The sequence below is a fragment of the Bradyrhizobium iriomotense genome, from assembly GCF_030160715.1.
Lineage (GTDB): Bacteria > Pseudomonadota > Alphaproteobacteria > Rhizobiales > Xanthobacteraceae > Bradyrhizobium > Bradyrhizobium iriomotense.
Genome location: NZ_BSOW01000001.1, coordinates 402,342 through 500,802, shown reverse-complemented (window position 1 = coordinate 500,802; position 98,461 = coordinate 402,342). Strand labels below are relative to the sequence as shown.

Genomic DNA, 98,461 nt, shown 5'->3' with positions numbered 1-98,461 from the left:
ACAGGATGGGACTGATGGAACGGGTTTGAACTATACCGCCAGTGGAGGCGGCGGTGGCGGCGGCGCCGCCATCGGGCTGAGCGGCGCGAGCCTGAACAATTCCGCGACGCTGACGGGCGGAAACGGCGGCAAGGGCGGCAACGGCGGGGTCGGCAGCGACGTCGCGGGCGGCGGCGGCGGTGGCGGTGCGGGCAGCACCGCATTCACCATCACCGGCACCGGGATCATGTCGAACAGCGGCACGATCACGGGCGGCGCGGGCGGCGCCGGTGGCTCCGGCGCCATCGGCGGCAACGGTGGCGACGCGGGCAATGGCATCGTCGTGACGGCGACAGGCGTGACCATCAACAATTCGGGCGCGATCTCCGGCGGCGCCGGCGGTGCTGGCGGCGCAGCCGTCTATGACCCCTATACAGGGGGACGGGCCGGAACCGCAGGTCTCGGCGGCGCCGGCATCGTCGGCGCCGGCATGACCATCATCAACAGCGGCACCATTGCCGGCGGCACCGGCTACGGCGCCGGGGGCAATGCCATCAGCTTCACGGGCGGCGCCAACACGCTGACGTCGATCGGCGGCACGCTGAGCGGCAATCTTGGCCTTGCCGACGGCGTTGGTGCCAGCCTGACCTTCGCGCAGACCAGTGCGGACGGCGCTTCGGGCGACGTGACCATCTCCGGCATCACCGGCCTCACCGGCGGTACCACCGACGCCTCGGTCGCCATCAAGCTCGACGGCGGGCGCTCGCTCACCATCACCGGCGCCAGCACCTATAGCGGCGGCACGTCGGTGAGCGACGGATCGACGCTCATCATCGGCAACAGCAATTCGCTCGGCACCGGCACGGTGACGATGGGCGAGACGCTTGCCGGAGTCACCAAATTGGTGTTCGCCGGCGACGGCTTCACCATTGCCAACACCTTCGTCATCAACAGCGATCCCATCATCACCGTCTCGGCCGGCACCACCAACACGATCTCGGGGCCGATCAGCGGCGCCGGCGACATCGTGATCAATGGCGGCGGCACGTTGGTGCTGTCCGGCGCCAATACCTATACCGGCGGCACCACGATCTGCGGCACCACCTGCGGCACGACCGGGGGCAGCAGCGTGCTGCAGGTCGGCGTCGACACCGTCGGCACGCCGGGCGCGATCACCTCCTCGGCGATCGGCACGGGCATGCTGACCTTCGACGGCGGCACGCTGCAGGCCGGCGGCAATTACACCGTCGCCAATGCAGCGCAGATCAATGCGACGGGCGCCACGATCGATTCCAACGGATACACCTTCACCTATTCCGGCAACATCGCCGACGCTGCAGGTCAAACGGGCAGCCTGCTGCTCAAGAATGCCAATGGCACCGTGATCCTGTCCGGCACCAACACCTATTCCGGCGGCACCACGGTCGCCGGCGGCAGGGTGCGGGCGACCAACGACAACGCGTTCGGCACCGGCACGGTCACCCTGCAAAATGCCTGGTTGCAGGCCGGCGGCACAGGCGATCTGACCCTCGCCAACAACTTCAAGATCGATCAGTCAACCAGCGGCAGCATCTTCGACGCCAACGGCAAGACGCTGACGATCGCCGGTAACATCACCGACGGCACCGGCTCCGGCCGGCTGACGATCTCGGACAGTTCGTACACTCAGAGCAAGGTAGTGTTGCTCGGCACCAACACCTATACCGGCGGCACCACAATCGGCTCCGCGGCACTGGTGCTTGGCGATGCCACCCACACCGCGTCCATCATCGGTGAGGTCGTCAACAACAACAGACTCTACATCCGGAATGCCGACACCTCGGCGATCACCAGCCTGATCACGAACGGGTCCACCTACACGGAATTCTCGGGCACGACGACCGCGAGCACCATGACCGTCAGCAATAGCGGCGCCGTCTACTTCCTCAACATGAGCAGCGCCGGCAACGCTACGATCACCAACAATTACAGTACATATTTCTCCGGCAACGTGCAGTTCGGCACGATGGGAGGCACCGATACCAGCACCGCCGGCCATGCGACGATCAACAACAACGGTGGTTACACTTCCTTTTACGCGGCGACCAATGCCGGGACCTCCACCATCATCAACGACTTCGGCTCGACCTCGTTCATGGATCAGTCGTCGGCGGCCGGAGCGACGATCACGAACCGTAATGGTGGCGCGACCTATTTCGGCGGGTGTTGCGTCAACGAAAGCGTAACGGCCGGCAATGCCGTCATCACCAATAACGATGGCGGCTGGACCTATTTTCAGGGCAGCGCGACCGCGGGCAGCGCCGTCATCACCACCAACTCCGGCGGCCAAACCATCTTCTACCAGAATGCAACCGGCGGCAACGCGCAGTTCATCACCAACGGCACCGGCTATGTCGACTTCTCCGGCAGTCGCGGCACCAACGGCGACGGCCGCATCACGGCCGGCTCGATCACCGGCTCAGGTTTCTACTCCATCGGCGGCGGCAATACGCTCGTGGTCGGCAGCAACAACCTTTCGACGACGGTCAGCGGCGTGATCTCCGATTTCAATACCGCCCCATGGTGCGGTTGCGGCACGACCGGTCCGGGCAATCTGGAGAAGGTCGGCACCGGCACGCTGACCCTTTCGGGCACCAACACCTACACCGGCACCACCGTCGTCAATGGTGGCATGCTGCAAGTCGACGGCTCGATCGCATCCTCGAGCCTGACAATCGTGAATGCGGGCGGCGCCCTCTCCGGCACCGGCACCGTCGGCAATACCGTGATCGCCAGCGGCGGCATCCTGCTGGCCGGCAACGGCGCGGCGGGCTCGTCCTTGACCGTTGCAGGCAACCTCGCCTTCCAGTCGGGCGCGCTGTATCTGGTGACGGTCAATGCGAACGCTGCCTCATCGGTCAGCGTCACCGGCACGGCCACACTCGGCGGCGAGATCGGCGTGAGCATCGCCACCGGCAGCACGGTTGCGAAGCAATACACGCTGGTCTCGGCGGCCGGCGGCCGCAGCGGAACGTTCGCCAGCTTCGAGATAACAGGCGTGCCGGCCGGCCTCGCCGCGAGCCTCACCTACGATGCCGGCCATGCCTATCTGACTTTCGCGCTCGACTACGGTACCCGGACCGACCTCAACACCAACCAGAGAACGGTCGCGGCCGCACTGCAGAACTTCTTCGACGCCAATGGCGGCATCAATGCCGCCTTTGTCGGGCGCTCCGCAAACGGCCTGACGCAGCTTTCGGGCGAGGCTGCGACCGGGTCACTGCAGACCACCTTCGGCGCCATGAGCCAGTTCATGGGATTGCTGACGGACCCGTTCGCAGCCGGCCGCGATGGTGGCGCCGGCGGTGGCGCCGCTGCCGTGCCGTTCGCCGAGGAGAGCACTCCGGTCGCCGGCGCGACGCGCAGCGGCGATGCGCGCGACGCCTTCGCCAGCAAGGCGCCGCCGGCAGAGCTTGCGTTCGACCAGCGCTGGAACGTCTGGGCGGCGGGCTTCGGCGGCTCGCAGACCACCAGCGGCAACGCGGTGCTCGGCTCGGCCAATACGACGAGCAGCCTCTACGGTACCGCTATCGGCGCCGACTATAGCTTCTCACCGAATACCATCGCCGGCTTCGCACTCGCCGGCGGCGGCACCAGCTTCAGCGTCAGCGGTCTCGGCTGGGGCCGCTCGGATTTGTTCCAGGCCGGCGCCTTCCTGCGCCACACCATCGGCCCGGCCTATCTCACCGCCGCGCTCGCCTATGGCTGGCAGGATGTCACCACCGATCGCATCGTCACCGTGGCCGGCGTCGACCGTCTGCGCGCCGAGTTCAACGCCAGTGCGTGGAGCGGTCGCGTCGAAGGCGGTTATCGCGTCATTGCACCGTGGACCGGCGGCCTCGGCTTCACGCCCTACGCGGCGGGCCAGTTCACGACGTTCAACCTGCCGGCCTATGCGGAAACGGTCGTCTCCGGGAGCAATACCTTTGCGCTCGCCTACGTGGCCAAGAACGTGACCGACGCGCGCAGCGAACTCGGCCTGCGCACCGACAAATCCTTCGCCATGACGGACGGCGTCCTCACGCTGCGAGGTCGCGCCGCCTGGGCGCACGACTTCAATCCGGATCGCGTCGTCGCCGCGACGTTCCAGGCGCTCCCCGGCGCGAGCTTCGTCGTCGGCGGTGCGCGACCGGCAGCCGACTCCGCCCTCACCACCGCCTCCGCAGAGATGAAATGGCTGAACGGGTGGTCGGCGGCGGCAAGCTTCGAGGGCGAGTTCTCCAGCGTGACGCGCTCATACGCCGGCAAGGGCGCGCTGCGTTATGCGTGGTGAGCCGGTCATCGTCCGACAGCTGCGAGCCTCGCGAGGGCTGCCATGGTGCCATCATGCCAGTGATTTGCCCGACGCGTCAAGCGATTTCGGAAAAGGCGCAAGCCATCACGTCGCCCCCATCGGCTCCTTTGCATGGGGTTGTTTTTCGATTTTTTTTGTTTGAACCGTCACGAAAGCGGTTCCGGGCCCCTCACCGCCCCGTCTTCACCTTCGTCCACAGCCGGTTGATGATCCGCTGCGTCGCCGGATCGCGGGCGGTGATGACGAAGAGCTTTGAGAGCGTCGCCTCGTCCGGATAGATGTTCTTGTCGTTCAAGATTTTCGGATCGACCAGCTTCTGGCTGGCGAGATTGCCGTTGGCGTAGGACAGGAAGTCGGAGTTCTTCGCCGCAACGTCGGGGCGGTAGAGATAGTTGATGAGCTCGTAGGCCTCCGCGACGTTCTTCGCATCCGCGGGGATCGCGAGATTGTCGAAGAACATCTGCGCACCCTCCTTCGGGATCGTGTAGCCGATCTCGATGCCGCTCTTGGCTTCCGCTGCGCGGGCGCGCGCCTGCATGATGTCGCCGGACCAGCCCACCACGAAGCAGATCTCGCCGGTCGCGAGCGCGCTCAGATATTCGGACGAGTGAAACTTGCGCACGGAGGGACGAACCTTGGCGACGACATCGGCGGCCTTCTCGAGGTCGGCCTGCTTGGTCGAGTTCGGATCGAGCCCGAGATAGTTCAGCGCCGCGGGAAAAATGTCGTCGGCGGAATCGAGCATGTGGATGCCGCAGTCCTTGAACTTGGCGAGGTTCTCCGGCTTGAAGACAATGTCCCAGCTATCGATCTTCGCATCGGGTCCGAGGATCTCCCTCACCTTCTTGACGTTGTAGCCGATGCCGGTCGTCCCCCACATGTAGTTGGCGGCGAAGACGTTGCCGGGATCGTAGATCGCGAGGCGCTGCGTCACCACGGGCCATGCGTTGGCGAGATTGGGCAGCTTCGACTTGTCGAGCTTCTGGAAGATGTTCGCCTTGATCTGACGCTGGAGGAAATAGGCAGTGGGCACCACGACGTCGTAGCCGGACTTGCCGGCCATCAGGCGCGTCTCCAGCGTCTCGTTGGCGTCGAAGGTGTCGTAGACCACTTTGATGCCGGTCTCCTTGGTGAAGGCCTCAAGGACGTCCGGCGCCATGTAGTTGGACCAGTTGTAGAAGTTGACGACGCGCTCCTCCGCCCCTGCGGGAGCGGACAACAACGTCAGCGCGGCGGCGATTGCAAGACCAAGGCGAAACCCCGAGCGGCTGACGTTCGTCATCTCAAATCTACCTCTTGCGTCCGCGCACCGCGTCCGACAGCCGCTCCAGCGCGGTGTCGAGGGTCTGGTCCTTCTTGGCGAAGCAGAAGCGCACCACCGAGGTCACGGGGTCCTGCTCGTAGAAGGCCGACACGGGGATCGCCGCCACCTTGTAGTCTTTCACGATGCGCCAGCAGAACTCGGTGTCGCTCTCGTTGAGCCCGAGCGGCGACAGGTCGACGGTGAGGAAGTAGGTGCCCTGCGACTTCAGCACGGGGAAACCGAGGCTCTCCAGGCCCTTGGTCAGGCGATCCCGGCTCCGCGCCAGATCCTTGCGCATCGAGACGAAATACTCGTCCGGCTTTCCGAGGCCATAGGCGACCGCAGCCTGGAGATTGGGCGCAGTGGTGAAGGTCAGGAACTGGTGCACCTTGGCGGCGACCCGCAGCAAGGGCGGCGCGGCGCAGACGAAGCCGACCTTCCAGCCCGTCAGTGAGAAGATCTTGCCGGCCGAGCCGACCTTGATGGTGCGCTCGCGCATGCCGGGAATGGTGATCAGCGGGATGTGCTTGTGCTCGTCGAAGGTGACGTGCTCCCAGACCTCGTCGCAGATCGCGATCACATCGAACTTCTGGCAGTAGCGCGCCAGCAGTTCGAGGTCCTCGCGCGGAAAGACGACGGCGGACGGATTCAAGGGGTTGTTGAACAGGACCGCCTTGGTCTTTGAATTGAACACGCTTTTCAGCATGTCCTCGTCCAGCCGCCAGTGCGGCGGCTGGAGCCGCGCCAGCCGCGGAATGCCGCCGGCCTGGCGGATGATCGGCAGATAGGAATCATAGACCGGCTGGAAGCAGACGACCTCGTCGCCGGGCTGCACCACCGCGAGGATCGCCGAGGTCAGGGCCTCGGTGCCGCCGGAGGTCACCATGACCTCACTCATCGGGTCGAGCTTCAAGCCGTGCCAGTGCCCGTAATGCGTCGCGATCGCCTGGCGCAGCTCGGGGATGCCCATCATCGACGGGTACTGGTTGTAGCCGTTCACGGAGGCATCGGCCGCGGCGCGGCGAATGTCCTCGGGACCGGGATCGTCGGGAAAGCCCTGGCCGAGATTGATCGCGGCATTGTCGCGGGCGGCCTGCGACATCGCCTCGAAGATGGTGACGGGCAGGTCCGCGAAGACCTTGTTCAGGGACGAGCTCTTGGACGTCATCGGGGCGATCAGCCGCCGACCTTGCTCGGGAGGCCTGCGGCCTTCCAGCCAAGCATGCCGCCCGCAAGATGCTTGTCGTAGGCAAGGCCCGCAGCCTGCGCCGCGAGCGAGGCCGTCACCGAACGCTTGCCGGAGCGGCAGGCGAACACGACCTCCTTGCCCTGGGGATCGGGGATCGCCTTTGGATCGAAGGTCGAGAGCGGCACGACGACGCCGTAGGGGTAGGCCTCCGCGGCAACTTCGTTGGGCTCACGGACGTCGACGAGCAGATAGCGCCCCTCCGTCACACCCTTGGCGACCTCGTCCGGGGTCAGATCCTGCACCTGGTTTGCCACTTCATCCTCCAGAACGGCCGCGCGTTGGGCCGGGCTTCCCCGGCCGGCGGCAACCTCGCCTCTCGGCTCCACAAAATCAAGCGCTACAAAGGCTTGAGCGATACCCCGCAACTTAAAGCTAAATCGCAGCGACTTGAAGTCCGGCCTTCAGAGCCCTTCCCGAGAGACCTGCTTCACCTCTCGCCACTCGGTGTCATTCCCCGCGAAAGCGGGGAATCCAGTACGCCGCGGCTTCTCCGTATCTCTCGCCGTCTCTCGAATACTGGATCACCCGCTTCGCGGGTGATGATGGCACTGGAGACGGACAGGGCGCAGGCTCGGACGCTAGATCGTCACCTGGGTTCCGACCTCGACCACCCGACCGCTCGGGATCTGGAAATAGTCGGTGGCATCGTTCGCCGAGCGGCTCAGCGAGATGAACAGGCGATCCTGCCAGCGCGGCATGCCGGAATGGGCGGCGGGCTTCAGAGCCCTGCGCGACAGGAAGAACGAGGTCGACATGATGTCGAACTGCCAGCCGAGCTTGCGGGCAATCGCCAGCGCCTTCGGCACGTTGGGCGATTCCATGAAGCCGAACTTCAGCGTCACCTTGGAGAAGGTCGGGCTGATCTGCTCCAGCTTCACCCGCTCGACGGGATCGATGCGCGGGGTCTGCGCGGTCTCGATGGTGAGAATGACATTCTTCTCATGCAGCACTTTGTAGTGTTTCAGACTATGCATCAGCGCGGTCGGTGCGCTCAGCGGGTCAGAGGTGAGGAACACGGCCGTTCCTGGCACTCGCTGCGGCGGCCGCTTCTCCAGCATCGCCACGAGGTCGGCGAGCGGGAACTCGAGCTTGCGCGACTTCTCGAACAGGAGCCGGCTACCGCGCCGCCACGTGTACATCAGGATGATCATCAGCGCGCCGAGCGCCAGCGGCACCCAGCCGCCCTCGAACACCTTGAGCAGGTTCGCCGCCAGGAAAGTCAGGTCGAGGCAGAGGAACGGTGCGATCAGCGCCGCGGCGGCAAGAGGCGACCACCTCCATGCCTTCCAGATCACCACAAAGCCCATCAACCCCGTGACCACCATGGTGCCGGTGACAGCGATGCCATAGGCCGACGCGAGCGCGCTGGACGAACGGAACAAGAGCACCATCAGGATCACGGCAACCAACAACAGCTGGTTGATGCGCGGGATGAAGATCTGGCCGGAATGGGCCTCGGACGTATGGCGAATTTCAAAGCGCGGTAGAAGCCCGAGCTGGATCGCCTGGCGGGTGAGCGAGTAGGCGCCGGTGATGACGGCCTGGCTGGCGATCACGGTCGCCATGGTAGCAAGCACGACCATGCTGCCGCGGAGCCAGCCTTGCGGAAACAATTGGAAGAAGGGGCTCACGATCGCCCCGGGATCATCCAGGACGAGAGCGCCCTGCCCCAGATAATTCAGCGCCAGCGACGGCAGCACGATGAACAGCCAAGCGGTCTGGATCGGCCGCTTGCCGAAATGGCCGAGGTCGGCATAGAGCGCCTCGGCGCCGGTAACCGCCAGGAACACCGCACCCAGCGTGACGAAGCCGATGATGCCGTGGTGGAGCATGAAGGACACCGCGTAGAGCGGGTTCAGCGCGAACAGCACCTGCGGCTGCCGGATGATCGGACCGATCGCCGCGATCGCAATCACCGCGAACCACACGCACATCACCGGACCGAAGAACGCCGCAACGCGGGCCGTGCCGCGCGATTGCACGGCGAACAGGCAGACCAGGATCACCACGGTCAGCGGAACGATGTAAGGCTCGAACGTCAGCGTGACGTCCTTCATGCCTTCGATGGCTGACAGCACGGAGACCGCCGGCGTGATCACGGCATCGCCGTAGAACAGGGCGCCGGAAATGATGCCGAGCAGGACGATGGTCGCCCCGCCCGTGCCGACCGCGCGTTGGGCCAGCGCCATCAGGGCGAGCGTGCCGCCCTCGCCGTTGTTGTCGGCGCGGAGCAGGATCACGACGTATTTCAGCGTCACCACGACGACGAGCGCCCACAGGATCAGCGAGACCACGCCGAGCACGGCGACCGTCGTGGGCGCGCCTTCCGCGCCCGATGCCGCCGTCACAGCCTCGCGGAACGCGTAGAGCGGGCTGGTGCCGATATCGCCATAGACGACGCCGATGCTGCCAAGTGTCAGCGCGCCGAAACCAGCGGTGGTGTGGGCATCCGCATGCCCATTGGCCGCCACCGTTTCCGGGGCGGGAACTGCGACTTCACTCGTCATGGGAGAGACTATTGGCCTCTGAGAATGCTTCACTGCACAATGGCGGCAGGGCGCGCGGGCTTATAGTCCTGCGCTACCGGCATAGCCTAGCGCGATTTTGGGCCTTTGCCATGCAAAAATCGCATACGTCCGCCGATTTCGGTCAGATAGTGACTTGGGTGCCGACTTCAACCACCCGTCCGGTCGGAATCTGGAAGTAATCGGTGGCGTCGTTGGCGGACCGGCTGAGTGCGATGAACATGTGGTCCTGCCACAGCGGCATGCCCGACTGTGCCGAGGCCTTCAGCGACCGGCGCGACACGAAGAACGACGTCGACATGATGTCGAACTGCCAGCCCTGCTTGCGCGCGATCGCGAGCGCCTTGGGAACATTCGGCTGTTCCATGAAGCCGAAGCGCAGTCGCACCTTGGAGAACTTGTCGCTGATCTTCTCCATGCGGAACCGCTCGGAGAGATCGACCCGCGGCGTGTGCGCGGTCTCGATGGTCAGGATCACGTTGTGCTCGTGCAGCACCTTGTTGTGCTTGAGATTGTGCAGCAGTGCGGTCGGCACGAACGCGGGATCGCTGGTGAGGAACACCGCAGTGCCCTTGACGATGTGCGGCGGCCGCTTCTCCAGGCTCCGGATCAGGTCGTCCAGTGGCACCTCGATGCGGCGGGTCTTCTGGAGCAGAATTCCCGTACCCCGCCGCCAGGTCCAGATCATCGCCACCATGGCAGCGCCGAACAGCAGCGGCACCCAGGCGCCCTCGAGCAGCTTCAAGAGATTGGCGCTGAAGAAGGTCATGTCGACCACGACGAAGGGCAGGATCACCGCGGCGGCCGTCGCGGCGCGCCAGTTCCACAGCTTCCAGATCACGATGAAGCCCATGATGCCGTCGGCGACCATGGTGGTGGAGACCGCGATGCCGTAGGCCGAGGCGAGACCGCTGGGGGTGCGGAACAACAAGACCAGCAGCATCACGCCGATCAGGAGCAACCGGTTCACACGCGGCAGATAGATCTGGCCGGCGTGGCTTTCGGAGGTGTAGCGGACCTCGAAGCGCGGCAAGAGACCGAGTTGCACGGCCTGATAGACCAGCGAATAAGCGCCGGTGATCACCGCCTGGCTCGCGATCACGGTGGCGGCCGTCGCAAGTCCGACCAGCGGCAGCACCAGTCGCTCCGGCACCATGCGATAGAAGGAGTGTTCGATCGCGCTGGGATCAGACAGCACCAGCGCGCCCTGCCCGAAATAGTTGATCAGCAGCGAGGGCAGCACGAAGAACATCCAGGCCGACTGGATCGGCTTGCGGCCGAAATGGCCGAGATCGGCATAAAGCGCCTCGCCGCCGGTCACCGCCAGGAAGACAGCGCCGAGCGTCACGAGACCGATCGTGCCGTGCGACAAAAGGAATTGCAGCGCGTAATAGGGATTGATCGCAGCCAGCACCGACGGATCGTCGGCGATGTGGACGATGCCCATCACCGCAAGGCAGGCGAACCAGACCACCATCACCGGCCCGAAGGCGGAGGCGACGAGCGCAGTGCCCTTGCTCTGGACCGCGAATAGCAGCGCCAGGATCAGGACCGTGAGCGGCACGACGTAATGCTCGAAAGCGGGCGTCGCGAGCTTGAGACCCTCGACCGCCGACAGCACCGAGATCGCCGGCGTGATCATGGAATCGCCGATGAACATCGAGGCGCCGACGACGCCGAGCGCGAGCAGGAACCAGCTTCGACGCCCGAGCGCGCGCTGGCCGAGCGCCATCAGCGAAAGCGTTCCGCCTTCCCCGTTGTTGTCGGCGCGCAGCAGCAGCAGGACGTATTTGGCGGTGACGACGATCAGGAGCGCCCACAGGATCAGCGAGAGCACGCCGAGCACGATGACCCGCGAGACCGGCTCGCCATGGGCCGCGCCCCTGACGGCCTCGTGGAAGGCGTAGAGCGGCGAGGTGCCGATATCGCCGAAGACGACGCCGATGCTTCCGAGCGTCAGGGCCCAAAAGCCCGCATGGGCCGTGGTTTCCTGGCCTTCGGTCGTGGTGATGCTCGCCGTCATGAAGGTGGAAAACGCTTTTTCCCTGGAATTGATCCGGCGCCTTTTGACGCTTCCTGCGCGCCTGTCAATCGCCCCAGCATAGCAGGCGCCGGTGCGGATGCTGTGACGGCGCAGCCATGTTCATCGCCAGCGCGACGACATGCCTCAGGTAGGATGGTAGCGCAAGGGATTTAGGGCTTCAGATTCGGCGGCAGCGGCGGATCTTCGCGCATCAGGGTGATGGTCACGCGGCGATTGGCGGCGAGCGACGGATCGTCAGGAAACAGCGGCTGGGTGTCCGCCTTGCCGGAGACGGCGAAGATGTGCGAGGGCGGCAGCCCTTCACGCTCGAGGATCTGGCGCACGGCATTGGCACGGTCGGCCGAGAGATCGAAGGCGCCGTAGTCGCTGCGGTTCGGCACGAAGCCCGCGGCGGTATGGCCGACGATGGAGACGCGCAGCGGCGTCGCCTTGAGCGGGATCGCCAGCTTCTCGATCAGGCGGCGGGTGCGGTCATAGGGCACCTTGGAGCCGTCCGCGAACATCGAGCGGCCGTCCTGGTCGACGATCTCGAGATTGAGGCCCTGCTTGGTCTCCTCGAACATGATGTGCTTGGACATCTCGGTGAGCTCGGGCAGGTCCTGAAGCGCCTGGCGGAGCGAGGCCGCGGCAAGCGCGAAGTCGCGATCGACCTTGATCTTCGCGCCCGAGGTGCGGTCGCGATCCTGCTGATCCGGGGTCGGCGTGTTGGAGGAATCCTCGGGCTGAATGTGATCGACGTTCTTCAGCTTGGGACGCGTCGGCAGGCCGTCGGATTCGATGATGCCGGCATAGCGCGCCTCGCTCTGGATGCCGAAGGCGTCGCGCATGGAGCCTGCGACGATCTTGAGCTTGTTGGCGTCCTGCGTGGAGAACGCGACGAGCATGACGAAGAAGCTCATCATCAGGCCCATCAGGTCGGCGAAGGTCACGAACCAGCCGTGACCGCCTCCATGTGCATCGCCGCGCTTCTTCTTGGCCATGTCCTAAACCCGGCGTGGCTGATCAGGCCGGCACCGGCTCGCCCTCGGCATGACGATGCTTCTCGGGCAGGTAAGCCAGCAGCATTTCGCGCACCAGGGTCGGGCTCTTGGAGTCGCGGATCATCAGGATGCCGTCGATGATCAGCGTGCGGTTGGTCTCCTCGTCGAGCAGCTTGCCGTGCAGCTTGTCGGCGATCGGCAGACAGAACAGGTTCGCGACCAGCGCGCCGTAGAGCGTGGCGAGCAGCGCGGTCGCCATGAACGGGCCGAGCTTGGAGGGGTCGGTCATGTTGGCGAACATCTGCACCATGCCGATCAGGGTGCCGATCATGCCGAAGGCCGGGGCGCAGTCGCCGATGGCGCGGTAGATCTTGCTGCCCTCGTCCAGGTGCATGAGGAAGTTGTCGCGATCGCGCTCGAGATTGTCGCGGATGAAGTCGAGGTCGTAGCCGTCGGCGACGTAGCGGATGCCCTTGGCGAGGAACGGCTCGTCGGTCTCGACCTTTTCCAGGCCGACCGGGCCCTGCTTGCGGGCGATCTCGGCGATGCGGGCGAGCTCGTCGACGAGATCATGCGCCGACAGCCGGCTCATGGTGAAGGCGAACTTGGCGCCGAGCGGCAGGCCGTGGAGCAGCGCGCTGAGCGGAAAGCGGATCATGGTGGCTGAGACCGAGCCGCCGAAGATGATGATCATCGCATGCTCGGAGATGAACATGTGGAGGTCGCCACCCATGATCATCATCACCGAGATGACGATGAGGCCGGCCACGAGCCCAACGCCCGTCATGATATCCATGGGAGACTCCAACCCGCACGCCACACACCGGCCGTCCTGGCCGGCGGCGCGGCCCAACCCCGAACCGCGTGGAGGAACCCTAGAGAGCTGCCATTAAAGACGCGTAAAGGTTAAGTGCGGCCTGCCTCGATCCGGCCACATCGCGGGCCTCGTCGCGCGGGCGAATTGCCGCGGCGCGGCGGCAGTCGCAACGATTTGCTAACCATGATCGGCTGGTGCTAGCCCGAAAGCCCCGTCAGCTCCAGGCTGAGCGCGCGCAGGCGCTTGCGTGCCTCGGCGTCATAGGCCTGCGGATTGGCGCGCGCCTCATTCATGCCGTTGAAGAACAGGCCGCTCCTGCCCGCGACATCGTCGCCGCTCACGAGGTGCAGGATCGCGTCACCGCCCTGCTCCACCGTCGACATCGGCGTAATGCCGCCGGCGCGCACCATGGTGGTGTTCATGTAGGTCGCCGGATGCAGGGAGTTCACGGTGATGCCCCTGTGCTTCGCCTCCTCCGCGAAATCGATGGTGAACATGATCTGCGCGAGCTTGCTCTGCGCATAGGCGCGCGAGCCGCTGTACCCCCTGGTGATCATGACGTCGTCGAAATCGATCGGATGCTGGCCGAGCGAGGCGACGTTGACGATGCGCGACGGCGCCGCCGCGTTCAACAGCGGCAGCAGGAGATGGGCGAGCAGGAAGCCCGAGAGATAGTTCACTGCGAAGCGGAGTTCGTGGCCGTCGGGGCTTTCCTGGCGCTGCGGCCCGCCGTTCTGCGAGCCGATGCCGGCATTGCTGACGAAGACGTCAAGGCGCTTATGATCGCGTATGACGGCGGCGGCGAGCTCGATCGTGCCCGCCCTCGACGACAGGTCGGCCTGGTAGAAGGTCGGCGCAGCATGGCCGGCCTTCACGATCTCGTCGATCAGCGTTTTCGCACGCGCGGCGTCGCGGCCGTGGATCAGGACGCGCGCGCCCTCGGCGGCGAGACGGCCTGCAACGTAGCGGCCGACGCCGTCGGTCGATCCCGTGATCAGGACCGTCTTGCCGCGCATGTCCATGGCGCTCACTCCATACTAATGAATCTCCGCCGAGCGCTTCAGTGCGGCCTTCAGCTTCTCCAGCGAGAAGTCGGGGCTGCGCGCGATCTCGAGGATCGGCGTCTCGCGGCGGCCGCAGAGCTCCGCGGCCTCGGGCAGTTTTGCCGCGACGTCGAGCGGGATCACGATCGCGCCGTGCTGGTCGGCATGGATCAAATCGTCGGACTTCACAGTCATGCCGGCGACCCGCACCTCGCCGCCGAAACTCTCCGCATGCACCCAGGCATGCGACGGACCGATCGAGCCGGCGAGCGCCTGGAAACCCGGTGCCCATTGCGGGATGTCACGGATGGAGCCGTCGGTGATGAGCCCGAGGCAGCCTAGCGCCTTGTGCACGTTGCTCTGGACCTCGCCCCAGAACGCGCCGTAGCCGACATCGGCGCCGTCGATGTCCTGGATCACGGAGATGCGCGGCCCGTGGCCGGTGCCGACATATTCATAGTATTCGATACGGCGCTTGGCCTGCTCTTCGGCAGGGAGCGAGGATTTCAGCACCGAGCGGATCGCGACCGTGCGCGCATAGCCGACGATCGGCGGCAGATCGGGGAACGGGCAGACCAGCGGCTTGGTGGTGAAGCCGATGAGCCGCCGCTCGGGCGCGACGATCTCCATGGCGTTGCAGATCGTGGGCGTGTCGTAGCGGCCGAGCGCTTCGAGGACGGATGCAGGCAGCGGCCCGGTTGCTGATGTCGTCACGGCGTTCTCTCCCCTGTTTGCCACGGCTGTTCGCAAAGCGCCGCAGAACCAAAGGCGATATAGCCGAGATCGAGCGTCAACCCAACGCGCGCGCCTTCATGGCAGATATCCATGAGAGCCGCCCCGCGCTGGCCAGCTAGCTTGCCCCCAGCTCGGCAACTTCGCCTGCGTCAATGGTACCATGGACGGAAGGCTGAACAGTGCGGACATCGCCTGCTTGTCCTTGAGATAAAGCACCAAGGCCTTATCGTCCGCGACCTGTTTGACAAAGTAGATCTCCTCGATCCCCTCAATCAGCTTCCTGTAGTTGGTTCCATCAGCCGCGACCGCAGCAAGAGAAACGAGATCATTCCCGCTCAGTCGCTTGTCACCATTTGTATCCCCGTCGACGACGACATAGAACGCGCCTACGGCCACGGCCGTTCGCGCTTCATCCGCCCTGTTGAACATCCAATGGCTGCCGAGGATGAGTTGACCCGCGCCCTCGAACAGCCACCGGCTCTCGTTCGTGAAACTGTTCACGAACAGGAGGTTGACGACGTTGTTATCTGACCATTTCCCGCCGTAGGATTGCTTGCGGTACAGCGAAACCTCGACGAAGGGTGTGCCGGCAATCGCGCCCGGCGTTCCCAGCGAGAACTCGTTTGAGACAGCGTCCTGCTCGCCAACGTTGACGACGTTGGTGACCCGGCGAGGTCGCATGTGGTCGTAGGCGATTGTGCCAACAACTATAAGGCCGGACAGGACAAGAAGAACTGCAACCGTCGCAATTGCGAGCGCATTGAACCGCCAGACCCTTCGGAAGAAGCGATCACTCCGTCCCACAAGCATTTCCTTCACGGCAGATAAGCGAGTGTCGCTTAATGCAGCCGCTCGGGCCGGTCGTCGTGCGGAGGTTCCGGCAGGTTCGGCGATAGCGACGGCGCTGGACCGGACGGCGCGACGCCGACCGGCGCGGGTGATGCAGCGGCGTATGCACGCGCCTGCTTCTGATAGGACTTCCAGCCCAACGGCAGGGCCAGCAGATACAGAACCGAGCCGGCCAGTAGGATGTGCCAGGGATAGCTGATCAGAAGCGCGATGAAGAAGATGACGCCGACGATCACCGGCAGCACCAGCTCCGGTGGCACACGCATGCGCGCCGTCTTGCCGGAGAATACCGGCAGCCGCGAGACCATCAGGAAGGCGATCAGCAGCGTGTAGCCGGCCGTCACCGCAGCGGGCCAGCGCCCGAGGTCGAGGAACGCCGCATAGATCGGCAGCAGCACGGTGATCGCACCGGCGGGTGCCGGGATTCCGGTGAAGTAGTTCGAGGCAAAGGGCGGCTTGTTGGGATCATCCAAAGTGGCGTTGAAACGCGCGAGCCGCAAGCCGCCGGAGATCGCGAACACCATGGCCGCGATCCACCCCGCATTGCGCAGCTCGTGGAGCTGCCAGAAATACAGCATCAGGCCGGGCGCCACGCCGAAATTGACGAAGTCGGCGAGGCTGTCGAGCTCGGCGCCGAATTTCGACTGACCCTTGATCAGCCGCGCGATGCGGCCGTCGATGCCGTCGAGGGCCGCGGCGAACACGATCGCATAGACCGCAAGGGTCATCCGCCCTTCGATCGACAGCCGAATCGAGGTCAATCCGGCGCAGATCGCCAGCAGTGTGATGACGTTGGGCACCAGCATCCGCACCGGAATCGGGCGGAACCGCCGGCGGCGTATGTCAGGGTTCTTGAAGTCGTAGGGCGTCATGGCTTTGACCTCGCTTCAGCCTGATATAGCAAGCCGCCCCGCCTCCCGCCAATGCGCTAGCAGCGACCTTTCGCCGATGTCATAGTTAACTGGCGCGGTAGGACCGGCCGGTGTCGTCGGCGACGATATCGGCCAAAACCGTCTCGCCGGCGATCGCAGTCTGGCCTTCCGAGACCAGCGCCCTTGTGCCGAGCGGCAGATAGACGTCGAGCCGCGAGCCGAAGCGGATCAGGCCGAACCGCTCGCCGGCGCCGATCGACTGGCCCTCCTTGACGAAGCAGACGATGCGCTTGGCCACGAGGCCGGCGATCTGGATGACGCCGATCCGCCCCTGCGCCGAGGAGATCACCAGCGAATTGCGCTCGTTGTCCTCGCTCGCCTTGTCGAGCTCGGCATTGATGAACAGGCCGGGCCGGTAGGCGATGCGGTCGATCCGCCCGGCGATCGGGGCGCGGTTCACGTGGCAGTTGAACACGCTCATGAAGATCGAGACCCGCGGCAGCGGCTTATCGCCGAGCCCGAGCTCGGCCGGCGGCAGCGCCATCGTGATCATCGAGACGCGCCCGTCGGCCGGCGACACCACGAGCCCCTCGCGCACCGGCGTCACCCTGACGGGGTCGCGGAAGAACAGCGCGCACCACACCGTGAGCACGGTGCCGATCCACCCCAGGGGCGACCAGAGCCAGAACAGGAAGAGGCTCACCAGCGCAAAAATGCCGATGAAGGGATAGCCCTCCTTGTGGATCGGCGGGATCTGCCGTTGGATCGAATCGAGAATGGACATCGCTATCTGCCGCCTGGGGTTGAGGACGCGCGGTGACCTCGCGCGCGGGAGAGGTTTAGGCCAGAGTTGGGACCGTAGACAAGGTCACTCGGCGGCCGCCGGCGTGGTGAGGACGTCATCGACCGGCGGCGGCTCGCGGTTCGGCGCCTCGGCGGCGTCGGCGATCCTGGCGAGCTTTTCGCGCGCGGCCTCCGCCTCGCGCTGCCTGTTCCACATGCTGGCATAGAGCCCGTCGAACGCCAGCAGGCTGGCGTGCGTCCCCCGCTCCGCAATCCGGCCCTGGTCCAGCACGATGATCTCGTCGGCGCCGACGATGGTCGAAAGCCGGTGCGCGATCACCAGCGAGGTGCGGTTCTTCGAGACGCGGTCGAGAGCGCCCTGGATCTCATGCTCGGTGTGGCTGTCGAGCGCCGAGGTCGCCTCGTCCAGCACCAGGATCGGCGGCGCCTTCAGCACGGTGCGCGCGATCGCCACGCGCTGCTTCTCCCCGCCGGAAAGCTTCAACCCGCGCTCGCCGACCTGGGTCTCGTAACCCTTCGGCGCCATGCGGATGAAATTGTCGATCTGCGCGAGCCGTGCCGCCTGCTCCACGTCCGCATCACTGGCGTCCCAGCGGCCGTAGCGGATGTTGTAGCGGATGGTGTCGTTGAACAGCACGGTGTCCTGCGGCACCATGCCGATGGAGGCGCGTAAGCTGGCCTGCGTGACGTCGCGGATGTCCTGGCCGTCGATCAGGATCTTGCCGCCGGAGACGTCGTAGAGGCGGAACAGGAGCCGCGAGATCGTCGACTTGCCCGCCCCTGACGGTCCGACGATCGCGACCGTCTTGCCGGCCGGCACCTCGAAGCTGATGCCTTTGAGGATCGGCCGCGCCGCCTCATAGGCAAAGCGCACGTCCTCGAAGCGCACCGAGCCTGCGGACACCACCAGGGGCCTTGCGTCCGGCGCGTCCTTGATCTCGGCCTCGCGCGACAGCACGTTGAACATCTTCTCGATGTCGATGATCGCCTGCTTGATCTCGCGATAGACCATGCCCATGAAGTTCAGCGGCTGGTAAAGCTGGATCATCATGGCGTTGACCAGCACGAAATCGCCGACCGTGTTGCGCCCGCTTCGCACGCCGATCGCGCACATCAGCATGGTCGCGGTGAGCCCGAGCGTGAAGATCACGGCCTGGCCGGTGTTGAGCACGGCGAGCGAAGTATAGGTGTGGACGCTCGCCTCCTCGTAGCGTGCGACCGAACGGTCGTAGCGCTGCGCCTCGCGCGCCTCGGCGCCGAAATATTTCACGGTCTCGTAATTGAGCAGCGAGTCGATCGCCTTGGTATTCGCCTCGGTGTCGGAATCGTTCATCTTGCGGCGGATGCCGATCCGCCATTCGGTGGCGATGTAGGTGTAGTACATGTAGATCACGACGGTGATCAGGGTCGCGAACACGTAGCGCCAGTCGAACTGCCAGAACAGCACGGCCATCAGCAGCGACACCTCGACGATGGTCGGGATGAGCTGGAGGATCACCATGCGCACGATCACCTCGATACCCTCGCGGCCGCGCTCGAGCACACGCGTCAGCCCGCCGGTCTTGCGCTCGAGGTGAAAGCGCAGCGACAATTCGTGCATGTGGATGAAGGTGATCGTGGCGAGCTTGCGCACCGCGTGCATGGCGACGCGGGCAAAGATGCCGTCGCGCCACTGCGTCAGCACCGCCATCAGGATGCGCGTTGCACCATAGCTTGCGGTCAGGACCAGCGGCGAAGCGATCACCCAGAGGTGCCAGTTGGACGCTTCCACGGGCGCCGTGTTCGCGCCGGTCAGCGCATCGGTCGCCCATTTGAAGGTGAATGGTACCGACAGCGTGATGAGCTTGGCGATGAGCAGCAGCACCATCGACCAGACCACGCGCATCTTCAGGTCGAAGCGGTCGCTCGGCCAGATGTAGGGCCACAGATGCGCCAGCGTTCCGGTCAGGGTCGCCCGCTCCGCGGCGTTGCGCGCGGCATCAGGGACGTCGCCGCCGGCAGGGGACGAATGAGGGTGAGCCATAGACAGCCTTGGAAAGCCCGCCGGAAACGAGCCCGTTTGCGATTAACCGTTTTCGCTTGTCATATAGAGGCTTCCCGGCGCGAACGCACCCCGCCAAGAGGTCAGTTCTTTGATTATCTGTCGCTATTTACCGGTAGATTTCCGGTAGATCCGAATCACCGATTGGGCTTGACGCCCTTTCGCTGCAATGCATCATGGGTTCAATGAGCACTATTAAAACCGTCTGTGTCTATTGCGGCTCCGGCCCAGGAACCAATCCCCGTTTCATCGAAGGCGCCAAGGCGCTCGGCAAGGCGCTCGCCGAGAACAACGTTCGCCTCGTCTATGGCGGCGGCTCGGTCGGCATGATGGGCGCGGTCGCGACCTCCGTGCTCGATCACGGCGGCACGGTCACCGGCATCATCCCTGATTTCCTCAGGATGCGCGAGAACGCGCTGACCCGCGTGCAGGAGATGGTCGTCACGCCCGACATGCACGAGCGCAAGCGACTGATGTTCGAGCGCTCCGACGCCTTCGTGGCGCTGCCGGGCGGCGTCGGCACGCTGGAGGAGCTGGTCGAGCAACTCACCTGGAAGCAGCTCGGCCGTCACGCCAAGCCCGTGCTGCTCGCCAATATCGACAATTTCTGGGAACCGCTGTTCTCGCTGTTGTCGCACATGCGCCAGACGGAATTCATCCGCGCCGGCCTCAACGTCGACATCCTCAAGGCCGATCGCGTCGAGGAGATCATGCCGATGCTGAAGACGGCCGCCGCGCGGGTCGCCGAGGCGGAGAAGAACCTCGCGCCCGAGGTTGCTCGGAAGCTCTAAAGCATGGTCCGGAAAAGTGCGACGCGGTTTTCCTCGCGACAACCGCGGAACGCGTTTGCGCGGAGATCATGCTCAAACAATAACCTCTATTCGCTCGGAAACGTCACCGCCTCGATGCGGTTGCCGTCGGGATCGGTGACGAAGGCCGCATAATAGCGCACGCGGTCGTGCGGGCGGAGACCCGGCGCACCGTCGGAGGCGCCGCCCGCCGCAAGAGCTGCCGCGTGAAACGCGTCGATTTCGGCAGTCGTCTTCGCCCGCAGGCAGATGTGGACGCCACTCTCCGGCAGCACGCGCGGCATGCCGGCGCGCAAATTGATCCAGAATTCCGGATAGGCCTTGCCGAAACCGACCGTCCCCGGCCGCGTCACCAGCCGCGCCAGCCCGAGCGCTGCGAGCGTGGCCTCGTAGAATTTTGCCGAGCGCTCGAGATCGCTGACGCCGACGGAGATGTGGTCGATCATTGCTTCGTCCCTCCCCCGCGTCATTGCGAGGAGCGAAGCGACGAATCAATCCAGACTGTCACCGCGGAAAGATTCTGGATTGCTTCGCTTCGCTCGCAATGACGGCGTTCTTGGCTACGCCGGCGCGCCCGATTTCACGAGCTTGTAGATCACCGAATCCATCAACGCCTGGAACGAGGCGTCGATGATATTGGGCGATACGCCGACCGTGGTCCAGCTGTCGCCGTTCTCGTCCTCGCTCTCGATCAGAACGCGCGTGACCGCGCCGGTGCCGCCATTGAGGATACGCACGCGGTAGTCGATCAGCCTCAACCCCTCGATGTATTTCTGGTACTTGCCGAGGTCCTTGCGCAGCGCGACGTCGAGCGCATTGACGGGGCCGTTGCCTTCCGCAGCCGAGATCAGCCGCTCGCCGGCGACGTCGACCTTCACCACGGCAAGCGCAACGGTGACGCGCTCGCCGAGCGCGTTGTAGCGCTGCTCGACATTGACGTCGAACTGCTCGACCTCGAAATAGTGCGGCACCTTGCCGAGCGTGCGGCGCGCCAGCAGATCGAACGAGGCGTTGGCGGATTCATAGGCGTAGCCTTGCGCCTCGCGTTCCTTCAGCTCCTCGACCAGCCGCGTTAGCTTGGGATCGCTCTTCTCGTAAGCAATGCCGGCGCGGTCGAGCTCGGCGATGACGTTGGAGCGGCCGGCCTGGTCGGAGACCAGCACCTTGCGATGATTGCCGACGGCCTCCGGCGCCACGTGCTCATAGGTCTGCGGATCCTTCAGCACGGCGGAGGCGTGGATGCCGGTCTTGGTGACGAAGGCGCTCTCGCCGACATAGGCTGCGTGCCGGTTCGGCGCGCGGTTGAGCATGTCGTCGAGCGTGCGCGAGACCTTGACGAGGCTTGCGAGCTTCTCGTCCGTCACGCCGATCTCGAAGGTATCAGCAAATTCCTTCTTGAGCTTCAGCGTCGGGATCAGCGAACAGAGGTTGGCGTTGCCGCAGCGCTCGCCAAGCCCGTTGAGCGTGCCCTGGATCTGGCGTGCACCGGCTCGCACGGCCGCGAGCGAGTTCGCCACCGCCTGCTCGGTGTCGTTATGGGCGTGGATGCCGACGTGATCGCCGGGGATGTGCTTGATCACCTCCGTGACGATGGTCTCGACCTCGTGCGGCATGGTGCCGCCATTGGTGTCGCACAGCACCACCCAGCGTGCACCGGCCTCATAGGCCGCCTTCGCACAGGCGAGCGCGAAGGCGGCGTCTTCCTTGTAGCCGTCGAAGAAGTGCTCGCAATCGAGCATCACCTCACGGCCGGCTTTCTTCGCGGCGCTGACGCTGTCGCGGATCGAGGCGAGGTTTTCCTCTTTCGTGGTCTCGAGCGCGACGCGCACCTGGTAGGCGGAGGATTTCGCGACGAAGCAGATCGCATCGGCCTTTGCTTCCAGCAGCGCGGCTACGCCGGGGTCATTCGACACCGACCGCCCCGCGCGCCGCGTCATGCCGAAGGCGGTGAAGCGGGCCTGCGCGAGTTTTGGCCGCTCGGCGAAGAATTCGGTGTCGAGCGGGTTGGCGCCGGGATAGCCGCCCTCGACATAGTCGATGCCGAGCTCATCCAGCATCTGCGCGATGACCTGCTTGTCGGCGAGCGTGAAATCGACCCCATTGGTCTGCGCGCCATCGCGCAGCGTGGTGTCGAACAGATAGAGGCGCTCCTTGCTCATTGTGGCGCTCCGAGCGTCTTCTTCATGGTGGTGTTGGCGAGCCATTCGTCGTTGATCGTAACGCTGTTGCGCTGCTGGGCGGTGTAGCCGCGCTTGGCGAAGAAGTTTTGCGCGGTGTCGCTGGCATCGACCGTCAGGCTCGCAGCACCGCGGCCGCCGGCAAGCTTCTCCAGCGCGTCGACCAGCAGAGTCGCGATGCCCTGCCCGCTCACCGCCGGATGCACATAGAGCATGCGGATGTGATCGTTGCCGCGCAGCGAGGCAAAGCCGACCGGTGAGCTGTCGAGCGTTGCGACCAGTGTCAGGTCTGAGGCCAGCCTACGGCCGAACTCGTCGTCCTCGGCCGCCGCCATCCAGGCTTCCTGCTGCGCTTCGCTGTAGTCATCGCCGGTAAGCTCCTCGATCGCGGACGCGAAGATCGCGGCAAGCACCGGCACATCCGCGGGCAGGAACGGCCGCAGCGCGGGCTTGGGAAGTGATCGTGCCATCACGCGAGCTCCCAGGTCGTCACCGGCTTGCCGTCGGCGTCCTTGCCGTCCTTCAGCACGACGCCCTTGGCGGCGAGCTCGTCGCGGATGCGATCGGACTCCTTGAAGTCCTTTCGCGCGCGCGCGGCGGCACGCTCTGCGATCAGGCGGTCGATCTCGCTCGCATCGACGCCACTTGCCTGCCGCTTCCGTCCCTCCCACTGCGCCGCGCTTTCGGACAGGAAGCCGAGCAGCCGGAGCGAAGCGGCCAGGCCGCTTGCATCGGATGCGTTGCGCAGACCATGCAGCGCCGCGATCGTCTGCGGCGTGTTGAGGTCGTCCAGCAACGGCTCGATCACCGACGCGGCAGGCTCACCCGGCGGAACGTCCGCCGCGACGCGATACCAGTCGTCGAGCGTCTTGCCGCTCTCCTCCAGCGACTTCAAGGTCCAGTCGATCGGCGAGCGATATTGCGTCTTCAGCATGTTCAGGCGCAGCACCTCACCCGGCCAATCCGCAAGCAGGTCGCGGATGGTGATGAAGTTGCCGAGGCTCTTCGACATCTTCTCGCTCTCGACCTGGAGGAAGCCGTTGTGCATCCAGTAGTTCGCCATGCGCGACTGGTGGAACGCGCAGCAGCTCTGCGCGACCTCGTTCTCGTGATGCGGAAACACGAGATCGATGCCGCCGCCATGAATGTCGAAATGCTCGCCGAGATGCTTCCAGGCCATGGCCGAGCACTCGATGTGCCAGCCCGGACGGCCCGGCACCTTGATGCCGGCCGGCGACGGCCACGACGGCTCGCCCGGCTTGGACGGCTTCCACAGCACGAAGTCGGTGTTGCCTCGCTTATAGGGCGCGACATCGACGCGTGCGCCGGCGACCATCTCGTCCAGCGAGCGATTGGACAGCGCGCCATAGCGCGGCAGCTCGGAATTGGCAGCGTTCATGGCCTGCGGCGAGAACAGCACGTGGTCCTCGGCGACATAGGCAAAGCCGCCGGCGACGAGCCTTTCGATGATCTCGCGCATCTCGCCGATATGCTCGGTCGCGCGCGGCTCGACGCTCGGCCTGAGCGCGCCAAGCGCGTCGACGTCGGCATGAAACTGCCGGCCCGTCTCCTCGGTGACCTTGCGGATCGCCTCGTTGAGCGGCAGGCCCGGAAAATCCCGCGCGGCACGGTCGTTGATCTTGTCGTCGACGTCGGTGATGTTGCGGACGTATTTGACGTGCGCCTCGCCATAGAGATGGCGGAGCAGCCGAAACAGCACGTCGAACACGATCACCGGCCGCGCATTGCCGATATGGGCGAAATCGTAGACGGTCGGTCCGCAGACATACATGCGGACGTCCTGAGGGTTCAGCGGCACGAAGGTGCGCTTTTCCCTGGTCAGCGTGTCGTAAAGACGCAATTCCATGACAACCCATCCCAGTGCCGCGGGCGATTTGAAGTTCCTGAAGGGGTAACCGCGGGTTCGACCAGGAACTTCAAATCGCAGGCGGCACTAAACTTTAATCACTTGGCAGCGCACCGGCTCTCGCATTCGCAACACCATTCGCCGCAAGAACATGCGAATGCGAGAGCCGGTCCGCTGTCGGCCGGGCGTCCAGTGCTCTCAATGTGTTTGAGAAAAGACGGCTCCAGCCAGCGAATCGCTAGCTCGTAATCTCGCAAATGGCGCAAATGGCGAGGAGACCGTTCATGCGGAACATATGGGCCACAAGCGGCCCTGCCGTCAAGTGAGCCGCGAAAAAGCCGCTTTCTCTGCCCAAAGCGGCCGCGTCCCGCCATCAGGGTTAATCATCCTTAACCTTTTGAGTTTATTCATGTGGTGGCGGTTCCTCCCAAGCCACGGTGCACTTCATGCGATCCCTTCCGGCACTCCTTTGCTGTGCCTTCATCGTCGCCGCGTCCAGCGCCTCGGCGGAGACCCGCGTCTTCATTATCGCCAACCAGGCGGACGGCTACGGCGTCGACCAGTGCCTGGCCAAGGGCGACACTTGCGGCGCGCACGCCGCCCGCTCCTATTGCCAGTCCCGGGACTTTGCCCAGGCCTCGTCCTATCGCAGGGTCGATCCCGACGAGATTACCGGCTCCGTCCCCAAATCCGGCGCAAACTGCTCCCATGGCCATTGCGACGAATATGTCGCGATCACCTGCCAGCGCTGAATTCGGTCAGAACTGGCGGACCTTAGGTCCAATCTTCGCCCCCGAAACGACGTGACGATGCCCCGAGAAGCGGGTATTGGAGGCGCGCACCGGCCCCATGTTTGGGGCCGTGACATCGCTAGAATGGCGGATATGCCGGAATTTTTGTCTCTCTCTCGCTCCCGTTCGATCCTTGCCGGCGCCGCGCTGATCAGCGCGCTCGCCCTCGGCACTGACGCCCTCGCGCAATCAGGCCCCCCCGGACCGCCACCGCCTGCACAAGCTGCGCCCGGAGCGAACCCGATCTGCTCGCGGCTGGAGGGTCAGCTCGCCGCGCTCGACCGCGGCGGAAGCGGCGATCCCGCGAAGGACGACCAGATCCGCCGCTACCAGGATTCTGCGACCCGTCAGCAGGCCGAGCTCGACCGCCTCACCTCGCAGGCCAAGCGCATGGGCTGCGACAGCTCCGGCTTCTTCTCGCTGTTCAACAACCAGTCGGCGCAATGCGGTCCGGTCAACACCCAGATCCAGCAGATGCGGGCCAATCTCGACCAGATCACCTCCAACCTCGAACGGCTGCGCGCGGGCGGTCCGGGCAGCTACAGCCCCGACCGCGACAATCAGCGCCGCTCGGTGCTGGTCTCGCTCGCGCAGAACAATTGCGGCCCGCAATATGCCAACGCGGCGCAGTCGCAAGGCCCCGGCAATTTCCTCAGCAACCTGTTCGGCGGCGGCAACAACGCCAACCCCAATCCAGCCGGCGCACCACCCGCCGATCTCGGTCCGCAGTCGGGCACTTATCGTACGGTCTGTGTGCGCACCTGCGACGGCGCCTACTTCCCGGTTTCATTCGCGACCGTCCCGGCGCGCTTTCCCGATGACGAGAAGACCTGCAAGGCGCTGTGCCCGGCGGCGGATGCCGCGCTCTACGCCTATCGCAATCCCGGCGAGGACATGAACGCTGCGGTCTCGGTCAGCGGCCAGCCCTACACTTCACTTCCGAACGCCTTCAAATTCCGCAGCGAGTTCAACCCGTCCTGCTCGTGCAAGGCTGCGGGCCAGAGCTGGGCGGACGCGCTAAAATCGGCCGACGACAAGGCGGCGGTCGAGCAGCAGGGTGACATCATCGTCACCGAGGAGAGCGCCAAGAAGATGCAGCAACGGCAGCTCACCAAGGGCGCGCCGACGAACGGCAAGAAGGGCGCGATGCCGCCGCCGGCCGCGACGACCGCGACTGCACCGGCCGCTCCTGCTGCGCCCGCGGATTCCACCGCAACGACCACGAGCGATAACAAGCAAATCCGCTCGGTCGGGCCGACCTTCCTGCCGCAGCAGCAGAAGTAAGCCGCCTCGTTCATCTGTCATGCCCCGCCACCGGGTCTCGCCTTCGGCGAGCCCGATGACAGGCTCCGGCGGGGCATCCAGTACTCCGCGGCGCTAGTCGGTCTCTATAACGTCCGCCGCAGAGTACTGGATCATCCGCCTGCCGCCTACGCTGAAGCTTCGGCGCGCCTAGACCTCAGCCCCGGCGAAGCCTTGGCGTAGCCGGGGCGCGGATGATGACGGCAATCAATGGGGCGCAATCGCCCGTCTCACTCGCCCTCGCGGCTCCACGGGAAGAGATTGGCCGGGAAGTCCGCTGCATAACGCCTTCCCTTCGCGGGCGGCGGCGGTTCGTCCGGCGGATTCGGATTCGGCTCGACCAGCCTCCGGTAAAGATGCCAGGTGGCATGACCAAGCACCGGCAGGACGACGGCGAGACCAACGAACAGCGGCAGCGAGCCGATCAGCAGCAGCGCCGCGACGATCAGCCCCCACGCGGCCATCGCAACCGGATTGGCGGCCACGGCCCGCAGCGATGTGCGGATCGCATCGATCGCGGTCGCATGCCGGTCGAGCATCAACGGAAACGACACGACGCTGACGCACAGGGCCACGACCGCAAACAGGAAGCCGACACCGCAACCGATGATGATGAGCGACCATCCCTCCGGCGTCGTCAGCACGCGCGTTGCGAAGTCGGGAATGCTGGCAGCCGGCGCGTGACCGAAGATCGTGACGTAGATCGCGTTCGCAACACCGATCCAGGCCCCGAACAGGACGAGCAGGAGCACGCCGAGCTCGAGCATGGCGCCGAACGACGGGGCGCGCAGGACCTTGATCGCGTCCCATGCATCGACCTCCTCGCCGCGCTCGCGGCGACGGCTGAGCTCGTAGAGACCGATCGCGGCAAAGGGGCCGACCAAGGCAAACCCGGCGGCCAGCGGAAACAATAGCGGCAGCACCGAATGGCCGAGAACCATCCTGAACAGGACGAGGCCGAGAACGGGATAAATCACGCACACGACGATCGCGTGACTCGGCATCGCCTTGAAATCCTCCCAGCCCAGCCGCAGCGCCTCTCCCAAGTCGGACAGGCTGATCTTGCGAACGGGGTAAGAGGCCGCCTCGCCGAATAAGTGCCTTCTTACGATGTTGTCGGAGTACAGAGTGGCCATGGACGCACCCTCCCGTGCTGAAAGTCGCGGCGGCGAAAACGACGCGCTTTCAAGCCACGCGTGTCCGCCTCACGAGCGAGAAACGCGATCGGGCTGAGTACGGCAAACCCAGGTTCAGCGAACGAGCCTGGCCGGACGGAACCCGTCGCGACCTGCGTGATGAGCTTATCGCGGTCAGCCATCGGAGCCAAGCAGTGTTCACGGTGAGATGAATTGTGCATCTGCACAGCACCGGGTTTGTGCGACGCGTCAGCCAACGCGCGCAACCGATACGTCGCCGCGGTGCAAGGCGACAGGATCGCCCGCTGCGCGTCAGCACGTCGATGTGCACTTGACCTATTGACGCGGGGTTCGGCGGGGATCATTTTAAAACTCTAGACGCCCCCAGTTCCGATGAAATTGGCGGTTGCGATCTGTCTCTTGATATCGCGACCGGTTGAAAATGGGCGAAGCAAGAGGCGCGGCGATGGCCAATGTGCCAACGCAGATGAGTTGGCCATCGCGACAGACTTGAGCTCCGCCCCTGGATTCGTATCCGCAGCCTTAACGGCAAGGATGGATCAGGATGGCTGTCGCACTGATACTGCTGTTGGTCGCGATCGGCTCGGTGCTGTTTCACCTCTACAGCCCGTGGTGGTGGACGCCGATCGCCACCGACTGGAGCTATATCGACCACACGATCAGCATCACGTTCTGGATCACCGGGGTCGTCTTTACCGCGGTCATCGCGTTCATGGCCTATTGCGTCTTCCGCTTCCATCATCGGGAGGGAAGACGGGCGGACTACAATCCCGAAAACAAGAAGCTCGAATGGTGGCTCAGCGTTGGGACCGGCGTCGGCGTCGCCGCCATGCTCGCACCGGGCCTCGTCGTCTGGCACCAGTTCGTGACGGTTCCGGCCGACGCGACCGAAGTGGAGGTCATGGGCCAGCAATGGCAATGGAGCTTCCGCTTGCCGGGGAAGGATGGCCGGTTGGGCACATCAGATGTCCGCAACATCAATCCCGAGAACCCGTTGGGCCTCAATCGCGACGATCCGCATGGGCAGGATGACGTCGTGATCGAAAACGGCGACTTGCATCTTCCGATCGGCAAGCCGGTCAAGGTCCTGCTCCGCTCAGTTGATGTCCTGCACGATTTCTATGTGCCGGAGTTCCGGGCCAAGATGGATATGGTCCCGGGCATGGTCACCTATTTCTGGATCAAGCCGATCCGAACCGGGACCTTTGATGTTCTCTGCGCGGAGCTTTGCGGCGCAGCTCATTATCAGATGCGGGCCAAGGTGACCGTCGACAACGAGAGCGACTATCACGCCTGGCTCGAGCAGCAGAAGACGTTTGCCGAGTTGTCAGGTCGAAACGCCGTTGTGAGGGCGACGTACCAATCCGGCGGCAAATAGGGAAATGCCGCCGCGAACATAGATCGGGCGCGTGAGCCAGTGCATCTCATCCGCCCGAGGGAAACGACCGAGGAGGTACTCTATGGTCGATGTTCCATATGATGGGATCGCCGGCATTCCGCCTGCCGAAGTGCCCGACGTCGAGCTCTACCATCCGAAGAGCTGGTGGACACGGTATGTCTTTTCGCAGGACGCCAAGGTCATTGCCGTCCAGTACTCGCTGACAGCCTCGGCCATCGGGCTGGTGGCCCTGGTGCTGTCGTGGCTGATGCGGCTGCAACTGGGATTTCCCGGCACCTTCTCTTTCATCGATGCCAACCAGTACCTCCAGTTCATCACCATGCACGGCATGATCATGGTGATCTACCTGCTCACGGCATTGTTCCTGGGAGGCTTCGGCAACTACCTGATCCCGCTGATGGTCGGCGCCCGGGACATGGTCTTCCCCTATGTGAACATGCTGAGCTACTGGGTCTACCTGCTCGCAGTCCTGGTGCTGGCCTCGACATTCTTCGTGCCCGGCGGCCCGACCGGCGCCGGGTGGACGCTGTACCCGCCGCAGGCGATCCTCTCCGGCACACCCGGTCAGGATTGGGGCATCATCCTCATGATGGCGTCGCTGATCCTGTTCATCATCGGCTTCACCATGGGCGGGTTGAATTATGTGGTGACGGTGCTGCAGGCGCGCACCCGCGGCATGACGTTGATGCGTCTGCCCTTGACGGTGTGGGGAATTTTCACGGCCACCGTCATGGCACTGCTGGCCTTCCCCGCGCTCTTCGTTGCCTCGGTCATGCTGCTGCTCGACCGTCTGTTGGGAACCAGTTTCTTCATGCCCTCGCTCGTCGAGATGGGCACGCTGTCGAAATATAGCGGTGGCAGCCCGCTGCTTTTCCAGCACCTGTTCTGGTTCTTCGGCCACCCCGAAGTCTACATCGTCGCGCTGCCCGCCTTCGGCATCGTCTCCGATCTGATCAGCACGCATGCGCGCAAGAACATTTTTGGTTATCGCATGATGGTCTGGGCCATCGTGGGCATCGGCGCGCTCAGCTTCGTCGTCTGGGCGCACCATATGTATGTGAGCGGCATGTTCCCGCAATTCGGGTACTTCTTCGCCACGACGACGCTGATCATCGCAGTCCCCACCGCGATCAAGGTCTACAACTGGGTGCTGACGCTGTGGCGCGGTGACATTCATCTCACTGTGCCGATGCTGTTCGCCCTCGGTTTCATCATCACCTTCGTGAACGGCGGCCTCACCGGCCTCTTCCTCGGCAACGTCGTCGTGGATGTGCCGCTCTCCGATACTATGTTCGTCGTCGCGCATTTCCACATGGTGATGGGTGTGGCGCCAATCATGGTCGTGCTGGGTGCCATCTATCATTGGTACCCGAAGGTCACGGGGCGGATGCTGAACGACGTCCTCGGCAAGTTTCATTTCTGGGTCACCTTCCTCGGCGCCTACCTGATCTTCTTCCCCATGCACTACCTCGGACTGCTCGGGGTTCCGCGGCGGTATTTCGAGCTCGGCGACGCGGCGTTCATCCCGCCGTCGGCGCATTCGCTGAATGCCTTCATCTCCGTGGTGGCCTTGACCGTCGGCTTCAGCCAGATGGTGTTCCTGTTCAATCTCGTCTGGAGTCTGTTCAGAGGCGAGCCCTCCGGCGGCAATCCGTGGCGGGCAACGACGCTGGAGTGGCAGACGCCGGAGACACCGCCCGGGCACGGCAACTGGGGCAAGGAGCTCCCGATCGTCTATCGCTGGGCGTATGACTACAGCGTACCGGGCGCTGAGCAGGACTTCATTCCGCAGAACCAGCCGCCGCGTGCGACGCGGGCCGCTCAGGGAGCCGCTTCGTGAGCGCCATCGTCCTGTTCCTGGCTGTGATTGCGGTCATCGCGGGATGGTGGCTGTCGCACCAACGACTGACGGCCAAACCCTGGCTGGAGGAAGGTCCGATCGGTGACTTCCCCGGCACGGACGCCATGACCTGGCCGGCAGCGAAGATCGGACTTGGCGTGTTTCTCGCCGTCGCCAGCGCATTGTTCGTGCTCTTCATCAGCGCCTATTCCATGCGCATGGCCATGGTGGACTGGCGCGCACTGCCTGTGCCGAGGTTGCTGTGGTTCAACACGGGCGTCCTGGTCCTGAGCAGCGTTGCGCTGCAATGGTCGTATGTGGCCGCGCGCCGAGACGACACCGACGGCGTCATGATCGGACTGCTCGCAGGCGGAGCAGCTGCAATCATCTTCCTCGCCGGGCAGCTCCTGGCCTGGCAACAGCTCAGCGCGGCCGGTTATTTCATGGCGTCCAATCCGGCCAATTCCTTCTTCTACCTGTTGACCGCGGTGCACGGGCTGCATCTGACGGGCGGCCTGGTGGCGCTTGGCAGAACCTCGGCCAAGGTATGGCGGCATGACGCTGCGACAGCTGAGATGCGCCTGAGCGTGGAGCTGTGCACCATCTACTGGCATTTCCTGCTGCTGGTCTGGCTGGTCCTGCTCGGTCTCCTGACCGGCTGGACCGACAATTTCGTCGACATCTGTCGCCAGTTGCTGAGCTAGGGAGGGCGAGACCAGATGACCGAGACCGTGCTGACGAAGATGGTGCAAGGCGCCGGGCGACTTCCGGGCTGGCGCGGCATCGCCGCCGACTGGGCGTCCGATCAGCGGGCCTTCAAGAATGTGTCCTGGGGCAAGGCCATGATGTGGATCTTCCTCCTCAGCGACACCTTCATCTTCAGCTGTTTCCTGCTGTCCTACATGACGGCGCGCATGTCGACGACCGTGCCTTGGCCAAACCCCAGCGAAGTCTTCGCCCTCAACATCGCCGGCAGGCACATTCCGCTGATCCTGATCGCCATCATGACCTTCATCCTGATCAGCAGCAGCGGCACGATGGCGATGGCCGTCAATTTCGGTTACCGCCAGGATCGCGCCAAAACCGCCATCCTGATGTTGGTCACGGCGGCATTCGGCGCAACCTTCGTCGGCATGCAGGCCTTCGAATGGACCAAGCTGATCATGGAGGGCGTCCGGCCCTGGGGCAACCCGTGGGGCGCAGCGCAGTTCGGTTCGAGTTTCTTCATGATCACCGGCTTCCACGGCACCCATGTGACGATCGGCGTGATCTTCCTGATCGCGATCGCACGCAAGGTCTGGCGCGGAGACTTCGACGTCGGCAGGCGCGGCTTCTTCACGAGCCGGAAGGGCTATTACGAGATCGTCGAGATCATGGGCCTGTACTGGCACTTCGTCGATCTCGTGTGGGTGTTCATCTTCGCGTTCTTCTATCTTTGGTGAGGTCGGCGCATGACAAACGCGGCAATACACATCGACGAACAGCTCCACCCTCATGCGCATGATGCGGTCGCGACCGGCGCGCACGCGAAGGGCCAGCAGCACCCGATCAAGCTCTATCTCGTGGTCTGGGGGTGGTTGTTCGTCCTCAGCACCTGCTCCTATCTTGTCGACTATTTTGGCCTGCATGGCTATCTCAGGTGGTCGCTGATCCTGCTGTTCATGGTGTTGAAGGCCGGCCTGATCGTCGCCGTCTTCATGCACATGGCCTGGGAGCGGCTGGCCTTGGCCTACGCCATTCTGCTGCCGCCGATCGCGGTGCTGGTATTTGTGGCGATCATGGTGCTCGAATCCGAATACACGCATTGGCTTCGCGTGCTGTTCTTCGCACCCCCGTCGTAGCGCTGATCTGAGTTCGCGCTGTCATCATCCGCTTTCGCGGATGATGACAGATGAGCATCTGGCGAGACCGCCCGTCCTACCGCTTACCCTCAACCCTCGAACGCGTCGATCGAGGCGCTGTTGCCACGCGAGACCAGCGTCTCGTCGGGCGCGGGCAGCGGCTCGCCCTTGTCGCGGAAGCGGTTGGTGATGGGATAGCGGCGGTCGCGGCCAAAGTTCTTGCGCGTTACCTTCACGCCCGGCGCGGCCTGACGGCGCTTGTATTCGGCGATGTTGAGGAGATGGTCGATCCTCGTCACCATCGGGCGGTCGAAGCCGGCGGCAATGATCACCTCCAGCGGCTCCTCGCGCTCGACCAGGCGTTCAAGCACCGCGTCGAGCAGATCGTAGGGCGGCAGCGAATCCTGATCGGTCTGGTTCTCGCGCAGCTCCGCCGTCGGCGGGCGCGTGATGATGTCAGGCGGAATGACCTCGCCGGAGGGGCCGAGCGCGCCATCGGGCTTCCACACATTGCGCAGGGACGCCAGCCGAAACACCTGCGTCTTGTAGATGTCCTTGATCGGGTTGAAGCCGCCGTTCATGTCGCCATAGAGCGTGGCGTAGCCGACCGACATTTCCGACTTGTTGCCGGTGGTCACGACCATCAGGCCGGTCTTGTTGGAGATCGCCATCAGCAGCGTGCCGCGGGTGCGCGCCTGGAGGTTTTCCTCGGTGATGTCGGGCGGCAGGTTCTTGAAGATGTCGGAAAGGATGGTCCCAAAACCGTTCACCGCCTCCGCGATCGGCAGCACCTCGTAGCGGATCCCGAGGTGGCCTGCGAGCTCGCCGGCATCCGCGATCGAGCTTGGCGCGGTGAAGCGATAGGGCAGCATCACTCCATGCACCTGATCCGCGCCCAGCGCATCGACGGCGATCGCCGCACACAAGGCTGAATCGATGCCGCCGGAAATGCCGAGCAGCACGCCGGGAAAGCCGTTCTTGCCGACATAGTCGCGCAAGCCGAGCACGCAGGCGGCATAGTCGGCCTTGTCGCCTTCGGGCAGTTGCGCGACCGGACCCGTGCAGCGCCAATCGTCGCCGGTCTTGGTGAAGTGCAGCGTGGTGACGCTCTCCTCGAATGCCGGCAGTTGCGCGGCCAGCGACAGATCGCCGTTCAGCGCGAACGAGGCGCCGTCGAACACCAGCTCGTCCTGGCCGCAGACCTGGTTGAGATAGACCAGCGGCAGGCCGCTTTCGGTCACGCGGGCGACCGCGACCGACAGGCGCACGTCGCCCTTGTCGCGGGCGTAAGGCGAGCCGTTGGGCACAAGGATGATCTCGGCGCCGGTCTCGGCCAGGGTCTCGACGACATTCTCGTAGTCCTCGGATTCCTCCAGCCAGATGTCCTCGCAGATCGGCACGCCGATCCGCACGCCGCGCACGGTCACGGGACCCGCGGCAGGCCCGCGCGAAAACAGCCGCTTCTCGTCGAACACGCCGTAGTTCGGCAGGTTGGCCTTGAAGCGCAGGCTCGCGATGCGGCCGCCATCGAGCAGCGCGCAGGCATTGTAGAGCTTGCCGTCCTCGACCCAGGGCGTGCCGACCAGCATGGCGGGCCCGCCATCGGCGGTCTCGCGCGCGAGGCTTTCGATCGCGGCGCGGCAGGCGGACTGGAAGGCGGGTTTCTGCACGAGGTCTTCGGGCGGATAGCCGGCGATGAACAATTCCGGAAACAGCACGAGGTCGGCGCCGTCGGCAGCGGCCTGCACGCGCGCCGCGCGCACCTTGGCGACATTGCCGTCGATGTCGCCCACCGTCGGATTGAGCTGGGCGAGCGTCACGGCAAACTGGCTGGCGCGTTCGGTCATCTGGCTAGATCAGCCCTACCCGCTCCACGATGGCGAAGATCCAGAACGCGCCCGCCATCAACAGCGCGACACCGACGGCGGCCGAGCCCATGTCCTTGACCTGACCGATCTGCTTGTCGTGATCGAGCGTCAGGCGGTCGGCGAGCTTCTCGACCGCCGTATTGAGCAGTTCGACGACCAGCACGAAGGCGACGGCACAGACCAGCTCGACCGCGCGCATCGCGGTCGCGCCGATGAACCAGGCGAGCGGCAGCGACAGGAGGAGCGCGAAAATCTCCTCGCGGACGGCCTGCTCCGAGCGAATGGCGAAGGCCAGACCGTTGCGCGAGTTGATCGTGGCCTTCCAGAGCCGCAGCAAGGTCTTAAAGGCCCGCTGCGGCCGGCATCGGCCTCGCCTTGCCGGCGCGATCCTGCTTGAGCAGCTCGGCGATCAGGAACGCCATGTCGATCGATTGCTCGGCATTGAGGCGGGGATCGCAGACCGTGTGGTAGCGGTCGTTGAGGTCCTCGTCCGTGATCGCACGGGCGCCACCGAGACATTCGGTGACGTCCTTGCCGGTCATCTCCAGATGCACGCCGCCGGCATGGGTGCCTTCGGCGGCGTGGATCGCGAAGAACGACTTCACCTCCGACAGGATGCGGTCGAACGGCCGCGTCTTGTAGCCGGTGGTGGAGGTAATGGTGTTGCCGTGCATGGGATCGCAGGACCAGACCACCGCCCTGCCCTCGCGCTGCACCGCGCGGATCATGCTCGGCAGATGCTCGCCGACCTTGTCGGAGCCGAAGCGGCCGATCAGCGTCAGCCGGCCGGGCTCGTTGTCGGGATTGAGCACGTCGATCAGCTTCAAGAGCTCGTCGGCCTTGAGCGACGGGCCGCACTTCAGCCCGATCGGGTTCTTGATGCCGCGGAAATACTCGACGTGGCCGTGATCGAGCTGGCGGGTGCGGTCGCCGATCCAGATCATGTGGCCTGACGTCGCGTACCAGTCGCCGGTCGTGGAATCGACGCGGGTCATGGCCTGTTCGTAGCCGAGCAGCAGCGCCTCGTGGCTGGTATAGAAATCGGTGGCGCGCAGCTCCGGATGGCTCTCCAGATCGAGGCCGCAGGCGCGCATGAAGTTCAGCGCGTCCGAGATGCGGTCGGCCAGCTCCTTGTAGCGGCGGGACTGCGGAGAATCCTTGAGGAAGCCGAGCATCCACTCATGCACGCTGCCGAGATTGGCGTAGCCGCCGGTCGCGAAGGCGCGGAGCAGGTTCAACGTCGCGGCCGACTGGCGGTACGCCATCAGCTGCCGCTGCGGATCCGGCACACGCGCTTCCCTGGTGAACGCGATGTCGTTGACGATATCGCCGCGATAGCTCGGCAGCTCGATGCCGTCGACCTTCTCGGTCGGCGAGGAGCGCGGTTTCGCGAACTGCCCGGCGATGCGGCCGACCTTCACCACGGGGACGGCGCCCGCATAGGTGAGCACGACCGCCATCTGGAGCAGCACGCGGAAGAAGTCGCGGATGTTGTTGGCGCCGTGCTCGGCAAAGCTCTCGGCGCAGTCGCCGCCCTGGAGCAGGAAGGCTTCGCCCGCTGCAACGCGGGCCAGCGCCTTCTTCAGATTGCGCGCTTCGCCCGCGAACACCAGCGGCGGAAAGCTCGCAAGCTGCGCCTCAACATCGGCCAGCGCCTTGGCGTCGGGATAGTCGGGGACCTGCAGCACGGGCTTGCTGCGCCAGCTCTCGGGGGTCCACCGCTCGGACATCGCAAATCCTCTTTCCAAAAGCAAAAACTGCAACCTGATCTGTGGGTTGCGGGAGCCGCCTTATACACAGGCTAGCATCGCCTCGCCAGTTGTAAATCCATTTCCGCATGCAAGCCCTTGCGGGCAAAGCCGAATTCGCATTTGCTGGGGGCGTGCGGAGAAACTTTGGGGCGTGCGCTGCTCATGGACGCGGCACTCGACGACGTTTTTATCGACGACATCAGCTTTCCGGCCGTCGACGGCTATTCGCTGACCGGCACCCTGTTCCTGCCGCGCGGCGTCAAGCGCCACGCCGTCCTGATCAATTCCGCAACCGCCGTTCCCCGCAAGGTCTATCGGGGCTTTGCCTCGTACCTCGCCCACCGCGGCTGCGCGGTCCTGACCTACGACTATCGCGGCATCGGCGGCTCCCGCCTGCCGGCGCTGGTCGGCTACAACCAGCCGAAATCGCTGGTCGGCTTCGAGGCCTCGATGTCCGACTGGGCCGCGCTCGACGTCACCGCGGCGGTCGCCTGGATGCGCGAGCGCTATCACACACTGCCCCTCAACTATGTCGGCCATTCCTTCGGCGGCCAGGCGCTCGGGCTGATCGCGAACAACAGCGAGATTTCGCGCGCGCTTTTCGTGGCGTCGCAAGCCGCAACCTGGAAACTGATCCCGTCGCCGGAAAACTACCGCGTGTTCGTGTTCATGAATTTCATTGGCGTACCCGTGGCCCACCTGCTCGGCTACGCGCCGGGCTGGCTCGGCATCGGCGAAGACCTGCCCAAGGGCGTGTTCCTGCAAGGCGCCAAATGGGTGAGCAGCCCGCGCCACCTCTTTGATTCCAGGCTGCCGGCGCTTGCCAATTTTGCGGGCTACAAGGGCGAGCTGCGCGCCCTCACCTTCTCCGACGATCCCTGGGCGACGCGGCCAGCGGTCGAGTTGCTCTGCTCTGGCTTCACCGCGACCGAGCCCGAAGTGCTGACGGTCAAGCCGTCCGACGTCGGCGTCAAGACAATCGGCCATTTCGGCTTTTTCCGCCCCGACCACCGCGACACGCTCTGGCGCGGCGTGGCGGAGTGGATCCAGGGCGAGTGACGGGCTAGCGAATGATCGTCGTCAGAGACGAGTAACGCTTGCCCGCCTTTGCTTCACCCGGCAGGAACTGCGCAAAGGCGTCGCTGACGCGGACTGCCGGCGGCGTATCGCTTGCGAAGCGAAACTCTTTGGGCCGCGGTGCGTAGAAGTCGCGGCTGTAATAGGCGTCGTCGAAACGCGTCTCGTTGATGCCGAACAATGCGTCGCAGACGAACAGGAGCGCGTAGACTCCCGCAACCGCAGCGACGATCTCCTTGAGAACAGACATGTTGAAGCCCCACCCTTTTCCGGGAAGGATGGAGGTCGGTTCCAAAAGTCAGGTTTAAGACCGCCCGGCATTTGTCGGGAGGGTTGGCCGCGGGTCAGCGAATTGCAGACAATTTGAACGAATGCGTTAGCGTCGGGATGCCACACGTCGCCTCTAGAGCATGATCCGGAAAAGTGGGAAGCGGTTTTCCCTCGCGACAAACGCGGAACGCGTTTGCGCGGAGATCATGCTCAAACAACAACCTAATGCGCGATGAAAATTCATCCCAATCTCATCGCGCTTTAGACCGCGATGCCCCTCACCCGCCGCAACGTCTGCGACGGCAGCTCGCCGAACCTGTCGCGATACTTTCCGGAGAAATGTCCGAGATCGCTGAAGCCGGCGTCGAGCGCCGCGGTCGTCACCGACCCCTGACCGTCATCGACGAGCAGCCGCTCGCGCGCGCGTTCGAGCCGGCATGTCAGCATCCACTCGCGCGGCGAATAGCCGAGATAGCGCTGAAAATTCTCCTGGAGCGAGCGCAGGCTGACGCCGAGCTCGGCCGCGAGCTTCGAGATCTCGATCGGCTGATCAGCATGCGCCTTGATGTAGTCGCGCGCGCGGCGGACGATGGCCGGGCTGCGGTCGATATGTCTCACGGAGAGCGCCCGCGCAACGCGCGGAAACATCGCTGCCGTCACCAGATTGACCAGCATCTCCTCGCTCGCCGCCGCCGCCAGCCGCCCCATGCCGATGGCGTTCAGGCTGGTCATCTCGGCCATTGCTACGTTCAAGTGCCGGGCCAGCGCAGCGGCAACCGGCGTGCCGAGGTCGAGACCTTCGCTCAAGTCCGACAGCAGCATGTCCGCATCCTGTGCGCGGCCGGTCAGCCGCTCGGCGCGTTCGACCGCGACATTCTTCGGTACATAGAACACCAGCACGGAGGCGTCCGTGACCTCCAGCTTGGAGCGGTCGAACGGGCGGCCGATGCTGGCCTGCCGCATCGGGTGATAGTCCAGCAAATTGTCGCCGCGGCCACGGCGGAAGCCGCCCGTGACGGGTATCGAGACGTGGAGGGAATCATCGGTGTTGCGCTCGACGCTCAAGCCCGCGAGATCGACCCGCATCAGCTGCGCCGCACCGAAATGGATCGCCTTGAAATCGATCGTCACGCGCCGCGTTTGCCCGAGCCGCTCGACGCGCGCATCGCTGCCGAACATCGCGTGGGCGAGCTCGTTCGCTGCATCCAGCGTCAGTGTCTTCGAAAATCCCCGCGCGGACAGGTCGTCCAATCGATTGGGCATGTTCGGCTTCCCAAGCCCTCGGCTGACGCGAAACCGAGGCTCATCCCGCGCAAAATACCAAACTGCCGCGCATGCGCCATATCGGCTTCAGCTCGAGGCAGTTATCGATAGCTCATGGGACGACCGTACCAGAGGGTACCTAATTGCCGTCCCTTGAGGAAACGCCTCGAATTAAAGCCGCCACGGCGGCTGCCTTGAACCGCAAAAAGACTGCTCAGTCGCTCGCCCCTGCACGGTCGGGCGCATTGAACCATCCGTGAAGTGCCGGCCGGGTCGTGCGCTTTGCTCAATCCGGCGCGCGGGTTCCATCACCTTCACCGCGCGCCGGCCCCATCCGAGGACCGTGGCGGGAGGACCCGAGGCCCCCTGGACAACGAACCGCCTGGGAAGCAGAGATGCCCGTCCGCTGGCTGAAGCCATCGCGAATCCTGACTATCGAGCGCTTCACCAATTTCGATCAGTTCCGTCCCACCGAGGTGCTTGGCGGCGGCACCAGCACTCCGCTCGAACCGCGACACTTCTCGGCGTTCCGCGCCAGCCTGCCGCTCCCGGACAGCCTCATGGTCATGCAGCGCTCCTTCGCGCGGCATCTGGAAGCGGACATCGGCATCGACCGCGGCGTCGGCCTCCTCGTGCCCCTCGCCGCGCATTCCGTCGTAAATGGCCGCGAGATCGACAACTCGATGATTGGGCTCGTGCGCGGCAAGGTTCCGATGCGCGCCATCGAGCAGCACGCCAACACCTATCTGATGCTGCGCTTCAACTCCGACATGCGCCATCGCGGTTGGACCGATTTCAACGCCGGGCTCGAGTTCTACCGGCTTGCCGACGAGCCGAGGCATCGCCTGCGCGCAGCGATACTCGACATGTTCTGCCTGGCGTCGAGCTGCAACGATCCCGGACAATTCGAGGCCATCAACCGTCCGATCCAGGAAACGCTGCTGGGCGCACTCGATGCTGCGTTCGTTCCCGACGCCGCGCTGCGCGCGCGTCCGGGATCATTCGACAGGCACCGCAGGCTGGTCGAAGGCCTGGACGAGCAGACCACGCTGCTGGGCGGCGCGCCGCTCTACAGCGATGACCTCGCAACGACCCTCAATGTCTCCGTCCGAACGCTCCAGGCCGCCGTGCAGACCGTCCATGGCATGAGCCTGCATCATTACCTGCGGACGAAGCGGCTGTGGACCGCCCGCAAGCAGCTCGTCAGCCGAAGCACAGGTCTCACCGTCAAGGCCGTGGCGCTCGCCAACGGCTTCTGGCACATGGGCGACTTCGCGAAGTCCTACAAATCGGCTTTCTGCGAGAGCCCCTCGGAGACGCTGGCACGAGCGCGGCATCTCTGAGCAAGGCGAAAGCGCCGGCTCAATGGCCGGCGGCCTTCGCGTGATCCGCCGCCTTGCGATGTGCGGCCTCGCCCAGGCGATCGACCCAGGCGATCCCGATCGCCGAGACGATGAAGGTGATGTGGATGATGACCTGCCACATCACGCCGCTCTCGGTGAAATTGCTGCGCGCGGTGCCGAGATTGCCGGCCTCGATGAAGGTTCTGAGCAGCGAGATCGAGGAGATGCCGACGATCGCCATCGCAAGCTTGATCTTGAGCACGCTGGCATTGACGTGGCTCAGCCATTCCGGCTCGTCGGGATGGCCGCGCAGGTTGAGACGCGAGACGAAGGTCTCGTAGCCGCCCACGATCACCATCACGAGCAGGTTGGAGATCATGACGACGTCGATCAGCCCGAGCACGGCGAGCATGATCTGCTGCTCGTTGACGTCGAACCAGTGCGCGGCCAGATGCCAGAGCTCCTTCAGGAACAAGAGCACATAGACGGCCTGCGCGACGATCAGACCGACGTAAAGCGGCACTTGCAGCCAGCGCGAGCCGAAGATCAGGCGCGGGAACAGGCCGAGCTGCGGCGAGGCCGCGCGGCTCAAAGGTGCTTGGGATTCGGACGTCATGGATCACTCCGGATTGCGGGCGAAGTCGGAAAGGCGGGATCAGAGGCCGGCGATGACAGGCGCGAGCTCCAGCGAGCCGCGCCAGATCATCTCGAAGGCGACGTAGACGATGATGGCGAGACCGACATAGGCGATCCAGCGCTGCTTCTGGAGCACGCGGCCGAGCAGATCGGCGGCAACGCCCATCAGCGCGACCGACAGCAACAGGCCGAAGGCCAGGATGAACGGATGCTCGCGCGCTGCACCCGCGACAGCCAGCACGTTGTCGAGCGACATCGAGACGTCGGCGGCGACGATCTGGAGCGCCGCCTGCCGAAAGGTCTTGCGCGGCGCCTGTGCACCGGCAGGACCACTGGCTCCGGCGTGACCGAAGGCCAGCTCGCTATGGCTCGCAGCCTGCTCGCGCAATTCGCGCCACATCTTCCAGCAGACCCATAGCAGCAGCACGCCGCCGGCAAGCAGGAGGCCGAGCACCTGGAGGAGCTGCGTCGCAACGCCGGCGAAGACGATGCGCAGCACGGTCGCAGCCGCGATGCCGACGATGATGGCGCGGCGGCGTTGGCCGGCGGGCAGGCCCGCCGCGGCAAGGCCGATGACGACGGCATTGTCGCCGGCGAGCACGAGGTCGATCAGGACGACCTGGAACAGCGCAGTCAGCGCATCGGGGGTGATGAACTCGCTCATGTCTTGTCATTCGGGCGCGAGGCAGCATCGAGCCAGTGCGGCTTGCGGCGCTCGATCCAATCCAGGACCTTCGAGCGCTGCGAGCGCAAGCCGGGCACGTCCTCGGCGAGCAGCGCAAGGCCGAGCGGCAGCATCCAGATGCCGAGCACCGGCAGGAACGACAGCACGCCGCCGACGACGAGCAGCGCGCCGGCGGGCATCCTCACCCAGCGGTTTGAAGGTTTCAGCAGATAGGTGACGGTGCCCCCCACGCGCGGCGGCAGGCGGCCGACCAGCGCGTCAAGGCGCGGATCGCCACCGGCGGGCTCGCCGGTGGCGCGCTCGCGCGATCTCGCGTGATCGTCGGACGCCGCGCTCATGCTCACGCTCCGGATGCGGCGCGGCCTTCGCGCGCTGCGACGGGCGCCACCTGCTTCGAGCGCGGCAGCACCAGCGTCAGCAGGCGCAACAGCTTGATCGCCTGCACCTCATGCGGATGCACATCCTCGTCCGCCGCAGCGACGCGCTCGGAGATGTCGACCAGATGCGCGGCCAGCGGCAGGTCCGAGACCGGGCGCAGCGTGTCGATGACGACATTGGCGAAATCAGGCTGCTCCAGCCGCTCGGCGAGCTCGTCGAACATCGCAGCAAGCCGCGCTTCGCTGACATGCGGGGCCAGCCCGCGCTCCCGGATGAAGCGGGTCACCTCTTCGCGCTCGACCGCGGCGACGCGGCGGTCGGCGACGGCGACCAGCGCGCCGGCAATCACGAGCGCAGCGGCGGCCTGCTCGTGCAGGCTGGACGGTTCGGTGATCTCGCCCTGGATCGGACTCAAAGATTCTGCGTCAGGCATCATAGCTCCCTGGGCTTACGGTTGTGACCGCACGCGGGACGCTGTGGATGGCTGGTCGATGAGAGCAGGTTCGCTGGGCCCAACGATCGTCCAATCCAAACGCATTCGCGCGCGGGACAGGTCATCCGACATCACGAGGTTGGCCGAGGGATCGGCGGCCTCGTCAGAGGGGCCCGGATTCTGTTGAAGGGAGAGATAAAGTCCGCGCCGGCCAAATCAAGCCGGCCGAGCTGCGACCAGCAGCCGCGGGAACGCGGCGTGCCGTTCATAATATCGCCATCAAGGGATATCGCCCCGTTTACCTTGTTCGGCGGCCTGCCTGGTGGCAATCTCGCAAACCGAGACCCCAAGAGAGTCAGGCATGTCGCGCGCGGGCGCCAAATCGCTTCCCCAATTGAGCGTCCGGATCGATCTGGATGCCGAGGACCGGATCGGACCCGGCAAGATCCTGCTGCTGGAGAACATCAGGGAGCACGGTTCGATCTCGGCGGCGGGGCGCGCCATGGACATGTCCTACAAGCGCGCCTGGGATCTCGTCGATGAGATCAACCGCATCTGCGGGCACGCCGCGGTCGAGCCCCAGACCGGCGGCAAGAATGGCGGCGGCGCGATGCTGACGCCCTTTGGAGAGGGGCTGGTCGCACGCTATCGCAAGATCGAGCGGGACGCCGCGCGCGCCGTGCGCAAGGAACTGATGGCGCTGAGGACGGACATCAAGCGCTCGCGGAAGGCGTGAGCAGTCCGAACGCGCATGGATAGCCCCCTCATCGTCCGCCCGGCCCTTCCCGCCGATCTCCCACAACTCCTCGCGCTTTATCCGCACCTCGATTCCACCGATCGCATTCCCTCGCTGGATGTCGCTGAGCGCCGTCTGGATGACCTGCAGCGCTATCATGGAAGTGCGATATTCATCGGGATCATCGACGACGCCACCGTCGCATCCTGCACGCTGATCGTCATTCCCAACCTGACGCGCGGTGGCCAACCTTACGGATTGATCGAGAATGTCGTCACCCATGCAGCATTCAGGGGACGCGGCTATGGCAAGCAACTGCTGCACGCGGCCGTCGCTGCCGCCTGGCAGGCCGATTGCTACAAGGTCATGCTGATGACGGGTTCGAAGCAGCCCTCGACCCTGGCGTTCTATGCCTCAGCCGGCTTTGAGCAGAATAAGACCGGCTTCCAGATCCGGCGGCTTCCGCCGAGAGCGGACGCCGTGGACTGACCTAGTTCGGCTTCACCGTCATCTCCGGTGCCGGCTGGATCAGCGCCTCGCCGAGCAGGCTCTGCTCGGCCTTCGGGATCGAGAAGCGGACCTTGAAGCCGTCCTCGGTCTCGAGCGTGATGATACGCTGGGTCGCGTCGGTTGATTGCTCGACCACCCAGGCCGCCAGCGGATAGGCGTAGCGCAGGCTCTGGTCGCCATAACGGGCCTTCAGTGCGGCTTCGAGCAGGCCCGGCAGCGTCATGATCAGCGCGCCGACCTGGTTGAGCGAGACGCGGACCTCGGCCGGTCTGCCTGCGGCATCCTCGAACCGCAGCGCAATCGCGCCGCCGTCGGGCGCCACCTCGCAGGTCGTGAGCGATTTGACGCTGATTTCCATTGCACGCTCCGACAAACGCCCTCGCTATATCCCTCACGATATGGCGAAGTTGGCGCTTGCGTCCAGCCCGAGCTTTTGGAATTGCTCGAAACAATCGCTATATTCTATCGGATATATCGACGCTTTCGATGCATCGAAGGCGCCCGCCCTACTCGTCCCTGAGCGCGGCGAGCACCTGTTCGCCAAGCTCGGTCAGGCGGTAGGTCACCAGCGGACGGCTCGACGGCGGCTTGCGCCCGAGCTCGACGACATAGCCGCGCACCATCAGCGCTTCGAAGCTTCCATAATAGCCGTGCATGCTGATCTCGCTCTGCCGCTGCCCCCTGAACTCGCGCAGCGCGCGGATCTCGTTGCCCGACAACAGCGACCTGCGGACGCGCTGCACCAGCTTTGCGTTCTGCTGGAGCCAGGCCTCATCCGGCAGCACCCGCAACGGCTCGCTCGACGCGTCGCAAGGCGGGATCTCCGGGACCGCAACCGCCGCCTCCGTCGCGCCCGTGCCGACCGATTGCCTGACGAGATCGAGCGCCGCGATCGGCCAACGCCGGCTCCGGTCCACCATGACCGGCGGCGGCACGACATTGTCGCGCACCAGCTGCTCGAAGCGGCCGGCGGTGACGCCGACATAGGCGGCCGCGCGGCGCCGATCGATCAAACCGTGCGGCTCCGCCGCCTCCAGCGCGCACGTGCTCTTCCCGTCCAACGCCCAATCCCCCTGTTCGGCCCCCGCCCCCGGCGGCCGGGGCGATAACTAGGCCCAAGGGCTGCTCTCGAAAAGCAGAGAATTTCGTACGGCTTGCTGCCGAATCGGCAACAGCTATAGTCGGGCGATGCGATTTCATGCCCCCGCCCTTTATTACTTCCATGCCGTTCGCCGGACCGGCTCGATCCGGGCCGCCGCGCGGACCCTGAACGTCGCCTCGTCGGCGGTCAGCCGGCAGATCCTCAAACTGGAAGAGGAGATCGGAGCGCCGCTGTTCGAGCGGACGGCGCGGGGCCTGACGCTGACCACGGTCGGCGAGATGCTGGCCCGGCACGTCATGACCGTGCTCCAGGACCACGACCGCTTCCGCTCCGACGTCCAGTCGCTGTCCGGGACCTGGCGCGGCTCGGTGAGCATCGCCTGCATCGAGTCGCTCGCGGAATCGCTCTTGCCGGGCCTGATCGCGTCGCATCGCGGCCGTGCGCGCCGCGTCACCTTCACGACGCAGGTGATGGGATCAGCCGACGTGCTGGACGCGCTGAGCCGCGGCGAAGCCGATATCGGCATCGCCATGGCGCTGCGCCATCCCCAGGATCTGCGCCAGGTCGCGCTGAAGCGCTTTCGGTTAGGGGCGATCGTCGCGACCGATCATGCGCTGGCGCGGCGCCGGACCGTGACGCTGGCGCAGTGCCTCGCCTTTCCGATCATTCACGCGCTTCCGGAACTGTCGATCTACCACCTGCTGCAACCGCTCATCGCGCAGCTGGCCGAGACGCCCGAGCCCGCCGTGCAGGCCAATTCGATCGACCTGATGCGCGAGCTGGCGGCACGCGGCGTCGGCGTTGCGATCCAGACCCAGATCGGCATCGGCCGCCTCGCCAAGAGCGGACAGCTCAAATTCCTGCCGCTGGACAATGCCGGCAGTCCGGTGTGGTCGGACCTCGGCGTCTACGTCCGCGCCGAACGGGTCCTGCCCGCCCATACGGAATCGTTTCTCCAGGAGCTGGTGCGCGAGCTCGGCGACCGCGAACGGCAGGAGAACGCCGACCACGGAAAGGTCCGCGCCTAACCCCTACTCCGCAGCCTGCCGCACATGGCGCGCAGTCGGCGTGCGCATGGTGACGAGCTCTTCCGCCGCCGTCGGATGCAGCGCCATCGTCGCGTCGAAATCGGCCTTGGTCGCATTCATCTTCACCGCGATCGCGACCGCCTGGATGATCTCGGCGGCGGCATCGCCGACGATGTGGCAACCGAGCACGCGGTCGGAGGTGCCGTCGACGATCAGCTTCATCAGCACGCGGGTGTCGCGGCCGGACATCGTCGCCTTGATCGGGCGGAACGTCGCCTTGTAGATGTCGACGTGGCTGAATTGCGCGCGCGCCTCGGTCTCGGTCAGGCCGACGGTGCCGACCTCGGGCTGCGAGAACACGGCGGTCGGGATATTGGCGTGGTCGACCCGCACCTCGCGCTTGCCAAACACGGTGTCGGCGAAGGCATGGCCCTCGCGGATCGCGACCGGCGTCAGGTTGTGGCGATGGGTGACGTCGCCGATGGCATAGATGTTGTCGACCGAGCTCTTCGAGAAGCCGTCGACCGCGATGCCGCCGTTCTTCGGGTTGATGGCAACGCCAGCCTTCTCGAGGCCGAGATTGGCGACGGCGGGATGGCGGCCGATCGCGAACATCACCTGATCGGAAGCAACGCTCGAGCCGTTCGACAGATGGCTGGTGAATTCATCGCCGTGACGGTCGACCTTGGCCACCGTGCAGCCGGTCAAAATGGTGATGCCCTGCTTCTCCATCTCGCCGCTGACATGGGTGCGGACGTCGTCGTCAAAGCCGCGCAGGATATTGTCGCCGCGATAGATCACCGTGACGTCCGAGCCGTAGCCGGCAAAAATCCCGGCGAATTCCAGCGCGATATAGCCGCCGCCCTGGATCACGATCCGCTTCGGCAGCTTCTTGAGATGAAACGCCTCGTTGGAGGAGATGACATGCTCGATGCCGGGGATCGCCGCGCCATGGTTGGGCGCGCCGCCGGTCGCGATCAAGATGTATCTTGCCGTGACCTTGCTGTCGTTCTCGAGCAGGCGGATGGTGTGGGCATCCTCGATCACCGCGCGGCTCTTGACGATGCGCGCGCCCGACTTCTCGACATTGGTGGTGTAGGCCGCCTCGAGCCGCGCGATCTCCTTGTCCTTGTTGGCGATCAGCGTCGGCCAGTCGAAGCTCGCAGCAGGAATCGTCCAGCCGAAGCCTGCGGCATCCTCGATCTCGTGGCGGACATGCGATCCGATCACGAACAGTTTTTTCGGCACGCAGCCGCGGATCACGCAGGTACCGCCCATGCGGTACTCTTCCGCGATCATCACGCGCGCGCCATGACCGGCCGCAATGCGAGCGGCGCGCACGCCGCCCGAACCACCACCGATGACAAAGAGGTCGACGTCGAATTCAGCCATTGTCCACTCCGACCTCTTTGCCTCTCGTCCTCGTCACATGTCCTTGCCGCGCTTCTTCATTTCGGCGCGGAACGCGGCCGCCACGACCTCGGAGAAACTCTGCGCCCATGAATTCGTGAAGGCCATGCTCTGTTCGATCGCGCGCGGCTCGTTGGTGATCAGCTTCTGCCCCAGCGGCGACTTGTAGAACGTCACGAGATCCTTGAGCTCCTGCTCGGTGAACTGGGCGGCATAGGCCTGCGCCATGCCGTCGCCGATCTCCTTCTCGCGGCCGGCGAGCTGCTGCGCCACCACCGGTGCCAGCTCATTGAGGTCCTTCTGGTAATTGAGGTTCTGCCCGATCAGCGCGCCCTTGACCTTCTCCACCATGCCGGGAACGGCGTTGGCATACATCACGTTGGCGTTCTTCATGGCCAGGATTTCCTTCGCGGCCGCGATGGCCGCGGGCGAATACTTGGGTGCTGCCGCCTGCTGTGCCGCCGCTGGGACGGCGCCAAAAGCCAACCCCATTGCGAGTCCGGCCACGGGCAGCATCTTCAAAACGCTCTTCATTCCTAGTCTCCTTTCGGCTTTCGCCGTTCAATCACGCGGATTCCCTCGCCGCCCGCCAGAACGGCAGAGCCGGCCAAGCCGATGAACAGTCCATGCTCCACCACGCCGGGGATCGCGCTCAGCGCGACCGCGAGCCGTGCCGGATCCTCGATCCGTCCAAGATGGGCGTCCAGGATCCAGTGGCCACCATCGGTGACGAAAACGTGGCCGTCCTTGGCTTTGCGGAGCGCCATTTGCCCGGAAACGCCGGATTGCGCAAATGCCTTCTCGATCGCCCGCCGTGTCGCGCCAAGCCCGAACGGAATGACCTCCACCGGGAGCGGGAAACGGCCGAGCGTCGCGACCCATTTGCTGTCGTCGGCGATAACGATCATGCGATCCGAGGCAGCAGCGACGATCTTTTCGCGGAGCAGCGCGCCGCCGCCGCCCTTGATCAGGTTGAGCTCGTGATCGACTTCGTCAGCACCGTCGACGGTGATGTCGAGATGGTCGATCTCGTCCAGCGTGGTCAGCGGCACGCCGCAACGCACCGCGTCGGCACGCGTGGCTTCCGAGGTCGGCACCCCGATCACCTTGAGGCCGGCGCGCACGCGCTCGCCGAGCAGCTCGACGAAATGCTTGGCGGTCGATCCGGTGCCGAGACCGAGCTGCATGCCGTCGCGCACCTCCTCCAGGGCGCGTGCAGCCGCCTGTCGCTTCAACTGGTCCATGTCCACGTTCAGGCCTGCCCTTTTTATCTGTCTTGGAGGTCTCACGGGGAGAGACCGCCGGAAATAGGTCGTTTTCGGCGGCCTATCTAGCCCCGTTTTGGCCCGGAGAACAGACCTGCGGAACGAGGTTATAAGCTGATCTTATGGCCGCTCCGCTTGCAGAAGCTCCCCCTTGCCGGTAGCGCATGATCATGACCGCTCACACCATCGTCTTCGATCTCGACGGCACGCTTGTGGATACGGCGCCCGACCTGATCAGCGCCCTGAACCATGTGCTCGACCGCGAGGGCCTGCCGCCCGTGCCGCTGCAATCGGCCCGCAACATGATCGGCGCCGGCGCCCGCAAGCTGATCGAGCGGGGCCTGGAGGCCGAAGGCCGGATCGTCGGCGTCGCGGACATCAACCGCTTGACGGCGGATTTCATCGCCTATTACGCCGACCATATCGCCGATGAATCGCGCCCGTTCGAGGGGCTGGAAGCCGCGCTCGACCGCCTCGCGGAGCGTGGCCACCGGCTCGCGGTATGCACCAACAAGCTCGAATGGCTCTCCAGGCGGCTGCTCGACGCGCTGGGCCTGAGCCAGCGCTTTGCCGCCATCTGCGGCGCCGATACCTTTGGGGTGCAGAAGCCGGACCCGACGATTTTGCGGGAGACGGTGGCCCGCGCCGGCGGCCAGCTCGCCGCGAGCATCATGGTCGGGGACGCCGGAACCGACGTTGGGGTGGCCCGGCGCGCCGGGGTTCCCGTGATCGGCGTCAGCTTCGGCTACACCGATGTGCCGATCGAGGAACTCAAGCCGGACCGCCTGATCCATCACATGCGCGATCTGCCGGCGGCGGCGACGAGCCTGATGGGGCGCTTGAGCGCCGAAGCAAGCGCCTGATATCGTTATAAAACTGACGTTAACCATCTATTAACTGCACGCACCCGGCCGGTTGCGCGGGCAAACCGACGCTCCTAAGGTCCGCCTGGGGATTGTGGCGGTTCGTCGCAGTGAGTTGTGATGGTCATGCGTCGTGTGATCGCGATTGCGTTTGCGGGTGCGAGCCTGGCCGGCTGCTCCTCCGTCTCGTGGGACATGTTCAAGTCGACGCCCCCCGCGGTCCAGGTCCGGCTCGAATCGAACCCGCCCGGCGCCGACGCCGTCACCTCGCTCGGTCCGGGCTGCAAAACCCCATGCGCGGTCTCGGTTCCCGCGCCTGATGTGCCGTTCACCGTCAACTACACGCTGGACAAGTATCTTCCGGCCTCAGTGCCGGTAAATGTGATCAAGACGCCCGGCGACTTCTCCACACCCGGCTCGGTGACGACCGATCCCAATCCGGTCTTAGTCGAGTTGCAACCGGCCGTGCCGCCGAAACCGGTGAAGAAGCCGCATCGGCCAAAGAAGCCGAAGGCAGCAGCGCCCGCCGCGGCGGGCACTCCGTTCCCCGACCCGAATTCGGGGCCGCCTGCCGCCGCGCCGCCGCCCACGGCCCCCGCCCCTACGCGCTAATTCGGTGCAGCGCACGATTGTCGGCAATGGCTGGGATGCTTAGATTGCATCGAATGTATTTGTCACTGCGCAAAGCGCGGTGACGGCGATCGTGACAAGGCTTGTTGAATGAACGGACCCGCTGTGAGTGCCCTGTCCCCGCTGTTGAGCCCGATGACCGACCCGTTCGGCCGGACCATCACCTATCTGCGGGTCTCCGTCACCGATCGCTGCGATCTGCGCTGCTTCTACTGCATGTCGGAGGACATGACCTTCCTGCCCAAGGCGGACCTCTTGACGCTGGAGGAACTCGACCGGCTCTGCTCGGCCTTCATCGCCAAGGGCGTGAAGAAGCTGCGGCTGACCGGCGGCGAGCCCCTGGTCCGCCGCAACGTGATGTCGCTGGTGCGTTCGCTGTCGCGTCACCTCGCGAGCGGGAGCTTGCGCGAATTGACGCTGACCACCAACGGAACGCAGCTTGCGAAGCATGCGGCGGAACTCGCCGATTGCGGCGTCCGCCGCATCAACGTCTCGCTCGACACGCTCGATCCGCAGAAGTTTCGCGAGATCACCCGCTGGGGCGAGATCGACAAGGTTTTGGAGGGCATCGAGGCGGCACGCGCGGCCGGGCTCGCGGTGAAGATCAACGCGGTGGCGCTGAAGAACCTCAACGAGGACGAGCTTCCCGCGCTGATGCAGTGGGCGCACGGCAAGGGCATGGGCCTGACGCTGATCGAGGTGATGCCGATGGGCGAGATCGGTTCGGGCCGCATCGACCAGTATCTGCCGCTGTCGCTGGTGCGCGCGCGGCTCGCCCAGCAATTCACGTTGACGGACCTGAGCGAGACGACCGGCGGCCCGGCGCGCTATGTCAGCGTCGCCGAGACCGGCGGCAAGCTCGGCTTCATCACGCCGATGACCCACAACTTCTGCGAATCGTGCAACCGGGTGCGCATCACCTGCACGGGAACGCTGCACACCTGCCTCGGTCACGAGGATGCCTCCGATTTGCGCAAGCCGCTGCGGGAGTCCGCCGGCGACGCTCTGCTCGCGGCTGAGATCGACCGTGCGATCGGCCTCAAGCCCAAAGGGCACGATTTCATCATCGACCGCCGGCACAACCGCCCAAGCGTCAGCCGGCACATGAGCGTCACCGGCGGCTAGTAGCCCTCCTTTGCCACCTTGAGGCGTCATTCCCGGACGTTCGGCGCGTAGCCGAACGCCACCGCGGGTTCGGCCGCGGTCTCAACCCAGACGCTCTTGACCTGCGTGTACTCATAGAGTGCTTCGACTCCACTCGAACGGCCGTAGCCGCTCATGCCGAAACCGCCGAACGGTGAAGCGACGTTGATCGTCTTGTAGGAATTGATCCAGAACGTCCCGGCTTGGATTTGCGTGGCGACCCGGTGCGCTCGGGCGACGTCGCGGGTCCATACGGCTCCGGCGAGGCCGAAGTCGCTGTCGTTGGCAATCGCGATCGCTTCCTCCTCGGACTCGAAGGGGATCGCTGCGACCACCGGACCGAAGATCTCGGCACGAGCCACGCCCATGCTGTTGCGGACGTCCCGCAGCACGGTCGGTCGGACGAAGAAGCCGCCCTGTCCGGCGCTGCTGTCGGTTCCGGTTGCAAGCCTCGCGCCCTCCTCGAGGCCTTGCTTCACCATTGCGAGGACGTGGGCATACTGCCGGGCATTGTTGATCGGTCCGACCTCGGTATCTGCAGCACCCGGCGGGCCGACCTTCAGCTTCGCCGCGCCATCTGCGACCATCTTGACGAAGCGGTCGTAGATGGAACGCTCGACCAGAAGCCGGGAGCCAGCGACGCAGCTCTGTCCGGCCCCGGCGAAGATCGCAGCCTGCGCACCGATCGCCGCGCGCTCGAGGTCGGCGTCCGCAAACACGATGTTGGCGGACTTGCCGCCGAGTTCGAGCACGCAGGGCAGCAAGCGCTTGGCCGCGGCCTGCGCGATCAGCTTGCCCGTCGGCACCGAGCCGACGAATACGGCCTTCCTGACGGCCGGATGGCCGAGAGCCGCCTGCCCCGTCGTATGCCCGTATCCGGCAAGCACGTTGACGAGTCCGACCGGCAATCCGGCCCGTTCCGCAAGCAGCACCACCGCCATGGAGGTGAGCGGCGTCAACTCCGAAGGCTTCAGCAGCACGCCGTTGCCCATGGCGATGGCGGGCGCGAGCTGCCAACCGCAAGTGAAGACCGGCGCGTTCCAGGGTGTGATCTGGAGCACGACCCCCATCGGCTCGCGCCTCGTGTAGTTGAGGTGGCTCGACGGGACCGGGATCACCTCGCCATGGAATTTGTCGGACCAGCCGGCGTAGTACTCGAACATCTCGGCGACCTTGGCGACCTCGACGCGCGTGTCGCGGATTGGCTTGCCCGCGGAGAGGGATTCGAGACACGCCAGTTCCTCCGCCCTGCCCTGAATTGCGCGCGCGACCGCCTGCATGACCCGGCCGCGAGCGGCACCGGTCTGCCGCGCCCAGGCCGCCTGTGCGACGACGGCGGCCGCAGCCGCTTCGTTCACCACGGCCTCGCCGGCATCGCGATAGGAATAGAGCGGCTCGCCGGTTGCAGGATCGTCGATCTTGACGATCTCTCCCGCACCGGGAACGGCACGACCGGCCACATGAGAGCCGATGGCCGTGCAGTCGGGCCAGAACGGCGCGAGCGCCTCGCGCAGCCGTGTTTCGATGAAGGGAGTCATGGCGTCACTCACATCCTGCCGAGCTGCAGCTCGACGATCCTGTTGAAGTCTTCCGGATCGCTGATCGAGGTTGCGCTGGCGGCCCAGATCCGCGCGGCCTCGCCTGCGATGGGCAGGTCGAGACCGAGTTCACCAATGAGCTGGCTGGCGAGGCGCACGTCCTTGCGCATCAACTTCATGGTGAAACCGGAATCGAAGGCACCGTTGAGAATCCAGGTCGGCAGATTGACCTGCGTGACGCCGGACCGGCCCGAGCCTGCATTGATGCCGTCGAACAGCCGGGCCGGATCGACCTTGGCTTCGCGCGCGATGCGCATGGCTTCAGCGGCCGTGAGCAGATGCGCCGCGCAGAGCAGGTTGTTGATGATCTTGCAGGCGTGCCCGGCGCCGACAGATCCGACATGGACCCGCTTGGCGCTCATGTCGGCCAGGATCGGCTCGACCGCAGCAACGTCCTCATCGGCACCACCGATCACCATGATCATGGTCGCGGTGATCGCGCCCTTCGGGCCGCCGCTGACTGGAGCGTCCATCATCGCCATGCCCTGCGCCGCGAGAGCTGTGGCGAGCCGACGTGTGGTCTCTGGATGCGATGTCGAGGTGTCGACCACGCGCAGGCCGGGTTTGCCGTGCGCGATGATACCGCCCTCACCGGCCACGACGGCCTCGACGATCTCGGCAGTCGGCAGCGACAGGATGAGCAGATCCGCACGGGCGCACAGCGGCTCGATGGCGTCGAAGACGGCAATGCCGTCTGAGGCGAGCGCCGCGCGGACCGGTTCGGAGCTGTCCGTCCCGAGCACCTCGTGCCCGGCGCGTTTGAGCGAGAGCGCCATGCCGCGCCCCATATTCCCCAGTCCAACGACGCCGATGACCGCCATGCTTCCCTCGCGGATGGTACGGAGAAACCATAGGCGCTGGCCCCGCACCCGGGGCATCAGCGGTGCGGTTGCCTATTGTTGCCTCATGGGCAACACTTGGGCATGAGCGATCCCATCGATGAAAATCGGCTTCGATATCTGTTCGAATCCGCGCGTTACGGCTCAGTGCGCACCGCCGCCGATGCCCTCGGCGTCAATCCATCGGTGGTAAGCCGCCAGATCGCGCAGCTGGAGCAGGATCTCGACGCAACACTCCTCGAGCGGCATAGCCGCGGGGTTCGGCCGACCGAGGCCGGCCAACTGCTGGTCGAGCACTATCGCCGTCACGCCGCGGACCGGGACGACACCCTGACCAAGTTGCGGGAAATCCAGGGACTGCAGCGGGGCCACATCGACCTCGTGCTGGGCGAGGGTTTTGTCGCGGACCTCATGGGGGGCTCGCTCGGCGAATTTTGGCGCCGACATCCGCGGCTGACCATTTCGCTGGAACTCGCGGGCACGAGCGAGGTCATTCGCGCAATTGCCGACGACCGCTGCCACATCGGACTCGTCTATCATCCGCCTCAGGATCCGCGGATCCGCTCGTGCGCTGCAATCCGGCAGCCGATTTGCCTCATCGCGCGCCCTGACCATCCGCTTGCGAGGCTTCGCCGTCCGGTCAAGCTACGCGAAGTCGCCGAATACGCGCTCGGGATCATGCATGCGGGCTATGGCACGCGCCAGCTGCTTGCGATGGCTGAAACCTCCGAGAAGATCGGGCTCTTGCCCAAGCTCACCACAACCTCGATCAGCATTTTGAGACATTTCGTGCGTTCTGACCTTGGCGTGACCTTGCTTCCGGCCTTCTCGGTGGCGGCCGATCTGGAGGACGGCTCGCTCGTTGCAATTCCAGTAGAAAATGCACTGCTTGCGTCGGCAGAAGCTCACGTCATAACGCGATTGGGCCGCGAACTGCCAAACGCGGCCAGCCAGTTGCTCAGGTTCTTGATCGGCCGGATGAAGGCCTTTGCCGCCGCTAACCTAACCCCCTGACCGCGCGTCAATTTGCCCATTTTCCGATTGACGGCGCGACAAGCCGCTGAAATGGTGCCTTCGCCTTGGCTCGCCCGGCAGCATAAACCGGCGCGACCCTCGATGGTCGCGGTCAAGACGGCAAGGCACGAGGGGGAGGACTGTCGCTGCAATCGCTCCGGACGATGAGCCGTCGAGTCGCGTGCATCCGCACGCCGGCTGAGCGTTGCACGTGAAATGCGCCCCAATGAATCTGAAGCGAATCTGAGGCCGCGGCGGAGAGAACTAAGATGCGTCCATTGTTGGCGGTGAGCAACGCCATCGACCTCCTCAATGAAAAGATCGGCAACTTCTGTAACCTGCTGGTGCTGCTGGCGTGCCTGGTCAGCGCCGCGAACGCCATGATCCGCTACGCCTTCAGCTACTCGTCGAACGGCTGGCTGGAGCTGCAATGGTACATGTTCGCCGTGCTCGTGATGTTCGGCGCGTCCTATACCTTCAAGCGCAACGAGCATGTCCGCGTCGAGATCTTCTATCTGATGCTGTCCGAGCGCGCTCAGCTCTGGCTCGACCTGATCGGCACGCTCTTCTTCCTGATCCCCTCCTGCCTCCTGCTCGCAAAACTCTCCTGGCCGTTCTTCATGCAGGCCTATGAGGTCAACGAGATGTCCGGCAACGCCGGCGGCCTGATCCGCTGGCCGATCAAGTTCGTGATCCCCGCAGGTTTCGTGATGCTGGCGCTGCAGGGTGTGTCCGAAGTCATCAAGCGTATCGCGGCTCTCCAGGGCTATGTGACGATCGACGCCAAGTACGAGAGACCGACCCAATGACCATTACGCTGGAGATGATGCCGCCGATGATGTTCGGCGGCCTGGTGCTGGCGATGCTGATCGGCTACCCGGTCGCGTTCACGCTGGCGGCGCTCGGCCTCTCCTTCGGCTTTCTCGCGATCCATCTCGGCTTCTTCGACCTGAACTTCCTTCAGGCGATTCCGGGCCGCGTGTTCGGCAGCGTGCTCGCCAACGAGCTGCTGCTCGCCATTCCCTTCTTCACCTTCATGGGCGCGGTGCTGGAGCGATGCGGGCTTGCCGAGGACATGCTGGATTCCATGGGCCAGCTGTTCGGCCCGATCCGCGGCGGCCTCGGCTACTCCGTCATCATCGTCGGCTTCATCCTCGGCGCCATCACCGGCACGGTGGCGGCGCAGGTCATCGCCATGGCGCTGATCTCGATGCCGGTGATGATCCGCTACGGCTACAACATCCGCTACATCACCGGCGTGCTGGCGGCCTCCGGCACCATCACGCAGCTCGTGCCGCCCTCGCTGGTCCTGATCGTGCTCGCCGACCAGCTCGGCAAGTCCGTCGGCGACATGTATCTCGGCGCCTGGGGCCCCTCGATCTTCCAGATCATCCTGTTCGCCGGCTACACCTTCGTGCTCGGCATCATCAAGCCGAGCCACGTTCCGGCGGTGCCGATAGAGGCGCGCACGCTGACCGGATGGGCGCTGTGGAAGAAGTGCCTGCTCGGCATCATCCCCTCCGCGGTCCTGATCTTCGTCGTGCTCGGCACGATGATGCTGGGCCTTGCGACGCCGACCGAAGCCGGCGCGATGGGCGCGGTCGGCGCCATCGTCCTCGCCGCGATCCACCACAAGGACTTCTCCTCCACGGGACGCAAGATCCTGATCATCGGCGTGATCACCGCCGGCATCGGCACGATCGTCGCGATCCTCTTCAGCGAGAACATCGTCTTCAAGATCGCCTATGCGATCACCTATCTCGCGGTCGCCTGGATCTGCATCGAGGCGGCCCGCATCCCCGACCTGCGCGACCTGATCAAGCAGGGCTACGAGACGACCATGCGCATCACCTGCATGGTCACCTTCATCCTGATCGGCTCGACCTGCTTCTCGATCGTGTTCCTGGGCTGCAACGGCGGCGTCTGGCTCGAGCACCTGCTCACGTCCCTGCCCGGCGGCGTCTGGGGCTTCCTGATCTTCATCAATCTCTTCATCTTCTTCGTCGCGTTCTTCCTCGACTTCTTCGAGATCGCCTTCATCATCCTGCCGATGATCGCGCCGATCGCACAGAAGGTGCTGGCGCCGGTGGTCGGCCCCGACGCCGCGCTGATCTGGTTCGGCGTCATGCTCTGCGTCAACATGCAGACCTCGTTCCTGCATCCGCCGTTCGGCTTCGCGCTGTTCTACCTGCGCGGCGTCGCGCCGCGCTCGGTGAAGAGCTCGGACATCTACTGGGGCGCAGTGCCCTGGATCGGATTGCAGATGATCATGGTGCTGCTCGTGATCGTCTTCCCGTCCGTCGTGACGGGCCTGCTCGACAAGCCGGTCAATGTCGACCTCGACAAGGTGAAGATCGAGGTGCCGCAGATCGACCTGCCCCCGCTCGACCTCGGCCCGCCGCAGAAGTAAGCGGCGAATCCACCTTCTCCCTCTTTTTTGTGGGAGAAGGTGGCATAGCCTTCGGCTACGCTCTCTATTTGGATGCGAACGCCGCGCATAGGCACGCGCCGGCCTTAACTCATGTTGAAGGCCCGGCACCACTCTGTCGGCCTCCGATCCGCACTGGCAGTTGCAAGCGGATCATTTCTCTCTTAACCGCCATACTCCTTTTGCTCCCGTGCTATCTGCAGGTCCTTCGTGCAGTCTTTGCAGACAGTGGTTAGCCATTCAGGGAGAGGACTTTGCTTCCAAGAAAGTCCGCTCGCGTGATCTGCTCCGCGGGAGCCTCGTCCTCCCGCGATAGCACAGAGCCTGACGCCCCATTGACGCTGGGCCAAGTCATCAGTCGGAACGCGAGCCGGTTCCCTCGACAGCCAGCGATCGTCTCGACCACGTTTGCACCGCTGACCTATCACGATCTCCGGCGCCAGTTGGACGACACCCGCCGGCAGCTGCGCCGGGCTGGGTTCGATTGCAGCGCCCGGATCGGGGTGCTCATGCCAAACGGTCCGGAGGCGGTTCTCGCCATCGTGGCCATCGCATGCTGCAGCATCGTGGTGCCTCTCGATCCGCGGCTATCGCGGGCGGAGATCGATCAGCGTCTGGACATGCTGCGCCTGGATGCGCTTCTCGTGCCGCTCGGCAATGCCTCAGACGCCCGCGAGGCCGCCGAGCGGAGAGGACTTGCCATCATCGAGGCAGTTCCGATCGGACATGGTCAGCTTGGACTCGATATCACCGTGCCGGTCTCCGACTCCCCTGCGATCGACGCTGAGCCTGATCCGCGCTCGCCCGCCTTCATCCTGCAGACCTCAGGCACGACAGCGCAGCCAAAGCTCATTCCATTCAGCCATAGCAATATGCTGGCGGCTGCCGCACGGCTTCAGGCCTGGTTCGGCCTCACCCAGAGGGACCGCTGCCTGAGCGTGTCGCCGCCTTACTATTCCCATGGGCTCAAAGTCACGGTCTTCACGCCGCTGCTGACAGGCGGCAGCATCGCGATCCCGGCGAACGCAACCATACTGGCGCTCGACGAATGGCTCGATGTCCTGCGGCCGACCTGGTATTCGGCGGGTCCCACGCTTCACGCTGCCGTACTGGACAAGGCAAGAAGCCTTGAGAGTGCGCAGGCGGCGCACACGTTACGGTTCGTCGTATCCGGCGGCGCGCCGCTGTCGAAGGACGTGCAGGCCGGCCTGCAGCGCGTCTTGGGCGTGCCGGTGCTGGAGCATTATGGTTCGAGCGAGGCCGCGCAGATCGCCGCCAACCTGCCGCCACCCGGTCCCAACAGGCAAGGGACTTGCGGGCAACCCTGGCCTGGTACAGCGGCCATCATCGGCGAGGATGGCCATCCCTTGCCCGCTGGCGAACGGGGGGAGATCTGGATTTGTGGCCCCACCGTCACGTCTGGCTATCTCGATGCGCCGGAGCTCAATCAGGCTGCTTTCATAGACGGCTGGTTTCGCACGGGCGACATCGGCAGCCTTGACGAAGACGGCTTCCTGTCCCTGCACGGCCGCCTGAGCGAACTGATCAACCGCGGCGGAGAGAAGATCGCCCCCGCTGAAATAGAATGCGCGCTCCTGCGCCATCCGGCCGTAGCCGAGGCCGCTGCTTTCGCAATCTCTCATCCACGCCTTGGCGAGGACGTCGCAGCCGCCATCATTTTCCGTCCCGGCGCGCAAACCACATCTGCGGAGCTTCGCCAGTTCCTGCGACACGAGTTGACCTCGTTCAAGATTCCGCACCGCTTTCTGATCCTCGACCAATTGCCAAAAGGGGTGACGGGAAAGCTTCAGCGACGACGCCTGCGCGAGTTACTTGAGCAAACGTCGGGGCATCCCGTGGCAATGGCATTGCCAGAGACGAACAAGGGGCCCTTGGATCTGGAAGCTGAATTGTTGACCCTCTGGCGGAGGCTGCTCAAGTCCGAGGCTGTGACGGTGGACGATGATTTCTTTGCCAGCGGTGGCGACTCCCTGCTGGCGATGGACATGCTCCTGCAGATCGAACGCCTCGTAGGCCACTCCGTGCCGGAGACGATCCTGTTCGGGGCAGAAACCATCCGGCAGCTTGCTCCAAAAATCGCCATGCAGGCGGGCACGCCGGCGTCGCCGCTTCTACCCTTCCATGCCCATGGCCATCGACCTCCCCTGTACTTTTTCAATGGGGACCTCGTCAGCGGCCACGCCTGTGTGCGGCGGATCGTGGAGCTTTTCGGGCCCGATTACCCGATCATCTCCATCAATCCCCATGGTCTTGGTGGAGAGCCGATTCCGCCGTCGATCGAGGCGATGGCCGCCGACCGCCTGCCACTTATCCTGGAACGGCAGGCGAGTGGTCCTTTCCTCCTGGGCGGCAAATGCAACGGCGCCATGGTGGCGTTCGAAGCCGCCCGCCTGCTGATGGCAGCCGGCCACAAGGTTGATATGGTTGCGATGGTCGATCCGCCGACCGTTAGTGCTCGTCCTGCGTCGCGGGCGATCCTCAGGCAGATGAAGCCCATAGTTTCGCCTTACCTTCTGCGCTGGACCCATGAGCTGATGGCCCAGCTGGAGCGGTTCTTCAACGCGTCGACGAGCGAGCAGGTTGCGAAGCTGTATGACGTTCTATCCAATCCCAAGAAGCTGAATGACGCTTTCTTCAATCCCAATCATGAGATTCCGCCGGCTTTATGGGAGACCTATTCGCTCGCGATGGCGCAATATTTTCCGGCGCCGCTCGAGGTTCCTGTGACCTTCTACGCAGCCGACCACGACGGTCGAGCATGGCGACGTCTCAGTCCGCAACTCGAAGTGATCAAGGTGCCGGGTGGACATGGGGACTGCCTGACCATGGGCGCGGACCTGCTCGTTGATCATCTGCGGCAACGAGTTGACACGCTCGCTGACCGCACGACTCCGTCGGCGAAGCCGGAGGTGGCTGGTAGAGCCCAGATGATGAGCGAAGGCAAGACGGGCGCGTGGAGAGAACCATTGCCCGGATCGCGTCTGATGATGTGATCCTCACTCTTTCACAAGCGCAGCAGCAACCTGGTCCGCCAGCTTGAAGCACAGCCTGAACCGCGCGCCGCCGCGCACGATCGACAGTCTTAGGACCATTCCGCCGCTTCGCTAACCGTCGGACCTGCGGCTCTCCATCGCACGCAGGAACTTGTTGCGGTACGTATCCAGGATGACGGCGAGGACGATGACGGTGCCGATCACGATCGGCTTCACGTTGTCCTCCGCGCCGAGAAGCTGGAGGCCGGTTGAGAGGACCTGGAGAATGCAGGCTCCAACCAGCGTCCCGATGATCGAGCCCTTGCCGCCCGACAGGCTGGTGCCGCCGATGATCACCGCTGCGATCGCGTTCAGCTCATAGCCGATGCCGGCAATCGGGCTGCCGACGTTGAGCCTGAGCAGATAGACCATCGCGGCGATGCCGGCGGTGAGACCCGAGATCGTGAAGGCAGCGATCTTGATCGCACTCGGATTGTGGCCCGAGAGGCGCACCGCCTCCTCGTTGGTGCCGATGGCGAAGATGAAGCGGCCGAACACCGTGAAGCGCAGGATGAACCAGCCGATCAGGACGACGCCTACCGCGATCACGAAGATCGACGGGAACACGCCGAAGAAGATCATGTTGCCGAATTCGACAAAGGACTGCGGCAGACCGGTGATGGTGGAATTGTTTGAGACCACGCGGGCCACGCCGCTGGCGATGTTGAGCATGCCGAGCGTCACGATGAAGGACGGCAGCTTCCACTTCTCGCACACCCAGCCGTTGATGGCGCCGCAGATCGCGCCGGTCCCGAGACACGCGACGAAGGCGAGCGTGATCGATATCCCCGCCGAAAGACGCTCGTCCGTCATGATCGTGGCGCCGACGACCGTGCAAAGCGCAAGGACCGAACCCACCGACAGGTCGATGCCTCCGGTCAAGATGACGAAGGTCATGCCCGCCGCGAGCACGGTGTTGATGGCGATCTGAACGAAGATCTTGAGGAAGTTTCCTGTCGTCGCGAAATAGGGCGCGGTTGCGGAGAAGAACAGGACGATCAGCACCAGCGCGACCGTGACGCCCGCCTCGCGCATCGAGATGTGCAGCAGATTGTCCCATTTGACGTGCGCCTTGCGCGCCTCGACGCGCTCAACCCGCTCGGACACGGCTATACTCCTGATAGGCGAGAGAAAGGATGCGGTGCTCTTCGAATTCGGCGCGCGACACTTCGCCAGCGATCCTTCCTTTCGAGAAGACCAGGATGCGGTGGCAGATCGCCATCAATTCGGGGAGATCGGACGAGACCACCAGGATGCCCTTGCCGTCGGAGGCGAGATTTCCCAGCAACTCATAGATCTCGGCCTTGGCGCCGACATCGATGCCGCGCGTCGGCTCGTCGAAGATCAGCGCCTTGGGGCCGCGGAACAGCCACTTCGCGATCACGACCTTCTGCTGGTTGCCGCCGGAGAAGGTCCGGACCGCCTGGTGGATCGACGGCGTCTTGACCCGCAGCTCCCGCACCAGCCGCTTGGAGAAATCATCTTCCTGCCCGCGCTGGAGCAGCCCTCGCCGCGACACCCGCGTGAGGTCGGTGATGGTCATGTTCTCCGCGCAGCTCATCTCGAGCAGCAGTCCCTGCCCCTTGCGATCCTCGGTCGCAAGACAAAGACCGTGCGACACCGCGTCCTTGGGTGAGACGATCTCGACTTCCCTGCCCTCGATCCGGATCGTGCCGGCAGCCTTCGGGTCGGCGCCGAACAGCGCGCGCACCATCTCGGTGCGGCCCGAGCCCACGAGGCCGGCGATGCCCACGATCTCGCCCTGGCCGACGGAAAACGAAATCGCGGGACTGTCGGCGGCCAGCTTCAGGTCCGTCACCCCCAGCGCTTCACCGCCGGTCGGCGCGGCGGTACCGATCGCACCCTGGCCGGTGATGGTTCTCCCGACCATGAGCTGCACGATGTCGGGGATGCCGAGGCCGGCAAGCGGGCGCGTCGTCACATGCTGGCCGTCACGTAGCACCGTCACCTGATCGCCGACCTCGGAAATCTCCTCGAGCCGATGCGAAATGTAGAGCGTGGTCACGCCCTTGGCCTTGAGGCGATGCAGGATCGCGAACAGACGATCGACCTCGCGGACGGTCAGCGTGGCCGTGGGCTCGTCGAGAACGAGCAGCTTGCTCTCGTGGCAAAGCGCCTTGGCGATCTCGACCAATTGCATCTGCGCCACGCCGAGCCGGCCGACCTCGGTCGTCGGCGCGACGTCGAGCCCGACTTCGGCAAGGAGCTCCGCCGCTCGCCGATTCATTTCCCGGAAATTGACCAGCCCGCGCCGGCTCGGCAGTTGCTCGAACAGCAGGTTCTCCGCCACCGAGAGGTTCGACAGCAGATTCAGCTCCTGATGGACGACGCGAATGCCGGCCTTGAAAGCCTCCAGCGGCGAGGCCGGGCGATATGGTGCGCCGTCGAACCAGATCGATCCGTCATCGGGTTGCAGCACGCCGCCGAGCAGGTTGATCAGCGTCGACTTGCCGGCGCCGTTCTCGCCAAGCAGCACGTGTCCCGAGCCACGTGCGATTTCGAACGAGACATCGCGCAGCGCGACGACACCGGGAAAGCGCTTGCCGACCGACTGCAGCCTGAGGATCGGGCTATCCGTTCCTTTGGACGTCTCGACGCGAAAACCGCTCAACTCATCGCCATGCATGAGAGGGCGCGCTCCCCATCGCACCAAGGCCGGCAAGACTTCGCGAAGACGATCTTCGCCAAAATCGGGACGCCGGCAAGATGCAGGCGTCCCGACAGGTCACTGACCGGAAGTCCGGGTCAGGGACCCCGATGACAGGTCCTTCTTATGAAAGGTCTTTGGCCTCGACCAGCTTGACGTCGGTCTTGATCCAGCCCGAGAACTTCTCGCCGGCGAGCTGACGCAAGCCGTATTTGATGCCGTTCACGGCCATCTGGGCGCCGAACTGCTCGACCGTCGCAAGCATCTTGCCGTTCTTGATCAACGGCTGCACCGGCGGGATGTTGTCGAAGCCGACCACCTTGATCTTGCCGCTCTTGCCGGTGGCATCCAGCGCCTTGACGACGCCGAGCGCCATCGAGTCGTTGGCCGCCATCACGCCCTGGATGTCCTGATATTTGGTCAGGAAGTTGGTCATCAGCGTGTTGGCCTCCTCGGTCTCCCAATGGGCCGTCTTGCTGTCGAGCAGCTGGAGCTTTCCTTCGGTGATCGACTCCATGAAGCCCTGCTTGCGCTGCTTGGCGTTGTCGGCCTCCGGGTTGCCCTCGAGGATGACGACCTTGCCGCCCGCGCCGAGATCCTTGGCGAGCGCGTCACCGGCCAGCTTGGCGCCCGCCTGGTTGTCGGGACCGAAAAAGGCGAGATCGATCCCTGCGGCCTTCTTGGCGCCGGCATCGAGCGGCACGTCGATATTGACGACGGTGATGCCGGCCTTGACGGCCTTGGCGAGCGGCGTCGCCATGGCCTTGGAGTCGGCGGGCGCGACGACGATGATGTCGTACTTCTGGGTGATGAAGTTCTCGACCGCGTCGACCTGGGCAGCGAAGTCACGCTCGTCCTTCATGCCGACGGCCTTGAAGTCGAACTTGTCCTTGTTCTCGGCGGCGAACTTGTCCGCGCCGGCCTGCATCTGCTTGAAGAACTCGTTGGAGAGCGACTTCATGACCAGGCCGACCTTCGGCTTCCCGTCGGCAAAGGTCGGACGAATGCCGGCCATGACGGTGATCGTTCCTGCCGCGCCGGCCAGAACGATCTGTCGGCGGCTCAAACCTGAATTGGACGTTCGACGCGTAGAATTCGCCATTCCCACCTCCCTGTTGAACGTTTTCTAGAGCCGGACACCCGGCTTGATGAAACGTTTCCAAATTCGACGTACCAGAACCGCCGGCGGGTTTCAAGCCACCAGCACGCCCGCGCTGGCGCGTGAGCGATTTCGTCCTACGATTATCGAGGCGATCGCTGTATCCGATCGAGGAGGACGGCTCTCCACGCCCCTTTGCCCTCAAGCCGTTGCTCGATATAGTAGTGAACCGTTTCCAAACGGACAGGAAGACTGACCCAAGCGCTTCCGGCACTTGAAAGCTTCCGAAGCCGTGCGCTTGTCGCTGCGTCGGCGAGTTGCTGGTCATCTTCCCGGCGCGCTATTGACTGAGGCCTGATGGCAAAGCGTGGAATCAAGGACGTTGCCGAGCGCGCCGGCGTCGCTGTGGGCACCGTCTCGCGCGTGCTGAATGACCATCCGTCGGTCACCGCGGAAGTGCGCGCGCGCGTCAAGGCCGTGATTCACGAGCTCGGCTATCGGCCGGACCCGTTCGCCCGCAGCATGCGCAGCAAGGTCAGCCGACTGATCGGAATCGTCATTCCGGACCTGACCAATCCGTTCTTCGCCGAGCTCGTCCAGTGCGCGGAGCGCGCTGCGAGCGAGCACGGCCACAATGTCATCTTCATGAGTTCGTTCGACGACGCAGCCAAGGAGGCGGACCGGCTGGCTCAGCTGGCCGGGCGCAAGGTCGACGGCATCATCATCGTCCCCAGCAACAGCCCGCACGCGATCAAGGCCCCCAAAGGGCTCCCCTTGATTACGGTCGACCGCCTCCTTCCCGATCATCCGGGTGTCGCTGCGGATCACCGCGCCGGCGCGCGTGTTGCGGTGGAATACCTCGCCGGGCTTGGTCATCGCCGCATTGCCTGCATTGCCGGCCCGTCCGGCTCTCGCCCGGCCGAGGATCGCCTCCAGGGCTATCTCGACGTCATGCGGCCCCTCCGCGACCACCGGGGGGCGAAGGTCGAGCCTCTCTTCGTCAACGCAGCTTTCGACTATGAGAGCGGGCGCGCCGCCGGCACCTTCCTGCTTGCTCGACCCAGAGCCGAGCGTCCGACCGCAATATTCGCCAGCTCCGACCAACAGGCCATCGGCTGCTTGCGGGCCGCGAACGATCTCGGCATTCCGCTTCCGGCGGGCCTGTCCATCGTAGGCTTTGACGGAATACCGCTATCGAACCTCATCACGCCCCGGCTCACGACGATTGTCCAACCGATGCCGGAGATCGCAGATGCGGCGATCTCGTCCCTCCTCGGACGAAGGAAGATGCCGCCCCTCGGCAAGCCCGATCTTTTTCAATGCGAGCTCGCCGTGCGCGAATCCTCGGCGGAGCCCGTGCTGGAGCCGGCCGCTATCAACGCATCGCGATAGAGAGGCTTTGCCCAGTCCTACGAGGGGAGCGATGCAGCCTCGCTATTGTCCGCCAGCTTGAAGCGCAGCGTGAATTGCGCGCCGCCGCCGGGGAGGTTTTCGACGGCGATGCCCGCCGCGTGATCCTCCGCGACGCCGCGCACGATCGACAGCCCGAGGCCCGCACCGTCGCTGCGCTGCCGGTCGGCGCGCCAGAAGCGCTGGAAGATCAGCTCGCGTTCGGCTTCCGCGATGCCCGGACCGCAATCGCGCACCCGCACCACACCGTCGCCGCTGACCTCGACGTCGACGGCGGTATCCTTCGCGGTGAACTTGATGGCGTTCTCCGCGAGATTGAAGATTGCCCGTTGCAGCATCTCCGAATTGCCGTGGATCAGGACCGGCGCGTCGGTGCCCCTCAGCGCGATGTCCTTGTGCTGGGCGAGCGCGAGCGGCGCGATCGAGCCGATCACTTCGGCGCAGACCGCCCGCAAGTCGGCGGTCTCGCCGGGATCGAGCACCAGCATATCGAGCTCGGCAATCTCCAGCAGCTGCGCGACGATCCGGCTCATGCCCTCGATGTCGGCGTGTAGCGCCTCTCTGGCCGCGCCGTCGCCCAACGTCTCGATCCGGGTGCGCAGGATCGCAAGCGGCGTGCGCAGCTGATGCGCGGCGTCCGCGGTGAACTGCCGCTGCACGCGAAAACCGTCCTCGAGCCGGTCGAGCGCCTGGTTGACCGCGGTGACCAGCGGCAGGATCTCGCGCGGGATCTGCTCCGTCGGAAGGCGGATATCGGTGCGCGCCGGTCCGATATTGCTCGCCTCCTCCGAAGCCTTCAAGAGCGGCGCGATGGCGCGGCGGAAGATGATGATGTCAATGGCGAGCAGGGTCAGGAGGATCGGAATCGTGATCCAGCCGACGCGGCGGAAGAAATTGGCGACGATGTCGTCGATGATGACGTCGCGATGGGCGAGATCCTCGGCGACCTGGATGCGCACGGTCTTGTCGTCGATGGTGCGCGTGACGCCAGCGCCGGAAATCGTCTCCGAGGCTGCCGCGCCGGTCTTCTTGTGCGAGGAGAACAGCACGCGGCCGTCGGCATCGCTGATGTCGTATTGATAGCGGCCATAAGCCTCCGAATAGAGGCCGCGGAGGCTGTCGGGCAGGTTGAACGTGATCCTGCCGTCCGGCTGCACTGCGATGCGCTCGGCCAGCACCTCGGCCTGCGCCCGCATGGCGGCACGATGCAGCTCGCCGATTTCCGAGTTCAGCAGCCAGAACAGCACCAGCGGCAGGAAGATCGCGACCACGGCGATCGCGACGATGTGCAGGAAGACGATGCGCCAGATCAGCGATTTGAACGTCGGTGACCTCAGCGCCACGTTATTTCTCCTCGGCCATCAGATAGCCGACACCGCGGATGGTGTGGATCACGACCTTGGCACCGTGCTCGGCGAGCTGCTTGCGCAGCCGCGAGACGTAGACCTCCACGGCATTGGACGCGACCTCGCCCTCGAGCCCGAAAATGTGATCCTCGACGTTCTTCTTCGGCACCACGCGGCCCTGTCGCCGCAACAAGATCTCCAGGACCGACGTCTCCCGCGCGGAAATGATCCGCGGCTGGTCGTCGACGAAGATCTGCCGGCTCTCGGTGTCGTAGACGAGATTGGCCAGGCGCAGCGAGCGGCCGAGCAACTGGCCGGGCCGCCGCAGGATCGCCTCCAGCCGCGCCACCAGCTCCTCCAGCGCAAACGGCTTTGCGAGGTAATCGTCGGCGCCGCTTCGCAGGCCGTTGACGCGATCCTGCAAGCCGCCGCGTGCGGTCAGCACCAGCACCGGCAGCGGGTCCATGTGGCGGCGCAGCTCGCGCAGCACCGCAAGGCCGTCGCCATCGGGCAGGCCGAGATCGAGGATCATGGCGGCATAGCTGACGTTGCGCACCGCCTCGCGCGCCTCGGCTGCGCTGCCGACGATGTCGCTCTCATAGCCTGCCGCCGTCAGGCCGTTTGCGACGAGCCGCGACAGCTCGACATTGTCTTCGACGATCAGAAGGCGCATCCGTATTCCCGCCGGCAACTCCACGGCTCGTGCCGCTTCGTCGATTTCTTCCACTATCCGCCGGATTTCGGCCAGCAAAAAGGCGAGCGCCATCCGCGTTTTCGTCTCCTGTAAGCTTCGCGTAAGCTCGGGCTGACCGATCGTGCCCAAGGCTCGGATGAGGGGTTACGCTCTCTCGTGGGACCTGAACCCCTCACCCGACCCGCAATCTCAAAATCAGCCAGCGGCGTCGAGAAATCGGTTAGCCGATTTCCAGATTGGGCATGAGAACCCTGGCAAGATCGGGCAGATTGTCAGGCAGAACGCCCTCTCCAGCGAGCATGAGCCGTCCATGTCCCGTTTGACCGCCGCCACCCCTGCATCGGAACGGCTGCACGCCCTCGATGCGGTCAGGGGTCTTGCCCTGCTGCTCGGCATTGTCCTGCACGCGACATTGTCGTTTGTCCCTGCCCCAACCCGGATCTGGTTCATCCAGGACACCCATCAAAGCCTGGTTTTGGGCCTGCTGTTCTTCGCCATCCACGTCTTCCGGATGACCACCTTCTTCCTGATGGCGGGTTTCTTCGCCCGCATGAGCCTTCATCGCCGCGGGGCTTGGGGCTTCGTCAGGGACAGGTTGCAGAGGATCGGCCTGCCGCTCGTGATCGGCTGGCCGATCGTGTTTACGCCGATGGCGCTGGTCGTGATCTGGGCTTCGGGCTTTCCCAATGGCGGTCCCGTCCCCGGCGCGCGCGGCTGGCCGCCGGTGCTGCCGAATTTCCCCCTCGCCCATCTCTGGTTTCTCTACGTGTTGCTGGAGCTCTATGTCGCCATGCTTCTACTGCGCAGCGCCCTCGTTTGGCTCGATGTGTCCGGCGCTCTGCGAACGGTCCTTGACCGTCTCTTCGCACGGATCATGCGAAATCCGCTGGCTCCCCTGGTTCTGGCGATCCCGATCGGCATCGCCTTCAGCCTCGACCAAAAATGGGTCAGCGTGATGGGGATCAGGACGCCGGATCAATCGCTCGTCACCAACCTGCAGGCTTGGATCGGTTTCGGCACCGCGTTCGGCATCGGCTGGCTGTTGCATCGGCAGCGCGATCTGCTGCGGACTCTGGAGCAGCGCTGGCTGTTGCACCTCGTGCTGGCGCTCGGCCTGATCCTGATCTGCTTCGTCCTTGCCGGCGTGATATTGTCCTCGCCCGGCGCGCCAAAACTGCCGGTCCGTTCCGACACGCTCAGGCTAGTCGCCGCCATCCTGTATGCACCGGCGATATGGATTTCCACGTTCGCGGTCATCGGCCTCGCGCTCCGCTTCATGTCGGGCTTCAGCCCGACGCGACGCTACATCGCCGACGCATCCTACTGGCTTTACCTGATCCACATGCCGATCGTGATGGCGTTGCAGGTCGCAGTGTCGCAACTGGATTGGCCCTGGCCGATCAAGTTTGTCACCATTCTCGCCGCTGCACTTGTCCCGATGCTGGTGAGCTATCACCTGCTGGTGCGCTTCACCATCATCGGCGTGGTGTTGAACGGCCGCCGCGCGCCACGCGAAGCGGCGCCCGCCGCGGCGGTCACCGGCTCCGCCGCGCCATGATGAGATCGGTAACTTGTTGGCAGATGCGGCAGGGTTGAATGAGACGTCGGGCTGTCATTGCCGGGGCGGTGCGGGACGTGCTCTCTGTCGCATGGCACTCAGGACGGCTGTCAAAAGCGCGAGTGCTTCGAAGACGGCAATGACCTCGAAGAGCGCAAAATCGTGATCGTAGTAGTCCACGGGGGCTCCGTTCCGGTGGTGGCCCGTGAGCAGCGATATCCATAGTGGAATCGACACGAGTACCGACGCGAGGGAGAGGATCAATGCGATCCTGCTTGCGATGAGGCTGCGAGGCGCGTTGCTGGTGCGACAGCTGTAGATCAGGAAAGGGATCGCGCCAATCACAAACAGAAAGCCGAAGGGCGGCCCCGCGACCGCCAAGACAAAATACCAATCCATTCAGGCCGTCTCCTTCGGAAGGCGCATGTTACGGTCAAAGAGACACGATTGGAACGAGTGCGCCAACACCCCCTGCGCGGCTTAATCCGCCAAGAGTGATATCTTGCCGACATGTCGGTTCGCGCCCCTCCCATTCGTCTTCCACCCAGAGCCTGCAGGGTGGAGCGAGGCCAAGCCTATTCGGCGGCGCGCCTCCAATCACCTCGACACCAAACAGAACCAAGTGCAAAAGGTGGATCATCGTCGCTCGGAAACGGGCTGGACGTTCAGCAGGGATCGAGGGACCATGGGCCATACTGCTCTGACGGCTTTCAGGGAGATTGCGGAAGCTGATTTCGATGACATGGCCGATGCGCTGATCGAAATGCAAGCTCACTATCGCGTCCACTGTCCGACACGGGACTCGATCATCGCCGGGTTGAAGTCGAGGCCCGTGGGATCGCGAATTCTGCTTGCTTGCGAGAACGATGGGATCGCTGGTTTCGCATGCTTTAGCGCCATCTATCCCGGACCTGGTCTGACATCAGGCTTTTTCCTGAAAGAGCTCTACGTTCGTCACGATCGACGCGGGAGTGGATTGGGGAAACGACTTATGGCGCAACTGGCCGTACTGGCCCGGCAAGAGGGCCATGAGCGCATCGACTGGACTGTCGATGCAGATGACCCACGGCTTCAACAGTTCTACGAGATGCTCGGAGGGCGCCCGCTACCGGAGAAACGGTTCTTCCGCCTGGCCGGCGCAAAGCTGACGGAGCTGGCTGAAACGTAGGCGCGTCCAAGGCACCGCACATTCGGCTTACATTCTTCTCGCCAGCCGCCTATTGTTTACGTTAAGGGCCGCCACGATCAGAAGCTCCTGAAGGATTGGCAGGTTGCGCTACCGCTTCGAGGACTTCGTGCTCGACACCGACCGGCGCGAGCTGCATCGCGGGACGGAAATGGTCTCTGTTGCTCCGCAGGTATTCGACCTCCTCGAATATCTGATCCGCAACAGGGAGCGCGTGGTTGGCAAGGAGGATTTGATCGATGCCATTTGGAACGGCCGCGTCGTATCGGATGCAGCGCTGACGACCCGCCTCAATGTGGCCCGAAGCGTCGTTGGCGATTCCGGCGAGGAGCAGCGCCTCATCAAAACGCTGCCGCGCAAGGGATTCCGCTTCGTCGGGTCAGTAAGGGAAGTACCGGAACCGGGATCCATCGCGTTTCCCGACCATCGCGTGGATCCATCCAGATCAGCCCCCGCGCTCCCGGACAGACCCTCAATAGCGGTATTACCGTTCCAAAACATGAGTGGCGATCCCGATCAGGACTATTTTGCTGATGGCATGGTGGATGAAATCACCACCGCGCTGTCGCGGTTCAAATTTCTCTTCGTGATCGCGCGCAATTCCAGTTTTGCGTACAAGGGCAAAGCCGTCGACATCAAGCAGGTCGGGCGCGAGCTCGGCGTGCGGTACGTGCTCGAGGGCAGCGTGCGCAAGGCGGCGGGAAAAGTCCGCATCATCGGCCAATTGATCGATGCCGCGACCGGGATGTACCTTTGGGCCGATCGCTTTGAAGGTGACCTGAGCGATTTATTCGCTCTCCAGGATCGCATGGCCGAGAGCGTCGTCTCAGCCGTTGCACCCAAAATGTTTCAGATCGAAATGGGCTTGGCCGCGCGTCGGCCGAACGACCTGAGTGCCTACGACCTCTGCCTTCGAGCGATACCGCATCTGAACTCACGCACCCCCGAAGGAACAGCCGAGGCGCTTCGGCTTGCGTCTCGCGCATTGGAGATTGACCCCGGGTACGGCTTTGCTGCGACCCTTGCCGGCACCTGCCACTTTATAAATGTTGGTGAGGAATGGGCGGCCGATCCGACGTCGCAAGCTGCGGCACTTGCGCAAGGGTTTCAACTGCTCCGGTTGGCAATTCGCATTGACGAGAACGACTGTGAGGCGTTGAGCGCACTGAGCCGTGCAATGTCCATGTGGACTTTCGATTTCGATACCGCAAAGGAGTTGGCCGACCGCGCCGTTGCTTCCAACCCCAATGCAACCGACGCATGGGTCCATCGAGGTTGGACTTACGTTACAGCGGGGCGGCCTGAAGAGGCGATCAGGAGTTTTGAGCGCGCGATTCGATTAAGCCCATTTGACCGGCTGCTCACTTCAAACCTGGTGGGGATCGGCTGTGCATTCATTGACCTTGGTCGTTTCGACGACGCAGTCGCTTCGGCCAGGAAGGCTCTACAAAGGGACCAGGCTTACGGGGCGGCGTACCGCTGCCTCGCGGCTGCGCTCGCGCACCTTGGGCAGGATACAGAAGCCAGGAAGATGGCGAACCGACTTCTCGAGATCGAGCCTGATTTCCGGATATCGAAATTGATGGCGCGTGGTCAACGGAGCCCGATGATCATCGAGGGGCTGCGCAAGGCGGGACTTCCGGAGTGAACGGTGACTTCCGCCAGCCAAGAAACTGACATCTCCGCACCGCCCCGGCGTGCGTCCGTCCGTAAGGTGAGCGTCAGCGAAGGCTGATAACAGGGTTTCGCTTTTGGCCACGACGATTGCCTCACCGCGCCCTGCTGCACGGTGAACGGTGAGTTGTGCGCGAACGCATCCGAAACCATTGGGGTGAAGAGCGTCATGGCATTTCGCATCAAGCATGCGGGCTTTGCAGCGAGCATTGCTGCCGTAGCCGTCCTCGTTGCTGGCGCCTGGCTCTTGACGCGCACGAGCGAGGTGCGCTCGGCCAAGGCGGCGCAACCGGCCGCCGATGGCGATGTCGACATCACCAGCCAGACCGTTAACGTCACGGACAAGCAGGCCGACGGGTTCAAGATCCTGCCCGCGGAGTCGCGCGCCTTCAGCGTCATGAAGAATGCCGTCGGATCGATCGACTTCAACCAGAACATGCTGGTGCAGGTGTTCACGCCCAATGCAGGCAAGATCGTCGACACCTTCTTCAACGTCGGCGAGACCGTGACCAAGGGGCAGACGCTGTTCACCATCGACAGCCCCGACCTGCTCCAGGCCGAATCCACCCTGCTCGCGGCCGCGGGCGTGCTGGAGCTGCAAACGCGCACGCTGACGCGCGTCAAGCAACTTCTGAAGACCGGCGGTGGCGCGCAGAAGGACGTCGACCAGGCGACCTCCGATCAGCAGACCGCGGAAGGCAACTACAAAGCCGCGCGCGACGCCGTGCGTATCTTCGGCAAGACCGACGAGGAGATCGACCGCATCGTCGCCGATCGCAAGGTCGATTCGATCCTGATCGTGTCGAGCCCGATCTCGGGCCAGGTCGTCGCCCGCAACGCCGCTCCCGGGCTCTACGTCCAGCCCGGCAACGCGCCGGCGCCCTTCACTCTTGCCGACCTCTCGACGATGTGGATGGCCGCCAACGTCATCGAGATCGATGCGCCGGCCTACCGGATCGGTCAGCCGGTCGCCGTCAGCGTCCCAGCCTATCCTGACGAGGCGTTTCGCGGCCACGTGACCACGCTTGGGCTCAACATCGACCCGAACACGCATCGGCAGCTCGTCCGCTCCGTCATCGACGACCCCACCCACAAGCTGCGCGCCGGCATGCTGGCGAGCTTCACCATCGAGATCGATGGCCCCAGGCTGTCCGTCGCCGTGCCGTCGGAGGCCGTCGTGCGCGAGGGCGACGGCACCATGACGGTCTGGGTCACGGCCGACCGACACCGCTTCGAGCGCCGCAACGTGAAGGTTGGCATGGCCCAGGATGGCTGGTGGCAGATCCTAGACGGGCTGAAGCCCGGCGAGTTCGTGGCCTCGAGCGGCGCCATTTTCCTCTCCAACAAGCTCGCGACCGCGACCACGGGCTGAATCGGCTGCCCGCCAACCGCGCCGCGCTAAGTGCAAGATCTTGGTCAAGAGCATCATCAATTTCGGCCTGACCCGAAGCGCGATCGTCGTGCTCGGCCTCGTCGTATTCTGCGCCGCCGGGCTTGCAGCCTTCAGCAAGCTCAACATCGAGGCCTATCCCAATCCGGCGCCGGTGATCCTGGAAATCACCGCGCAGGCGCCGGGACTGTCGGCCGAGGAGATGGAAAAGTACTACACCATCCCGATCGAGGTCGGGCTCTATCCGACGCCCGGCGTCGTCAACATCCGCTCGACCTCGTTCTACGGTCTGTCCTTCGTCCGCGTCACTTTCCGCTACGACGTCGACTACTATTTTGCGCTGACGCAGGCCGCCAACAGCATCCAGCAGAACATCACCCTGCCCGGCAACCTGGTGCCGACGATCCAGCAGTCGAGCCTGGTTGGCGAGATCTATCGCTACCAGCTCGTCGGCCCGCCGAATTTCGGGCTCACCAACCTGCGCACGCTGCAAGATTATGTCGTCACCCGCCGCCTGATGACCATACCAGGCGTGGTGCAGATCAATTCCTGGGGCGGCACCACCAAGCAGTTCAACGTCGATGCCGACCTCGCCAAGCTCGAGGCCTACAACATCACCGTGCCGCAGCTCGTCACGGCGCTCGGCAATGCCAACGTCAATGTCGGGGGCCGCGAGATCGCGATCGGCCAACAATCGGTCAACATCCGCGGCATCGGCCTGATCGATTCCGGCGGCGCCGACGACATCACCAAGGGCTACAAGGTCAGCGACATCGAGAATATCGTTCTCACCCAGTCGGGCGGCCTGCCGATCCAGATCAAGGACGTCGCAAAGGTCTCGGTCGGATACGTGCCGCGGCTCGGCATCGCCGGCAAGGGCAGGGATGACGACGTCGCCGCCGCGATCGTCGTCATGGGCCGGACCCAGCACACCAACGACATCATCCCGAAGGTCGAGGAAGAGGTCGCCAAGATCAACAGCGACGGCACCCTGCCCCCAGGTGTGAAGGTCGTGCCCTATTACGACCGCAGCTCGCTCGTCGGCGTCACGACCCACACGGTGCTGCACAACCTCGTGTTCGGCTGCCTCCTGGTGTTCGTGATCCAGTGGGTGTTCTTGGGTGATCTGCGCAGCGCGCTGATCGTCTCGGCCAACATCCCGTTCGCGCTGTTCTTCGCCATCATGATCCTGGTGCTGCAAGGCGAGGACGCCAACCTGCTGTCGCTCGGTGCGGTCGATTTCGGCATCATCGTCGATTCCGCCGTCATCATGATGGAGAACATCTTTCGCAACTTCCAATCGAGCCCCGAGAGCCGCGCGCGCGTGCTGCAAAATCTCGCGGAGGGCTATTGGGGTGCCGACCCGACCGCCCCCACCCACGGCCAGCCAGCGGCCGCGCGCTGGACCGAGCGGCTGCGGATGATTTTCGTCAGCGCGCTCCAGGTCGACAAGGCGGTGTTCTTCACCGCCGCGATCACCGTAACCGCCTTCGTGCCGCTGTTCACGATGCAGGGCGTCGAGGGCCAGATCTTTGGGCCGATGGCGCGTACCTATGGTTACGCGCTCGCCGGCGCCCTGCTCGCGACCTTCACGGTGACGCCGGTGCTGGCCGCGCTGCTGCTGCCCGAGCATATCGAGGAAACCGAGACCGTCATCGTGCGCTGGTTACGCAAGGCTTATACGCCGGTGCTGCGCTGGGCGCTCGCCCGCGTGAAGCTCGCAGTGACCGCCGGCCTCATCTTCCTCGCCATCTCGACGCTCGCGGCCAGCCGCCTCGGCAGCGAATTCCTGCCTGCGCTCGAAGAGGGCAATTTCTGGATCCGTGCCGCGATGCCGCCGACGATCTCGCTCGATGCCGGCACCGAGGCGACGCGCAAGATGCGCGACGTCCTGCTCCGTCATCCCGAGATCATCACGGTCGTCTCGCAGCACGGCCGCCCCGACAATGGCAGCGACGCCTCGCCCTTCTCCAACGTCGAGCTGTTCGCACCGATCAAGCCGTTCGACGAATGGCCGAAGGGCCTGACCAAGGAAAAGCTCTCCGAGGAGCTCCAGAAGGAGTTCGACGAGGAGCTGCCCGGCGTCACCTTCAACTTCTCCCAATACATCCAGGACAACGTCGAGGAAGCACTGTCCGGTGTGAAGGGCGCCAATTCGGTCAAGATCATCGGCCCGAATCTGGACGTTCTGGAGCAGACCGCCACCAAGGTCATGGATGTCATGCGCGACGTCCGTGGCGTCGCCGATCTCGGCATCTTCCACCTCGTCGGCCAACCCAACCTCAACATCAAGGTTGTCAGAGAGAAGGCCGCGCGCTACGGGCTCAACACCGGCGACATCACCGCGGTGGTCCAGGCCGCGCTCGGCGGCACCATCGCGACGAACGTTCTGGAAGGCGATCGCTCCTTCGCGGTGGCGGTCCGGCTCGACCCGAAGTTCCGCGAGAGCATCGACGCGGTGCGCGACCTCAAGGTCGCCTATTCGACGACGTCGGGCGCCAATGCCTACATTCCCCTGAGCGAGCTTGCCGACATCACCCTCAACACCGGTGCGCTGTTCATCTACCGCGAGCGCAGCCAGCGCTACATCCCGATCAAGTTCAGCGTGCGCGGCCGCGATCTCGGCGGCACGGTCGCAGAGGCGCAGCAGCGCGTCGCGGATAATATTCAGCTTCCGCCCGGTTACCGCATCATCTGGTCGGGCGAGTTCGACAACCTGGAAGCCGCCAAGGCCCGCCTCATGGTCGTCGTGCCGGTGACGCTGCTTCTGATCTTCGTCCTGCTCTATAGCCTCTTCAATTCGGTGCGCGACAGCCTGCTTGCGCTTGCCGGAATCCCTTTTGCCGTCGGCGGCGGCCTGATCGCGCTGTACCTCGCCGGCCTCGACTTCAGCATCTCGGCCGCGATCGGATTCATCTCGCTGTTCGGCGTCGCCGTGATGGACGGCATCCTCAACATCACCTATTTCCGCGAGCTGCGCGCCTCCGGCATGAGCATCGCAGAAGCCGTGTTCAGCGGTGCAGAGCAGCGCATGCGGCCGATGCTGATGACCGCGCTCTCGGCCGGCGTCGGCCTGTTTCCGGCGGCGCTCTCGCACGGCATCGGTAGCCAGGTGCAGCGGCCGCTCGCGACCGTCGTGGTCGGCGGCATGTTCATCGGTCCGCTCCTGCTGCTTGTGATCGCGCCGGCGCTGCGCAAGATTTTCCTGTCGCGGGAACGGGCGGCGCCGCACGAGGACGGCGCGGCGACGGCGCCGCCTGAAGTGGCTCATTAGGACGGTTGCGATGCGTCGCGTGACGATCAACACCACAATTCGCAAAGCGTTGCACGCCGGCGCAGCAAGCCTGTCTCTCGCAGGCTGCGCCGTGGGCCCGAATTTCGAGCCACCGCCGGCACCTGGCGTCTCCCGTTATACGCCGGAGCCGCTCGCCTCGCCCCACGCCGATGCCGATGGCCCGCGCGTGCCGCGGCAGCAATTCGTCGACGGCGCCGATATTCCGAAGCGCTGGTGGGCGGCGTTCCGCTCGAAGCCCTTGAACGAGCTGATCCGGCTCTCGGTCGAGCACAATCCCTCACTGCAATCCGCCGAAGCCGCGATCCGCGTCGCGAACTTCAACGCGCTGGCGCAGCGTGGCCTGTTCTTCCCACAGGTCGGCGTCAACTACACGCCGTCCGACCAGCAATTCTCCAATGCGACGCAGTCCAGCCCCCTGGACGCACCGCAGTCGCGCTACACGCTCCACACGGTGCAGCTCAACATCAGCTTCGTGCCCGACATCTGGGGCCAGAACGTCCGCGCCGTCGAAAGCCTGGATGCCCAGACCGAGCAGGCCCAGTTCCAGCTCGAGGCCGCCTATCTGGCGCTCACCGCCAACGTGGTCACGGCGGCGGTCCAGGAAGCCTCGCTGCGCGGGCAGATCGCCGCGACCGAGCGTATCGTCAAGATCGAGCGCGACATTCTCGGCATCCTCAAGACGCAGTTCGAGGCCGGCCAGGCCGCACAGGTCGACGTGCTCACCCAGGAGACTGCGCTTGCGCAGGCCGAGCAGACGCTGCCGCCGCTGCAAAAGCAGCTCGCGGTGCAGCGCGACCTGCTCACAGCGCTCGCCGGACAGTTTTCCGCCGACGAGGTGCTGCAAAAGTTCGACCTCCAGCACCTCGCCCTGCCTGCCAACCTGCCGGTGAGCCTGCCGAGCACCCTGGTCGCCCAACGCCCTGACGTGCGCGCGGCCGAAGCGAACATGCACTCGGCGAGTGCTCAGGTCGGGGTTGCGATCGCGGCACGGTTGCCGAACCTCACGCTCACGGGCAACCCGGGCACCAGCGCGTTCAAGCCGGCGGAGTTGTTCACCCAAGGCACGCTGTTCTACACGGTCGCCGCGAGTGCGACGCAGCCGCTGTTCGACGGCCTCACGCTCTATCACAAGCAGAAAGCCGCCGAGGCATCGCTCGACCAGGCCGAGGCGCTGTATCGCCAGGCCGTGATCACCGCGATGCAGAACGTCGCCGATGCGCTGCGCTCCCTGCAAGCCGATGCACGCGCTGTGCAGGCCGCGATCAAGGCCGAAACCGCGGCGAAGGCGAGCCTCGACATCGTACAGAAACAGCTCGTGCTCGGCCAGATCACCCAGGTGACCGTGCTGAATGCGCAGCAGGCCTATTTCAACGCGGCGATCACCCGCGTGCAGGCGGAAGCGACGCGGCTGTCGGACACCGCAGCCCTGTTCATGGCACTTGGCGGCGGCTGGCCGGCGCAATGCGCCACACCCGTCTGGCGCGAATGCGTATTCGCAGATGGGCCTGCCCGGCCCATGAAGGTCGTCGAGGCTAAGTAGCACACCCCGCGCAAGCACATCCGTCAAAGAGCGCTCTTGGTGCTTGCCCCGCTCGGACGACCAGCTCTTGCACGGCTATGGGGGGCGTGGCTTGTCTTCCGCGGATCGCGCCATGATTGCATTTTGCCACTGATTTGCCCGACGCGTCAACCGATTTCGGGAAATGCGCAGCACATCACAAGCGACCACCCTCCTCCTTTGCATGGGGTTGTTTTTCAGATTTTTGCTCGGCGCCCGCCAGGGGATGCAAAAAGCCCGGCCTCGCATTGCGAGACCGGGCTTTCGTGCTCGACGGAAGATCGCCCCGCAAGGTGCTGGTCACGTCAGCTCTGCGAGTGACGCGCCATGAAGATGTCGTAGCCGACCTCGGCGACCTGGAACCAGGCGTAGCCGTCGTTGGAGAACTTGGTGAGGGACTCGTACACCTTCTTGAAGTTGGGGTTGGTCGCGCTGACCTCGGCGTGCAGCTCCTTCGCCGCCTTGTAGCAGGCGTCCATGATCGGCGGCGAGAAGGCGTGCAGCTTGGTGTTGTTCGCAAGCAGCTTGCGCAGCGCCATCGGATTGGCCTGGTCGTAGCGCGCCATCATGTAGTTGTTGGCGTAGTGGCCGGCCTGCTCTAGAACGCTCTGATAGTACTTCGGCAGCGCATTCCATTTGTCGAGGTTGACGAAGGCGAGCAGCATCGGGCCGCCTTCCCACCAGCCGGGATAGTAGTAGTGCGGCGCGATCTTGTAGAAGCCGAGCTTCTCGTCGTCGTAGGGACCGACCCATTCGGCGGCGTCGATGGTGCCTTTTTCCAGCGCCGGATAGATATCGCCGCCGGCAAGCTGCTGCGGCACCACGCCGAGCTTCTGGAGCGCGCGGCCGGCAAAGCCGCCGATCCGGAATTTCATGCCCTTGAGGTCTTCGGGTGTGTTGACCTCTTTTCTGAACCAGCCACCCATCTGGCAGCCCGTGTTGCCCGCAAGCAGCGAGATCACGTTGTAGCTCTTGTAGAACTCGTTGAGCACTTCACGGCCACCACCCAGCATGTACCAGGCCTGGTTGATACGCATGTTGGGACCGAACGGCACCGACGAGCCGAACGTGAAGGTCGGGTCCTTGCCGAAGTAGTAGTAGGACGCGGTGTGGCCGATCTCGCAAGTCGCGTTCTGCACGGCGTCCAAGACCTGAAGGCCCGGCACGATCTCGCCGGCCGCGAATATCTGGATCTGGAATTTGTTGTCGGTCGCCTCCGCGACCATCTTGCACATCATCTCGGCGCCGCCATAGAGCGTGTCGAGCGATTTCGGCCAGCTCGTCGGCATGCGCCATTTGATCTCCGGCATCGATTGCGCGATGGCGGGAGCGGCGAGCGTGGCAGCGCCGGCGGCACCAAGTCCGGTGACTTTGATGAAGTCTCTTCTTTTCATGTTTCCTGCCCTGATGGTTGCGATTGCGAGCCTTCTTGCCGAGGCTTGGCGGGCAGCATGGAACATCCCGGTACCGATTGCCATCCCGACGAAGGTCAGGGCATGCAAAAAGCCCGGCCTCACGAGGAGGCCGGGCTTTCCGGTCTTGAGGGGGCGTGCCTAAGCCTTGATCAGCCGCGGGTGCGCGAGCGGATCATGAAGCTGTCGTAGGTGTATTCGGCGACCTGCCACCACAGATATTCATCCGAGCGGTAGGCCTGCATGGCGTCGATCGACTTCTTGAAGTCGGGGTTCTTGGCCGAGATCTCGGCCCACAGCTCGTTGGTCGCCTTGAGGCAGGCTTCGAGCACTTCGTTGGTGAAGGGACGAAGCTGGGTGCCGCCGGCCACCAGCCGCTTCAGCGCCGCCGGGTTGACCATGTCGTAGCGCGCGGCCATCCAGGTGTTGGCGTTGACCGTCGCGTTGCTCAGGATCGCCTGGTAGGCCTTCGGCAGCGCATTCCACTTGTCCAGGTTGACGAAGGCATGGACGGTCGGACCGCCCTCCCAGAAGCCGGGATAGTAGTAGTACTTGGCGACCTTGGCGAAGCCGAGCTTCTCGTCGTCATAGGGGCCGACCCACTCGGCCGCGTCGATGGTGCCCTTCTCCAGCGCCGGATAGATGTCGCCGCCGGCGAGCTGTTGCGGCACCACGCCGACCTTCTGAAGCACCTGGCCGGCGATGCCGCCGATGCGGAATTTCAGGCCCGAGAGATCGGCGACCGTCTTGATCTCCTTGCGGAACCAGCCGCCCATCTGGGTGCCGGTGTTGCCGCAGGGGAAGCCGATCACGTTCGACTTCTTGAAGAACTCGTTGCCGAGCTCGGCGCCGCCGCCCTGGTACCACCAGGAGTTCTGCTGGCGCGCATTGAGGCCGAACGGCACCGAGGCGTAGATCGCGAACGTCGGATCCTTGCCGACGTAGTAGTACGACACGGTGTGGCTCATCTCGACCGTGCCGTTGGAGGTCGCATCCAGCGCCTGCAGGCCCGGGACGACTTCGCCGGCCGCGAACACCTGGATCTGGAACTTGTTGTCGGTCATCTCGGCGACGTATTTCGCCACCTGCTCGGCGCCGCCATAGATGGTGTCGAGCGATTTCGGAAAGCTCGACGTCAGGCGCCACTTCACCTCGGGCGAGGACTGCGCAATCGCCGGCGAGGCCACCGCGGTCGCCGCCGCGCCTGCTGCCGACACTTTCAAGAAATCACGACGCTTCATCTTCAGGTCTCTCCTTGCTGGGGCGTTTTCCCCGACGTCTCTTTTGCCGCCGCTAGTCTCGGCGATGCGTGATGGCCGCGTCGAACCGAAGGCGATTGACTGCCGGGGCGTTTAGCACGGAAGCCCGGTTTTCGGAACGCGACAATGGCATGACGGGACTGTACGAAAGTCGCATGCCTCTGCCGGCGGGCTTTAGCCTGCGGAAATTACGGGCTTGAGCTGGTCCCTGATTTGGCCCGCGATGGCGCGATAGATCGCCGCATGGGGCCCATCCGGCTCGCTGTCAACCACCGGTTTTCCAGCATCGGAGGTCTCGCGAATCGCCATGTGCAAGGGGACCTCGCCCAGGAACGGGACGGCGAGCTTTTCGGCCTCGTGGCGCGCCCCGCCATGGCCGAAAATGTCCGATTTCGTGCCACAATGCGGGCACTGGAAATAGCTCATGTTCTCGACGATGCCGAGCACGGGGACGTTCACCTTCTTGAACATGGCAAGGCCCCGCCGCGCGTCGATCAGCGACAGGTCCTGCGGGGTCGAGACGATGACGGCGCCCTTCAGGGGCACGTTCTGCGCGAGCGTGAGCTGCGCATCGCCCGTTCCCGGTGGCATGTCGACGACAAGGACGTCGAGCTTGCCCCATTCGACGTCGCGCAGCATCTGCGTCACCGCCGACATCACCATCGGGCCGCGCCAGATCATCGCGGTCTCTTCCTCGACCAGGAATCCGATCGACATGATCGACAGACCAAAACGCTTGAGCGGAATCATCTTCCGCTCCTCGTTCAGTTCGGGCTTGTCGTGCAGCCCCGTCAGCCGCGGCACCGAAGGACCGTAGATGTCGGCATCGAGCAGCCCGACCTTGAGGCCGAGGTCGCGCAGGCCCAGCGCCAGGTTGAGCGCGGTGGTCGACTTGCCGACCCCGCCCTTGCCGGAGGCAACTGCGATGACGGCGGCGACGCCGGGAATCTCGGCCTGACGCGACATCGGAGAGGTGCCGCCCTGCGGCGGCCGGTGGGCATGGACCGGCTGTACGCCCGGCGCGCCACGGCTCGGCGGCGGCGGTGGCGCGATGCCCGGCTTGCGCTCGGCGGTCAGCGCCACCATGGCCGTGGTGACGCCGGGAATGGCACGCACGGCGGCCTCGGCCTCGGCCCGGACCTGCTCCCAGGCCCGCGCCTCCGCGGCATCGACATTGATCGAGAAGAACACCTTGCCGTCACTGGTGCTGATCGCACTCAACACATTGGCATTGGTGAGCGCGACCCCGCGCGGCGATTTGATCCGGCTGAGGCTGTCGAGAACCTGCTGCTGCGTCACGCTCAAAGCGCATCTCCTGAACGGAGCATGATCCGGAAAAGTGTGTAGCGGTTTTCCGGTAAGATCATGCTCAACTATGAGACCCCTGAAGCGCGATCCTGATCGCGCTTCAGGGCGATGCGACCCATTAGAGCGGAAACGCCCAAAAGGCTACTGCCTGCCGATATCGCCGGCCGTCTCGACCGGGGCCGCCGCCCCCTGCTCCTTGGCCGCCTCGTAATTCAGCTCGATCATGACCCCGTTGGGGTCGTGCACGAAGATCTGCCAGAGGTCGCCGCCGGGCACCTGCCGGGAGTCGAATTTCATGCCCTTGCCGCTCAGCCGCTGCCTCATGCCATCGAAACCGCGGCTGGCGAAGGCAACGTGATGGACAACGCCTGAATCGGGCTTTTGGGCCTCGTCCGTCGGGGAAATATCGACGAGGTGCACCACCGGCTTGCCCTCGCTGTACATCCACGCGCCGGGGAAAGCGAAATCGGGCCGCGGGCCCTTCTCAAGGCCCAGCACATCCTCATAGAAGCGGACGGTCTCGGCCAGTTTCCGGGTCCTGATGTTGAAATGATCGAGCATGCCAACGCTCACGGCCATGCCTTGCACTCCCTTTTTTTGTATCCTTGTTCGCTCATCCTAGCACAGGAGACCATCAAACGAAGCCGTTGCCCTCCGGCCTCAAGGGTTTATGGTGCGCCTCCGATCCGCCCTTTCGGGGCGGAACCGCCAAAAACCCTCGATCGTGTGGGCCGGCCGCCTCAAAGCCCGGTAACACCCCGCAAGAACACCCAAGCACAAGCAAGGTCACTCATATGGCTAAAGTCGCTTTCCTCGGTCTCGGCGTCATGGGCTTCCCCATGGCCGGCCACCTCGTCAAGAAGGGTGGCCATGAGGTCACCGTCTACAACCGCACCGCGGCCAAGGCGAAGGAATGGGCGGACAAGTTCGGCGGCAAGACCGCAGCGACCCCGAAGGCGGCGGCCGAGGGCCAGGATTTCGTGATGTGCTGCGTCGGCAACGACAACGATCTGCGCGCGGTGACGATCGGTCCCGACGGCGCCTTTGCGGGCATGAAGAAGGGCGCGACCTTCGTCGACCACACCACCGCTTCCGCCGAGGTCGCGCGCGAGCTTGATGCTGCCGCCACCAAGGGCGGCTTCAAATTCGTCGATGCCCCCGTCTCCGGCGGACAGGCTGGCGCCGAGAACGGCGTCCTGACCGTGATGTGCGGCGGCGCCGCGGACGCCTATGCCGGTGCCGAGCCGGTCATCGCGGCCTATGCGCGGATGTGCAAGCTGCTGGGGCCTGCAGGCTCTGGACAACTCACCAAGATGGTCAATCAGATCTGCATCGCAGGCCTCGTCCAGGGCCTCTCCGAAGGCATTCACTTCGCCAAGAAGTCGGGCCTCGACGTTGCCGCCGTGATCGACACCATCTCCAAGGGCGCGGCGCAGTCCTGGCAGATGGAAAACCGCTACAAGACCATGAACGACGGCAAGTACGATTTCGGCTTCGCCGTCGAATGGATGCGCAAGGATCTTTCGATCTGCATCGCGGAAGCCCGCCGCAACGGGGCGAACCTGCCGGTGACCGCGCTGGTCGATCAGTTCTACGCCGAAGTCGAGAAGATGGGCGGCAAGCGCTGGGATACGTCGAGCCTGCTCGCGCGGCTGCAACGCTGATGGCCGCATAATCCTGGACCTGTCTTGCTGATCGCGATCGCCGCCATCTTCGTCGTTGCCTACGTGGCGATCGCGCTCGAACATCCGCTCGGCATCAACAAGAGCGCGACCGCGCTGATCGGCGCGGTTCTGCTCTGGACGGTGTACGCGGTCAGGGGCGGCGACCACACCCTGGTCGGTCATCAACTCGACGAATCCGTCGCCGCGACGGCGCAGATCGTGTTCTTCCTGATCGGCGCCATGACGATCGTCGAGGTAATCGACGCCCATGACGGCTTCGAGGTCATCACCTCGCGAATCCACACCACGAGCCAGGTTCAACTCATGTGGCTGGTCGGATTCGTGGCGTTCTTCCTGAGCGCGGTCCTGGACAATCTGACGACCACCATCGTCATGGTCTCGCTGATCCAGAGACTGATCTCCAGGCGCGATGACCGCCTGCTCTTCGCCTCCCTCATCGTGATCGCCGCGAATGCGGGCGGTGCGTGGACCGTGATCGGCGACGTAACCACGACCATGCTCTGGATCGGCGGAGAGATCTCGCCAATGAACATCATGGGCGCGGTGTTTCCGGCCTCGATCGTCAATCTGCTCGTGCCGCTCGCGTTCATCAGCTTTTCGCTGAGGGGCAAAACGATTGCGCCGCCGCCGAAGGAGGACCGGCTGCAAGGGATCGAGCTGTTCGAGCGCAACCTGATGTTCCTCCTTGGGCTTGGCGTGCTGATCGCTGTGCCCGCCTTCAAGACGCTCACGCATCTGCCACCCTTCATGGGTGTTCTGCTCGGACTCGGTATCGTCTGGCTGGTCGGCGAGATTATCCACCGCCACAAGGACGAGCACGTGCGCCGTCCCCTCACCCTGGCGCATGCGCTGACCCGGATCGACATGAGCTCGATCGTGTTCTTCGTCGGCATCCTGCTCGCGGTCGCCTGCCTCGAACATGCCGGCCTGCTGGCGACGCTCGCGCGATGGCTGGATACGACCATCGGCCGGCAGGACATCATCGTCATCCTGCTCGGCCTGCTCAGCGCCATCATCGACAACGTGCCGCTCGTCGCCGCAACCATGGGCATGTACGACCTCGCGCACTACCCACCCGACAGCTTCATCTGGGAGTTCATCGCCTATTGCGCCGGCACCGGCGGCTCGATCCTGATCATCGGCTCGGCCGCGGGCGTCGCCGCCATGGGGCTCGAGAAGATCGAGTTCTTCTGGTATGCCCGCCGCATCGCAGGACCGGCGCTCGCCGGTTATCTGGCCGGGGCCGTGGTCTATATCGCGCAGCATGCGGCGATGCATTGAGCCGGCAACTCGCCGCAGTTCGATCGATCGAATTAACTTCCCGTTAACGTAATTCTTTAGCTCCTTAAGTCAGCTCTTAAGGATTTATTGCCAGAGATAGAGAATGCAGAAGGCCCGCGTCGGCGTGGGCAGGAATTCGTGTTGCTTGATGAGTAACCCCGCTGAAAAGCCCGAGGTCGTGCAGCTTCCGGCCGAGCCGGCGAGCGTGCCATCGGCGAGCCATCGCCGGGCTGCGGCGCAGCGGGTGCGCGAGGCGCGCGACAAGTTAACGTCGACCAGCGGAACACGGCCCGCCTTCGACAACGAAATGCTGCGCCAATATGCGCAGACGCGCCTGTCGGCATCCTACGTCGTGATGCTGCTGGTGGTCGCGACCGGCCTGCTGTTCGGGCTCTGGATGCAGCCGGTTCCGGCGGCGCTCTGGACGGTCGGCATGCTCTGCATCCACGCCGCCATGATCCGGAGCTGCCGCCGCTATCTCGCGGAGCCGGCCTTGCCCGCCGTCACGCGCAGATGGCGCACGCGATTCGTCGTGCTCGACCTGCTCTACGGCCTGTGCTGGATGGCGATCCTGATCCATCCCGTGCTCGACGTCGTCACGGAAACGCTGATGGTGTTCCTGATGCTGCTGGTGATCGCAGTATCGAGCATGCTGGCGGCCAATCTGCCGATCGCGGCGCTTGCGGCCACCGCGCCGGTTGCAGTCGCGATGGCGCTGAGCTTTGCGATGAGCGGCTCGCTTGACAATTACATCCTGGCGGCGCTGTCGCTCGCCGCCGAAGGCTATTTCGTGCTCCTGGCGCACCGGCTGCACTCCTCGACCTTCGCAACGCTGGAGGCGCGCGCGGAGAAGGACGCGCTGATCGGCGAACTGGAACAGGCCAAGGCGATCTCGGACGAGGCGCGGCACCGCGCCGAATCCGCCAACGTCGCAAAATCGCGTTTCCTCGCGCAGATGAGCCACGAGCTGCGCACGCCGCTGAACGCGATCCTCGGTTTCTCCGAGGTGATGAAGAGCGAGATCTTTGGCGCGCATCAGGTCGCCGTCTACAAGGAATATTCCGCCGACATCCATAATTCCGGCGTACATCTGCTGAATCTCATCAACGAGATCCTCGACCTGTCCCGGATCGAGGCCGGCCGCTACGAGCTGAACGAGGAAGCAGTATCGCTGGTGGGCATCGTCGCCGACTGCCATCATCTGATGAAGCTGCGCGCCTCGAGCCGCGGCATCACCATTCACGAGGTCTACGAGCAGGCGATGCCGCGGCTGTGGGCCGACGAGCGTGCGATCCGCCAGGTCGTGCTCAATTTGGTGTCCAACTCCATCAAGTTCACCCCGCAGGGCGGCGAGATCTGGCTGAAGGTCGGCTGGACCGCTTCGGGCGGGCAATACCTCTCGGTGAAGGACACCGGCTCGGGCATTCCCGAAGACGAAATCCCGGTCGTGCTCGCCTCCTTCGGCCAGGGCTCGAACTCGATCAAATCGGCCGAACAGGGCGCAGGCCTTGGCCTTCCCATCGCCAAGAACCTCATCGATCTGCACGGCGGCACGTTCACGCTGAAATCGAAGCTGCGCATCGGCACCGAGGTGATCGTCACCTTCCCGCCGGAGCGCGTGATGAGCGCGCTTGCGCCGATGACGGAAGAAGCTCCGCCGCTCCAGCCCGACGGTTCCGGTGTCACGGACGAAAAACGCCGGCCGCGCCACAAGCCGATCATGAGCGCAGGCACGGGTTCGTAAGAGATGCTTGCAGAACTGCCCAGCGATCCTTCACACTGCGGGAATGAGCAAAGACACGCCGTGCGTCGCCGTCTGCATGATCGACCCCAAGACAAAGCTGTGCTTCGGCTGCGGCCGCACGCTGCCGGAAATCGCGCGCTGGCACGCCATGGAGCGAGCGGAACGGCTCGCCCTCATGGCGCAGCTTCCCGCACGCATGGCCGATGCAGGGCTATCGCCGTTCAATACGGCACCGAAACCCGCCTGATGCTTGTCAACGGGGGCGCGCGATGAGCCGCCTCTTCCTGGTGCTGTTACTATTGACCGCGACCGCGGGCGCCGTGGTCGCCTACCGGGACCCCGAGCAGGTCGCTCGCGCCAGCGATACCGTCTCCGATCTCTTGCGCCATCGCACCCGCCTGAAGACGCGCGCCGTGGAGGTGCAGCGTGGCCGCGGCGGCGAATTCGCGCTGCAGGCGCGGATCAACGGCGTGCCCGCGCCCATGGTGGTCGACACCGGTGCGACCTCCGTCGTGCTGACTTATGAGACGGCGAAGGCAGCGGGACTCCCGCTGGAACTGCTCGATTATGACGTCGACGTCGAAACTGCCGGCGGCCGCACCAAGGCGGCGCGCCTGACGCTGGACCGGCTCGCGATCGGCAAGCTCGTCGAGCGATCGGTGCCGGCACTGGTGGTGCCGCACGGCACGATGAAGACCAACCTGCTCGGCATGACTTTCCTCGACCGCCTCGAGCGCTGGGAAGTCCGCGCCGACCGCCTGATGCTGCACGGCTACCCCTGAACATGAGCGACATGGTTGTTCGGGTCCACCGAAAGATCGCGAGTATGCTGACCCGCCGAACGACGAAAAGCCGGATCGCCGATCCGGCTCTTCGCTTTCAACATTCAGAGGGTGTCGCTATTCCGCGGCTTGCGCCACCGCGCGATCACTAACGCGCGCGATCGCATCGCGAAGAACATCGAGCCCGGCGCCCGGCCTCACGCCATGCTCTGCAAGATGGCGGCGGAAGGCACGTGCGCCCGGCACGGCATGGAACGCACCGACGAAATGCCTGGTGATCGCGTGCAGCCGCGTGCCGCGCGCAAGTTGCTCGGCAATGTAGGGCATCATGGCCTCGAGCGCGGCCTGCATCGTTGCATGCGGTGCAGCCTCACCGAAGAATTCCGGATCGACCGCGAGCAGCCGCCACGGATCGTGATAGGCGGCGCGCCCCAGCATCACGCCATCGACGTGGGCGAGATGGGCCTTCGCCTCGTCGATGCCGGGGATGCCGCCGTTGATGATAATAGGCACGTTGGGCAACGCCCGCTTGAGACGATAGACGCGATCGTAGTCGAGCGGCGGAATGTCGCGGTTCTCTTTCGGCGACAGGCCGTTGAGCCAGGCTTTTCGGGCATGCACGATCAGCGCATCAGAGCCCGCCGCGACCACCGCGCGCGCCAGCCGATCAAGCGCAACTTCCGGATCCTGGTCGTCGATGCCGATGCGGCACTTCACCGTCACGGGCACACCCACGGCGCGTTTCATCGCCTCCACGCACGAGGCCACCAGCTCGGGCTCGGCCATCAGGCACGCGCCGAAGCGGCCGTCCTTTACCCGGTCGGACGGGCAGCCGACATTGAGGTTGATCTCGTCATAGCCGAAATCGGCGCCGATCTGCGCCGCCAGCGCAAGCTCGCGCGGATCCGAGCCGCCAAGCTGGAGCGCCACCGGATGCTCGCTCGCGTCGAAGCCAAGCAACCGCGCCCGGTCACCATGGATGACGGCGCCGGTCGTCAGCATCTCCGTATAAAGCAGCGCCCGCCGCGTCAGATGACGGTGGAATACCCGGCAGTGCCGGTCGGTCCAATCCATCATGGGTGCCACAGAAAAGCGATAGTCTTGCGATTCCAATTGGTTATAACATCCTCTATGCACTGGCCCCCGTTATACTATTTCAGCGAGATAGTATAGCCGCCGAACGTGCACATAATCGCCTGCCGTCCATAACCACTTGCTGCGCATTGACGCCATCATGGTGGAACAACGATCCGAAGGGCAGTGTCGATTTGCAACGAAGCGGATTTCGACACCTCGGCGGCCGATCCAAACGCGGCGAAAGCCGCTTATTCGCTCCGGCAAATTGGGCATGTCAGCCTACGATCTCGACTGGCCGGTCCCTGATATCGCCCCATCGGGCAGCTATCACAGTTTTGCCAGCGTCATGATCGCCAAGGGACGCCGCGAGAACATAGCTTTGCGCGATCTCTGCAATCTCACCGCTGCCGCCCGCGGCCATTGGGTGTTGTGCGGCTCGGCCGAACGCATCGCCGACACGCTCCAGCTCTGGCTCGAAGAGCACGCCGCCGACGTCTTAACGTCACGCGGCCATATTTCCACGAGGGTTTCGAGGATTTCGTCCAGCTCGTCGTGCCGATCCTGCAGGAGCGCGGGCTGTTCCGTGCGGACTATGAGGGAACAATGTTGCGCGATCACCTCGGCCTCGCGCGACCGGCGAACCCGTTCTTTGCGGCTTAGAGAGCGCCGGCGATCCGCAGCGCCTGCTCGAGCGCGAGTCGCTCGTTTGGCGTTGCCGGCGGTTGCGGCGGCCGCGTCGCATCGCTTGCGAGACGTCCGAGCAATTTCAGACAAGCCTTGAGCCGCACCGTCGCGCGTCCTCCCGGCGCATCGCGGTAGATTGCGACGGCCAGCGGATAGAGCTTCTCGTGCGCGGCCCGCGCCTGCTCCCAGTCGCCGGCTTCAGCAGCACTCAAGAGGCTGACGACAAGCTCCGGAACCACGCAGGCGAGGCTAACCTGGCTGCCGGCCGAGCCGACGAGATAGCTCGTCAGCAGGTGCTCATCGCCGGAGCCGAGCACGACGAACTCCGGCCGCAGCTTGCCGATCAACCGCAGATTCTGCTCGTATGTCGCGACCTCCCAGCTGCCTTCCTTGATCGCCACGAAGCGAAGATCTGCGACCAGCCGTTCCAGCAGCGGCGGTGAATAGGCCATCGCACCTGCACCAACCGGTGCGGCGTAGAGCATCAGCGGCACAGTCGTGGCATCTCTGATATGGCGGTGATGTTCGATGACACAGTCGTCGGCGTGTCCGAGCGCCCAGCTGTTGGGCGGAAACACCAGAAGCCCATCCGCACCGGCCTGCTCCAACGCAGTCGCCTCGCGCGCGGCCTCCAGGCTGGATTCATGGTTGACCCCGGAGACGATCAGGCACCCCTTCGGAGCGTGCTCTCGCGCCAGTTCCACGACGCGCCGTTTCTCGGCCAGCGACAGCACGAAATTCTCGCCGGCGTGGCCGTTTACCAACAGCCCATCGATGCCCGGCGTGGACGTGACCGAAGCGAGATGCGCCGCCAACTGCGCCTCATCGATCCCATAATCGGGCGTCATCGGCACGATCGTGGCAGCATGAATGCCGCGCAGGCGATCGCCAAATGTCCGCGTCCCCGCCGACATCGGCTAGTGAATGATCTGGTCGAGGAAGGTCCGAGCCCGCTCGGACTTCGGATTGCTGAAGAACTCTTGCGGCGCGGCCTGCTCGACGACCTTTCCTTCATTCATGAAGACGATGCGGTCGGCGACCTCGCGGGCAAAGCCCATCTCGTGGGTCACGCACAGCATGGTGATGCCCTCTTCCGCGAGCTTCTTCATGGTCTCAAGCACTTCCTTGACCATCTCAGGGTCGAGCGCGGAGGTCGGTTCGTCGAACAGCATGATCTTCGGCCGCATGCACAGCGCGCGTGCGATGGCGACGCGCTGCTGCTGGCCACCCGAGAGCTGGCCCGGGAATTTCTCGGCCTGGTCGGGAATCCGGACCTTGGTGAGGAAATGCATGGCGAGGTCCTTTGCCTCCGCCTCGCTCATGCCGTTCGCGGTCATCGGCGCCAGGGTGCAGTTCTCGAGCACCGTCATGTGCGGAAACAGATTAAAGCTCTGGAACACCATGCCGGTGTCGCGCCTGACCGCATCGATGTTCTTGCGCTGATTGTCGAGCTCGATGCCGTTGACGTAGATCAGGCCTTCGTCGTGCTTCTCGATGTGGTTGATGCAGCGAATGAGCGTCGACTTGCCCGAGCCGGAGGGACCGCAGACCACGATCTTCTCACCCTTGGCGACCTTGAGGTCGACCTCGTTCAGCGCGGTAAAGTCGCCATAGTGCTTGTAGACGGCCTCCATGCGAACCGCAGGCACCTCGCGCAATTGCGGTTGCGCCGTTGCGCCTTCGACACCGCCAGCCGTATTCATCGACATCTCGCTCATGCGCGGGCCTCCACGCTTGCTTGCACAACCGGCGCCCTTGCCACGACCCGCCTGGATTTCGCAGCGCTCGACCGACCGAAATGCTTCTCCAGCCGGCGCTGGATCGCATCCCAGACCGAGGTGAGGATCAGGTAATACGCCGTCGCAGCAGCATAGACTTCAAGAATCTGGAAGTGCTCCTGCATTAGCATGTCGCTGCGGCGCATGAGTTCCTCCACCGAGATCACTGATGCCAGCGAAGTCGCCTTCAGCAGGGAGTTGATGGAGTTGCCGAGCGGCGGAATCATCAGTCGGAATGCTTGCGGCAGGGTCACGCGGCGGAACGTCACCCAAGGCGAGAGGCTGAGCGCCCAGGCGGCCTCTCGCTGGCCCGCCGACACCGCCATGAAGCCACTGCGCACTATCTCGGCGAGATAGGCGGCCTCGTTGAGGATCAGGCCGACCAGAGCGCAGGTGATAACGCTGAACTTGATCCCCAGCTGCGGCAGGCCGCTGTAGATTACCACCAGCTGGATCAGCAGCGGCGTGCCGCGGAAGAACCAGATGTAGAGGCGCGCGGCGCCCGAGAGCACGGGATTGGACGACATGCGCAACAACGCGATGCCCATGCCCAGGATCAATCCACCCACGACCGCCGCCACCGTCAAGCCGATGGTGACGAGCACTCCTTTCATCAAAAAGTAGTTGAAGAAGTAATTGACGGCGGCCGTCGGACTGAAATGGCTCATCGGCTCGTCTCCGTGGGTATCAGGCCGGACCTGGGCCGGCGATCGCAAGCGGCTGATCGGCTGGCATGGCGGTCAGGCCGAACTTGTCGAACAGCGCCTGATAGAAGCCGTCGGCACGCATCGTGTTGAGCGCCTTGACGACGGTATCGGCCACCGTCTTGTTGCGGAAACCGAGCGTCGTCCTGGCCGTGCCGAGGCCGCTCAGAACCTCTTTCACGCGACCACGACCGACGAGATCGCGCGCCACGCTGTCGACCAGCAGCGCGTTGTCAACCTGCCCCGCGAGCAGCGCGCTGACGACATTGGTCGCGGTCGGGAATGTCCGCATCTCGACGGCTGCGCCGCCCTTCGCCACGCTCGTATCGCTGAGCTTCTTGAGCCAATTCATCTGATAGCTGCTGACCTCGACCGCGGATGATTTTCCGATCAGATCGCTTTCGGTAGCAATTTTTGTGCCGCTATCGGGCGCAACCACGACCGAGATCGCCTGAATGGCGTACGGCACCATGTACATCAGCTTCGAGCGTTCCTCGGTCCAGAACATGCCTGTATTTACGCCGTCGATGCGCGCTGCGCCTAAGGCAGGAATCATGGCCGGAAAATCCATCCGGATAAGCTCGACCGGAAGACACAACCGCTTGCCGAGCTCGGCGGCGAGTTCCACGTTGAGACCCTGCAACTGGCCGTCTTTGTCGACGAATTGCTGCGGTGGGTTGGTCGGGTTGATCGAGAGTTGCAATTTTCCGGGCGCGATCAGATCGCCGTCGGCAATCGCGGGCGTGCAGGCGGCATGCGCGGACGCGGATGCGAGAAGGAGTGCGGCGGCCGCACCCAAGCGAAGCAGTGTCGAGACCATGTAATACCTCCAGTAAGACGCCAATGACCGATGCAGTCCCTCGCCCGGGATTCTCCCTCGACGTTTCTTGGATGCAGTCTGCCGGATCTCGCGACACGGCAGGCAGCATCGTCTTTGCCCCGCTTCAAGCCGGTCCCGACATCGGCTTGAGCTGGATGCGCATGAAATTCTTCACCAGGGATTCGAACGGGCCGAATCCCTTCACCCTCAGAAACTCCGGCGTCTCGAACGCCCAGCGTCCCGCGACCTCGTACATGGCCGCGTATTTCGGCCCCTCGCCGACGGAGACGAAGCGCTTTGCAGAGAGCCAGCCGGGACAGGCGAGCAGATCCGGAAGATGCTTCTGCTCGTACCAGGTATTGAACGCGGCTTCGTGCTCGGGATCGATGTCGACCCGCACGATGTGGATGAAGGCCTCGTCCGGCATGGGCTCGCTCCTCATGCCACGCGAATATTGCCGGCCGCACGTGCCGCGCCGACCGTCGTCGCGATGCCGTCGCACAGCGCAGGCAGCACCGGCAGCAGCGGCGGCCGCGGATCGGCATTGCGGATCAGGCCGAGCGCCTTGAGCCCGGCCTTCATGCGTGTGTGCATGTCCATGATCGGCGCCGGCCCATAGATCGAACGCACGATCGGATAGAGCCGCTCGTTGACCGCGCGCATCGCCTTGAGATCATCGGCGAGCGAGGCCTGCCACAGTTCTGCGAACAGATGCGGTGCGAGGCTGACAAGACCCGAGAGAATGCCGTCGCCGCCGACGGCGAGCTGCGGCAGGAACCAGTTGAAGTTCGACGGCAGGATTGCGACGGACGGATCGGCCTGCTTCACGGCCCGACGGTTCTCGTCATAGGCCAGCATGGTATCGCTGCCTTCCTTGATGGCAATGACGCTGTCGAGGGCTGCGATCTTCGCCAGCGTCTCCGGCGAATAGCCGAAACCGGATGCCAGCGGATACTGAAAGATCGAGACCGGAATACCGATGGCGGAGCTCACCGCCTGCGCGAAGGCCAGCGGCGCGCGCGAGGTCGCCGACGCACCGCCACCGAGCGGTGCCGGCGGAAACAACACGGCGCAATCGGCACCCGCAGATTCCGCGAGCTGCGCCTGGTGGATCGCCTCCGCCGTCGAGTGCGCGATGATGCCAGCCAGCAACGGCTTGCCGCCGATCTGCTTGCGCGTCCGCTCGATCACGGCCTGACGTTCGTCATCCGAAAGCGATCCGCCCTCGCCGGCATGGCCGTTGACGAACACTGCCGCGATCCCGTCCGGACAGGCGCAATAGTCGAGCAGGCGGGCATAGCCGTCCCAGTCGATCGAGCTGTCGTCCCTAAAGGGCAGCACGGTCGCGACCGTGACGCCGCGCAAATCCGGTTTCTTCATCGCCTTGCTCATGACGGTTTTCGCCGCGGAAATTTCAGGCTCGCCCGCGCCTTCAGCACTTCGAGGCCGCCCTCGTTGCGGGCGCTCGCCTCCCAGATGATGGTGCGGGTCTCGTCATGCTGCTCGGCGATCCAGACGTCGAAGGTGAGCGTGTCGCCGTAGAACACCGGGCCGGTGAACCAGAACCGGTCCTCCACCGACACGCCGATGGTGCCGACCAGCTCGCTGGTGAGGATACTGGTGCAGAGGCCCGCAACCATGATCCCCGGCGCGAGCCTTCGGCCGAAGCGCGTGGCACCCGCATAGACCTCGTCGACATGGACGGGACCGAAATCGCCGGTGGCGGCGATGTAGAGCGCGCCGTCCGCCTCGGTGATGGTCTTGCTCAGGCTGACCCTGTCATTCACCTTGAGATCGTCGAACGATTTTGGATCGTACATGGCTCAGGCCTTGGCAAAAGGAACCAGCGTCGCGGTGCCGTCCACCACGGTCGCGCCCGAGGGCGACAGCGTGCAGGTGACCCGGCAGATCGCGTCATCGCCGGCAACCGAGACGATCTCGGCCTTGGCCTCAACGGACTCGCCGACGATCACGGGCGCGGCAAAATTCAGCGCGATGCTGCCGATCCGCCGCGACGGACCGCCAAGCTGGCTGAGGCAGGTGGTGGCGAGACCGCCGACCGCAAGCTCGAAAGCGACCATGTTGGAGGCGCCCACCTTTTTGGCGCGGACGGCGTCGACATAGAGACCGCCGAGATTGCCGCTGATGCCGGTGAACATCGCCTGCTCGGCGACCGTCATGGTCTTGCGGAATGCGAAGGCTGCGCCGAGCTTGAGAGGTGCGTGGGACATCGATCGCTTCCTTAGAGCTGCAAGCCGTTCTTGATGGTGCTGCGCGCGACCAGCATACGGTGAATTTCGGAGGTGCCGTCATAGATGCGGGTGACGCGGGCGTCGCGATACATGCGCTCCAGCGGCAGGTCCTTGCTGAAGCCCATGCCGCCGAACACCTGGATGGCGCGGTCGACGACGCGGCCCTGCATCTCGGACGCCGCAACCTTGATCATCGAGACCTTGTCGCGCGCATCCTTGCCCTGATCGATGTCCCAGGCGGCGTTCATCACCATCATCTTGACGCCGAAGATTTCGGTGGCGGAATCGGCGATCAGCTTCTGCACCATCTGGAAGTCGCCGATGAACTGACCGAACTGGCGGCGCTCGCCGGCATGCTTGCGCATCATTTCGAGCGCCCGCTGTGCCATGCCGACGGCGCGCGCGCCGATATGGGCCAAGCGGATCTGGAGCACGCTCTGCATGATCAGCTTGAAGCCGCCGCCGACCTCGCCGAGAACGGCCGCCTTAGGGATGCGGCAGTCCTCAAAGCTCAGCTCGGCATGGCCATAGCCGCGATGGCCCATCATCGGTTGGGTGCGCGCGACCTTGAAGCCGGGCGTGCCGCGATCGACCAGGAACAGCGTGATGCCGCCGCGTGCCCGCTTGTCCTTGTCGGTCAGCGCCATCAGGATGATGTAGTCAGCGATATCGCCGTCGCTGATGAAATGCTTGGTGCCGTTGAGGACCCACTGGTCGCCGTCGCGATGCGCCGTCGTACTGATTGATGCGGCGTCGGAGCCTGCGCCCGGCTCGGTGATCGCCATGGCGCAGATCTTGTCGCCCTTCACAGTCGGCAGCAGGTAACGCTCGACCTGATCGCCCTTGCAGGCCATCAGCATCGGATAGACCTGGCCGAACACGCGGCGGATCAAGGCATCCGACGTCTTGCCGAATTCTTCCTCGACGAGGCAATGCTCGACGCAGGACAGCCCGCCGCCACCGACATCCGCCGGCATGTTCATCGCGTAAAGGCCAAGCTTCTGCGCCTTGGCCTTGGTCACCGCCAGCGTGTCGGCCGGTACAGTGGCCGTCCGCTCCACCTCGTCCTCAAGCGGCTGCACCTCCGTCTCAACGAAGCGGCGGACGGTGTCGACCAGGAGGCGCGTATCCTCAGGCAGCGAAAAATCGATCATCGCGCCACTCCCACGGCCTTGCCGGCGATCATGGCGTCAATGTCGGCGGCGCCGTAACCCATCTCGCCGAGTACCTCGCGGGTCTGGGCACCGAGCCGCTGCGGCACCAGCCTCACCTCCGGCGTCTGGCCATCATAGCGCGCAGGATGCGCGACCATGCGGATCGGAACGCCACCTGCACTCTCGGCGGTCTTGAACACGCCGAGATGGCTGAGCTGGGGATCCGATTCGAGATCGCGATAGTCATTGACTGGGGCGTGCCAGATGCGCGCCGCCTCGAGCGAAGGCAGCCAATCGGCCGTCGATTTCTGCTTCAGGCGCGCAGCGACGATCCGCGTGATCCCCTCGCGCTTTGAAAAGCTGTCGGCTTCACCGAACTGCTTGAGATCGTCGCTTCCGAGCGCCACCGCAAGCGCCTTCGGCGACGCCATGGAAATCGCTAGATGACTGTCGGCGGTGGCGTGAATGCCGTAAGGCCCGGGGCTGAACCACGCGGCAATGCCGGCCGGACCGCGCGATGTCGGCGAGGGCGCGCCATTCAGCCACGCCGTCAACGGCTCGACCTGGAGATCGAGGGCGGCCTGATAGAGATTGACCTCGACGAGCCTCCCCTTCCCGGTCTTCGTCCGAGCGAATAGCGCGGCGAGGATGCTCATCGCATAGAGCGAGGCCGCGTGTTGATCGACGATGACGGCACCGACCGCCGTCGGCTCGCCGTCCGCGCGCCCGGTCCGCATCGCAAGGCCCGACATCGCCTGAAGCAGCAGATCCTGCCCCGGACGATCCTTGTACGGCCCTTCCGATCCGAAGCCGGTTGCGGCCGCATAGATCAGACCGGGGTTGATCGTCTTGAGTGTGTCGTAGCCGAGGCCGAGCTTGGCCATGGTGCCCGGCCGAAAATTCTCCATCACGACATCGGACGTCGCGACCAGCTTCTTCACCACGGCAATGCCGTCGGGATGCTTGAGATCGACCGCGATGCTGCGCTTGTTGCGCCCGGTCGCCAGATGATTGACGCTGTCGCCGCCGACGAAATGGTTAGCGACCGCCCAGTTGCGCTGAAACGCGCCCTCGATCGGCTCGACCGCGATGACGTCGGCGCCGAGATCGGCCAGCGTCTGCGCCGCGAGCGGGCCCGCGAGGTAATGATTGAAGCTGAGGATCTTGACGCCGTCGAGCAGGTTCATTCGTTCATACTCAATTTAAGCAGCCGCGATTGGCGCGCCGCGCCACGCCAGATCGAACGTCTTGACCAGGGCGCGTGCAGCCGCATCCTGCGCAGCCGGCAGCTGCAGCCGTGGCGGACGTGGATTGCCGACCGAAAAGCCCATATGGCCGAGCAGCGCCTTGCTCCCGGCGACATAGGCCTGACCGCCGACGAATTCGATCACCGGCAGATATTTCAGGTAGAGCTCGCGCGCCTCCTTGATCGCACCCTCGTCGGCCACGAGACTGAAGATGCGTGCCATCTCGGACGGCACGACATTGGAGGCAACCGCGACCCAGCCCCGCGCGCCCTCGACGAAGGATTCGAAGCCGAGGATGCCACCGAACACGGTCATCCTGTCGCCGCAGAGGCGGATGATGTCGCGCACCCGCGTCACCTCCAGCGTCGACTCCTTGATATAGAGGCAGTTCTCGATCTCGGCGATGCGCGCAACGAGCTGTGGCTTGAGATCGACATTGGCGGTCGCCGGGTTGTTGTAGATCATGATCGGCAGCGAGATCGCATCCGCCACCGTCTTGTAGTGATGAACGAGCTCGTCGTCGGTCGGCGTCGAATAGAATGGCGGAATGATCATGACGCCGTCCGCGCCCAATTTTTCAGCACGGCGACTAAGACGCACCACCTCCCGCGTATCTTCCGCCCCGGTGCCGATCAGCACGGGCACGCGACCCGCGGCCTGGCGGATGACGATCTCGGCAACCAGTGCCTTCTCGTCATCGTCCAGTGACAGGAACTCGCCGGTCGAGCCGAGCGGGATCAGCCCGTGAATGCCTTGCGCGATCTGCCAGTCCACGAAGGCGCGCAGCGCCGCGACATCAACCTCGCCTCCTGTCGTAAACGGAGTGACCATGACGGTGTAGGTGCCGCGAAACGTCTTCATTCTATAGCCGCCAGATAAACGAGTGAATGCCGGGAATGGCTGTCGCCTGCGGAATATCCGCATATTTTATGCAAACGATTGCGTAACTGGCTCTGCATTGGGCAACACCATCCAATTTTTAAGCTTGATCCTTGCAGGATTAGCTCATAGCTTTTTGCAATCGTTTGCAGTCTATCGGCAGGTTTGATGAGCGTCACGCTCAAAGATGTGGCACAGGCGGCCCGCGTTTCGGTCAGCACGGCTTCCCGTGCGCTGACCGGGACGGGACTGACCAGCGAGCGCACGCAGCAGCGCCTGATGCACATCGCGCGCGAGCTCGGTTACCGGCCGAACCCGATCGCGCGTGGCCTGAAGACGGGGCAGTCGCGCCTCGTGGCGCTTCTCGTGCACAATCTCACCAACGCATCGTTCCAGGTGATGGCCGAAGTGGTGCAGGCGCGCCTGAAGGCGCTGGG

Annotated in this window: 91 protein-coding genes (1 of these 91 running past the window's edge); 34 read left to right on the top strand and 57 right to left on the bottom strand. The window is 64.4% G+C overall.

Translation table 11 applies throughout. From position 1 onward, the window contains the following. The first annotated feature begins 25 nt into the window (after nt 1-25). On the top strand, nt 26-4,291 hold the full coding sequence (locus tag QQL28_RS02265) for an autotransporter domain-containing protein (RefSeq protein WP_284260519.1): 4,266 nt from the start codon (nt 26-28) through the stop codon (nt 4,289-4,291). Between the two features lie 190 nt (nt 4,292-4,481). Here QQL28_RS02265 and QQL28_RS02260 read toward each other — a convergent pair whose 3' ends face one another. The 13 genes from QQL28_RS02260 to QQL28_RS02200 form a co-directional block, all read right to left on the bottom strand. Then, nucleotides 4,482-5,594 carry a polyamine ABC transporter substrate-binding protein gene (locus tag QQL28_RS02260; RefSeq protein WP_284260517.1) on the bottom strand — a complete coding sequence of 371 codons (1,113 nt, stop codon included), beginning with the start codon at nt 5,592-5,594 and terminating at the stop codon, nt 4,482-4,484. A 7-nt stretch (nt 5,595-5,601) separates the two neighbouring features. Further along, the gene (locus tag QQL28_RS02255) at nt 5,602-6,783 is read right to left on the bottom strand and encodes an aminotransferase (protein ID WP_284260515.1); all 1,182 of its coding nucleotides are present in this window, start codon (nt 6,781-6,783) and stop codon (nt 5,602-5,604) included. An 8-nt stretch (nt 6,784-6,791) separates the two neighbouring features. Next, a complete protein-coding gene (locus QQL28_RS02250; RefSeq protein ID WP_284260512.1) occupies nt 6,792-7,118 on the bottom strand; it encodes a rhodanese-like domain-containing protein in 327 nt (108 codons plus the stop codon). Nucleotides 7,119-7,442: 324 nt separating this feature from the next. Then, a complete protein-coding gene (locus QQL28_RS02245) occupies nt 7,443-9,371 on the bottom strand; it encodes a potassium transporter Kup (RefSeq protein WP_284260510.1) in 1,929 nt (642 codons plus the stop codon). A 142-nt stretch (nt 9,372-9,513) separates the two neighbouring features. After that, nucleotides 9,514-11,412, bottom strand: coding sequence for a potassium transporter Kup (locus QQL28_RS02240; protein ID WP_284260508.1), 1,899 nt, complete (start codon nt 11,410-11,412; stop codon nt 9,514-9,516). 170 nt (nt 11,413-11,582) lie between these two features. Further along, nucleotides 11,583-12,413: an OmpA/MotB family protein gene (locus tag QQL28_RS02235; protein WP_284260506.1), complete on the bottom strand. Its 831-nt coding sequence runs from the start codon at nt 12,411-12,413 to the stop codon at nt 11,583-11,585. 22 nt (nt 12,414-12,435) lie between these two features. Next, on the bottom strand, nt 12,436-13,209 hold the full coding sequence (locus QQL28_RS02230) for a motility protein A (RefSeq protein ID WP_284260504.1): 774 nt from the start codon (nt 13,207-13,209) through the stop codon (nt 12,436-12,438). Between the two features lie 218 nt (nt 13,210-13,427). Beyond that, on the bottom strand, nt 13,428-14,252 hold the full coding sequence (locus QQL28_RS02225) for an SDR family NAD(P)-dependent oxidoreductase (RefSeq protein ID WP_284260502.1): 825 nt from the start codon (nt 14,250-14,252) through the stop codon (nt 13,428-13,430). A 15-nt stretch (nt 14,253-14,267) separates the two neighbouring features. Beyond that, nucleotides 14,268-14,987: an RraA family protein gene (locus QQL28_RS02220; protein ID WP_284260500.1), complete on the bottom strand. Its 720-nt coding sequence runs from the start codon at nt 14,985-14,987 to the stop codon at nt 14,268-14,270. 96 nt (nt 14,988-15,083) lie between these two features. Beyond that, on the bottom strand, nt 15,084-15,812 hold the full coding sequence (locus QQL28_RS02215) for a hypothetical protein (RefSeq protein WP_284260498.1): 729 nt from the start codon (nt 15,810-15,812) through the stop codon (nt 15,084-15,086). Nucleotides 15,813-15,847: 35 nt separating this feature from the next. Further along, nucleotides 15,848-16,729 (bottom strand): CDP-alcohol phosphatidyltransferase family protein, encoded by an 882-nt coding sequence (locus QQL28_RS02210; protein WP_284260496.1) that lies wholly within the window; start codon nt 16,727-16,729, stop codon nt 15,848-15,850. Between the two features lie 85 nt (nt 16,730-16,814). Further along, nucleotides 16,815-17,519 carry a phosphatidylserine decarboxylase gene (locus tag QQL28_RS02205; protein WP_284260565.1) on the bottom strand — a complete coding sequence of 235 codons (705 nt, stop codon included), beginning with the start codon at nt 17,517-17,519 and terminating at the stop codon, nt 16,815-16,817. A gap of 78 nt (nt 17,520-17,597) precedes the next feature. Further along, nucleotides 17,598-19,556, bottom strand: coding sequence for an ABCB family ABC transporter ATP-binding protein/permease (locus QQL28_RS02200; protein ID WP_284260494.1), 1,959 nt, complete (start codon nt 19,554-19,556; stop codon nt 17,598-17,600). 203 nt (nt 19,557-19,759) lie between these two features. Here QQL28_RS02200 and QQL28_RS02195 point away from each other — a divergent pair, with 203 nt between their 5' ends. Next, the gene (locus tag QQL28_RS02195) at nt 19,760-20,365 is read left to right on the top strand and encodes an LOG family protein (RefSeq protein WP_284260493.1); all 606 of its coding nucleotides are present in this window, start codon (nt 19,760-19,762) and stop codon (nt 20,363-20,365) included. Between the two features lie 86 nt (nt 20,366-20,451). Here QQL28_RS02195 and QQL28_RS02190 read toward each other — a convergent pair whose 3' ends face one another. From QQL28_RS02190 to cysS, 4 genes are all read right to left on the bottom strand, one after another. Beyond that, nucleotides 20,452-20,829, bottom strand: a complete 378-nt coding sequence (locus tag QQL28_RS02190) for a VOC family protein (protein ID WP_284260492.1) — start codon at nt 20,827-20,829, stop codon at nt 20,452-20,454. A gap of 114 nt (nt 20,830-20,943) precedes the next feature. Beyond that, complete coding sequence (cimA, locus tag QQL28_RS02185; protein WP_284260491.1) at nt 20,944-22,542, bottom strand: citramalate synthase; 1,599 nt, start codon at nt 22,540-22,542, stop codon at nt 20,944-20,946. Further along, nucleotides 22,539-23,030, bottom strand: coding sequence for a GNAT family N-acetyltransferase (locus QQL28_RS02180; RefSeq protein ID WP_284260490.1), 492 nt, complete (start codon nt 23,028-23,030; stop codon nt 22,539-22,541). Before QQL28_RS02180 ends, cimA begins: the two co-directional genes overlap by 4 nt. Continuing rightward, the gene (gene cysS / locus QQL28_RS02175; protein ID WP_284260489.1) at nt 23,030-24,427 is read right to left on the bottom strand and encodes a cysteine--tRNA ligase; all 1,398 of its coding nucleotides are present in this window, start codon (nt 24,425-24,427) and stop codon (nt 23,030-23,032) included. The genes QQL28_RS02180 and cysS overlap by 1 nt, the downstream gene beginning before the upstream one ends. A gap of 446 nt (nt 24,428-24,873) precedes the next feature. On the opposite strand from cysS, the gene QQL28_RS02170 reads away from it, so the two are divergent. Continuing rightward, complete coding sequence (locus QQL28_RS02170; RefSeq protein ID WP_284260488.1) at nt 24,874-25,179, top strand: hypothetical protein; 306 nt, start codon at nt 24,874-24,876, stop codon at nt 25,177-25,179. 123 nt (nt 25,180-25,302) lie between these two features. Continuing rightward, nucleotides 25,303-26,502 (top strand): DUF2865 domain-containing protein, encoded by a 1,200-nt coding sequence (locus tag QQL28_RS02165; protein ID WP_284260487.1) that lies wholly within the window; start codon nt 25,303-25,305, stop codon nt 26,500-26,502. 248 nt (nt 26,503-26,750) lie between these two features. On the opposite strand, the gene QQL28_RS02160 is transcribed toward QQL28_RS02165, so the two are convergent. Next, a complete protein-coding gene (locus QQL28_RS02160; RefSeq protein WP_284260486.1) occupies nt 26,751-27,656 on the bottom strand; it encodes a DUF2189 domain-containing protein in 906 nt (301 codons plus the stop codon). A 565-nt stretch (nt 27,657-28,221) separates the two neighbouring features. Here QQL28_RS02160 and QQL28_RS02155 point away from each other — a divergent pair. From QQL28_RS02155 to QQL28_RS02135, 5 genes are all read left to right on the top strand, one after another. Then, on the top strand, nt 28,222-29,055 hold the full coding sequence (locus QQL28_RS02155; protein WP_284260485.1) for a cytochrome c oxidase subunit II: 834 nt from the start codon (nt 28,222-28,224) through the stop codon (nt 29,053-29,055). An 82-nt stretch (nt 29,056-29,137) separates the two neighbouring features. Continuing rightward, entirely contained in the window at nt 29,138-30,916 is a 1,779-nt protein-coding gene (locus QQL28_RS02150) for a cbb3-type cytochrome c oxidase subunit I (protein WP_284260484.1), read from the top strand. Next, nucleotides 30,913-31,620 (top strand): cytochrome c oxidase subunit 3, encoded by a 708-nt coding sequence (locus tag QQL28_RS02145; protein WP_284260483.1) that lies wholly within the window; start codon nt 30,913-30,915, stop codon nt 31,618-31,620. The genes QQL28_RS02150 and QQL28_RS02145 overlap by 4 nt, the downstream gene beginning before the upstream one ends. A 15-nt stretch (nt 31,621-31,635) precedes the next feature. Next, nucleotides 31,636-32,358: a heme-copper oxidase subunit III family protein gene (locus QQL28_RS02140; RefSeq protein WP_284260481.1), complete on the top strand. Its 723-nt coding sequence runs from the start codon at nt 31,636-31,638 to the stop codon at nt 32,356-32,358. A 9-nt stretch (nt 32,359-32,367) separates the two neighbouring features. Further along, on the top strand, nt 32,368-32,757 hold the full coding sequence (locus QQL28_RS02135) for a cytochrome C oxidase subunit IV family protein (protein WP_284260479.1): 390 nt from the start codon (nt 32,368-32,370) through the stop codon (nt 32,755-32,757). A gap of 89 nt (nt 32,758-32,846) precedes the next feature. Here the strand turns inward: QQL28_RS02135 and QQL28_RS02130 are convergent, their stop codons facing one another. The 3 genes from QQL28_RS02130 to QQL28_RS02120 are packed head-to-tail and all read right to left on the bottom strand — an operon-like array spanning nt 32,847 to nt 36,355. Further along, entirely contained in the window at nt 32,847-34,604 is a 1,758-nt protein-coding gene (locus QQL28_RS02130) for an NAD+ synthase (RefSeq protein WP_284260477.1), read from the bottom strand. Between the two features lie 4 nt (nt 34,605-34,608). Beyond that, entirely contained in the window at nt 34,609-34,962 is a 354-nt protein-coding gene (locus tag QQL28_RS02125; RefSeq protein ID WP_284260475.1) for a diacylglycerol kinase, read from the bottom strand. Between the two features lie 4 nt (nt 34,963-34,966). Next, nucleotides 34,967-36,355 (bottom strand): class II 3-deoxy-7-phosphoheptulonate synthase, encoded by a 1,389-nt coding sequence (locus QQL28_RS02120; RefSeq protein ID WP_284260472.1) that lies wholly within the window; start codon nt 36,353-36,355, stop codon nt 34,967-34,969. Nucleotides 36,356-36,538: 183 nt separating this feature from the next. Between QQL28_RS02120 and QQL28_RS02115 the strand changes: the two genes are divergently transcribed. Continuing rightward, complete coding sequence (locus QQL28_RS02115; protein ID WP_284260470.1) at nt 36,539-37,435, top strand: alpha/beta hydrolase family protein; 897 nt, start codon at nt 36,539-36,541, stop codon at nt 37,433-37,435. Between the two features lie 4 nt (nt 37,436-37,439). Here the strand turns inward: QQL28_RS02115 and QQL28_RS02110 are convergent, their stop codons facing one another. Then, nucleotides 37,440-37,703, bottom strand: coding sequence for a hypothetical protein (locus QQL28_RS02110; RefSeq protein ID WP_284260468.1), 264 nt, complete (start codon nt 37,701-37,703; stop codon nt 37,440-37,442). Between the two features lie 281 nt (nt 37,704-37,984). Further along, a complete protein-coding gene (locus tag QQL28_RS02105; RefSeq protein ID WP_284260466.1) occupies nt 37,985-38,986 on the bottom strand; it encodes an AraC family transcriptional regulator in 1,002 nt (333 codons plus the stop codon). A gap of 395 nt (nt 38,987-39,381) precedes the next feature. Here QQL28_RS02105 and QQL28_RS02100 point away from each other — a divergent pair, with 395 nt between their 5' ends. Beyond that, nucleotides 39,382-40,329, top strand: a complete 948-nt coding sequence (locus QQL28_RS02100) for an AraC family transcriptional regulator (protein ID WP_284260464.1) — start codon at nt 39,382-39,384, stop codon at nt 40,327-40,329. Nucleotides 40,330-40,348: 19 nt separating this feature from the next. On the opposite strand, the gene QQL28_RS02095 is transcribed toward QQL28_RS02100, so the two are convergent. Genes QQL28_RS02095 through QQL28_RS02080 form a run of 4 tightly spaced genes read right to left on the bottom strand, consistent with a single transcriptional unit; the run spans nt 40,349 to nt 42,461 of the window. Beyond that, nucleotides 40,349-40,945, bottom strand: coding sequence for a TIGR00645 family protein (locus tag QQL28_RS02095; protein WP_284260462.1), 597 nt, complete (start codon nt 40,943-40,945; stop codon nt 40,349-40,351). A 39-nt stretch (nt 40,946-40,984) separates the two neighbouring features. Continuing rightward, on the bottom strand, nt 40,985-41,629 hold the full coding sequence (locus QQL28_RS02090) for a TerC family protein (RefSeq protein ID WP_284260460.1): 645 nt from the start codon (nt 41,627-41,629) through the stop codon (nt 40,985-40,987). Next, nucleotides 41,626-41,988: a hypothetical protein gene (locus QQL28_RS02085; protein ID WP_284260457.1), complete on the bottom strand. Its 363-nt coding sequence runs from the start codon at nt 41,986-41,988 to the stop codon at nt 41,626-41,628. The genes QQL28_RS02090 and QQL28_RS02085 overlap by 4 nt, the downstream gene beginning before the upstream one ends. Nucleotides 41,989-41,990: 2 nt before the next feature. Next, nucleotides 41,991-42,461 (bottom strand): TerB family tellurite resistance protein, encoded by a 471-nt coding sequence (locus tag QQL28_RS02080; RefSeq protein WP_284260455.1) that lies wholly within the window; start codon nt 42,459-42,461, stop codon nt 41,991-41,993. A 361-nt stretch (nt 42,462-42,822) separates the two neighbouring features. On the opposite strand from QQL28_RS02080, the gene QQL28_RS02075 reads away from it, so the two are divergent. Next, nucleotides 42,823-43,197 carry a winged helix-turn-helix domain-containing protein gene (locus tag QQL28_RS02075; protein ID WP_284260453.1) on the top strand — a complete coding sequence of 125 codons (375 nt, stop codon included), beginning with the start codon at nt 42,823-42,825 and terminating at the stop codon, nt 43,195-43,197. Between the two features lie 15 nt (nt 43,198-43,212). Continuing rightward, the gene (locus QQL28_RS02070) at nt 43,213-43,686 is read left to right on the top strand and encodes a GNAT family N-acetyltransferase (protein ID WP_284260451.1); all 474 of its coding nucleotides are present in this window, start codon (nt 43,213-43,215) and stop codon (nt 43,684-43,686) included. Between the two features lies 1 nt (nt 43,687). On the opposite strand, the gene QQL28_RS02065 is transcribed toward QQL28_RS02070, so the two are convergent. Further along, the gene (locus QQL28_RS02065; protein WP_284260449.1) at nt 43,688-44,065 is read right to left on the bottom strand and encodes a hypothetical protein; all 378 of its coding nucleotides are present in this window, start codon (nt 44,063-44,065) and stop codon (nt 43,688-43,690) included. A 148-nt stretch (nt 44,066-44,213) separates the two neighbouring features. Next, nucleotides 44,214-44,768: a hypothetical protein gene (locus QQL28_RS02060; RefSeq protein ID WP_284260447.1), complete on the bottom strand. Its 555-nt coding sequence runs from the start codon at nt 44,766-44,768 to the stop codon at nt 44,214-44,216. A gap of 127 nt (nt 44,769-44,895) precedes the next feature. Here QQL28_RS02060 and QQL28_RS02055 point away from each other — a divergent pair, with 127 nt between their 5' ends. Beyond that, nucleotides 44,896-45,837, top strand: coding sequence for a LysR family transcriptional regulator (locus QQL28_RS02055; protein WP_284260445.1), 942 nt, complete (start codon nt 44,896-44,898; stop codon nt 45,835-45,837). Between the two features lie 3 nt (nt 45,838-45,840). Here QQL28_RS02055 and gor read toward each other — a convergent pair whose 3' ends face one another. From gor to rpiA, 3 genes are read right to left on the bottom strand one after another with little or no spacing between them, the layout of a single operon-like run. Continuing rightward, complete coding sequence (gor, locus tag QQL28_RS02050; RefSeq protein WP_284260443.1) at nt 45,841-47,229, bottom strand: glutathione-disulfide reductase; 1,389 nt, start codon at nt 47,227-47,229, stop codon at nt 45,841-45,843. Between the two features lie 33 nt (nt 47,230-47,262). Beyond that, entirely contained in the window at nt 47,263-47,781 is a 519-nt protein-coding gene (locus QQL28_RS02045; protein WP_284260441.1) for a DUF2059 domain-containing protein, read from the bottom strand. A gap of 2 nt (nt 47,782-47,783) precedes the next feature. Then, nucleotides 47,784-48,497: a ribose-5-phosphate isomerase RpiA gene (gene rpiA / locus QQL28_RS02040; protein ID WP_284260439.1), complete on the bottom strand. Its 714-nt coding sequence runs from the start codon at nt 48,495-48,497 to the stop codon at nt 47,784-47,786. A 182-nt stretch (nt 48,498-48,679) separates the two neighbouring features. Here rpiA and gph point away from each other — a divergent pair, with 182 nt between their 5' ends. From gph to moaA, 3 genes are all read left to right on the top strand, one after another. Next, nucleotides 48,680-49,375 carry a phosphoglycolate phosphatase gene (gene gph / locus QQL28_RS02035; RefSeq protein WP_284260559.1) on the top strand — a complete coding sequence of 232 codons (696 nt, stop codon included), beginning with the start codon at nt 48,680-48,682 and terminating at the stop codon, nt 49,373-49,375. Nucleotides 49,376-49,501: 126 nt separating this feature from the next. Beyond that, entirely contained in the window at nt 49,502-49,987 is a 486-nt protein-coding gene (locus tag QQL28_RS02030; protein WP_284260557.1) for a hypothetical protein, read from the top strand. 108 nt (nt 49,988-50,095) lie between these two features. Then, nucleotides 50,096-51,130, top strand: coding sequence for a GTP 3',8-cyclase MoaA (gene moaA, locus QQL28_RS02025; protein WP_284260437.1), 1,035 nt, complete (start codon nt 50,096-50,098; stop codon nt 51,128-51,130). 26 nt (nt 51,131-51,156) lie between these two features. On the opposite strand, the gene QQL28_RS02020 is transcribed toward moaA, so the two are convergent. Next, the gene (locus QQL28_RS02020) at nt 51,157-52,686 is read right to left on the bottom strand and encodes an aldehyde dehydrogenase family protein (protein WP_284260435.1); all 1,530 of its coding nucleotides are present in this window, start codon (nt 52,684-52,686) and stop codon (nt 51,157-51,159) included. An 8-nt stretch (nt 52,687-52,694) separates the two neighbouring features. Next, nucleotides 52,695-53,567 (bottom strand): NAD(P)-dependent oxidoreductase, encoded by an 873-nt coding sequence (locus tag QQL28_RS02015; protein WP_284260433.1) that lies wholly within the window; start codon nt 53,565-53,567, stop codon nt 52,695-52,697. 102 nt (nt 53,568-53,669) lie between these two features. On the opposite strand from QQL28_RS02015, the gene QQL28_RS02010 reads away from it, so the two are divergent. The 4 genes from QQL28_RS02010 (at nt 53,670) to QQL28_RS01995 (ending at nt 60,041) form a co-directional block, all read left to right on the top strand. Next, on the top strand, nt 53,670-54,599 hold the full coding sequence (locus QQL28_RS02010) for a LysR family transcriptional regulator (RefSeq protein ID WP_284260431.1): 930 nt from the start codon (nt 53,670-53,672) through the stop codon (nt 54,597-54,599). Between the two features lie 269 nt (nt 54,600-54,868). Next, nucleotides 54,869-55,408: a TRAP transporter small permease subunit gene (locus QQL28_RS02005; protein WP_284260429.1), complete on the top strand. Its 540-nt coding sequence runs from the start codon at nt 54,869-54,871 to the stop codon at nt 55,406-55,408. Beyond that, entirely contained in the window at nt 55,405-57,009 is a 1,605-nt protein-coding gene (locus tag QQL28_RS02000; RefSeq protein ID WP_284260428.1) for a TRAP transporter large permease, read from the top strand. Before QQL28_RS02005 ends, QQL28_RS02000 begins: the two co-directional genes overlap by 4 nt. A gap of 353 nt (nt 57,010-57,362) precedes the next feature. After that, nucleotides 57,363-60,041 (top strand): AMP-binding protein, encoded by a 2,679-nt coding sequence (locus QQL28_RS01995; RefSeq protein ID WP_284260426.1) that lies wholly within the window; start codon nt 57,363-57,365, stop codon nt 60,039-60,041. A 111-nt stretch (nt 60,042-60,152) separates the two neighbouring features. Here the strand turns inward: QQL28_RS01995 and QQL28_RS01990 are convergent, their stop codons facing one another. The 3 genes from QQL28_RS01990 to QQL28_RS01980 all read right to left on the bottom strand — a co-directional run bounded on the left by QQL28_RS01990 (nt 60,153) and on the right by QQL28_RS01980 (nt 63,850). Then, nucleotides 60,153-61,115: an ABC transporter permease gene (locus QQL28_RS01990; protein ID WP_431309565.1), complete on the bottom strand. Its 963-nt coding sequence runs from the start codon at nt 61,113-61,115 to the stop codon at nt 60,153-60,155. Nucleotides 61,116-61,170: 55 nt separating this feature from the next. Next, complete coding sequence (locus QQL28_RS01985) at nt 61,171-62,727, bottom strand: sugar ABC transporter ATP-binding protein (protein WP_284260422.1); 1,557 nt, start codon at nt 62,725-62,727, stop codon at nt 61,171-61,173. 145 nt (nt 62,728-62,872) lie between these two features. Further along, nucleotides 62,873-63,850: a sugar ABC transporter substrate-binding protein gene (locus tag QQL28_RS01980; RefSeq protein ID WP_284260420.1), complete on the bottom strand. Its 978-nt coding sequence runs from the start codon at nt 63,848-63,850 to the stop codon at nt 62,873-62,875. 354 nt (nt 63,851-64,204) lie between these two features. Here QQL28_RS01980 and QQL28_RS01975 point away from each other — a divergent pair, with 354 nt between their 5' ends. After that, nucleotides 64,205-65,239 carry a LacI family DNA-binding transcriptional regulator gene (locus QQL28_RS01975; protein WP_284260418.1) on the top strand — a complete coding sequence of 345 codons (1,035 nt, stop codon included), beginning with the start codon at nt 64,205-64,207 and terminating at the stop codon, nt 65,237-65,239. A 17-nt stretch (nt 65,240-65,256) separates the two neighbouring features. Here the strand turns inward: QQL28_RS01975 and QQL28_RS01970 are convergent, their stop codons facing one another. Next, nucleotides 65,257-66,600, bottom strand: a complete 1,344-nt coding sequence (locus QQL28_RS01970) for a sensor histidine kinase (protein WP_284260416.1) — start codon at nt 66,598-66,600, stop codon at nt 65,257-65,259. Nucleotide 66,601: 1 nt separating this feature from the next. Continuing rightward, a complete protein-coding gene (locus QQL28_RS01965; protein ID WP_284260414.1) occupies nt 66,602-67,276 on the bottom strand; it encodes a response regulator transcription factor in 675 nt (224 codons plus the stop codon). Nucleotides 67,277-67,607: 331 nt separating this feature from the next. Here QQL28_RS01965 and QQL28_RS01960 point away from each other — a divergent pair, with 331 nt between their 5' ends. Then, nucleotides 67,608-68,855 carry an acyltransferase family protein gene (locus QQL28_RS01960; protein ID WP_284260412.1) on the top strand — a complete coding sequence of 416 codons (1,248 nt, stop codon included), beginning with the start codon at nt 67,608-67,610 and terminating at the stop codon, nt 68,853-68,855. A gap of 54 nt (nt 68,856-68,909) precedes the next feature. Here the strand turns inward: QQL28_RS01960 and QQL28_RS01955 are convergent, their stop codons facing one another. Next, nucleotides 68,910-69,254, bottom strand: coding sequence for a hypothetical protein (locus QQL28_RS01955; RefSeq protein ID WP_284260410.1), 345 nt, complete (start codon nt 69,252-69,254; stop codon nt 68,910-68,912). A 286-nt stretch (nt 69,255-69,540) separates the two neighbouring features. Here QQL28_RS01955 and QQL28_RS01950 point away from each other — a divergent pair, with 286 nt between their 5' ends. From QQL28_RS01950 to QQL28_RS01930, 5 genes are all read left to right on the top strand, one after another. Beyond that, nucleotides 69,541-70,023, top strand: coding sequence for a GNAT family N-acetyltransferase (locus QQL28_RS01950; protein WP_284260408.1), 483 nt, complete (start codon nt 69,541-69,543; stop codon nt 70,021-70,023). Nucleotides 70,024-70,126: 103 nt separating this feature from the next. Then, nucleotides 70,127-71,689 (top strand): winged helix-turn-helix domain-containing tetratricopeptide repeat protein, encoded by a 1,563-nt coding sequence (locus QQL28_RS01945; RefSeq protein ID WP_284260406.1) that lies wholly within the window; start codon nt 70,127-70,129, stop codon nt 71,687-71,689. A 195-nt stretch (nt 71,690-71,884) separates the two neighbouring features. Then, the gene (locus QQL28_RS01940; protein WP_284260404.1) at nt 71,885-73,087 is read left to right on the top strand and encodes an efflux RND transporter periplasmic adaptor subunit; all 1,203 of its coding nucleotides are present in this window, start codon (nt 71,885-71,887) and stop codon (nt 73,085-73,087) included. A 40-nt stretch (nt 73,088-73,127) separates the two neighbouring features. Then, the gene (locus QQL28_RS01935) at nt 73,128-76,379 is read left to right on the top strand and encodes an efflux RND transporter permease subunit (RefSeq protein ID WP_284260402.1); all 3,252 of its coding nucleotides are present in this window, start codon (nt 73,128-73,130) and stop codon (nt 76,377-76,379) included. Nucleotides 76,380-76,389: 10 nt separating this feature from the next. After that, nucleotides 76,390-77,940, top strand: a complete 1,551-nt coding sequence (locus QQL28_RS01930) for an efflux transporter outer membrane subunit (protein WP_284260400.1) — start codon at nt 76,390-76,392, stop codon at nt 77,938-77,940. 323 nt (nt 77,941-78,263) lie between these two features. On the opposite strand, the gene QQL28_RS01925 is transcribed toward QQL28_RS01930, so the two are convergent. The 4 genes from QQL28_RS01925 to QQL28_RS01910 all read right to left on the bottom strand — a co-directional run bounded on the left by QQL28_RS01925 (nt 78,264) and on the right by QQL28_RS01910 (nt 82,516). Continuing rightward, nucleotides 78,264-79,352, bottom strand: a complete 1,089-nt coding sequence (locus QQL28_RS01925) for a TRAP transporter substrate-binding protein (RefSeq protein WP_284260398.1) — start codon at nt 79,350-79,352, stop codon at nt 78,264-78,266. 170 nt (nt 79,353-79,522) lie between these two features. Further along, the gene (locus QQL28_RS01920; RefSeq protein ID WP_284260394.1) at nt 79,523-80,611 is read right to left on the bottom strand and encodes a TRAP transporter substrate-binding protein; all 1,089 of its coding nucleotides are present in this window, start codon (nt 80,609-80,611) and stop codon (nt 79,523-79,525) included. 192 nt (nt 80,612-80,803) lie between these two features. Beyond that, nucleotides 80,804-81,934: an Mrp/NBP35 family ATP-binding protein gene (locus QQL28_RS01915; RefSeq protein WP_284260391.1), complete on the bottom strand. Its 1,131-nt coding sequence runs from the start codon at nt 81,932-81,934 to the stop codon at nt 80,804-80,806. 144 nt (nt 81,935-82,078) lie between these two features. Next, the gene (locus QQL28_RS01910; protein WP_284260389.1) at nt 82,079-82,516 is read right to left on the bottom strand and encodes a VOC family protein; all 438 of its coding nucleotides are present in this window, start codon (nt 82,514-82,516) and stop codon (nt 82,079-82,081) included. A 215-nt stretch (nt 82,517-82,731) separates the two neighbouring features. Between QQL28_RS01910 and QQL28_RS01905 the strand changes: the two genes are divergently transcribed. The 5 genes from QQL28_RS01905 (at nt 82,732) to QQL28_RS01885 (ending at nt 87,429) form a co-directional block, all read left to right on the top strand. After that, nucleotides 82,732-83,601: an NAD(P)-dependent oxidoreductase gene (locus QQL28_RS01905; RefSeq protein ID WP_284260387.1), complete on the top strand. Its 870-nt coding sequence runs from the start codon at nt 82,732-82,734 to the stop codon at nt 83,599-83,601. Nucleotides 83,602-83,625: 24 nt separating this feature from the next. After that, nucleotides 83,626-84,903: a sodium:proton antiporter NhaD gene (nhaD, locus tag QQL28_RS01900; protein WP_284260385.1), complete on the top strand. Its 1,278-nt coding sequence runs from the start codon at nt 83,626-83,628 to the stop codon at nt 84,901-84,903. Between the two features lie 148 nt (nt 84,904-85,051). Beyond that, nucleotides 85,052-86,647, top strand: a complete 1,596-nt coding sequence (locus QQL28_RS01895; RefSeq protein ID WP_284260383.1) for a sensor histidine kinase — start codon at nt 85,052-85,054, stop codon at nt 86,645-86,647. A gap of 43 nt (nt 86,648-86,690) precedes the next feature. Beyond that, nucleotides 86,691-86,894, top strand: a complete 204-nt coding sequence (locus QQL28_RS01890; protein WP_284260381.1) for a DUF1289 domain-containing protein — start codon at nt 86,691-86,693, stop codon at nt 86,892-86,894. Between the two features lie 22 nt (nt 86,895-86,916). Next, entirely contained in the window at nt 86,917-87,429 is a 513-nt protein-coding gene (locus tag QQL28_RS01885) for a TIGR02281 family clan AA aspartic protease (RefSeq protein WP_284260380.1), read from the top strand. Nucleotides 87,430-87,546: 117 nt separating this feature from the next. On the opposite strand, the gene dusA is transcribed toward QQL28_RS01885, so the two are convergent. From dusA to dapA, 13 genes are all read right to left on the bottom strand, one after another. Then, on the bottom strand, nt 87,547-88,542 hold the full coding sequence (gene dusA, locus QQL28_RS01880) for a tRNA dihydrouridine(20/20a) synthase DusA (protein ID WP_284260379.1): 996 nt from the start codon (nt 88,540-88,542) through the stop codon (nt 87,547-87,549). Nucleotides 88,543-88,833: 291 nt separating this feature from the next. Beyond that, nucleotides 88,834-89,124 (bottom strand): hypothetical protein, encoded by a 291-nt coding sequence (locus tag QQL28_RS01875; protein ID WP_284260378.1) that lies wholly within the window; start codon nt 89,122-89,124, stop codon nt 88,834-88,836. Between the two features lie 38 nt (nt 89,125-89,162). Further along, complete coding sequence (locus QQL28_RS01870; RefSeq protein WP_284260377.1) at nt 89,163-90,104, bottom strand: dihydrodipicolinate synthase family protein; 942 nt, start codon at nt 90,102-90,104, stop codon at nt 89,163-89,165. A 3-nt stretch (nt 90,105-90,107) separates the two neighbouring features. Further along, nucleotides 90,108-90,908, bottom strand: coding sequence for an amino acid ABC transporter ATP-binding protein (locus QQL28_RS01865; RefSeq protein WP_284260376.1), 801 nt, complete (start codon nt 90,906-90,908; stop codon nt 90,108-90,110). Further along, on the bottom strand, nt 90,905-91,636 hold the full coding sequence (locus QQL28_RS01860) for an amino acid ABC transporter permease (protein ID WP_284260555.1): 732 nt from the start codon (nt 91,634-91,636) through the stop codon (nt 90,905-90,907). The genes QQL28_RS01865 and QQL28_RS01860 overlap by 4 nt, the downstream gene beginning before the upstream one ends. Before the next feature lie 19 nt (nt 91,637-91,655). Next, a complete protein-coding gene (locus tag QQL28_RS01855; RefSeq protein ID WP_284260375.1) occupies nt 91,656-92,492 on the bottom strand; it encodes an ABC transporter substrate-binding protein in 837 nt (278 codons plus the stop codon). A 124-nt stretch (nt 92,493-92,616) separates the two neighbouring features. Beyond that, nucleotides 92,617-92,919, bottom strand: a complete 303-nt coding sequence (locus QQL28_RS01850) for a DUF4286 family protein (RefSeq protein ID WP_284260374.1) — start codon at nt 92,917-92,919, stop codon at nt 92,617-92,619. Between the two features lie 11 nt (nt 92,920-92,930). Continuing rightward, a complete protein-coding gene (locus QQL28_RS01845; protein ID WP_284260373.1) occupies nt 92,931-93,884 on the bottom strand; it encodes a dihydrodipicolinate synthase family protein in 954 nt (317 codons plus the stop codon). Beyond that, a complete protein-coding gene (locus QQL28_RS01840) occupies nt 93,881-94,312 on the bottom strand; it encodes a MaoC family dehydratase (RefSeq protein ID WP_284260372.1) in 432 nt (143 codons plus the stop codon). The genes QQL28_RS01845 and QQL28_RS01840 overlap by 4 nt, the downstream gene beginning before the upstream one ends. A gap of 3 nt (nt 94,313-94,315) precedes the next feature. Beyond that, on the bottom strand, nt 94,316-94,723 hold the full coding sequence (locus QQL28_RS01835; RefSeq protein WP_284260371.1) for a MaoC/PaaZ C-terminal domain-containing protein: 408 nt from the start codon (nt 94,721-94,723) through the stop codon (nt 94,316-94,318). 11 nt (nt 94,724-94,734) lie between these two features. Then, nucleotides 94,735-95,898 carry an acyl-CoA dehydrogenase family protein gene (locus QQL28_RS01830; RefSeq protein WP_284260370.1) on the bottom strand — a complete coding sequence of 388 codons (1,164 nt, stop codon included), beginning with the start codon at nt 95,896-95,898 and terminating at the stop codon, nt 94,735-94,737. After that, entirely contained in the window at nt 95,895-97,085 is a 1,191-nt protein-coding gene (locus tag QQL28_RS01825; protein WP_284260369.1) for a CaiB/BaiF CoA transferase family protein, read from the bottom strand. Before QQL28_RS01825 ends, QQL28_RS01830 begins: the two co-directional genes overlap by 4 nt. Nucleotides 97,086-97,100: 15 nt before the next feature. Next, the gene (gene dapA / locus QQL28_RS01820) at nt 97,101-98,006 is read right to left on the bottom strand and encodes a 4-hydroxy-tetrahydrodipicolinate synthase (protein WP_284260368.1); all 906 of its coding nucleotides are present in this window, start codon (nt 98,004-98,006) and stop codon (nt 97,101-97,103) included. 186 nt (nt 98,007-98,192) lie between these two features. Here dapA and QQL28_RS01815 point away from each other — a divergent pair, with 186 nt between their 5' ends. Continuing rightward, nucleotides 98,193-98,461, top strand: partial view of a LacI family DNA-binding transcriptional regulator gene (locus QQL28_RS01815; protein WP_284260367.1) — the beginning only. Its footprint extends 832 nt past the window's final position; only the first 269 of its 1,101 coding nucleotides appear in the window; the start codon lies at nt 98,193-98,195; the stop codon falls past the right edge of the window.

Excerpts from the sequence above, each read along its gene's own strand:
- QQL28_RS02260 (WP_284260517.1), bottom strand. The coding sequence starts at position 5,594 with ATGACGAACGTCAGCCGCTCGGGGTTTCGCCTTGGTCTTGCAATCGCC.
- QQL28_RS02255 (WP_284260515.1), bottom strand. The coding sequence starts at position 6,783 with ATGACGTCCAAGAGCTCGTCCCTGAACAAGGTCTTCGCGGACCTGCCC.
- QQL28_RS02245 (WP_284260510.1), bottom strand. The coding sequence starts at position 9,371 with ATGACGAGTGAAGTCGCAGTTCCCGCCCCGGAAACGGTGGCGGCCAAT.
- QQL28_RS02240 (WP_284260508.1), bottom strand. The coding sequence starts at position 11,412 with ATGACGGCGAGCATCACCACGACCGAAGGCCAGGAAACCACGGCCCAT.
- QQL28_RS02235 (WP_284260506.1), bottom strand. The coding sequence starts at position 12,413 with ATGGCCAAGAAGAAGCGCGGCGATGCACATGGAGGCGGTCACGGCTGG.
- QQL28_RS02230 (WP_284260504.1), bottom strand. The coding sequence starts at position 13,209 with ATGGATATCATGACGGGCGTTGGGCTCGTGGCCGGCCTCATCGTCATC.
- QQL28_RS02225 (WP_284260502.1), bottom strand. The coding sequence starts at position 14,252 with ATGGACATGCGCGGCAAGACGGTCCTGATCACGGGATCGACCGACGGC.
- QQL28_RS02210 (WP_284260496.1), bottom strand. The coding sequence starts at position 16,729 with ATGACGCCCTACGACTTCAAGAACCCTGACATACGCCGCCGGCGGTTC.
- QQL28_RS02200 (WP_284260494.1), bottom strand. The coding sequence starts at position 19,556 with ATGGCTCACCCTCATTCGTCCCCTGCCGGCGGCGACGTCCCTGATGCC.
- QQL28_RS02195 (WP_284260493.1), top strand. The coding sequence starts at position 19,760 with ATGAGCACTATTAAAACCGTCTGTGTCTATTGCGGCTCCGGCCCAGGA.
- QQL28_RS02190 (WP_284260492.1), bottom strand. The coding sequence starts at position 20,829 with ATGATCGACCACATCTCCGTCGGCGTCAGCGATCTCGAGCGCTCGGCA.
- cimA (WP_284260491.1), bottom strand. The coding sequence starts at position 22,542 with ATGAGCAAGGAGCGCCTCTATCTGTTCGACACCACGCTGCGCGATGGC.
- QQL28_RS02180 (WP_284260490.1), bottom strand. The coding sequence starts at position 23,030 with ATGGCACGATCACTTCCCAAGCCCGCGCTGCGGCCGTTCCTGCCCGCG.
- cysS (WP_284260489.1), bottom strand. The coding sequence starts at position 24,427 with ATGGAATTGCGTCTTTACGACACGCTGACCAGGGAAAAGCGCACCTTC.
- QQL28_RS02170 (WP_284260488.1), top strand. The coding sequence starts at position 24,874 with ATGCGATCCCTTCCGGCACTCCTTTGCTGTGCCTTCATCGTCGCCGCG.
- QQL28_RS02165 (WP_284260487.1), top strand. The coding sequence starts at position 25,303 with ATGGCGGATATGCCGGAATTTTTGTCTCTCTCTCGCTCCCGTTCGATC.
- QQL28_RS02160 (WP_284260486.1), bottom strand. The coding sequence starts at position 27,656 with ATGGCCACTCTGTACTCCGACAACATCGTAAGAAGGCACTTATTCGGC.
- QQL28_RS02155 (WP_284260485.1), top strand. The coding sequence starts at position 28,222 with ATGGCTGTCGCACTGATACTGCTGTTGGTCGCGATCGGCTCGGTGCTG.
- QQL28_RS02150 (WP_284260484.1), top strand. The coding sequence starts at position 29,138 with ATGGTCGATGTTCCATATGATGGGATCGCCGGCATTCCGCCTGCCGAA.
- QQL28_RS02140 (WP_284260481.1), top strand. The coding sequence starts at position 31,636 with ATGACCGAGACCGTGCTGACGAAGATGGTGCAAGGCGCCGGGCGACTT.
- QQL28_RS02135 (WP_284260479.1), top strand. The coding sequence starts at position 32,368 with ATGACAAACGCGGCAATACACATCGACGAACAGCTCCACCCTCATGCG.
- QQL28_RS02130 (WP_284260477.1), bottom strand. The coding sequence starts at position 34,604 with ATGACCGAACGCGCCAGCCAGTTTGCCGTGACGCTCGCCCAGCTCAAT.
- QQL28_RS02120 (WP_284260472.1), bottom strand. The coding sequence starts at position 36,355 with ATGTCCGAGCGGTGGACCCCCGAGAGCTGGCGCAGCAAGCCCGTGCTG.
- QQL28_RS02115 (WP_284260470.1), top strand. The coding sequence starts at position 36,539 with ATGGACGCGGCACTCGACGACGTTTTTATCGACGACATCAGCTTTCCG.
- QQL28_RS02110 (WP_284260468.1), bottom strand. The coding sequence starts at position 37,703 with ATGTCTGTTCTCAAGGAGATCGTCGCTGCGGTTGCGGGAGTCTACGCG.
- QQL28_RS02105 (WP_284260466.1), bottom strand. The coding sequence starts at position 38,986 with ATGCCCAATCGATTGGACGACCTGTCCGCGCGGGGATTTTCGAAGACA.
- QQL28_RS02100 (WP_284260464.1), top strand. The coding sequence starts at position 39,382 with ATGCCCGTCCGCTGGCTGAAGCCATCGCGAATCCTGACTATCGAGCGC.
- QQL28_RS02095 (WP_284260462.1), bottom strand. The coding sequence starts at position 40,945 with ATGACGTCCGAATCCCAAGCACCTTTGAGCCGCGCGGCCTCGCCGCAG.
- QQL28_RS02090 (WP_284260460.1), bottom strand. The coding sequence starts at position 41,629 with ATGAGCGAGTTCATCACCCCCGATGCGCTGACTGCGCTGTTCCAGGTC.
- QQL28_RS02085 (WP_284260457.1), bottom strand. The coding sequence starts at position 41,988 with ATGAGCGCGGCGTCCGACGATCACGCGAGATCGCGCGAGCGCGCCACC.
- QQL28_RS02080 (WP_284260455.1), bottom strand. The coding sequence starts at position 42,461 with ATGCCTGACGCAGAATCTTTGAGTCCGATCCAGGGCGAGATCACCGAA.
- QQL28_RS02075 (WP_284260453.1), top strand. The coding sequence starts at position 42,823 with ATGTCGCGCGCGGGCGCCAAATCGCTTCCCCAATTGAGCGTCCGGATC.
- QQL28_RS02070 (WP_284260451.1), top strand. The coding sequence starts at position 43,213 with ATGGATAGCCCCCTCATCGTCCGCCCGGCCCTTCCCGCCGATCTCCCA.
- QQL28_RS02065 (WP_284260449.1), bottom strand. The coding sequence starts at position 44,065 with ATGGAAATCAGCGTCAAATCGCTCACGACCTGCGAGGTGGCGCCCGAC.
- QQL28_RS02055 (WP_284260445.1), top strand. The coding sequence starts at position 44,896 with ATGCGATTTCATGCCCCCGCCCTTTATTACTTCCATGCCGTTCGCCGG.
- gor (WP_284260443.1), bottom strand. The coding sequence starts at position 47,229 with ATGGCTGAATTCGACGTCGACCTCTTTGTCATCGGTGGTGGTTCGGGC.
- QQL28_RS02045 (WP_284260441.1), bottom strand. The coding sequence starts at position 47,781 with ATGAAGAGCGTTTTGAAGATGCTGCCCGTGGCCGGACTCGCAATGGGG.
- QQL28_RS02030 (WP_284260557.1), top strand. The coding sequence starts at position 49,502 with ATGCGTCGTGTGATCGCGATTGCGTTTGCGGGTGCGAGCCTGGCCGGC.
- moaA (WP_284260437.1), top strand. The coding sequence starts at position 50,096 with ATGAACGGACCCGCTGTGAGTGCCCTGTCCCCGCTGTTGAGCCCGATG.
- QQL28_RS02020 (WP_284260435.1), bottom strand. The coding sequence starts at position 52,686 with ATGACTCCCTTCATCGAAACACGGCTGCGCGAGGCGCTCGCGCCGTTC.
- QQL28_RS02015 (WP_284260433.1), bottom strand. The coding sequence starts at position 53,567 with ATGGCGGTCATCGGCGTCGTTGGACTGGGGAATATGGGGCGCGGCATG.
- QQL28_RS02010 (WP_284260431.1), top strand. The coding sequence starts at position 53,670 with ATGAGCGATCCCATCGATGAAAATCGGCTTCGATATCTGTTCGAATCC.
- QQL28_RS02005 (WP_284260429.1), top strand. The coding sequence starts at position 54,869 with ATGCGTCCATTGTTGGCGGTGAGCAACGCCATCGACCTCCTCAATGAA.
- QQL28_RS02000 (WP_284260428.1), top strand. The coding sequence starts at position 55,405 with ATGACCATTACGCTGGAGATGATGCCGCCGATGATGTTCGGCGGCCTG.
- QQL28_RS01990 (WP_431309565.1), bottom strand. The coding sequence starts at position 61,115 with ATGCGCGAGGCGGGCGTCACGGTCGCGCTGGTGCTGATCGTCCTGTTC.
- QQL28_RS01985 (WP_284260422.1), bottom strand. The coding sequence starts at position 62,727 with ATGCATGGCGATGAGTTGAGCGGTTTTCGCGTCGAGACGTCCAAAGGA.
- QQL28_RS01980 (WP_284260420.1), bottom strand. The coding sequence starts at position 63,850 with ATGGCGAATTCTACGCGTCGAACGTCCAATTCAGGTTTGAGCCGCCGA.
- QQL28_RS01975 (WP_284260418.1), top strand. The coding sequence starts at position 64,205 with ATGGCAAAGCGTGGAATCAAGGACGTTGCCGAGCGCGCCGGCGTCGCT.
- QQL28_RS01965 (WP_284260414.1), bottom strand. The coding sequence starts at position 67,276 with ATGCGCCTTCTGATCGTCGAAGACAATGTCGAGCTGTCGCGGCTCGTC.
- QQL28_RS01960 (WP_284260412.1), top strand. The coding sequence starts at position 67,608 with ATGTCCCGTTTGACCGCCGCCACCCCTGCATCGGAACGGCTGCACGCC.
- QQL28_RS01955 (WP_284260410.1), bottom strand. The coding sequence starts at position 69,254 with ATGGATTGGTATTTTGTCTTGGCGGTCGCGGGGCCGCCCTTCGGCTTT.
- QQL28_RS01950 (WP_284260408.1), top strand. The coding sequence starts at position 69,541 with ATGGGCCATACTGCTCTGACGGCTTTCAGGGAGATTGCGGAAGCTGAT.
- QQL28_RS01940 (WP_284260404.1), top strand. The coding sequence starts at position 71,885 with ATGGCATTTCGCATCAAGCATGCGGGCTTTGCAGCGAGCATTGCTGCC.
- QQL28_RS01930 (WP_284260400.1), top strand. The coding sequence starts at position 76,390 with ATGCGTCGCGTGACGATCAACACCACAATTCGCAAAGCGTTGCACGCC.
- QQL28_RS01925 (WP_284260398.1), bottom strand. The coding sequence starts at position 79,352 with ATGAAAAGAAGAGACTTCATCAAAGTCACCGGACTTGGTGCCGCCGGC.
- QQL28_RS01920 (WP_284260394.1), bottom strand. The coding sequence starts at position 80,611 with ATGAAGCGTCGTGATTTCTTGAAAGTGTCGGCAGCAGGCGCGGCGGCG.
- QQL28_RS01910 (WP_284260389.1), bottom strand. The coding sequence starts at position 82,516 with ATGGCCGTGAGCGTTGGCATGCTCGATCATTTCAACATCAGGACCCGG.
- QQL28_RS01905 (WP_284260387.1), top strand. The coding sequence starts at position 82,732 with ATGGCTAAAGTCGCTTTCCTCGGTCTCGGCGTCATGGGCTTCCCCATG.
- QQL28_RS01895 (WP_284260383.1), top strand. The coding sequence starts at position 85,052 with ATGAGTAACCCCGCTGAAAAGCCCGAGGTCGTGCAGCTTCCGGCCGAG.
- QQL28_RS01890 (WP_284260381.1), top strand. The coding sequence starts at position 86,691 with ATGAGCAAAGACACGCCGTGCGTCGCCGTCTGCATGATCGACCCCAAG.
- QQL28_RS01885 (WP_284260380.1), top strand. The coding sequence starts at position 86,917 with ATGAGCCGCCTCTTCCTGGTGCTGTTACTATTGACCGCGACCGCGGGC.
- QQL28_RS01870 (WP_284260377.1), bottom strand. The coding sequence starts at position 90,104 with ATGTCGGCGGGGACGCGGACATTTGGCGATCGCCTGCGCGGCATTCAT.
- QQL28_RS01865 (WP_284260376.1), bottom strand. The coding sequence starts at position 90,908 with ATGAGCGAGATGTCGATGAATACGGCTGGCGGTGTCGAAGGCGCAACG.
- QQL28_RS01860 (WP_284260555.1), bottom strand. The coding sequence starts at position 91,636 with ATGAGCCATTTCAGTCCGACGGCCGCCGTCAATTACTTCTTCAACTAC.
- QQL28_RS01855 (WP_284260375.1), bottom strand. The coding sequence starts at position 92,492 with ATGGTCTCGACACTGCTTCGCTTGGGTGCGGCCGCCGCACTCCTTCTC.
- QQL28_RS01850 (WP_284260374.1), bottom strand. The coding sequence starts at position 92,919 with ATGCCGGACGAGGCCTTCATCCACATCGTGCGGGTCGACATCGATCCC.
- QQL28_RS01845 (WP_284260373.1), bottom strand. The coding sequence starts at position 93,884 with ATGAGCAAGGCGATGAAGAAACCGGATTTGCGCGGCGTCACGGTCGCG.
- QQL28_RS01840 (WP_284260372.1), bottom strand. The coding sequence starts at position 94,312 with ATGTACGATCCAAAATCGTTCGACGATCTCAAGGTGAATGACAGGGTC.
- QQL28_RS01835 (WP_284260371.1), bottom strand. The coding sequence starts at position 94,723 with ATGTCCCACGCACCTCTCAAGCTCGGCGCAGCCTTCGCATTCCGCAAG.
- QQL28_RS01830 (WP_284260370.1), bottom strand. The coding sequence starts at position 95,898 with ATGATCGATTTTTCGCTGCCTGAGGATACGCGCCTCCTGGTCGACACC.
- QQL28_RS01825 (WP_284260369.1), bottom strand. The coding sequence starts at position 97,085 with ATGAACCTGCTCGACGGCGTCAAGATCCTCAGCTTCAATCATTACCTC.
- dapA (WP_284260368.1), bottom strand. The coding sequence starts at position 98,006 with ATGAAGACGTTTCGCGGCACCTACACCGTCATGGTCACTCCGTTTACG.